This is a genomic window from Nocardioides hwasunensis (genome assembly GCF_014779665.1).
Taxonomy (GTDB): domain Bacteria; phylum Actinomycetota; class Actinomycetes; order Propionibacteriales; family Nocardioidaceae; genus Nocardioides; species Nocardioides hwasunensis.
The window spans coordinates 114037-226950 of the sequence record NZ_JACXYY010000005.1; the positions used below are offsets into that span (position 1 = coordinate 114037).

Annotated in this window: 106 protein-coding genes and 1 tRNA gene (2 of these 107 cut by a window edge); 76 read left to right on the forward strand and 31 right to left on the reverse strand. The window is 71.9% G+C overall.

Features of this window, described 5'->3' with window-relative positions:
- A protein-coding gene (locus IEZ25_RS13005; RefSeq protein ID WP_191199870.1) for a lamin tail domain-containing protein crosses the window boundary here: on the forward strand, positions 1 to 286 show its final stretch. 719 nt of this gene lie to the left of the window's left edge; 286 of the gene's 1005 nt are visible here — the last part of the coding sequence; the start codon falls outside the window, past its left edge; it ends in the stop codon at positions 284 to 286.
- A gap of 20 nt (positions 287 to 306) precedes the next feature.
- On the opposite strand, the gene IEZ25_RS13010 is transcribed toward IEZ25_RS13005, so the two are convergent.
- The 6 genes from IEZ25_RS13010 to IEZ25_RS13035 all read right to left on the reverse strand — a co-directional run bounded on the left by IEZ25_RS13010 (position 307) and on the right by IEZ25_RS13035 (position 4608).
- Complete coding sequence (locus tag IEZ25_RS13010; protein WP_224748970.1) at positions 307 to 1047, reverse strand: SDR family NAD(P)-dependent oxidoreductase; 741 nt, start codon at positions 1045 to 1047, stop codon at positions 307 to 309.
- Positions 1034 to 1804: a 2OG-Fe(II) oxygenase gene (locus tag IEZ25_RS22280; protein ID WP_191199871.1), complete on the reverse strand. Its 771-nt coding sequence runs from the start codon at positions 1802 to 1804 to the stop codon at positions 1034 to 1036. The genes IEZ25_RS13010 and IEZ25_RS22280 overlap by 14 nt, the downstream gene beginning before the upstream one ends.
- On the reverse strand, positions 1801 to 2448 hold the full coding sequence (locus tag IEZ25_RS13020) for a hypothetical protein (RefSeq protein WP_191199872.1): 648 nt from the start codon (positions 2446 to 2448) through the stop codon (positions 1801 to 1803). The genes IEZ25_RS22280 and IEZ25_RS13020 overlap by 4 nt, the downstream gene beginning before the upstream one ends.
- A 13-nt stretch (positions 2449 to 2461) precedes the next feature.
- Positions 2462 to 2863: a YbaB/EbfC family nucleoid-associated protein gene (locus IEZ25_RS13025; protein WP_191199873.1), complete on the reverse strand. Its 402-nt coding sequence runs from the start codon at positions 2861 to 2863 to the stop codon at positions 2462 to 2464.
- 11 nt (positions 2864 to 2874) lie between these two features.
- Positions 2875 to 3921, reverse strand: a complete 1047-nt coding sequence (locus IEZ25_RS13030; RefSeq protein WP_191199874.1) for a hypothetical protein — start codon at positions 3919 to 3921, stop codon at positions 2875 to 2877.
- A gap of 84 nt (positions 3922 to 4005) precedes the next feature.
- Positions 4006 to 4608 (reverse strand): hypothetical protein, encoded by a 603-nt coding sequence (locus IEZ25_RS13035; RefSeq protein ID WP_191199875.1) that lies wholly within the window; start codon positions 4606 to 4608, stop codon positions 4006 to 4008.
- Positions 4609 to 4706: 98 nt separating this feature from the next.
- On the opposite strand from IEZ25_RS13035, the gene IEZ25_RS13040 reads away from it, so the two are divergent.
- The gene (locus IEZ25_RS13040; protein ID WP_191199876.1) at positions 4707 to 5012 is read left to right on the forward strand and encodes a hypothetical protein; all 306 of its coding nucleotides are present in this window, start codon (positions 4707 to 4709) and stop codon (positions 5010 to 5012) included.
- A 1-nt stretch (position 5013) separates the two neighbouring features.
- On the forward strand, positions 5014 to 5841 hold the full coding sequence (locus IEZ25_RS13045) for a WXG100 family type VII secretion target (RefSeq protein WP_191199877.1): 828 nt from the start codon (positions 5014 to 5016) through the stop codon (positions 5839 to 5841).
- Positions 5842 to 5845: 4 nt separating this feature from the next.
- On the opposite strand, the gene IEZ25_RS13050 is transcribed toward IEZ25_RS13045, so the two are convergent.
- The gene (locus IEZ25_RS13050) at positions 5846 to 6319 is read right to left on the reverse strand and encodes a YbaB/EbfC family nucleoid-associated protein (protein WP_191199878.1); all 474 of its coding nucleotides are present in this window, start codon (positions 6317 to 6319) and stop codon (positions 5846 to 5848) included.
- A gap of 126 nt (positions 6320 to 6445) precedes the next feature.
- Positions 6446 to 7696 carry a S8 family serine peptidase gene (locus IEZ25_RS13055; RefSeq protein WP_191199879.1) on the reverse strand — a complete coding sequence of 417 codons (1251 nt, stop codon included), beginning with the start codon at positions 7694 to 7696 and terminating at the stop codon, positions 6446 to 6448.
- Between the two features lie 43 nt (positions 7697 to 7739).
- Between IEZ25_RS13055 and IEZ25_RS13060 the strand changes: the two genes are divergently transcribed.
- From IEZ25_RS13060 to IEZ25_RS13095, 8 genes are all read left to right on the forward strand, one after another.
- Positions 7740 to 9212, forward strand: coding sequence for a DUF7059 domain-containing protein (locus IEZ25_RS13060; protein WP_191199880.1), 1473 nt, complete (start codon positions 7740 to 7742; stop codon positions 9210 to 9212).
- A 119-nt stretch (positions 9213 to 9331) separates the two neighbouring features.
- A complete protein-coding gene (locus IEZ25_RS13065; protein WP_191199881.1) occupies positions 9332 to 11458 on the forward strand; it encodes a PQQ-dependent sugar dehydrogenase in 2127 nt (708 codons plus the stop codon).
- Positions 11459 to 11494: 36 nt separating this feature from the next.
- Positions 11495 to 12508: a sugar phosphate isomerase/epimerase family protein gene (locus IEZ25_RS13070; protein WP_191199882.1), complete on the forward strand. Its 1014-nt coding sequence runs from the start codon at positions 11495 to 11497 to the stop codon at positions 12506 to 12508.
- 177 nt (positions 12509 to 12685) lie between these two features.
- Complete coding sequence (topA, locus tag IEZ25_RS13075) at positions 12686 to 15418, forward strand: type I DNA topoisomerase (protein WP_191199883.1); 2733 nt, start codon at positions 12686 to 12688, stop codon at positions 15416 to 15418.
- Between the two features lie 133 nt (positions 15419 to 15551).
- Entirely contained in the window at positions 15552 to 16991 is a 1440-nt protein-coding gene (locus IEZ25_RS13080) for a Vgb family protein (RefSeq protein WP_191199884.1), read from the forward strand.
- Between the two features lie 39 nt (positions 16992 to 17030).
- Positions 17031 to 17669: a dTMP kinase gene (gene tmk / locus IEZ25_RS13085; RefSeq protein ID WP_191199885.1), complete on the forward strand. Its 639-nt coding sequence runs from the start codon at positions 17031 to 17033 to the stop codon at positions 17667 to 17669.
- On the forward strand, positions 17666 to 18847 hold the full coding sequence (locus tag IEZ25_RS13090; RefSeq protein WP_191199886.1) for a DNA polymerase III subunit delta': 1182 nt from the start codon (positions 17666 to 17668) through the stop codon (positions 18845 to 18847). Before tmk ends, IEZ25_RS13090 begins: the two co-directional genes overlap by 4 nt.
- The gene (locus tag IEZ25_RS13095; protein WP_318152214.1) at positions 18844 to 20403 is read left to right on the forward strand and encodes an alpha/beta hydrolase; all 1560 of its coding nucleotides are present in this window, start codon (positions 18844 to 18846) and stop codon (positions 20401 to 20403) included. The genes IEZ25_RS13090 and IEZ25_RS13095 overlap by 4 nt, the downstream gene beginning before the upstream one ends.
- An 88-nt stretch (positions 20404 to 20491) precedes the next feature.
- On the opposite strand, the gene IEZ25_RS13100 is transcribed toward IEZ25_RS13095, so the two are convergent.
- On the reverse strand, positions 20492 to 20935 hold the full coding sequence (locus IEZ25_RS13100; protein ID WP_191199887.1) for an OsmC family protein: 444 nt from the start codon (positions 20933 to 20935) through the stop codon (positions 20492 to 20494).
- Positions 20936 to 21062: 127 nt separating this feature from the next.
- Between IEZ25_RS13100 and IEZ25_RS13105 the strand changes: the two genes are divergently transcribed.
- Positions 21063 to 21135: transfer RNA gene (locus IEZ25_RS13105), tRNA-Thr, on the forward strand.
- A 68-nt stretch (positions 21136 to 21203) separates the two neighbouring features.
- On the opposite strand, the gene IEZ25_RS13110 is transcribed toward IEZ25_RS13105, so the two are convergent.
- Positions 21204 to 22355, reverse strand: coding sequence for a PucR family transcriptional regulator (locus IEZ25_RS13110; protein WP_191199888.1), 1152 nt, complete (start codon positions 22353 to 22355; stop codon positions 21204 to 21206).
- Positions 22356 to 22436: 81 nt separating this feature from the next.
- Here IEZ25_RS13110 and IEZ25_RS13115 point away from each other — a divergent pair, with 81 nt between their 5' ends.
- The 3 genes from IEZ25_RS13115 (at position 22437) to IEZ25_RS13125 (ending at position 26265) form a co-directional block, all read left to right on the forward strand.
- Positions 22437 to 23357, forward strand: a complete 921-nt coding sequence (locus tag IEZ25_RS13115) for a proline dehydrogenase family protein (RefSeq protein ID WP_191199889.1) — start codon at positions 22437 to 22439, stop codon at positions 23355 to 23357.
- Between the two features lie 33 nt (positions 23358 to 23390).
- Entirely contained in the window at positions 23391 to 25031 is a 1641-nt protein-coding gene (gene pruA, locus IEZ25_RS13120; protein ID WP_191199890.1) for an L-glutamate gamma-semialdehyde dehydrogenase, read from the forward strand.
- A 61-nt stretch (positions 25032 to 25092) separates the two neighbouring features.
- Positions 25093 to 26265, forward strand: a complete 1173-nt coding sequence (locus IEZ25_RS13125) for an amidohydrolase family protein (protein WP_191199891.1) — start codon at positions 25093 to 25095, stop codon at positions 26263 to 26265.
- 19 nt (positions 26266 to 26284) lie between these two features.
- On the opposite strand, the gene IEZ25_RS13130 is transcribed toward IEZ25_RS13125, so the two are convergent.
- A complete protein-coding gene (locus tag IEZ25_RS13130) occupies positions 26285 to 27451 on the reverse strand; it encodes a M20 metallopeptidase family protein (RefSeq protein ID WP_191199892.1) in 1167 nt (388 codons plus the stop codon).
- Positions 27441 to 28736 carry a glutamine synthetase family protein gene (locus IEZ25_RS13135; RefSeq protein WP_191199893.1) on the reverse strand — a complete coding sequence of 432 codons (1296 nt, stop codon included), beginning with the start codon at positions 28734 to 28736 and terminating at the stop codon, positions 27441 to 27443. Before IEZ25_RS13135 ends, IEZ25_RS13130 begins: the two co-directional genes overlap by 11 nt.
- Positions 28737 to 29000: 264 nt before the next feature.
- On the opposite strand from IEZ25_RS13135, the gene mftD reads away from it, so the two are divergent.
- The 8 genes from mftD (at position 29001) to IEZ25_RS13175 (ending at position 37719) form a co-directional block, all read left to right on the forward strand.
- Positions 29001 to 30182: a pre-mycofactocin synthase MftD gene (mftD, locus tag IEZ25_RS13140; protein WP_191199894.1), complete on the forward strand. Its 1182-nt coding sequence runs from the start codon at positions 29001 to 29003 to the stop codon at positions 30180 to 30182.
- A 17-nt stretch (positions 30183 to 30199) separates the two neighbouring features.
- Positions 30200 to 31672, forward strand: a complete 1473-nt coding sequence (locus tag IEZ25_RS13145) for a GMC family oxidoreductase (protein ID WP_191199895.1) — start codon at positions 30200 to 30202, stop codon at positions 31670 to 31672.
- Entirely contained in the window at positions 31669 to 32973 is a 1305-nt protein-coding gene (locus IEZ25_RS13150; protein WP_191199896.1) for an aspartate aminotransferase family protein, read from the forward strand. Before IEZ25_RS13145 ends, IEZ25_RS13150 begins: the two co-directional genes overlap by 4 nt.
- 86 nt (positions 32974 to 33059) lie before the next feature.
- Positions 33060 to 34313 carry an ABC transporter substrate-binding protein gene (locus tag IEZ25_RS13155; RefSeq protein WP_191199897.1) on the forward strand — a complete coding sequence of 418 codons (1254 nt, stop codon included), beginning with the start codon at positions 33060 to 33062 and terminating at the stop codon, positions 34311 to 34313.
- Positions 34310 to 35077 carry an ABC transporter ATP-binding protein gene (locus IEZ25_RS13160; RefSeq protein ID WP_191199898.1) on the forward strand — a complete coding sequence of 256 codons (768 nt, stop codon included), beginning with the start codon at positions 34310 to 34312 and terminating at the stop codon, positions 35075 to 35077. The genes IEZ25_RS13155 and IEZ25_RS13160 overlap by 4 nt, the downstream gene beginning before the upstream one ends.
- On the forward strand, positions 35061 to 35792 hold the full coding sequence (locus IEZ25_RS13165) for an ABC transporter ATP-binding protein (RefSeq protein WP_224748972.1): 732 nt from the start codon (positions 35061 to 35063) through the stop codon (positions 35790 to 35792). Before IEZ25_RS13160 ends, IEZ25_RS13165 begins: the two co-directional genes overlap by 17 nt.
- Positions 35789 to 36664 carry a branched-chain amino acid ABC transporter permease gene (locus IEZ25_RS13170; protein ID WP_191199899.1) on the forward strand — a complete coding sequence of 292 codons (876 nt, stop codon included), beginning with the start codon at positions 35789 to 35791 and terminating at the stop codon, positions 36662 to 36664. The genes IEZ25_RS13165 and IEZ25_RS13170 overlap by 4 nt, the downstream gene beginning before the upstream one ends.
- Positions 36661 to 37719: a branched-chain amino acid ABC transporter permease gene (locus IEZ25_RS13175; RefSeq protein ID WP_191199900.1), complete on the forward strand. Its 1059-nt coding sequence runs from the start codon at positions 36661 to 36663 to the stop codon at positions 37717 to 37719. The genes IEZ25_RS13170 and IEZ25_RS13175 overlap by 4 nt, the downstream gene beginning before the upstream one ends.
- A 59-nt stretch (positions 37720 to 37778) precedes the next feature.
- On the opposite strand, the gene IEZ25_RS13180 is transcribed toward IEZ25_RS13175, so the two are convergent.
- The gene (locus IEZ25_RS13180; RefSeq protein WP_224748973.1) at positions 37779 to 38633 is read right to left on the reverse strand and encodes a MurR/RpiR family transcriptional regulator; all 855 of its coding nucleotides are present in this window, start codon (positions 38631 to 38633) and stop codon (positions 37779 to 37781) included.
- 124 nt (positions 38634 to 38757) lie between these two features.
- Between IEZ25_RS13180 and rocD the strand changes: the two genes are divergently transcribed.
- Complete coding sequence (gene rocD, locus IEZ25_RS13185) at positions 38758 to 40008, forward strand: ornithine--oxo-acid transaminase (protein WP_191199901.1); 1251 nt, start codon at positions 38758 to 38760, stop codon at positions 40006 to 40008.
- Between the two features lie 19 nt (positions 40009 to 40027).
- A complete protein-coding gene (locus tag IEZ25_RS13190; protein WP_191199902.1) occupies positions 40028 to 41053 on the forward strand; it encodes an ornithine cyclodeaminase in 1026 nt (341 codons plus the stop codon).
- An 85-nt stretch (positions 41054 to 41138) separates the two neighbouring features.
- On the opposite strand, the gene IEZ25_RS13195 is transcribed toward IEZ25_RS13190, so the two are convergent.
- The gene (locus tag IEZ25_RS13195; RefSeq protein ID WP_191199903.1) at positions 41139 to 42128 is read right to left on the reverse strand and encodes a LacI family DNA-binding transcriptional regulator; all 990 of its coding nucleotides are present in this window, start codon (positions 42126 to 42128) and stop codon (positions 41139 to 41141) included.
- Positions 42129 to 42368: 240 nt separating this feature from the next.
- Here IEZ25_RS13195 and IEZ25_RS13200 point away from each other — a divergent pair, with 240 nt between their 5' ends.
- From IEZ25_RS13200 to IEZ25_RS13235, 8 genes are all read left to right on the forward strand, one after another.
- On the forward strand, positions 42369 to 43580 hold the full coding sequence (locus tag IEZ25_RS13200) for a CaiB/BaiF CoA transferase family protein (protein WP_318152215.1): 1212 nt from the start codon (positions 42369 to 42371) through the stop codon (positions 43578 to 43580).
- Positions 43581 to 43610: 30 nt separating this feature from the next.
- Positions 43611 to 44969, forward strand: coding sequence for an MFS transporter (locus tag IEZ25_RS13205; RefSeq protein WP_191199905.1), 1359 nt, complete (start codon positions 43611 to 43613; stop codon positions 44967 to 44969).
- Positions 44966 to 45439: a MaoC family dehydratase gene (locus tag IEZ25_RS13210; protein WP_191199906.1), complete on the forward strand. Its 474-nt coding sequence runs from the start codon at positions 44966 to 44968 to the stop codon at positions 45437 to 45439. The genes IEZ25_RS13205 and IEZ25_RS13210 overlap by 4 nt, the downstream gene beginning before the upstream one ends.
- Positions 45436 to 46818 carry an aldehyde dehydrogenase (NADP(+)) gene (locus IEZ25_RS13215; protein ID WP_191199907.1) on the forward strand — a complete coding sequence of 461 codons (1383 nt, stop codon included), beginning with the start codon at positions 45436 to 45438 and terminating at the stop codon, positions 46816 to 46818. Before IEZ25_RS13210 ends, IEZ25_RS13215 begins: the two co-directional genes overlap by 4 nt.
- Positions 46815 to 47951: a type 2 periplasmic-binding domain-containing protein gene (locus IEZ25_RS13220; protein ID WP_191199908.1), complete on the forward strand. Its 1137-nt coding sequence runs from the start codon at positions 46815 to 46817 to the stop codon at positions 47949 to 47951. The genes IEZ25_RS13215 and IEZ25_RS13220 overlap by 4 nt, the downstream gene beginning before the upstream one ends.
- A complete protein-coding gene (locus IEZ25_RS13225) occupies positions 47948 to 49153 on the forward strand; it encodes a fumarylacetoacetate hydrolase family protein (protein WP_224748974.1) in 1206 nt (401 codons plus the stop codon). Before IEZ25_RS13220 ends, IEZ25_RS13225 begins: the two co-directional genes overlap by 4 nt.
- A gap of 143 nt (positions 49154 to 49296) precedes the next feature.
- On the forward strand, positions 49297 to 50184 hold the full coding sequence (locus tag IEZ25_RS13230; RefSeq protein ID WP_191199909.1) for a crotonase/enoyl-CoA hydratase family protein: 888 nt from the start codon (positions 49297 to 49299) through the stop codon (positions 50182 to 50184).
- 51 nt (positions 50185 to 50235) lie between these two features.
- Positions 50236 to 51285: an MBL fold metallo-hydrolase gene (locus IEZ25_RS13235; RefSeq protein ID WP_191199910.1), complete on the forward strand. Its 1050-nt coding sequence runs from the start codon at positions 50236 to 50238 to the stop codon at positions 51283 to 51285.
- Between the two features lie 48 nt (positions 51286 to 51333).
- On the opposite strand, the gene IEZ25_RS13240 is transcribed toward IEZ25_RS13235, so the two are convergent.
- From IEZ25_RS13240 to IEZ25_RS13265, 6 genes are all read right to left on the reverse strand, one after another.
- The gene (locus IEZ25_RS13240) at positions 51334 to 52266 is read right to left on the reverse strand and encodes a hydroxymethylglutaryl-CoA lyase (protein ID WP_191199911.1); all 933 of its coding nucleotides are present in this window, start codon (positions 52264 to 52266) and stop codon (positions 51334 to 51336) included.
- Positions 52263 to 53531, reverse strand: a complete 1269-nt coding sequence (locus IEZ25_RS13245; RefSeq protein WP_191199912.1) for a hydroxymethylglutaryl-CoA reductase, degradative — start codon at positions 53529 to 53531, stop codon at positions 52263 to 52265. Before IEZ25_RS13245 ends, IEZ25_RS13240 begins: the two co-directional genes overlap by 4 nt.
- A gap of 73 nt (positions 53532 to 53604) precedes the next feature.
- Positions 53605 to 55098, reverse strand: coding sequence for a sugar ABC transporter ATP-binding protein (locus IEZ25_RS13250; protein WP_191199913.1), 1494 nt, complete (start codon positions 55096 to 55098; stop codon positions 53605 to 53607).
- On the reverse strand, positions 55095 to 56129 hold the full coding sequence (locus IEZ25_RS13255) for an ABC transporter permease (RefSeq protein WP_191199914.1): 1035 nt from the start codon (positions 56127 to 56129) through the stop codon (positions 55095 to 55097). Before IEZ25_RS13255 ends, IEZ25_RS13250 begins: the two co-directional genes overlap by 4 nt.
- Positions 56123 to 57280: a sugar ABC transporter substrate-binding protein gene (locus tag IEZ25_RS13260; RefSeq protein WP_191199915.1), complete on the reverse strand. Its 1158-nt coding sequence runs from the start codon at positions 57278 to 57280 to the stop codon at positions 56123 to 56125. Before IEZ25_RS13260 ends, IEZ25_RS13255 begins: the two co-directional genes overlap by 7 nt.
- Positions 57281 to 57450: 170 nt before the next feature.
- Positions 57451 to 58341, reverse strand: a complete 891-nt coding sequence (locus tag IEZ25_RS13265; protein WP_191199916.1) for an SMP-30/gluconolactonase/LRE family protein — start codon at positions 58339 to 58341, stop codon at positions 57451 to 57453.
- Positions 58342 to 58447: 106 nt separating this feature from the next.
- Here IEZ25_RS13265 and IEZ25_RS13270 point away from each other — a divergent pair, with 106 nt between their 5' ends.
- Together IEZ25_RS13270 and IEZ25_RS13275 are read left to right on the forward strand one after the other, a co-directional pair.
- Positions 58448 to 60352, forward strand: a complete 1905-nt coding sequence (locus IEZ25_RS13270; RefSeq protein WP_191199917.1) for a helix-turn-helix domain-containing protein — start codon at positions 58448 to 58450, stop codon at positions 60350 to 60352.
- Positions 60353 to 60464: 112 nt separating this feature from the next.
- The gene (locus tag IEZ25_RS13275) at positions 60465 to 61544 is read left to right on the forward strand and encodes a PLP-dependent cysteine synthase family protein (RefSeq protein WP_191199918.1); all 1080 of its coding nucleotides are present in this window, start codon (positions 60465 to 60467) and stop codon (positions 61542 to 61544) included.
- Here IEZ25_RS13275 and IEZ25_RS13280 read toward each other — a convergent pair.
- A complete protein-coding gene (locus IEZ25_RS13280) occupies positions 61507 to 62412 on the reverse strand; it encodes a LysR family transcriptional regulator (RefSeq protein ID WP_318152216.1) in 906 nt (301 codons plus the stop codon). The two genes, IEZ25_RS13275 and IEZ25_RS13280, sit on opposite strands and share 38 nt — an antisense overlap.
- Positions 62413 to 62496: 84 nt before the next feature.
- Here IEZ25_RS13280 and IEZ25_RS13285 point away from each other — a divergent pair, with 84 nt between their 5' ends.
- The 3 genes from IEZ25_RS13285 to IEZ25_RS13295 are packed head-to-tail and all read left to right on the forward strand — an operon-like array spanning position 62497 to position 64966.
- The gene (locus tag IEZ25_RS13285; RefSeq protein WP_191199920.1) at positions 62497 to 63681 is read left to right on the forward strand and encodes a thiolase family protein; all 1185 of its coding nucleotides are present in this window, start codon (positions 62497 to 62499) and stop codon (positions 63679 to 63681) included.
- Complete coding sequence (locus IEZ25_RS13290; RefSeq protein ID WP_191199921.1) at positions 63678 to 64337, forward strand: 3-oxoacid CoA-transferase subunit A; 660 nt, start codon at positions 63678 to 63680, stop codon at positions 64335 to 64337. The genes IEZ25_RS13285 and IEZ25_RS13290 overlap by 4 nt, the downstream gene beginning before the upstream one ends.
- Positions 64334 to 64966 (forward strand): 3-oxoacid CoA-transferase subunit B, encoded by a 633-nt coding sequence (locus IEZ25_RS13295; protein WP_191199922.1) that lies wholly within the window; start codon positions 64334 to 64336, stop codon positions 64964 to 64966. The genes IEZ25_RS13290 and IEZ25_RS13295 overlap by 4 nt, the downstream gene beginning before the upstream one ends.
- A gap of 32 nt (positions 64967 to 64998) precedes the next feature.
- Here the strand turns inward: IEZ25_RS13295 and IEZ25_RS13300 are convergent, their stop codons facing one another.
- The 3 genes from IEZ25_RS13300 to IEZ25_RS13310 form a co-directional block, all read right to left on the reverse strand.
- Entirely contained in the window at positions 64999 to 65712 is a 714-nt protein-coding gene (locus IEZ25_RS13300; protein WP_318152246.1) for an IclR family transcriptional regulator, read from the reverse strand.
- 136 nt (positions 65713 to 65848) lie between these two features.
- Positions 65849 to 66496 carry a fumarate hydratase C-terminal domain-containing protein gene (locus tag IEZ25_RS13305; RefSeq protein WP_318152217.1) on the reverse strand — a complete coding sequence of 216 codons (648 nt, stop codon included), beginning with the start codon at positions 66494 to 66496 and terminating at the stop codon, positions 65849 to 65851.
- Positions 66489 to 67358, reverse strand: coding sequence for a fumarate hydratase (locus IEZ25_RS13310; protein ID WP_191199924.1), 870 nt, complete (start codon positions 67356 to 67358; stop codon positions 66489 to 66491). Before IEZ25_RS13310 ends, IEZ25_RS13305 begins: the two co-directional genes overlap by 8 nt.
- 203 nt (positions 67359 to 67561) lie before the next feature.
- Here IEZ25_RS13310 and IEZ25_RS13315 point away from each other — a divergent pair, with 203 nt between their 5' ends.
- From IEZ25_RS13315 to IEZ25_RS13350, 8 genes are all read left to right on the forward strand, one after another.
- Complete coding sequence (locus IEZ25_RS13315; protein ID WP_191199925.1) at positions 67562 to 68476, forward strand: DUF6282 family protein; 915 nt, start codon at positions 67562 to 67564, stop codon at positions 68474 to 68476.
- A gap of 5 nt (positions 68477 to 68481) precedes the next feature.
- A complete protein-coding gene (locus IEZ25_RS13320) occupies positions 68482 to 69408 on the forward strand; it encodes a cupin domain-containing protein (RefSeq protein WP_191199926.1) in 927 nt (308 codons plus the stop codon).
- Entirely contained in the window at positions 69405 to 70178 is a 774-nt protein-coding gene (locus IEZ25_RS13325; protein ID WP_191199927.1) for an HpcH/HpaI aldolase family protein, read from the forward strand. The genes IEZ25_RS13320 and IEZ25_RS13325 overlap by 4 nt, the downstream gene beginning before the upstream one ends.
- The gene (locus IEZ25_RS13330) at positions 70175 to 70942 is read left to right on the forward strand and encodes an ABC transporter ATP-binding protein (protein ID WP_224748975.1); all 768 of its coding nucleotides are present in this window, start codon (positions 70175 to 70177) and stop codon (positions 70940 to 70942) included. Before IEZ25_RS13325 ends, IEZ25_RS13330 begins: the two co-directional genes overlap by 4 nt.
- The gene (locus IEZ25_RS13335) at positions 70942 to 71817 is read left to right on the forward strand and encodes an ABC transporter permease (RefSeq protein ID WP_191199928.1); all 876 of its coding nucleotides are present in this window, start codon (positions 70942 to 70944) and stop codon (positions 71815 to 71817) included. The genes IEZ25_RS13330 and IEZ25_RS13335 overlap by 1 nt, the downstream gene beginning before the upstream one ends.
- 54 nt (positions 71818 to 71871) lie before the next feature.
- On the forward strand, positions 71872 to 72957 hold the full coding sequence (locus IEZ25_RS13340) for an ABC transporter substrate-binding protein (RefSeq protein WP_191199929.1): 1086 nt from the start codon (positions 71872 to 71874) through the stop codon (positions 72955 to 72957).
- Positions 72954 to 73586, forward strand: a complete 633-nt coding sequence (locus tag IEZ25_RS13345; protein WP_191199930.1) for a flavin reductase family protein — start codon at positions 72954 to 72956, stop codon at positions 73584 to 73586. The genes IEZ25_RS13340 and IEZ25_RS13345 overlap by 4 nt, the downstream gene beginning before the upstream one ends.
- A 70-nt stretch (positions 73587 to 73656) precedes the next feature.
- A complete protein-coding gene (locus IEZ25_RS13350; protein ID WP_191199931.1) occupies positions 73657 to 74409 on the forward strand; it encodes an SDR family NAD(P)-dependent oxidoreductase in 753 nt (250 codons plus the stop codon).
- A 10-nt stretch (positions 74410 to 74419) separates the two neighbouring features.
- On the opposite strand, the gene IEZ25_RS13355 is transcribed toward IEZ25_RS13350, so the two are convergent.
- Genes IEZ25_RS13355 through IEZ25_RS13365 form a run of 3 tightly spaced genes read right to left on the reverse strand, consistent with a single transcriptional unit; the run spans position 74420 to position 77128 of the window.
- Positions 74420 to 74887, reverse strand: coding sequence for a nuclear transport factor 2 family protein (locus IEZ25_RS13355; protein ID WP_191199932.1), 468 nt, complete (start codon positions 74885 to 74887; stop codon positions 74420 to 74422).
- A 22-nt stretch (positions 74888 to 74909) separates the two neighbouring features.
- On the reverse strand, positions 74910 to 75932 hold the full coding sequence (locus IEZ25_RS13360) for a TIGR03617 family F420-dependent LLM class oxidoreductase (protein WP_191199933.1): 1023 nt from the start codon (positions 75930 to 75932) through the stop codon (positions 74910 to 74912).
- The gene (locus IEZ25_RS13365; RefSeq protein WP_191199934.1) at positions 75929 to 77128 is read right to left on the reverse strand and encodes an acyl-CoA dehydrogenase family protein; all 1200 of its coding nucleotides are present in this window, start codon (positions 77126 to 77128) and stop codon (positions 75929 to 75931) included. Before IEZ25_RS13365 ends, IEZ25_RS13360 begins: the two co-directional genes overlap by 4 nt.
- A gap of 132 nt (positions 77129 to 77260) precedes the next feature.
- Between IEZ25_RS13365 and IEZ25_RS13370 the strand changes: the two genes are divergently transcribed.
- From IEZ25_RS13370 to IEZ25_RS13440, 15 genes are all read left to right on the forward strand, one after another.
- The gene (locus IEZ25_RS13370; protein WP_224748976.1) at positions 77261 to 78640 is read left to right on the forward strand and encodes a hypothetical protein; all 1380 of its coding nucleotides are present in this window, start codon (positions 77261 to 77263) and stop codon (positions 78638 to 78640) included.
- Positions 78640 to 79827 (forward strand): acetyl-CoA acetyltransferase, encoded by a 1188-nt coding sequence (locus IEZ25_RS13375; protein ID WP_191199936.1) that lies wholly within the window; start codon positions 78640 to 78642, stop codon positions 79825 to 79827. The genes IEZ25_RS13370 and IEZ25_RS13375 overlap by 1 nt, the downstream gene beginning before the upstream one ends.
- A 112-nt stretch (positions 79828 to 79939) precedes the next feature.
- Complete coding sequence (locus IEZ25_RS13380) at positions 79940 to 80548, forward strand: TetR/AcrR family transcriptional regulator (RefSeq protein ID WP_191199937.1); 609 nt, start codon at positions 79940 to 79942, stop codon at positions 80546 to 80548.
- 70 nt (positions 80549 to 80618) lie between these two features.
- Positions 80619 to 81704 carry an acyl-CoA dehydrogenase family protein gene (locus IEZ25_RS13385; protein ID WP_191199938.1) on the forward strand — a complete coding sequence of 362 codons (1086 nt, stop codon included), beginning with the start codon at positions 80619 to 80621 and terminating at the stop codon, positions 81702 to 81704.
- Positions 81704 to 82618 (forward strand): hydroxymethylglutaryl-CoA lyase, encoded by a 915-nt coding sequence (locus tag IEZ25_RS13390; RefSeq protein ID WP_191199939.1) that lies wholly within the window; start codon positions 81704 to 81706, stop codon positions 82616 to 82618. Before IEZ25_RS13385 ends, IEZ25_RS13390 begins: the two co-directional genes overlap by 1 nt.
- Positions 82619 to 82659: 41 nt before the next feature.
- A complete protein-coding gene (locus IEZ25_RS22285; RefSeq protein WP_191199940.1) occupies positions 82660 to 83514 on the forward strand; it encodes a MaoC/PaaZ C-terminal domain-containing protein in 855 nt (284 codons plus the stop codon).
- A gap of 190 nt (positions 83515 to 83704) precedes the next feature.
- Positions 83705 to 84880: an ABC transporter substrate-binding protein gene (locus IEZ25_RS13400; protein ID WP_191199941.1), complete on the forward strand. Its 1176-nt coding sequence runs from the start codon at positions 83705 to 83707 to the stop codon at positions 84878 to 84880.
- A gap of 49 nt (positions 84881 to 84929) precedes the next feature.
- Entirely contained in the window at positions 84930 to 85724 is a 795-nt protein-coding gene (locus tag IEZ25_RS13405) for an LLM class flavin-dependent oxidoreductase (protein ID WP_191199942.1), read from the forward strand.
- Positions 85725 to 85729: 5 nt separating this feature from the next.
- The gene (locus IEZ25_RS13410; RefSeq protein WP_191199943.1) at positions 85730 to 86632 is read left to right on the forward strand and encodes an LLM class flavin-dependent oxidoreductase; all 903 of its coding nucleotides are present in this window, start codon (positions 85730 to 85732) and stop codon (positions 86630 to 86632) included.
- Complete coding sequence (locus IEZ25_RS13415; protein ID WP_191199944.1) at positions 86629 to 87840, forward strand: acyl-CoA dehydrogenase family protein; 1212 nt, start codon at positions 86629 to 86631, stop codon at positions 87838 to 87840. Before IEZ25_RS13410 ends, IEZ25_RS13415 begins: the two co-directional genes overlap by 4 nt.
- Positions 87837 to 88892: an acyl-CoA dehydrogenase family protein gene (locus IEZ25_RS13420; protein ID WP_191199945.1), complete on the forward strand. Its 1056-nt coding sequence runs from the start codon at positions 87837 to 87839 to the stop codon at positions 88890 to 88892. The genes IEZ25_RS13415 and IEZ25_RS13420 overlap by 4 nt, the downstream gene beginning before the upstream one ends.
- A complete protein-coding gene (locus IEZ25_RS13425) occupies positions 88889 to 90448 on the forward strand; it encodes an AMP-binding protein (protein WP_191199946.1) in 1560 nt (519 codons plus the stop codon). Before IEZ25_RS13420 ends, IEZ25_RS13425 begins: the two co-directional genes overlap by 4 nt.
- 10 nt (positions 90449 to 90458) lie before the next feature.
- Positions 90459 to 90899, forward strand: a complete 441-nt coding sequence (locus IEZ25_RS22290; protein ID WP_191199947.1) for a Zn-ribbon domain-containing OB-fold protein — start codon at positions 90459 to 90461, stop codon at positions 90897 to 90899.
- Positions 90896 to 92062 (forward strand): thiolase C-terminal domain-containing protein, encoded by a 1167-nt coding sequence (locus IEZ25_RS13435; protein WP_191199948.1) that lies wholly within the window; start codon positions 90896 to 90898, stop codon positions 92060 to 92062. The genes IEZ25_RS22290 and IEZ25_RS13435 overlap by 4 nt, the downstream gene beginning before the upstream one ends.
- Positions 92063 to 92092: 30 nt before the next feature.
- On the forward strand, positions 92093 to 93277 hold the full coding sequence (locus IEZ25_RS13440) for an ABC transporter substrate-binding protein (RefSeq protein ID WP_191199949.1): 1185 nt from the start codon (positions 92093 to 92095) through the stop codon (positions 93275 to 93277).
- A gap of 7 nt (positions 93278 to 93284) precedes the next feature.
- On the opposite strand, the gene IEZ25_RS13445 is transcribed toward IEZ25_RS13440, so the two are convergent.
- From IEZ25_RS13445 to IEZ25_RS13460, 4 genes are read right to left on the reverse strand one after another with little or no spacing between them, the layout of a single operon-like run.
- Positions 93285 to 94148 (reverse strand): TIGR03620 family F420-dependent LLM class oxidoreductase, encoded by an 864-nt coding sequence (locus tag IEZ25_RS13445; RefSeq protein ID WP_191199950.1) that lies wholly within the window; start codon positions 94146 to 94148, stop codon positions 93285 to 93287.
- A complete protein-coding gene (locus IEZ25_RS13450; RefSeq protein ID WP_191199951.1) occupies positions 94145 to 94651 on the reverse strand; it encodes a nuclear transport factor 2 family protein in 507 nt (168 codons plus the stop codon). Before IEZ25_RS13450 ends, IEZ25_RS13445 begins: the two co-directional genes overlap by 4 nt.
- Positions 94648 to 95130: a MaoC family dehydratase gene (locus IEZ25_RS13455; protein ID WP_191199952.1), complete on the reverse strand. Its 483-nt coding sequence runs from the start codon at positions 95128 to 95130 to the stop codon at positions 94648 to 94650. Before IEZ25_RS13455 ends, IEZ25_RS13450 begins: the two co-directional genes overlap by 4 nt.
- Before the next feature lie 27 nt (positions 95131 to 95157).
- Positions 95158 to 96417: an acetyl-CoA hydrolase/transferase family protein gene (locus tag IEZ25_RS13460; RefSeq protein ID WP_191199953.1), complete on the reverse strand. Its 1260-nt coding sequence runs from the start codon at positions 96415 to 96417 to the stop codon at positions 95158 to 95160.
- Between the two features lie 121 nt (positions 96418 to 96538).
- Here IEZ25_RS13460 and IEZ25_RS13465 point away from each other — a divergent pair, with 121 nt between their 5' ends.
- The 15 genes from IEZ25_RS13465 to IEZ25_RS13535 form a co-directional block, all read left to right on the forward strand.
- Positions 96539 to 97426: a branched-chain amino acid ABC transporter permease gene (locus IEZ25_RS13465; RefSeq protein WP_191199954.1), complete on the forward strand. Its 888-nt coding sequence runs from the start codon at positions 96539 to 96541 to the stop codon at positions 97424 to 97426.
- A 38-nt stretch (positions 97427 to 97464) separates the two neighbouring features.
- Entirely contained in the window at positions 97465 to 98376 is a 912-nt protein-coding gene (locus IEZ25_RS13470) for a branched-chain amino acid ABC transporter permease (protein ID WP_191199955.1), read from the forward strand.
- A complete protein-coding gene (locus IEZ25_RS13475) occupies positions 98373 to 99218 on the forward strand; it encodes an ABC transporter ATP-binding protein (RefSeq protein WP_318152218.1) in 846 nt (281 codons plus the stop codon). The genes IEZ25_RS13470 and IEZ25_RS13475 overlap by 4 nt, the downstream gene beginning before the upstream one ends.
- A complete protein-coding gene (locus IEZ25_RS13480; RefSeq protein WP_318152219.1) occupies positions 99211 to 99867 on the forward strand; it encodes an ABC transporter ATP-binding protein in 657 nt (218 codons plus the stop codon). Before IEZ25_RS13475 ends, IEZ25_RS13480 begins: the two co-directional genes overlap by 8 nt.
- A gap of 39 nt (positions 99868 to 99906) precedes the next feature.
- On the forward strand, positions 99907 to 100830 hold the full coding sequence (locus IEZ25_RS13485; protein WP_191199956.1) for an SDR family NAD(P)-dependent oxidoreductase: 924 nt from the start codon (positions 99907 to 99909) through the stop codon (positions 100828 to 100830).
- Positions 100823 to 101992 carry an acyl-CoA dehydrogenase family protein gene (locus IEZ25_RS13490; protein ID WP_191199957.1) on the forward strand — a complete coding sequence of 390 codons (1170 nt, stop codon included), beginning with the start codon at positions 100823 to 100825 and terminating at the stop codon, positions 101990 to 101992. Before IEZ25_RS13485 ends, IEZ25_RS13490 begins: the two co-directional genes overlap by 8 nt.
- 24 nt (positions 101993 to 102016) lie before the next feature.
- A complete protein-coding gene (locus tag IEZ25_RS13495; RefSeq protein WP_191199958.1) occupies positions 102017 to 102817 on the forward strand; it encodes an SDR family NAD(P)-dependent oxidoreductase in 801 nt (266 codons plus the stop codon).
- 17 nt (positions 102818 to 102834) lie between these two features.
- Positions 102835 to 104043 carry a thiolase family protein gene (locus tag IEZ25_RS13500; protein ID WP_191199959.1) on the forward strand — a complete coding sequence of 403 codons (1209 nt, stop codon included), beginning with the start codon at positions 102835 to 102837 and terminating at the stop codon, positions 104041 to 104043.
- On the forward strand, positions 104040 to 105011 hold the full coding sequence (locus IEZ25_RS13505) for an amidohydrolase family protein (protein ID WP_191199960.1): 972 nt from the start codon (positions 104040 to 104042) through the stop codon (positions 105009 to 105011). Before IEZ25_RS13500 ends, IEZ25_RS13505 begins: the two co-directional genes overlap by 4 nt.
- Positions 105008 to 106570 carry a class I adenylate-forming enzyme family protein gene (locus IEZ25_RS13510; RefSeq protein ID WP_191199961.1) on the forward strand — a complete coding sequence of 521 codons (1563 nt, stop codon included), beginning with the start codon at positions 105008 to 105010 and terminating at the stop codon, positions 106568 to 106570. Before IEZ25_RS13505 ends, IEZ25_RS13510 begins: the two co-directional genes overlap by 4 nt.
- The gene (locus tag IEZ25_RS13515; RefSeq protein ID WP_191199962.1) at positions 106567 to 107457 is read left to right on the forward strand and encodes an LLM class F420-dependent oxidoreductase; all 891 of its coding nucleotides are present in this window, start codon (positions 106567 to 106569) and stop codon (positions 107455 to 107457) included. The genes IEZ25_RS13510 and IEZ25_RS13515 overlap by 4 nt, the downstream gene beginning before the upstream one ends.
- 84 nt (positions 107458 to 107541) lie before the next feature.
- Complete coding sequence (locus tag IEZ25_RS13520; RefSeq protein WP_191199963.1) at positions 107542 to 109218, forward strand: flavin-containing monooxygenase; 1677 nt, start codon at positions 107542 to 107544, stop codon at positions 109216 to 109218.
- A gap of 82 nt (positions 109219 to 109300) precedes the next feature.
- Positions 109301 to 109969 (forward strand): NADPH-dependent F420 reductase, encoded by a 669-nt coding sequence (gene npdG, locus IEZ25_RS13525; RefSeq protein ID WP_191199964.1) that lies wholly within the window; start codon positions 109301 to 109303, stop codon positions 109967 to 109969.
- A 5-nt stretch (positions 109970 to 109974) separates the two neighbouring features.
- Positions 109975 to 112530, forward strand: coding sequence for a bifunctional FO biosynthesis protein CofGH (locus IEZ25_RS13530; RefSeq protein ID WP_191199965.1), 2556 nt, complete (start codon positions 109975 to 109977; stop codon positions 112528 to 112530).
- Positions 112530 to 112914, forward strand: the 5' portion of a protein-coding gene (locus IEZ25_RS13535) for an NTP transferase domain-containing protein (RefSeq protein ID WP_191199966.1). 242 nt of this gene lie beyond the right edge of the window; only the first 385 of its 627 coding nucleotides appear in the window; it begins with the start codon at positions 112530 to 112532; its stop codon lies beyond the right edge, outside the window. Before IEZ25_RS13530 ends, IEZ25_RS13535 begins: the two co-directional genes overlap by 1 nt.

A 112914-nucleotide genomic window follows, 5' to 3' on the forward strand; every position in this document is an offset into this window, starting at 1 on the left:
CGACGACTCCCTGTCCGGCACCCTGCCGGTGCCTGACGGCTCCACGGTGGCACCGGGTCAGCGCCTGGTGCTCGACATCTCGGGCCTCGAGGGCACGACGGGGGACACCCCGTTCATCCAGCTCGCCGACGCCGACGGTCGCCTCATCGACGTCGTCGAGCTGACCAGCGTCGACGACGGAGAGGTCGTGCGCCGCAACGGCGACGGAGGGACCTTCTGTGCCTTCGGCTCCGCTGACGTCACCCAGGGCGAGCCCAACCCGGCCCGCACCGACAGGTGCGAGTGAACGACTGACCGACCGGCGCCTCAGCGGGACGGGCGATCGTCCTCCATCGCGATGACCCGACCGGTGATGGTCTCCCGGTCGAGCCGGGCGATCGCGTCAGCGACGTCCTCGGTGGGGATGAGTCCCGGGAACGAGGTGGGCGCGAGTGCGTTCACCCGGACACCGAAGGCGTCGAACTCGTCGGCCAGGTGGCGGGTGAGCTGGTTGAGCGCGGCCTTGGACGCCGCGTAGACGCCTTGGCCGAGTCGAGGGTAGACGCGGGATCCGGACAGGCTCGAGATGTTGACCACGCTCCGGTTCTCCGCGCGGTTCTCGGCCGCTCGGTCACGCCAGAAGAGCTGGGCCACACGCACGGCGAGCTGCAGCGGCACGGCCACGTTGACCGCGAGGTGCCGCGACAGGTCCTGCACGGCCCCGTCGGCGTCGACGAGCCCGCGCGGGTGGTGGCGCTGGTGCCCGGCGCCGTTGACCAGGACGTCGATGCGGTCGTGACGCGCCAACGCCAGCTCGACCACCCTGTCGACCTGGCCGGGCTGCTCGAGATCGGCCATGACCGTGAAGACGCGCGCCTCGTTGTCGGCGAGGTCCGCGTCGGGCGCGAGCGGGTCGACGAAGGACTCGTGCTGGGAGGCCACGGCGGGCACCCGGGTGCGACAGACGGCCACGATGTCGTGGGTGCGGGCGTACCGACGGCAGAAGGCGTCACCGAGCACGCCGCCCGCACCAGTCAGCAGGACGACTCGACGCTCACCAGTAGGCAATGCTCTGCTCTCCCCATCGCTGGACCGCCTCGGACTTGCGGCGGTGGACCCACATCACGACGCTGTTGCGCTCGTGGCGGGAGTGGCCGGCATAGCCGTGCCAGGTGAACGGCGTGCTCTCGAACATCACGAGCGAGTTGTTGACGGGCGGCACACCGATGCCCGTGCCCCGCTGGACGGCGTCCGACGACGGGTAGATCCCGGTCTCACCGCCGTCGCCCGGACGCCAGTCGGGGTTGTCGAGGTAGAACAGGACCGACACCCCCCGCACCGTCTCGCGCCCCTCGCTGCCGGGGCGGGTGGGTCCGAGCTGGTAGTCGATGTCGTCGACGCCCTCGTGGCGAATCTCGTCGTCCTCGGGCCAGCCGCCGCCGAACCAGCCGGGGTTGAGGTCGTTGTGGGGCCACCCGGCACGTCCGCCGGGCGGATGGTGGTGCAGACCGGCCGTGACGTCGCCGGTGGCGCGGACCCCGAAGAGACCGGCGACCAGGTCGTGCCACGGTCGTGACACGAAGATCCCGAGCGGGCCGTCGGCGTGATCGCGGACCAGCACGCTGCCGGCGTCGTAGTTGCGGATGTTCTTCTGGAACAGCCCTGCCTGCTTGATGTGCTCGAAGTGTCGTTCCAGCTCGTCGTAGAACGCGGGGACGAAGACGTTCTGGGCGACCACGTGCGGGAACGGCAGGCTGCGCCGCACCCACCTCCGGTGGGCCAGCACCGTCGAGAGGTCGGCCGGGTCGAGGCCCGTGCCGGTCACTGACGTCCCTCCGTCGGGGCCGAGCCGGACAGCGCGGTGACCAGGCGGTCGAGGTGCTCGGCGCGATGGCTCTTGCCGAGCATCCGGGACGCGGGCCAGGACGCCGGCTGCCCGGTGACCTCGCGCCACTGACGGGCGTGGGTGCGGGTGGTGGGTCGCTCGAGCAGCTCCTGGGTGAGGGCCTCGGGCAGGCCCACCGCGAGATGACCCGCGGCCGTCAGTCGTACGTCGGTGATGCTGGCGAGCGGCACCTCGAAGTCCCACCCCTCGTAGGCCGGTGCGGTGCGGCGGGCCGAGTGGAGCCGGCCGCGCACCACCTCGCCGTCGACCTGCAGCACCGGATGGCCGGCGCCGTTGAGCCACCACGACGAGCCGAGGCCGTAGGCGACCAGGCCCGCCACGACGAGGACCAGGATGCCCAGCACGACGAGCGCGACGGACGTCAGGGACAGGTCCCCGTTGGCGGCCCGCTCGGCCATCACCGCGGCCGGCACCAGCACCACCGCCACGGCAGCGACGGCCAGGGTCCACGTCGTGGTGCGTGAGGCTGACCCGCCCCGGGACCGCGGCGCGGACATCCGGGTCGTGCCGAGCGGCGACAGGGCGCGCCACAGGCCGCGCTCGCAGACGAGCTCGACCGCCATCAGTGGCTCGCCATCAGCGGGCCCGGTGCTTGGCGGCCAGGTCCTCCATACGGCGCTTCTGCTCCTCGAGCTGCTCCTGGGCCTCCTGCATCTGGCGGCGCAGGTCACCGATGCCCGGCACCTCGATGCCGGTCATCGAGCCGGCCTGCTCGGCGAGGATCCGCTGCACCTGTTCCTGGCACGCCTCGGATGCCCGCTTGGTCGCGACGAGCACCCGCTCCCGGAGGTCGTGGGTGTCCAGACGACGGGCACGCGGGTCGAAGACGATGTCGACGAGCAGGTTGCCGGCGCCGACCGTGGCAGTGACGAGGTCGTCGTCGTCCGCTCCGGTGGCAGTGACGTCGGCGAGGGTCTGCGCCGCCTTCTGGGACTGTGCGCCCAGCGTGTCGAAGAGCTTCTGGAGCTCGCTGTCCATGGTGACGCTCCTCAGATGGGGGCTTCGAAGTTCGGGTCGACGTGGAATTCTTGCAGGTCGGGGGTGCCCTGGGCGCCGCCGTCGGGGATGTTGAGGAAGGTGGCGAGCTGCTGGTTGAGCGCGCTCAGGACGAGCGAGACCGCCGAGGCGGCACCGGCAGCGGCCATGAAGCCCGTCATCCACGCGCTCGAGGCGGCCAGCCCGACTGCCTGGATGATCGGCTGGAGGACCGCCGCCTGCGGGCCGATGCTGGCCGAGTGCATGAAGACCAACCAGGCCAGGAACGCGGCCGCGAAGACCACGAGGGCGCCCCACAGGATCGACAGGGTGATGCCGACCGCGGTCAACACCTCGCCGACCGCGTCGATGAAGGTGGTGAGCTCGGAGAGGTGGGTGGTCAGGCGCTCGCTGTTCTCGCCGAACCCCTGGGCGCCCGCGCCCTCCCAGCCGTCGGCCGCGTGGCTGAGGGCCTGCGACACGGCGATGTTGAGAGTTCCGGTCAGCTCGTCGGCCTGCGCCTTCAGGGCGCCGGCGGCCTCGAAGATGCTGGGGATGTTGCTGATGAAGAGCAGGGACGTGATGGCGGCCGGGATGAAGGCCGGGCACAGGGCGGCACACGAGGCGAGCGTCCCGCCCGCCGCGCTGATGGCCGCCACGGTGAGCAGCCCGCCGACGACGCCCGCCCCGAGGGTGACGGGCACGGTGTTGCCGAGCGCGCCTGGCAACGAGTCGCCGAACGTCTGGGACGCCTGGCCGGGACCGCCGAACCCGGCGACGTTCAGGTCCTCGGAGGCGGCGTACTGGGCAGCGGTGTCGCGCAGGGCGGCGGCCAGGTCCGAGGTGACGTCGCCCGCGCCCTGGAGGTCGAGGGTGATGTAGTCGAGCCGGCTGCGGTACATCGCGTCGAACCAGGCGAGCGCGACGCCGAAACCGGGCGCGTCGACCGAGGCGTTGGTCTGCAGGTTGGTCGCCGCCGCGGTGTAGGCAGGCGAGACGTCCTCGGCCAGGCGCCTGGCGCTCGCCTCGAGGTTCTCAGGCTTGACCGTGAAGTTGCCCATGGTGCGATCCTCTCGTGGGTGTGGATGCAGCCTTCCCGGCTGGCAGCGGGCCAAACCCGACGCGGTCGGCGCCGGGGGCCGGGTTCACGGGGACCAGGTGGTGGACCGGGCCTGGACCAGGCACAGCGTCCAGGCGATCGTCAGCGCCCGCACGGACAGGTCCGCCTCGGGACCGAACCCGACGTGGAAGCCCCACGCGCCTTCGGTGGCGATCGCGATCTCACCGACCTCGGCGGCGTCGTCGCCCTCACCCTCCACGACGCGATACATCAAGACGGGCTGTGACCTGCGCTCGCCCAGCGCCGGGACCAGCTCTCCGAGGACCCGTCCGTCGGGCGCCTGGAGCGAGGCCGGCGTGGTCGGCGTACGTCCCCTGGTGGGCACGGCCCGGCCCAGCAGCGAGCCGTTGGCCAGCGACACCTCCGGCGCGAAGCCCCGCATGGTCGTCCTGGGCTTGACGACCTCCAGGAGGCGGCGATCCTCGGCGTCGCTGACGGTCCAGTCGTAGCGGGCCCGACCGGAGTTGCCCAGCACCCGCCCGAGGCGGCTCAGCCCACTGGTGTGGTCGCGTGCGGTCGCCACCAGCTCACCGCCGGCGCCGGTCAGCGTGCACCCTCGGCCGGAGGCGACGACGTTCGTGCTGGCGAGGGTGACGAACAGGGCGTCCGTCTCGAGCAGGGTGACCATTCCCGGGAGTCTGCCACCCGTCGGGGCCTGTCTCGGCGTACGCCCCTGCTCGGCGCCAGCGGGTTTGAGACGTCCGGGATCGGGATAGGTTGCGCCGTGTGAGCGAAGAATGGGTGGACCCGACGGCCCTGCGCAGCACGGCGCCCGAGTTCGAGACGGAGGTCGGCGCCGCCCTCGGTCGGGCAGACGGTCATCTCCAGGGCCCGCCCCGCCAGGTGTCGTTCACGGCCTTCTCGATGGTCGGCGGCTTCCTGGCCGGGGCCTACACGGAGGCGCTGAACTACACGTTGGCCGACCTCGACACCAAGACCACGCTGCTGCACGAGTTCCGCCAGCGCCTGGAGTCGACCGCCACCACGTGGGAGACCGCCGAGGAAGCCAGCACCGTCGAGACGGGGGAGTGACATGGGAGCGATGGGTGGCGTCGACCAGATGGCGCAGGCGGGCTTCATGATGACGGTGGCCGCCACACCGCTGATCCCGGTCGGTTGGGCGTGCGCCGGCTCGATGCTGCCCATGATCGGCGACCCCGACGCCCTCCTCGAGGCGGGGATGGCGTGGTTGGACGCGGCGCAGGAGATCCAGGACGGGCTCACCGCCAACATGGACCTCACCAACTCGCTCGGCTCGAGCTGGCAGGGCGCCGACTACGACGCGTTCACCGAGAAGGCGGCCGACCTCTCGCGTCAGCTCATGGTCACGATGGCGCTGGCCTACGCCGTCGGGGTCGCCCTGATCCTGGCCGCGATCGCGGTGATGATCGCCTGCATCATCGTCTTCGTGATCGGCCTCGGCTTCGCCCTCTGGTCGGCCGCGATCCTCTTCGCGATGGCGACGGTCGTGGGCAACCTCGGCCCGGTCGAGGTCCTGATGTTCGACGCGAACATCTGGGCGCTGCAGGCCGAGTCGTCACTGATGTCGGTCAACAGTGGCCTGAGCACGACCTTCAACGTCCTGGCCGGCACCGTGACCGCCGCGCTCGCAGCCGACGTGGGCCTGCAGATCGCGTTCGGCAACGAGGAGGCGCTCGGTGACCTGGCCCAGGCCACGGTCCTCAGCGTCCCCACGATCACCGCCGGGCTCGCCTCGGTGTTCTTCCGCGACAGCGTCGCCCTGGGCATGAAGCCACCGTTCAGCAGCGGGATCGTGCGCGGCCTCGGAGTGCTGATGGGCACGGGCGTCGTCGACCCGGTGGGCGACGTGACCGAGCAGGCGGATCCGACGCGCGGCTGAGGGGTCAGCGACCCAGGTCGCCCATCTGCCTGCGGAACTGCTCCATCATTCCCTGGACGTCGCCCAGGCTGCGGCTGAAGCTCTCGCGGACCTCGTCGATGTTGGCCTGCGCCTCGTCGAGGTCGACGTCGGGCAGCGGACCGAAGGCTGCGGCCGCCTCTCGACGCTTGGCCTCGAAGTCCTCGCGGGCGAGCCCGCTCACCCGGACGATCTCGGCCGCCAGGTCGACCGAGGGCATGCGCATGGCACGCGGGTCCAGCGTCAGGCCGGCGAAGCCCTTCTCGGCCGTCCAGGTCGCGGTGACGTAGCCGTCGTCGTCGGAGGCCTCACCCACGACGGCTGCGACCTCGTCGCGGATCCGGCGCATCTCCTCGGCCCGCGCTGCGGGGTCGGCGGCGGAGGCTGCCCCCGCCTGCAGGGCGGCGGTCATCTGGGTCAGCTGCTGGAGAGCGGACATGTCGGGTCGCGGAAAGTTCATCGTTCCTCCGGGGCCGGTCCTGGGTGGACGCCCCTGGTGGGCGGGCAGGTCACGTCATGCGGGGACATTGAATCATCGGCGCCGCACGGCCAGCGGCGAACCGGCTGCGATCGAGGGGCGACCCGGTCAGTCGGCGAGAGGAGCCGAGCGCGCCCGCGGGGCGCCGCGCTCGCGGACGTGCCGGACGGCGATGGTCGCGACCAGCACCACGAGCGCCAGGCCCAGCAGCGCGGCCGCGGCCACCATGCCCGCATCGCGGAGCGTGTGGTCGGGGGGAGGCGGCAGGTCGGGCGCCGGGGCCGCCGGCAGCGGCTGCTGCGGTGCGGTGATCCGGCGGTCGTCGCGCTCGGCGGTGACCGCCAGGTAGGGGTCGACGATCCCGTAGCCGTAGCCCGCGTCGGGAACGCTGACCCCGGGTGGGTCGGCGGTCGCCTTCAGGCGGTTGACCACGCGGGCGGCCGACAGCCGGGGGTGCGTCTGCCGGACGAGGGCCGCCGTCGCGGCGACGAACGGGGTGGAGAAGCTGGTGCCGTCCTCGGCGTAGTAGCCCTGGATCTGGGTGGGACCGAGGATCTGGGCGCCGGGGGCGACGATGCCGACCTGCGTCCCCGACACCGAGAACGCGGTGAGCTGGTCGTCCTGGTCGGTCGCGCCGACGGTGATGACGTTGCCGAAGCCCTCCTCCTCGGCGTACTTGCCGGGGTAGGCCTCCGGGAGGTCGGAGCCGGACAGGTTGCCGGAGGAGGCGACCACGACCACGTCCGCCGCCGCGGCCCGCTCCATCGCGGTGCGCAGCTCGGGGGTGTCGGGTGCCTGCAGGGAGAGGTTGATGACGTCGGCGCCACCCTCGACCGCGGCGATGATCCCGCGGGCGACGGCGGCGGAGTCGCCCCCGATGTCACTGGTGTCGGAGTCGCGGTACTTGATGGGCATGATGGTGGCCTCGGGTGCCAGACCCATGAAGCCCTCGCCGGTCATGGCCGGAGCGCCGATGATCGCCGCGACGCGCGTGCCGTGGCCGTAGTCCTCGCAGTCGTAGGTGTCGTCGGCGGCGTAGGGGCCGCCCATGACGTTGAGCGGAGTCCGGGTGCGGATCAGCGCGGCCTGCGGCTGCACCTGGGTCAGCCCGCTGTCGATGACCGCGACCGTCACGCCGGCTCCGGTGGCGAAGCGGTGGACCCGGTCGAAGCCGAGACGCTCCTGCGCCCACGGCACGACCCCGGGGGCGTCGGCGCCGGGCTTGACCTCGCACCCGCCGGGCTCGGCGGCCGCCGGCACCGCGACGGCGCCGGCCAGCGCGGCCGTGCAGACGAGGGTGAGCGGCAGCAGAGCCACCCACCCCGCGGCGCGGCGCACCCGCGGCCGGAGTCTGGTCATGGCGACAGCGTAGACGCCGGGCCCGGCCTGAGAGGCTGTCGTCATGAGTCCCGACGTCGCCGCCCCGCTCCGCGAGGCGCTGCTCTCCGCCGACTTCACCTACGACCGCGTGGCCGAGGCGATCGGCGACGAGGCGCATCGCGCGCTCGGGCGCAACGAGACCCTCCCCGCGCTGCGGCGTACGACGTCGGGCTCCCCGCTCGACACGCTGGTCCGGCTGTTCCTGCTGCAGACGCCGGTGGCGCGCGAGGAGGCCGACCGGGCACTGCCCGGGCTGGTCGACCGACTCTGCAACGCCGGACTGCTCGAGCAGAGCGTCGGCGAGGTGGCGGCCCGGACCGACTGCCGCCCCTACGCCGCGGACGACCAGGACCTCTGGATCGTCTCCGACCTCACGCCCGGTCTCGACGGGGCGCCGGTCGCGGTCGGCCCCGACCACGTGCTCGGCATCTCCAGCGCGTCGACCAGCCTGGCGCAGCTGACCATGCGCGAGCCGGTCGGCTCCGCCCTCGACCTCGGCACCGGGTGCGGGGTCCAGGCGCTCCACCTCGCCGCGCACGCCGGTCGGGTGGTCGCCACCGACGTGAACGCCCGTGCGCTCTGGATGACCCGGCTGAACGCCGCGCTCAACGGCGCCGAGGTCGACGTGCGGGTCGGCTCCTTCTTCGACCCGGTCGCCGGGGAACGCTTCGACCTGATCGCCACCAACCCGCCGTTCGTCATCTCGCCGGCGACCGGCGAGCGACTGGTCTACCGCGACTCCGGGCTCCCGGGCGACCGCGTCGTCGAGCACATCGTGCGCACCGGCCCGGACCACCTGACCGACGGCGGCTGGCTGCAGGTGCTCGCCAACTGGGCGGTCGTCGACGGCCAGCCCTGGGACGAGCGGCTCGGCTCGTGGCTGCGCGAGGACTGCGACGCGCTCGTCGTGCAGCGCGAGACCCTGGACCCGTCGGCGTACGTCGAGCTGTGGCTCAAGGACAGCGGCCACCACGGTGGTCCCGAGTACGCCCGGCGCTACGACACGTGGCTCTCGTGGCTGGAGGAGACCGGCATCGTGGGAGTCGGCTTCGGGTGGATCAACGTGCGGCTCGGCGGCAACGCTGGATCCGGGGCAGGCGCGCACCAGCTCCTCGAGTGGCCCTACGACGTCGAGCAGCCGATCGGCCCGTCGATCCACGCCTGGGGGGATGCGGTGGCCGACCTGCGCGGCGTCAGCGACGCGGAGCTCCTCGCACGGACCCTGCGCGCCCGCGAGGACGTCCAGCAGGAGACGGTCGGCCGCCCGGGCGCCGAGGACCCGGAGGCGATCGTGCTGCGTCAGCAGCGCGGCTTCCGGCGGGCCCGGAGTGCCGACACGGTCGAGGCCGCGTTCGTCGGGGCCAGCGACGGTGACCTCACGGTCGGCCAGCTGCTCGGTGCGCTCGGCGTGCTGCTCGAGCGCGACGAGGCCGAGCTCGGTTCGACCTACCTCCCCGTGGTCCGTGAGCTCGCCAGCGAGGGCTTCCTCATCTGACCCACCCGCCCCACCACTTGTGTCGGCAGGTGGGCAAAAGATGTGCGCCGATTGACGTGACGCCGGTCACCTGCCTACGTTGCTAGGGCTCCTTCATCTCGGAACAGGAGAACCCTTTGATGAAGCACCCCCATCGCAGCTTGGTCGCGGCCGCCGCCGGCGCCGCGCTCTGCCTGCCCCTGTTCGCCGTCACCACGTCCGCCAGCGGGCACGAAGGTCACGACGACGCAGCCCCACCCCCGCCCAAGGGCGCGTTCCAGAAGGTCACCCTCAACGACCGCCCAGGCGAGCCCATCGACCTCGCCGTGCTGCCCAACAGCGACGTCCTGCACACCACGCGCGACGGCGTGATCTGGCACAACGACGCCAAGACCGGCGTCAACAGCGTCGCCGGGCGGATCCCGGTCTACCTCCACGACGAGGAGGGCCTCCAGAGCATCGCCATCGACCCCGGCTTCGACGGCAAGAAGAACAACTGGATCTACGTCTACTACTCGCCGCCGCTCGACACCCCGGCCGACGACCCGCTCACCGAGTCGATCAACGAGGGTGACGCACCCGAGACCGGCACGGCTGCTGACTTCAAGCCCTACCAGGGCCACCTCACGCTCGCTCGGTTCCGCTTCGCCGGTGGCAAGGTGCGGCTCGGCTCCGAGCAGAAGATCCTCGACGTCCCCGTCGACCGCGGGATCTGCTGCCACGTCGGGGGCGACATCGTCTTCGACTCCCAGGGCAACCTGATCATGTCCACGGGCGACGACTCCAACCCCTTCCAGTCCGACGGCTACGTGCCGCTCGACGAGCGCCGTGACCGCAACCCGGCGTTCGACGCGCAGCGCACCGCGGCCAACACCAACGACCTGCGCGGCAAGATCCTGCGGATCAAGCCGAAGGCGGGCGGCGGCTACACCATCCCCCGGGGCAACCTGTTCCCGAAGGGCACGCGCAAGACCCGCCCCGAGATCTACTCGATGGGCTGGCGCAACCCGTTCCGCATCGAGATCGACCCGAAGACCGACGCGCTCTGGGTCGCCGACTACTCGCCCGACGCGAAGAAGGCCAAGAAGAGCCGCGGACCGGCCGGCCACGGCAAGTGGGCGGTCGTCGACGAGCCCGGCAACTACGGCTGGCCCTACTGCGCCACCGCGCGCCTGCCCTACAACGACTACGACTTCGCGAAGAACAAGAGCGGCAAGAAGTTCGACTGCTCGGCGCCGGTGAACACCTCGGTCCACAACACCGGCAAGCGCAAGCTCCCGCCGGTCACGCAGCCGGAGGTCTGGTACACCTACGGGAAGTCCAAGCAGTTCCCGGGTCTCGGCAAGGGCGGCATCGGCCCGATGGCGGGTCCGGCCTACGAGTACGACGCCCGCGTCGCCAAGAAGAAGAACTCCGTGGCCTGGCCGAAGCGCTACGACGGCACCCCGCTGTTCTACGAGTGGACGCGTGACTACATCAAGGGCTTCCACCTCGACGGCACGTCGGTCGGGATCGAGTCGATCGTCTCCGACATCGTCACCGACAACCCGATGGACATGGAGTTCGGCCCCGACGGCGCGCTCTACGTCCTCGAGTACGGCGACGGCTACTTCGCCGAGAACCCCGACGCCCAGCTCTCTCGCATCGACTTCGTCGGCAAGGGCGGCAACCGCAGCCCGATCCCGGCGATCACGGCCGACCCGGCTGCCGGCCGCGCACCGCTGACGGTGAGCTTCTCCAGCAAGGGCACGAAGGACCCGGACGGCAACAACAAGTCGCTGAAGTACGCCTGGGACTTCGACGGTGACGGCAAGGTCGACAGCCGCAAGGCCAACCCGACCCACACCTACACGAAGGACGGCTCCTACCGCGCCAGCCTCCGGGTGAGTGACAAGGGTGGCCGCAGCGCCTCGGCCGACGTCGACATCATCGTCGGCAACCAGGCACCGGTCCTGGAGTTCGTCACCCCGGTGGACGACCAGCCGTTCACGTTCGGCGACACCGTGACGTACGAGGTGAAGGTCACCGACGACGACCCGGTGGACTGCAGCCGGGTCACCGTGACCTACGTCCTCGGGCACGACACCCACGGGCACCCCCAGTCGACGGCCACCGGATGCACCGGCTCGCTGACGACGACGGTTCCCGGCGGTCACGACCCGGCGACCGACAACCTGTCGGCCGTGTTCGTCGCGGCGTACACCGACACCGGCTCGACACCCGGGCTCAGCGGCTCGGCCGAGGTCGTCCTCCAGCCGGCCGGCTGACAGCCCCACCCCACACCCCCGAGAAAGAAGGCTCACATGTGTTTCGGACATGACGGTGACCTCGCCCTGCGCGAGTCGCTCGAGAAGAAGGGCGCCAGTCGCCGCGGCCTGATGCGCGGGGCCGTCGCCGGCACCGCGGGTGTCGCGGCGCTCGGCATCGCCGGTCCCGCATCGGCGGGCGGCAAGGGCGGCAAGGGCCCCAAGGGACCCAAGCCCGGCCACGGCCACGGTCACGGCCGGCGGGGCGAGGTCGCGCAGGACCGGATCAGCATCCAGCTCTACACGCTGCGCGACGCGATGACGTCGGACAGCAACGTCAAGCTGATGCTCGACCAGCTCGCGAAGTTCGGCTACGAGCGCGTGGAGCGTGCCGGGCTCTACACCTACACCGCGGCGCAGCTCAAGCGTGAGCTCGACGCGCGTGGCATCTGGGCCTCCTCGAGCCACGAGGGGATCAGCGAGAGCACCGCCGCGCTCAACAAGAAGCTCGACGACGCCAGCACGTTCCGCCAGAAGTACGTCGTGGTGCCCTACCTCAACTCCGACAAGCTGAGCGACTGGCAGCGGTGGGCCGAGCAGATGAACGTCGAAGCGGCCGCCGCCAAGCGGCGCGGCATCCGCTACGGCTACCACAACCACGCGCACGAGTTCACGATCGACCTCGGCGGCGGTCGCACGCCGTGGGACGTCCTCACCAGCGAGCTCGACCGCAAGCTGGTGCACCTCGAGGTCGACCTCTACTGGGCCTACACCGGTGGTGTCGAGACCGGGGCGGCCGACCCGCTCCAGTTCGCCAAGGACGCCGTCAAGAGCTCGCGCCACCAGGTCCTCCAGTACCACGTGAAGGACCGCCACGGAGCCGATGCCGCCGCCCTCTACAACCAGACGCCGGGCGACATGGCCGACCTCGGGCTGGGCGTCATCGACTTCCCGGCGCTGTTCAAGAACCACCAGGTCGAGGAGTACATCGTCGAGAACGACACCCCGGACTTCGCTCCGGCGGCCACGGCCTCGGCCGGGTTCCGCTACCTGCAGGGACTCGAGTTCTGACCGGAGTTCTGACGCATCACCTCTCGTCGCGGGCCCCACGTCCACCTCGGACGTGGGGCCCGCGGCGTACGCCGTCCGGCCCGCCTGTGGACGCCGAGGGGTGGTGATCTCGACAGGTGGCGCTACCGTTGCGGCGCTGAGCAACACAGCAGCGCACAACTCGAGGGAGCAACAACTGTGGCAAAGCTCGTGATCGTCGAGTCGCCCGCCAAGGCCCGCACCATCGGCGGCTACCTCGGCAAGGACTACGTCGTCGAGTCGTCCATCGGTCACATCCGCGACCTGCCCAACAACGCCGCGGACACCCCGGCCAAGATCAAGGACAAGCCGTGGGGCCGGCTCGCCGTCGACGTCGACAACGGGTTCGAGCCCTACTACGTCGTGCCCCGCGACAAGAAGAGCCACATCGCCAAGCTGAAGAAGCTGGTCAAGGACGCCGACGCCCTCTACCTCGCCACCGACGAGGACCGTGAGGGGGAGGCCATCGCCTGGCACCTCCTCGACGAGCTCAAGCCGCCGAAGGGCCTGCCGGTCCACCGGATGGTCTTCCACGAGATCACCAAGCCCGCGATCCTCGCCGCGGTCGAGAACCCCCGCGAGATCAACGACGACCTCGTCGAGGCCCAGGAGGCGCGCCGCATCCTCGACCGCCTCTACGGCTACGAGGTCTCCCCGGTGCTCTGGAAGAAGGTCATGTCCGGCCTGTCCGCCGGCCGCGTCCAGTCCGTCGCCACCCGGCTCGTCGTCGACCGTGAGCGCGACCGGATGAAGTTCCGCGTCGCCTCCTACTGGGACCTCGACGCCACCTTCGACGCCGGCACCGGCCACGACCCGCGGATGTTCCCCGCGAAGCTCCACAGCATCGACGACGTCCGCGTCGCCCGCGGCGCGGACTTCGACAACACCGGCGAGCTCAAGGGCAAGGGTGAGCGCGCCCATCTCAGCCGTGCGGACGCCGAGGCGCTGACCGCCGGCCTCGCCGACACGACGTACGACGTGCGCTCGGTGGAGTCCAAGCCCTACCGTCGCTCGCCCTACGCCCCCTTCCGCACCACCACGCTGCAGCAGGAGGCCAGCCGCAAGCTCGGGATGAGCGCGAGCGTGACGATGTCGGTCGCCCAGCGGCTCTACGAGAACGGCTTCATCACCTACATGCGTACGGACTCGACCACGCTGTCGGGTGCCGCGATCGGAGCGGCGCGCGACCAGGTGCGCGAGCTCTACGGTGCCGAGTACGTCCCGGACTCGCCGCGCGCCTACACCTCGAAGGTCAAGAACGCCCAGGAGGCGCACGAGGCGATCCGTCCTGCCGGCGACACCTTCCGCACGCCGGCGCAGACCGGTCTGTCGGGCGAGCAGTTCCGCCTCTACGAGCTGATCTGGATGCGCACCGTCGCCTCCCAGATGAAGGACGCGGTCGGCAACTCGGTCACCATCCGCATCGGTGGCGCCGCCGCGGACGGCCGCGACGTGGTCTTCAGCGCGAGCGGGCGCACGATCACCTTCCACGGCTTCCTCAAGGCCTACGTCGAGGACATCGACGACGCCTCCAAGCGCAAGGACGACGCCGAGACCCGGCTGCCCAACCTGACCGAGGGCGCCGCGGTCTCCGCCGCGACGCTGAGCCCGGAGGGCCACGAGACCAAGCCGCCCGCGCGCTACACCGAGGCGACCCTGATCAAGGAGCTCGAGGACCGCGAGATCGGCCGCCCGTCGACGTACGCCTCGATCATCGGCACCATCTTGAACCGCGGCTACGTCTACAAGAAGGGCACCGCGCTGGTGCCGGCGTGGCTCGCGTTCTCGGTGATCCGGCTGCTCGAGGAGCACTTCCCGCGCCAGGTGTCCTACGAGTTCACCGCCTCGATGGAGGACGTCCTCGACGAGATCGCCGGCGGCCGCAAGGACCGCGCCACGGAGCTCGGCGAGTTCTACTACGGAGCCGGCGACGTCATCGGCCTCAAGACGCTGGTGACCGACCTCGGCGACATCGACGCCAAGGAGATGGCGACCTTCCCGGTCGGCACCGCCGAGGACGGCATCAACCTCCGGGTCGGTCGCTACGGCCCCTATGTCGAGGGCCCTCCGTCCGAGGACGGCGACGGTGCCCCGGTGCGCGCCAACGTCCCCGACGACCTCCCGCCCGACGAGCTCACCGTCGCCAAGGCGAAGGAGCTGCTGGCCACCCCGGCCGGCGAGGAGCAGGTCGTGGGCAGCCACCCCGACACCGGGCTCCAGATCGTGGCGAAGAACGGCCGCTTCGGCCCCTACGTCACCGAGCTGCTGCCCGAGGACGCGCCCAAGTCCGCCAAGCCGCGCACCGGCTCGCTCTTCAAGTCGATGACCCTCGACACCGTCACGCTGGAGGAGGCCGTCAAGCTGCTCGACCTGCCGCGCGTCGTCGGCACCGACGCGGACGGCACCGAGATCACCGCCCAGAACGGTCGCTACGGGCCCTACCTCAAGAAGGGCACCGACTCGCGCTCGCTCACCAGCGAGGACCAGATCTTCGACATCACCCTCGACCAGGCCCAGGCGATCTACGCCCAGCCCAAGCAGCGCGGTCGCGGTGCGGCCACCCCGCCGCTGAAGGAGCTCGGCAACGACCCCGTCTCCGGCCAGCCGGTCATCGTCAAGGCCGGCCGCTTCGGCGAGTACGTCACCGACGGCGAGTACAACGCCACGCTCCGCAAGGACGACACGGTCGAGTCGATCACCCTCGAGCGCGCTGCCGAGCTGCTCGCCGAGCGACGCGAGCGCGGTCCGGCCAAGAAGGCAGCCAAGAAGGGCGCGAAGAAGGCGCCGGCGAAGAAGACGGCGGCCAAGAAGACCACGGCGAAGAAGGCGGCGGCGAAGAAGACCGCCACCAAGAAGACGACCGCGAAGAAGGCCGCGGCCAAGAAGTCCTGACGTCGACAGTGGAGCCAACGGCCGGACCTACCGGTAGCATGCTCCACTGTCCGGCGGCATCGGGTCGTCCGGCTCGCGAGAACTTCACCGTCGCAGGGGTTTGCCGGACCCGCGGAGTGGTGAGGTGTCAGGCATGACCCGCGCTCGCACCGCTCTGCTCGCCGCCCTCGCGCTCCTCGTGAGCCCCCTTCTCGTCGTGGTCGGCACGACGCCTGCGCACGCCGCGGTCAGCGTGTTTCCCGTCCCCACGAGCAACGCGAAGCTGGGGAGGATCACCACGGCGCCCGACGGCAGCATGTGGTTCCTCATGCGCGACGCCAACAAGGTCGGACGCATCACGACCGCGGGTCAGATCCAGGAGTTCGCGCTGCCGCCGACCGACTCGGCTGTCGCCGGACCTGCCAAGGGCCTGGACGTCGGTCCCGACGGCTCGGTGTGGGTGACCACCGACCACGGCAGCAACCTGACGCGGCTCTCCAGCGCGGGCGTCGTGCTGAACGACTGGACGTTCCCCAACTACGACGGCTGCGTGAGCACCTGCCCCTACGGCGGCGAGGTGCGCGTCGACCCCAGCGGCACGGCCTGGGTGACGATGAACTACGGGAGCTCGTTCATCGTCAAGGTGACCCCCGACGGCCAGCTCACCGCCTCCGACAACTCGCCCGAGTGCGACGACGTCCTCGGCGAGGCCGCCGACGGTGCGATGTGGTGCCAGAGTGGCAACCCCTCGTCGCAGAACACCATCGTGCGGGTGAACGCCGATGCCGCCGGGGGAGTGTCCTACCCGCTGCCCAGCGACGCGTCGTACCCCTCGGGGCTGGCGGCCGGACCGGTCGGGTCGATCTGGTTCACCCGCAACAGCGGCGGCACGATCTTCACCAGCCCGTCCCGCGGGTCGATCGGCTACCTCGACGCCGCCACGGCGGCCACCACGATCTGGTCGACCGGATCCAGGTCAGCGCCGCAGGACCTCGTCATGGGGCCGGACCGCCAGATGTGGTTCACCAACCGCGGTGCGGCGCCGGGCATCGGGCACATCAGTGCGAGCGGGGTCGGTGCGATCAGCTCCGTGGGCAACTACGAGCCGGAGTCGCTGACCTTCGGCCCCGACGGGGCGATCTGGTTCACCGACGCCAAGAACAACTCGGTCGTGCGGGTGACCACCGACCAGCTGGGCACGACGAACGTCGATCTCGGTGACGGAGTGACGATGATCCCGCCTGCCGGCCCGGGGCCGGTCCCGGGCGGGAAGACCAGTGTCGGCACGCTGCCGGCCGTCAAGGGCGTGCTCCCGGTCAGGAAGGGCAGGCTCGCCGTCCCCGTGAGGTGCGGCAAGGGTGCCGCGTGCGCAGGCAGGGTGACCGTCGAGCTCGCCCGGGGCGGCAAGGCTCTGTCGAAGGCCACGGGCTATCGGGTCAAGGCCGGCAAGAAGGCGAAGGTGCAGGTGAGGCTCACCACGAAGGGCCTGCGGCAGCTGAGGAAGGGCAAGGTCGTGAAGGTCCGCGTCGAGCTGACCGCGAAGGGGTCGAAGAAGGTGCTCGTCAAGCGGACCCTCAAGGTGCGCCGACGCTGAGCCGATCGAGGTGTCCCACCCTCCCCGTAGGGTGTCCGCGTGGACGAAGCGGTGTATGCGGAGCGCGGACTCTTCGTCTGCTTCGAGGGCGGCGAGGGTGCCGGCAAGTCGACCCAGTCGCGCCTGCTCCGCGACTGGCTGACCGCGCGCGGCGAGACCGTGCTGCTGACCTTCGAGCCCGGGGACACCCCCGTCGGGAAGGAGCTGCGCCGGATCGTGCTCGACCCGGCGACCGGTGACCTGTCCGATCGCACCGAGGCCCTGCTCTACGCCGCCGACAAGGCCGAGCACGTCGACCACGTGGTCCTGCCGGCCCTGGCGCGCGGCGAGGTGGTGATCACCGATCGCTACGTCGACTCGACCCTGGCCTACCAGGGGGCCGGCCGGACGCTGGCCGTCCCCGAGGTGGAGGCCGTGGCCCGGTGGGCCACGGGCGACCTGCGACCGCACCTCACCGTCGTCCTCGACCTCGCGCCGGAGGCCGGGCTGGGCAGGTTCGACGAGCGCGACCGCATCGAGGGTCAGTCGCTCGAGTTCCACCAGCGTGTCCGGCAGGGGTTCCTCGATCTCGCCGCCGCCGACCCCGACCACTACGTCGTGCTCGACGCGCGGGCGCCGATCGACGACCTCGCTGCCGCCATCCAGGCGCGGATCGAGCCCCTGCTGGAGCGCGCATGACCACGACCTCGACGGCCTCCACGGTCTGGGACGGTCTCGTGGGTCAGCGACCGACGATCGAGCTGCTCAAGCAGGCCGCTGCGGGGCACGGCATGACGCACGCGTGGCTGGTCACCGGTCCGCCCGGGTCCGGCCGGTCGAACGTCGCGCGCGCCTTCGCGACCGCGCTGCAGTGCGAGACGCAGACCGGGTGCGGCCACTGCGAGGCGTGCCGCCTCGGGACGAGCGGCTCGCACCCCGACATCACCTGGGTGAGGTCCGAGACGTCCGTGCTCTACGTCAACGACATGCGTGACCTGGTGCAGTCGGCGGCGAAGTTCCCGGCCATCGGACGCTGGCAGATCGTCGTGATCGAGGACGCCGATCGCCTCGGCACCCCCGAGAACCCCCGCACCGGCAACGCGCTCCTCAAGGCGATCGAGGAGCCGACGCCCAAGACGGTGTGGCTGCTCTGCGCGCCGACCGTGCAGGACGTCCTGCCCACGATCCGCTCGCGGTGCCGCACGCTCACGCTCGCCACGCCCGGCACCGACGACGTCGCCCGGTTCCTCGCCCGCCACGACCAGATCTCCGAGACCGTGGCCGGCTTCGCCGCCCGTGCCAGCCAGGGCCACATCGGCAGGGCACGCGCGCTCGCGCTCGACGAGCGCACCCGCACGCGCCGGCGCGAGGTGGTCAGCATCCCGGCCCGGCTCACCACGCTCGGGACCTGCATGACGGCTGCCACCACCCTCGCCGAGCTCGCCAAGGAGGAGACCGAGGAGATCACGGCCGCGGCCGAGAAGCGTGAGCTCGACGAGCTGCAGGCGATCTTCGGCAGCGAGCGCAAGGACACCACGTCGCGGTCCTACCGCGCCGCCCTCGCCGGTCTGGAGAAGCTGCAGAAGCAGAAGGCCAAGCGCCGCGTCCTCGACGTCATCGACCGCGCGCTGATGGACCTGGTGTCGGTCTACCGCGACGCGATCGCGCTCTCCGTCGGCGCTCCCGGCCAGCTCGTCAACGAGGAGCTGCGCGGAGACGTCGAGTCGGTCGCACGCGCGGCCTCGCCCGAGGACCTCCTGCGGATGATCGACGCGATCTTCACCGCCCGCGAGCAGATGCTGGAGTTCAACGTGCCGCCCCAGCTGGCGCTGGAGTCGATGGCGGTCGCGCTGCAGCTGTCCGGAGGACACCGGTGAAGAAGACGCTCGCGATCATCGCGGTGCTCGCCCTGGCCCTGACGACCTTCCTCGCGGTCGGGCTCGCGGTCCGCGGGCCGGGGACGGACGACCGTGCAGATGCGCGGCCCACCCCGTCGCCGACCACGCCGCCCCCGGCGTCGGTCACGCAGCCGCCCGAGCCCGACCTGGCCGACCTCTACGCGCAGCGGATCGACTGGCAGCCGTGCGAGAGCAACGCCGACCACGACTGCGGGTTCCTCACGGTGCCCGTCGACTACGCCGACCCGACGGGGGACACCATCGACCTGGCCCTCCTGCGGGTGCCGGCCAGCGGCGCGCGCCTGGGCTCGATGGTGGTCAACCCCGGCGGCCCCGGCGCCCCCGGCACGACGTACGCCCAGGCGGCAGCTCGGGTCTTCCGCGAGCCACTCCGCCAGGCCTACGACATCGTCGGGTTCGACCCGCGAGGCACCGGTCGATCGGCCCCGGTCGACTGCCTCAGTGACGAGCAGCTCGACGCCTACCTCGCCGGCGACCCGAGCCCCGACACCCCCGACGAGGTCGCCGACTACAAGGCCGGCGTCCTGTCCTTCGGCCCCGACTGCGTGGCCAACTCCGGGCCGCTCATCGGGCACGTCACCACGATCGAGGCGGCCCGCGACGTGGACGTCCTCCGCTCGGCGCTGGGCGAGGAGACGCTGACCTACTTCGGTGCCTCCTACGGCACCAAGCTCGGCGCGACCTATGCCGAGCTGTTCCCCGAGCGGGTCGGCCGGTTCGTGCTCGACGGCGCGGTCGACATCTCGCTCGACGCCAAGTCGCTGGCGCTGGAGCAGGCGGCGGGCTTCGAGACCGCCCTGCGCGCCTACGTGCAGAACTGCCTCGACTCCACCGACAACTGCTTCCTCGGCGACACCGTCGACGAGGGTCTGACCACGATCAGCGACCTGCTCGCGTCGATCGACGACGAGCCGCTCCCGGCGGGCGATCGCGAGCTCACGGTGGGCAACGCCTTCTACGGCGTCATCACCCCGCTCTACAACCGCGACTACTGGTTCCTGCTGAGCACCGCGCTGACCTCGGCGCTGGATGGCAAGGGCTCCGCGCTGATGCAGCTGGCCGACGCGTACGCCTCGCGGACGCCGAGCGGCGCCTACGCCGACAACTCGATCGAGGCCAACTACGCCATCAACTGCCTCGACGACCCGAGCTCGGTGTCGTTCGCGCGGGTGCCGTCGCTGGTCGCCGAGTTCGAGGAGGCCTCGCCGACCTTCGGCGACGTCTTCGCGTGGGGGATGACGGGCTGCCGTGGCGTCGAGGTGACCTCGAGCGAGGCACCGCTCGACATCCGGGGCGAGGGAGCCGCGCCGATCCTGGTGCTCGGGACCACGCGTGACCCGGCGACCCCGCTCAAGTGGGCCGAGGCGCTGTCGGCCCAGCTCGACTCAGGGGTGCTCGTCGAGCGCGACGGCGACGGCCACACGGCCTACAACGCCGGCAACGACTGCATCGACACCACCGTCGAGGACTACCTCCTCGACGGGACCGTCCCCGACGACGGCACCACCTGCTGAGGTCCGGCCGACCGCAGGGTGGCTGCCCGGTCCGTCATCCCGACCCGGCCTCATGGGTGGGGATCGGGATGACGGACGGTGCGGAGCCTCAGCCCTCGAGCGCCGCGTCGAGGGTGATGTCGACCCCGGCGAGCGCCTTGCTGATCGGGCAGCCCGCCTTGGCCTTGTCGGCAGCCTCCTTGAAGCCGGCCTCGTCGAGGCCGTCGACCTCGCCGCGGACCGTGAGCGTGATGCCGGTGAGCTTGAAGCCGCCGGCCTCCTTGTCCTCACCGAGCGAGACGTCGGCGGTGACCTCCAGCGACTGCGGGGTGCCGCCGGCCTCGGCGATCAGGGCGGAGAGCTGCATGGCGTAGCACGAGGAGTGCGCGGCCGCGACGAGCTCCTCGGGGCTGGTCGTGCCACCGGCGTCCTCGGCGGCGCGCTTGGGGAACGAGACGTCGTAGGTCCCGACACCCGAGCTGGTGAGCTCGACCTGTCCGGAGCCGTCCTGGAGTCCGCCGTTCCAGGCGGTGCGAGCGGAGCGAGTGGGCATCATGTCTCCTGAACGGTGTGAGGCGTGCGGTTGTCTCCCGAGCCAACCACGCCTGCCCTGATTTCAGTCCCGGCCAACGTCCTCCGTATACTCACCGGCGGTCCTTCGAGCACGGCTCGGGGGCCGCGCCGCCTTAGCTCAGTCGGTAGAGCGAGTCACTCGTAATGACTAGGTCGTCGGTTCGATTCCGACAGGCGGCTCCGACTCCCCCGGGGACCCGAGACCCCGGGGGAGTCTTCTGTCCTCGGGCCGTGCGCACGCCCCGCCGTCAGCGCTCGGGACCCCGCGGCAGGACGAACGGCGCCAGCTCCAGCGCAAGCTGCAGCTCCAGCCGGCCGGTCCCGCTGGACAGGTCGATGCCCGTGGCACGCTCGACCTGTTCGAGGCGGTGGTAGACCGTCTGACGGTGCACGCCGAGGTGCGACGCGGTCCGGGTGGCGCTCGCCGCCTCCTGCAGATAGGTGCGCACGGTCTCGACCAGCGCGGGCTGGGCGCCGTGGAGGAAGGTGGCCACGTCCGCCGGGACGAGGGACCGGGCCAGGTCGGCGTCCCGCGCGACGCCGAGCAGCCTCAGCGGACCGAGGCGCTCCCAGGTCGTCAGCGAGGTGCCGGTCTGACGCCCCACCCGGAGGGCCACCAGGGCCCCGGAGCGGGCATCGGCGAGGTCGTCGATGGCGGGGACGACGGGACCGATCCCGACGATGGTCCGCAGGTCGAGGTCGGGGACCCGGCGCGACAGCCCCAGCCCGGCGAGCACGCTGGGGACGTCCACCGACGCGTTCGTCAGCGGCTCGGCCCGCACGACGGCGGCGCACACCTCGGCAGACTCCCGGATCCAGACCATCCCCCCTCGGCTGGGCCTGCTCGGGAGCTGGCGCGCGAGGTCGGGACGCTGCACGAGCGCGACGCGGACGGGCTCGTCGGGCGCGAGACCCGCCGCGCCGGCCAGCTCGGACGCCGCGCTGCGGGAGGCGTCGGGCCCTCCCTCGACGACGTCGCGGTAGCTGGCGTCGCGTCGCGCCTGCCGTCGCTCGGCCAGGCTGAGCAGCGCTCCGGCCGACTCAGCATAGGGACGGGCCTCCTCCCACCGGGACTCGGCGATCTCACCGTGCGCGTCGAGGAGCCAGAAGAACCCCTGGAGCCGTCCCAGGTGCCGCACGGGGACGCAGATGCGCGACACGATCCCCAGCTCGGCGTCGGCGGGTGTGCGCAGGGGCCTCTCCGCCTCGCCGATGCCGTGGGAGCGGAACCAGGTCCGCACCTCGGGGGTCGAGCCCTTCTCGAGGATGGAGCGTTGCCGGACCTGGTCGACGTCGCGCTGGTCGGAGAAGCCGAGCAGCCTGAAGTCAGGGTCCTCGAGGATGCACGGCGCTCCGAGGGTGGCGGCAAGATCGTCGACGAGGTCGTCCAGCGTGCTCATCTGACAAATGTCGCAGAGCCCACCGGATTCCTCGACCAGATGTCCATACTTCTCGCGGCCCGGCCTCTCTACGGTCGTCCCATGCTCAGCTCCACCCTCCTCCGCGCCTCGCGCAGCCCGCGAGCCCGCCGCGCCGTCGAGACGATCCCGGCCTCGCGTCGGGTGGTGAGTCGGTTCGTGGCCGGTGAGCAGCCGTCCGACGCCGTCGCAGCGACCCTCGAGCTGGCTCGCACCGGGCGTACGGCGACCATCGACGTGCTGGGCGAGGACGTGCGTGACGACGCGGGAGCCCGGCGCACCCGGGACGCCTACCTCGCCCTCGTCACGGCCCTCGCCGCCGCCGGAGCGCAGCCGGCCACTGACCTGTCCCTCAAGCTGTCGGCCCTGGGACAGGCGATCCCACGTGACGGTGCGGCCAGGTCGCTCGAGCACGCGCGGCAGATCTGTGCGTCGGCGGCCGAGCACGGCTTCACCGTCACCCTCGACATGGAGGACCACACGACCGTCGACGCGACCCTGGCCGCAGGCGAGGAGCTGCGAAGGGACTTCGCGTTCGTCGGCAACGTCTTGCAGTCCAACCTCCGCCGGACCTCTGGCGACATCGAGCAGCTCGGCTCGTCGTCGACCCGCCTGCGCCTGGTCAAGGGTGCCTACCGCGAGCCGGAGTCGGTCGCCTTCGCGCGCAAGTGGGAGGTCGACGAGGCCTACGCGCACGACGTCACGGCTCTCTTCGCCTCGTCCTGCTACCCGATGATCGCGACCCACGATGCCGCCATGCTCGCGCACGCGGTGGACGAAGCAGCTCGTCACGACCACCCGGCGTGGGAGACCCAGATGCTCTACGGCATCGCGACCAGCCTGCAGCAGGATGCCGTCGCAGAGGGACGCCACCTGCGTGTGTACGTCCCGGTCGGGACCGACTGGTACGGCTACTTCATGCGCCGGCTCGCGGAGCGACCTGCCAACGTGGCGTTCTTCCTCCGCGCCCTGACCTCTCGCTGACCCCCCTCCCACGACGACGACAAGGACCCCCACATGGACGCGATCTCTTTTCCTCCGGCTCCGGTCAACGAGCCGAACCTGACGTATGCGCCTGGCAGTGCGGAGCGGGAGACCCTCGTCGTCGAGCTGGCGCGGCTGGAGAAGAAGCAGCAGTCGTTCCGTGCGGTGATCGGCGGGCGGCGCCGCAATGGTGGCGGCGCCGAGATGAAGGTGGTCCAGCCGCACGACCACGCCCACGTGCTGGGCACGCTGAAGAACTCCACGGTCAAGGATGCCGAGTCGGCGATCAAGGCTGCGAACGACGCGGCCCCGGCCTGGCGGGCGATGGGTTTCGACGAGCGGTGCGCGATCATCCTCAAGGCCGCGGACCTGCTGGCGGGTCCGTGGCGTCAGAGGTTGAACGCGGCGACGATGCTGGGTCAGTCGAAGACGGCGTTCCAGGCCGAGATCGATGCGGCGTGTGAGCTGATCGACTTCTGGCGGTTCAACGTGCACTACGCCAAGCAGATCCTCACCGACCAGCCGATCGCGAACAGTCCGGGCATCTGGAACCGTACGGACCACCGTCCGCTCGAGGGTTTCGTGTATGCGATCACGCCGTTCAACTTCACCGCGATCGCCGGCAACCTGCCCACCGCCCCGGCGTTGATGGGCAACACGGTGATCTGGAAGCCGTCGCCGACCCAGCAGCTGGCCGCGTCGTTGACGATGGAGCTGTTGGAGGAGGCAGGCATGCCGCCCGGGGTGATCAACATGCTTCCCGGTGACGGCCTCGAGGTGTCGAAGGTGGCGCTGGCGCACCGTGACCTGGCGGGGATCCACTTCACCGGCTCGACGCCGACGTTCCAGCACCTGTGGGCCACGGTGGGGCAGAACATCTCCGGTTACCGGACCTATCCGCGGATCGTGGGCGAGACCGGCGGCAAGGACTTCATCGTCGCGCACCCCTCGGCTGACCCGGACGTGCTGCGGGTCGCGATGATCCGGGGTGCGTTCGAGTTCCAGGGTCAGAAGTGCTCGGCCGCCTCGCGGGCCTACATCCCTCGTTCGGTGTGGGTGAGGATCAAGGACCAGCTGATCGCCGACACCGAGGCGCTCACCATGGGTGATGTCACCGACCTGACGAACTTCATGGGTGCGGTGATCGACGACCGGGCGTTCGCCAAGCACAAGGCCGCGATCGCGCGCGCGAAGCGGGCCAAGCACCTCACGGTGCTGGCCGGCGGGCAGGTCGACGACTCGGTGGGCTGGTTCGTGCGCCCGACGATCATCGAGTCGAGTGACCCGGGCGACCAGATGTTCTCCGAGGAGTACTTCGGCCCGATCCTCGCGGTCCACGTCTACGACGACTCCTCGATGCCGGGCAGCTTCGAGAGGGTCGTGGAGCAGATGGAGTCGTTCGCGCCGTACGCGTTGACCGGTGCGATCATCTCGCAGGACCGCGCCGCGGTCGCGTGGGCCCAGGAGACGCTGCGGTTCGCGGCGGGGAACTTCTACATCAACGACAAGCCCACCGGTGCTGTGGTGGGGCAGCAGCCCTTCGGTGGTGGTCGTGCCTCGGGCACCAACGACAAGGCCGGTGCTGCGGTCAACCTGCTGCGCTGGACCAGCCCGCGCTCGATCAAGGAGACCTTCGTCCCGCCCACGGACCACCTCTACCCCCACCAGGGCTGAGGACGCGAGGTCACGGCCGTGTTCGTAGGCTGAACCGCACCCGAACGACGCAGGAGGCACGGTGGCACCACACCCGTACGACGTCTTTGCCGGTGTCGAGGACCTCGTGCCCGCCGGCGTGGCCGACCACCTGCGTGCTGTCGACCTCGTCGACCACCACGTGCACGGCCACTACAACGCAGCGTTGGATCGTCGGGAGTTCGAGGACGCGCTCAACGAGGGAAGCACCAACCCCGTGCCACCGCACATCTCGATGTTCGAGTCCCCGCTGGGCGTCTCGATCCGGCGCTGGTGCGCGCCGATGCTCGGCCTGGAGCCGCTGGCGAGCGCGGAGGCCTACTGGGAGGCACGGTCGTCCTTCGACGCATGGTCGCTGGCACGAACCCTCGTCGGGTCGGCCGGTGTCGACACGTGGGTGGTGGACACGGGGTTCGTCGGGGACGTCCTCGCCACGCCCCAGCAGCTCGCCGCGGCCGGCGGCGGCCGGTCCGTCGAGATCGTGCGGCTCGAGACGCTGCTCGAGGGCCTGGTCACGCGTGGCGTGGGCGCCGACGAGCTGGCCGAGGCGTTCCGCGCGGAGCTGCGGGGGTTGCCGGCCGAGGTGGTCGGCGCGAAGACCGTGGCTGCCTACCGCTGCGGCCTCGACATCGACTGGTCGCGCCCGACGGACGACGACGTACGGGCCTCAGCCGCGCGGCTGCACGACGAAGGCGGCAAGCCGCGCCTGACCGATCCCGTGCTCATCGCGTTCGCCGTGCACGAGGCACTCGCCTGCGAGCTGCCGCTGCAGGTGCACATCGGCTTCGGTGATCGCGACCTCGAGCTCGACCGAGCCGACCCCCTCCACCTGGTGCCGCTCCTGCGCGATGCTCCCGGCCACGTGCCCGTGATGCTGCTCCACTGCTACCCCTACCACCGCCAGGCCGGCTACCTCGCGCAGGCGTTCGACCAGGTCCACTTCGACGTGGGTCTTGCCGTCAACTTCCTCGGTGCAGCGTCGTCCCGGTTGATCGCGGAGGCCATGGAGCTGGCGCCGTTCGCCAAGCAGCTCTACTCGTCCGATGCATTCGGGCTTCCCGAGCTGCACGTGCTGGGCTCGATCCTGTGGCGCCGGGGCATGGGCCTCACGCTCGGGGAGTGGGTACGTCGCGGCGACTGGGCGGAGTCCGACGCCCGCGACGCGGTGGACCTGATCGCCCGGTCGAACGCCGAACGGGTCTATCGGCTGACCTGATCGATCGCCTCGAGCGCGGTCAGCCGCCCGCGCGGACGCGCTCGACGGCGCCGAGGTAGCCGGCCAGCAGCGCCTGGGCGGTGACGCGCAGGTCGGCTGCGGTGGGCAGGAAGTCCGACGCGTGCAGGTGAGCGGAGGACTCCGAGCCGATGAACAGCATGGCCGAGGGGATCCGCTCGGAGAAGTAGGAGAAGTCGTCCGCCCCCAGGGACCTGAGCGTGGTCGAGAGCGTGAGCCCCCGTGCGTGCAGGTGCTTGGACACCGCCTCGACCAGCTGGGGATCGTTCTCGAGGACCGGCTCGCCGGAGGTCAGCTGCACGTCCGCGGCGCACCCGTGGGCCCGCGCGACGTTGCTCGCGATGTCCTCGATCCGGCTGCGGAGCAGGGCTCGGGTGGTGGAGGACATCGCCCGGATCGTGCCCGTCGCCCGGGCGGTGGCGGGCACCACGTTGGCGGCCGATCCGGCGTTGAGCGAGGAGACGCCGACCACGGCGGCCGTCATCGGGTCGACCGAGCGGCTCACGATCGTCTGCAGCGCCACGATCACGCCGGCCATCGCCAGGACCGGGTCCGCCGTCAGGTGCGGGTAGGCGGCGTGTCCCGAGGTGCCGTGCACGAGGATCTCGAACTCGTCCGCGGAGGCGTTGACCCCTCCCGGGACGCACGCGACCGTCCCGGCGTCGAGGATGGGTTGCAGGTGCGCGCCCAACATGGCCGCACACTGCTCCTCCTCGAGGATGCCGTCCTCGCTGATGTCGAGGGCGCCCGAGGGGTAGGTCTCCTCGCGAGGCTGCAGCACCGCCAGCAGGGGGAAGTCGAGGTCGGACTCGTGGATGGTCCAGGCGACGGCGACGAGCGCGGCGAGGTGGACGTCGTGACCGCAGGCGTGCATCACGCCGTCACGGGTGGAGCTGAACGGCGCTCCGGTCTCCTCGCTGATCGGCAGGGCGTCGAGCTCACCGCGCATGCCGATCGCCGGGCCCGGGCCGCCGATCCGGACCACGGCACCGGTCTCGGCGACCTTGGTGACGGGAGTGCCGGACGGCGGCAGGTGCTGTAGCACCAGGTCGCGCGTCATCGACTCGGTCCCCGACAGCTCGGGCTCGGCGTGGAGCTGCTCGCGCAGCCGGTTGGCACGGGGGAGGTGGGTCTCCAGCAGGGCGAAGAGCTCCCCGTCAGTAGACATCGGCGAACTTCCGGCACTGCTCGGCGGGCGTGAGCCCGGCCACCGCGGCGATCTCCGCGCGACGCACGGACAGCAGGGTCTCCAGCAGGTCCGGCGCGAACCACCCGGAGACGACCTCGTCGGTCTCGAGGGCGTCGAGGGCCTCGGTGAGGCCAGCGGGGAGGGTGGGTACGTCGACCAGCTCCTCCTCGGTCACGCTCTCGGGCCAGATGTGCGGGGACGGCGCGTCCTGGCGGATGCCGGCGAGCCCGGCCCGGACGAGGACGCCGAGCACCAGCCACGGGTTGGCCGTCGCGTCCGCCGCGCGGAACTCGAGGTTGTACTGACGCCGCGGGTCGCCGCCGCCTGCCGTGCTCGTCGGGCAGATCCGCAGCAGCGCCTCCCGGTTGCGCTCGGCCAGGAAGACCCCGCCGGCCGACCAGCGGTGCGGGGTCAGGCGCAGGTACGAGACGGGGCTGGGGGCGGTGATCGCCAGGAGCGCGCGTGCATGTGCCACGATCCCGGCCGCGAACTGCTGCCCGACGCGCGAGAGCCCAGCGGGCGCGTCCGGGTCGTGCAGGGCCGGTTCGCCCTCCGCGTCGACCAGGGACAGGTGGACGTGCACGCCGTTGCCGGAGCCGTCGGGGTCGACCAGCGGAGCGAACGTCACGTCGTGCCCGTGCTGGCGCGCCAGGTCGCGGACCAGCTCGCGCAGCATGATGGCGCGGTCCGCGCTGGCGATGCCGGCGACCGGCTCGAGCGTGATCTCGAACTGTCCGTCGCCGTACTCGGGCAGCCACGTCTCGGGCGCCAGACCGGCGTCCTCCAGCACCTCCACGAGTGTCGAGCCGAACGGCTCGATCCCGCGGTGGCGGGCGAAGGAGAACGCGGCGGAGTCGGGCAGGCCGTCGACCATGAACTCGTGCTCGAAGGACGACACGACCCGGAGCCCGGTCTCGCGCTCCAGGTCCGCCAGGGCCGACAGGGCGAACGTGCGCGGACACCCCGGCCACGGCGAGCCGTCGGTGGACCGCTGGTCGGCCAGGACCATGCGGACGGCGGGCAGTCCGCCCCGCGCCGGGAGGTGCACGGACGTGGAGGCGTCGGGCATCAGTCGCAGGTCACCGGTGGAGCCGAAAGGGTTGTCGGCGATCGGACCCAGCGCCGGCAGGGCCAGGTTCGCCGGCACCCAGCCGACGCCGCGTCCCATCGTGGACTGCGCTGCGGAGGCGGGCACGGACCTGCCGCGCACCTGCCCGGCGAGGTCGCAGGTCGCCACGAACAGTGGCGCGTCGTCGTGCTGCATCTCGTCTCCTCGCGACGGTGGGGCGATGTGCGCCGCACGTGGGGCGACCGCTCGCGGTCACGTACGGCTCGAGTCAAGCATCCTGGGGAGATTGGTATCTGAGTTTCAGATCAACGTCAAGAAGCAAGACCTGAAACCTCAGTTCCAGGATGCACGCAAGAGTGACGATGGCAACAGGATTCCAAAATCTCTGAGAATGGGTCTTGTCGTAACGAGGATTTCAACCTACGGTGCTGTGCACTGGCTCACACAGGAGGTCCCCCGATGTCCCGCCGCACGCGTTTCAACAACCTCGCCGAGGCTGAGCGGCTTGCCAGGCGCAAGCTCCCCAAGGCCGTCTGGCTGGCCGTCAAGGCAGGCAACGAGCAGGGGTGGACGCTCGACGACAACATCCGCGCCTTCAACGAGCTCGGCTTCTCGCCCACGATCTTCGACCGGCCCTCGTCGTTCGACCTCAGCACCTCGGTCCTGGGGATCGACGTCGACTTCCCCGTGCTGGTCTCCCCGGTGGGCGCCCAGGCCATCCACCCCGACGGCGAGGTCGGCGTGGCCCGGGCGGCTGCTCGAGCCGGGACGGCGATGGGCCTGAGCTCCTGGGCGTCGGACTCCGTGGTCGACGTCGTGCGAGCCAACCCCGACACCATCTTCCAGCTCTACTGGGTCGGCACGAAGGACGAGATCGAGGCGCGCGTGGAGGCGGCTCGCGCCGCTGGCGCGAGGGCGCTGATCGTCACGCTCGACTGGTCCTTCACGCCGCGCCGCGACTGGGGCGTCCCGCCGGCGCCGCCGTCCGACATGTCGGTGCGCACCATGGCCACCCTCGCGCCGTACGCGGTGAGCCGTCCGCTGTGGCTGTCCAGCTACCTGCGCAGGGGCCGCATCCCCGAGCTCAAGGTGCCCAACCTGTTCGAGCCCGACGGCTCGGTGCCCTACTTCGGCAAGGCGTGGTCGGACTTCGAGAGGACCACCACCCCCACGTGGGACGACGTGAAGTGGCTGCGCGACCTCTGGGGCGGACCGTTCATGGTCAAGGGCATCAACACCGTGCGCGACGCCAAGATGGCCGCCGACCTGGGTGCGGACGCCATCTCGGTGTCCAACCACGGTGGCAACAACATCGACGGGAGCCCCTCGCCGCTGCGCTACCTGTCGAGGATCGTCGAGGCCGTCAGCCCGGACGTGGACGTGATGATGGACGGCGGCATCCGTCGTGGCTCCGACGTCGTCAAGGCGGTGGCGCTGGGTGCCAAGGCCGTCTTCATCGGCCGAGCCTTCCTCTACGGCCTCGCGGTCGACGGCGAGGAGGGCGTCCACCAGGTGCTGCAGATCCTGCGCAACGGGATCCAGGAGACCATGTTCGGCATCGGCGCGAGCAAGCTCTCCGACGTCCACCGCGACCACCTGATGGTGCTCAACCGCGACTTCTTCGTCGACCCGGCCAGCTGAGGGAAGGAAGCACACGCATGCCCAAGATCCTCGTCGTCGGGGCCGGCAGCGCCGGGTGCGTCGTCGCGGCCCGGCTCAGCGAGCACGACGCCAACGACGTCTGGCTGCTGGAGTCGGGCCCCGACCTGGACGCCGACCCGGCCGCGCGCGGCCTCGCGTCGGTGAACTGGATCGACGCCCTCGGCGTCACCGGTGCCTTCGACGCCCGGCTGCTGGCCACCCGCACCGGCCGTGACGAGCAACGCTCCTACCGCCGCGGCCGCCTGGTCGGCGGCTCGGCCTCGGTCAACGCGATGCTCGCGCTGCCCGGCCTCCCGTCCGACTACGACCGCTGGGCCGACGAGCTCGGGCTGGACGACTGGGCGTGGGAACGGGTCGCACCCACCTTCGAGCAGCTTCGCCCGCAGCTCGTGGCCACCGAGGACCGCACCCCGGTCGACGCGGCCCTGATGCAGGCGGCGGCCGAGCTGGGGTTCTCCTCCGACGTCGACACCTACACGCCCGCCGACGGTGGCGGCACGCTCTACCGCAACGCCGACGAGACGGGTCGGCGCTCGAGCCGCGAGGTCTACCTCGAGCCCGCGCTCGACCGTCCCAACCTGACGCTCCGCGCCGACACCGGCGTCGACCGGCTCCTGGTCGAGGATGACGTGGTCACCGGGGTGGTCCTCACGGACGGCTCCAGCCTGCACGCCGACCAGGTCGTGCTGTGCGCCGGTGCCATCGAGACCCCCGCCATCCTTCTGCGCAGCGGACTCACGCACCCGGGCATCGGCACGGGACTGCAGGACCACCCGGCCGCCTCGATCCTGCTGCGCCTGAAGCCCGAGGCGCGCACCGTCGACATGTCGGCGCCGTGCATCAACGCCGTCCTGCGCGTGTCGTCGACGCATGCACCCGGCGACATCCACGTGCTCCCCATGCACGGAGCGCTCGCCGCCACCACCCCCGAGCACCACGCGGTGCTGATGGCAGCCGTCATGACCGTCACCTCCACCGGTGTGGTCCGGCTCGACCCCGACGACCCGTCCGGCCCGCCGGTGGTCGAGGAGCGGATGCTGGCCACCGACCGCGACCGCGACGTCATGCGGCAGGCGGTGGCCACCGTCCGCGACCTGCTCGCGACCACCGCCTTCCAGGACCTGGTCGAGGAGGCGTTCATCGACGGGACCGGGACCCCTGTCTCGGCGCTCGACGACGAGCAGGTCTACCAGACCTGGCTCGACCAGGCGCTGGGCGACTACTTCCACGTCGTCGGCACGGCCCGCATGGGTCGCGCGGACGACCCGGCCGCGGTCGTCGACCAGGCCGGTCGTGTCCACGGCCTGCGTGGCGTGCGGGTCATCGACTGCTCGATCATCCCGTTCGTCCCGGCGGCCAACACCCACCTCCCGGTGGTGATGGTGGCCGAGCGGCTCAGCGCCACGCTCGCCACAGACCTGACCACCACACCCACGCACGTCTCGCGTCCCGAAGGAGCCTCCGCATGAGCACCCCCGCACCCACCGACCAGGCCGCCTCCTGGGAGCGTGCGCGCCGCGTCGTCCCCCGGGGCGTCTCCTCCGGGCACCGCGTCGGCTGGAGCCAGGTGTTCGTCCGCGCCGAGGGTGCCTACGTCTGGGACCAGGAGGGCAACCGCTACACCGACTACCTGAACGCGTGGGGCCCCATCGTGCTGGGCCACTGCGACCGACGGGTCAACGAAGCGGTCCTGGCCTCCGCCAACACCTGCGACCTCACCGGCGTCGGCCCGCAGCCGGGTGAGATGGCGCTCGCCGAGAAGATCGTCGAGGTGATGCCGTCGGCCGACAAGGTCGCGTTCTGCACCTCGGGCACCGACGCGGCCATGCACGCGGTCCACGTCGCCCGCGCGGCCACCGGACGCCGCAAGGTGCTGAAGTTCCACGGCTCCTACCACGGGTGGAGCGACCACGTCGCCGTCGGCAGCTCCCGCAAGGACCTGACCGCGGGCTCCCCCCTCAACACGCCCAACGGCGGCGGGCTGCACCCGGAGGTCGTCGCGGACGTCGTGGTGACGGAGTGGAACGACGAGGCGGGCCTGCGGCAGGCCTTCGTCGACCACGGGGACGAGCTCGCCGTCGCGTTCACCGAGGGCTACGTCCACAGCTTCGGCTGCGTGCCCGCCCAGCCGGGCTTCCTCGAGCTGCTCCGCGAGCTCTGCACGGCCCACGGCACCGTCATGGTGATGGACGAGATCAAGACCGGTTTCCGCGCGGCCATCGGCGGCTACCAGTCGATCTGTGGCGTCACCCCCGACCTGACGGCCTTCGGCAAGGCCGTGGCCAACGGCTACGCACTGGCCGGGCTCGCCGGCAGCGACGCACTCATGGGCCACCTGGGTGCGTACTCCCGCAGCGAGGCGACCCTCGACGGCACCTACAACGCGGCCCCCTACTCCATCGCCGCTGCCCTGCGGACCCTGGAGATCATGGAGTCCGACGACATCTTCACCACGCTCCACGAGCGCGGTGAGCAGATGCGCACCGGCATCCAGAAAGCCATCGACGAGCTCGGAGCGCCCGCCACCGTCACGGGCCTCGGATCCGAGTGGTGCGTCTACTTCCGCACCGAGCTGCCCCGCAACTTCCGCGAGGCGATGGAGTCGGACGCCGAGATGTACGCCCGCTACCACGGGTCGCTTCTCGCGCAGGGCGTCATGGAGCCGGCCTTCGCCACCGGAGACCGGCGCCTCAACGCCTCCACCACGGCCGACGACGTGGACCACACGCTCGAGGCCGTCCGCGTCGCCCTCCGGGCGGCCGTCGCCTGACCTCGGGCGGGTCCGGCCCGCCCTCCACCAGTTCCCGCACCTTCCCACCACCCTTCACCCATCCTCCCGACACCCTGAGGTGACACATGTCTTCAGCGCGCCCAAATCCGTTCCGCACGTGGGGCACCGTCGCCGCCGTGGCGAGCGTCCTGGCCCTCTCCGCCTGTGGCTCCGACAGCTCCGACTCCGGCAGTGACGGTGGTGACGACACCTTCACCATCGGCTTCGCGCTGAGCCAGAGCGGCAACATGGCTCCCTTCGACGTCGAGCCCGGCAACGCCGCCATGCTGCGCATCGAGCAGATCAACGAGGACGGCGGCATCGACGGCAAGCAGATCAAGACCGTCTCGAAGGACGTCCGCTCCTCGCCGGAGACCGTCGGCACCGCGGCGACCGAGCTCATCTCCTCGGGCATCGACCTGCTCGTGACGCCCTGTGACTTCGACCTCAGCGCCCCCGGGGCCGCAGTGGCCCAGGCCGCGAGCATCCCGGCGATCTCGATCTGCGCCGGTGACCCGAAGATGGCCGACGCCACCACGCTCGGCGACTACGTGTTCTCCGCCAACGCTGGCAGCGACGTCGAGGGCGCCACCGGTGCGGCCTGGGCGATCGACCAGGGCTGGAAGAACGCCTACCTCCTGCAGGACGAGAGCATCGAGTACACCAAGTCGGCCGGCAAGTACTTCGCGGCCGCCTTCGAGGACCTCGGTGGGACGGTCGTCGGCAACGACGCCTTCCCCGGTGGCGACAACGTCAACATCTCCAGCCAGGCCAACCGCCTGAAGAACCTCGCCACCCAGCCCGACTTCGTCTACGTGGCCAGCTGGAACCCCGGCGGCGCGACGGCGATCCGCCAGCTCCGTGAAGCAGGGATCGAGGTCCCCGTCGTCGGCCCGGCGGCGCTCGACGGACAGGTCCTGCTCGACGTGGTCGGTGACAGCGCCAGCGACATCTTCTACACCGGTTTCGCCTGCTACGCCTACTGCTCCGGCGGCGAGGGCGACGAGCTCGAGAAGTTCGTCACCGACTACGAGGCCGACTACGGCTCCGAGCCCGCCTCGAGCTATGCCCTCCTCGGCTACAACATGGTCACCGCCATCGCCGACGCCGCCGGCCGTGCCGACTCCTTCTCGGGAGCCGACCTCAAGGCCGCGCTCGAGGACAGCCGCCCGGTGAGCACGCCGATCGGCGACGTGCAGTACTTCTCCTCGACCTGCCACAAGATCATCGACATGCCGTTGTCGGTGATCGGCGTGGAGACCGGGAAGATCTCCTTCGTCGGCCAGCAGCGCATCGACTCGATCCCCGACGTGGGTGACGGGAACAGCTGCGCGTCATGAGTGCCACCCAACTGGCCACCCCTCCGCCGTCCGTCCTGCGGATGGCGGAGGGGGGGATCCACTTCGACGGGGTCCGCGCCGTCGACGGGGTCACCCTCGAGGTCCGCTCGGGTGAGGTGCTCGGTCTCATCGGTCCCAACGGGTCCGGCAAGACCAGCACGCTCAACCTCCTCAGCGGCATGCTGCGCGCCACGTCGGGGTCCATCCACCTCGACGACCACGACCTCACCCGGCTCTCGATGCGCAGGAGGACCAGGTTCGGCGTCGTGCGCACGTTCCAGAGCGGACGGGTGTTCGGTCGGCTCACCATCGCGGAGAACGTCGAGGCGGCCGCCCTGGGGGGTGGCCTGAGGCGCAGGGAGGCGCGGCAGCTCACCGCCGACATCCTCGCCGAGCTGGGCCTGGAGGACGTCGCACACCAGCAGGCCGATGCCCTGACCGCGGGACGCATCCGGATCACCGCGATCGCACGGGCCCTCGCCTCACGCCCCCGGTTCCTGCTGCTGGACGAGCCGGCCGCCGGGCAGAACGAGTCCGAGGCCATCGCCCTGATCACCGCGATCCGCGAGTTCGCCCAACGCCGTGGCTGCGGGGTCCTGCTCGTCGAGCACGACATGTCCGTCGTCATGGGGACCTGCGACCGCCTCCACGTCCTCGACAGCGGGCGCACCGTCACCGAGGGGGAGCCCGCCCTGGTGCGCCGCGACCCGAAGGTCATCGAGATCTACTTCGGAAAGCGGCACGACCATGATGCTGAGCGTTGACGACATCCACGTCCACTACGGCGCGTCGGTCCACGCCGTCCAAGGGCTGTCGCTGCAGGTCGGCGAGGGCGAGCTGGTCTCGGTCATCGGCCAGAACGGCGCCGGGAAGAGCACGGTGCTGAAGGCCGTCATGGGCGTGGTGCCCACGGCCTCGGGACGCATCACCTTCGACGGCGTGGAGGTGGGTGCCTCGGGGTTCTCGTCGGTCAAGCAGCGCATGTCCTACGTCCCGGAGTCGCGCGGCATCTTCGCCGGCCTGACGGTCGGGGAGAACCTCCGGCTCGGCGCCATCGTGCGCAAGGACCGCAAGCTCGTCGAGGCCGACATCGAGCGCGAGCTGGAGCGCTTCCCGGTCCTGCGCAGGTACTGGGACCGCGGGGCCAGCCTGCTCTCGGGCGGCGAGCAGCAGCAGCTGGCCATCGCCCGAGCGCTGATGCTGCGCCCACGGCTGCTGGTGCTGGACGAGCCCACGCTCGGACTGGCGCCCATCGTCGTCGACCTGATCTTCGACGTCGTCGAGCAGCTGCGCGCCGAGGGGATGACCATCCTGCTCGTCGAGCAGAACGCCGTACGCGCCCTCGAGGTCGCCGACCGGTCCTACGTCGTGCAGGCGCCCGGCCGGGTCCTGGGCGAGGGCACCGCCACGGAGCTGGCCGCGCAGCCGGACGTCGTCGACCACCTCGGATTCACCCCGGAAGGACGGGTCCAACCATGATCATGGAGTTCCTGATCTCGGCGGTCGGCCTCGGTGCCCTCTACGCCCTGCTCACCCTCGGTGTGGCCCTGATGTTCGGGGTGCTCGGGCTGATGAACTTCGCCTACGGCGAGATCCTCCTCGCGGGGGCCTTCGCGATGTACCTCTTCCGCAACGAGCCGTGGTTCGTCGGGGCCGGGATGGCGCTGGTGTTCGCGGTCGCCGTCGCCCTGCTGAGCGAGCGGCTGGCCTTCCACCCGCTGCGCGACGCCGATCCGGTGATCTTGATGATCGCCTCGTTCGCCGTCAGCCTGGCGCTGCAGAGCATCGCCCGGATGACGGTCCTGCCGCGTGCGCGCGGCATCGCACCCGAACCCTTCCTCTCCCGCAGGATCGAGGTGCTGGGCGCCGACGTGAGCGTGCTCGACCTGGTGACCGTCGGTCTCTGCGGGGTGACGCTCGTGGCAGTGGCCTGGCTGATGGGACGCACGAGCCTGGGCATCCAGCTGCGCGCCGCCGCCGAGGACTTCCGGATGGCCGCGCTGCTCGGGGTCAGGCCCAACCTGGTGATCCCGGCGGCCTTCGTCATCGTGGGCGTGCTCGCCGGCATCGGCTCGGTCGTGCTGGCCGCCCGTCAGGGATCGGTCTCCGCCGACATGGGTCTCCAGCCGATGCTCATCGGTGTGGTGGGCGCGGTGCTGGGTGGCATGAGCAGCCTCAAGGGCGCCGCCCTCGGCGGCTTCCTCCTCGGCGCCGTGACCGCGCTGCTCGAGACCTTCCTCCCCACCGACCTCATCGCCTTCCGCGACGCGTTCTTGTTCACGGCGCTGATCGTCGTCCTGGTCGTGCGTCCGCAAGGCCTGCTCTCCGGCGCGAAGGTGCGTGTCTCATGACTGTCCTCTCCACCCGGCTCCAGACCCCGCTGCTGCTGATCGGCATCACTGCCGTGGTGCTGGCCGTGGGAACCGCCGGCGGGCCCACCCTCGAGCGCGTGGCCACCCTGAGCCTCATCTCGGTGGTGTTCGTGGTGGGCCTGTCCACCTTCTCCGGCAACTCGGGCGTGATGTCCTTCGGGCACGTCGCCTTCATGGCGGTCGGGGCCTACACCACCGCGTACCTCACCATCCCCGTGCCGCTGAAGGGCGTGCTGTTCGCCAACCTGCCCGAGTCGCTCCGCTGGCTCGCGGAGGTCCACACCTCGGCGAGCGCGGCTGTGCTGCTGAGCTGTGCGATGGCGGCCGTGGCGGGACTGGTCACGGCGCCCGTCGTGGCGCGACTGTCCGGCCTGCAGTCCGGCATCGCCACACTGGCCTTCCTGCTCGTCGTCTACAACGTGCTCAACAGCTGGACCGACGTGACACGGGGATCCTCCTCGATGATCGGGCTGCCCAGGTCGACCACGATCGTCACCGCCTTCGTGGCCGCAGCGCTCGCCATCGCGGTGGGATGGGCCTACCGCACCTCTCGCAGCGGCCTGCAGCTGCAGGCCGGCCGCGAGGACTACTGGGCTGCCCAGGCCGCCGGGATCGCCGTCGGTCGGCACCGGGCCATCGCATGGGTGCTCAGCGCCACGATCTGCGGCCTGGCAGGCTCGCTGTACGCCTCGTTCCTCACGACGTTCAACGTCAACGCCTTCTTCTTGTCGGCTACGTTCGCGTTCGTCGTGATGATCGTGCTGGGCGGCTACCTCTCGCTGAGCGGCGCGGTGCTGGGCGCCATCGGCGTCAGCGTGCTGCAGGAGCTCCTGAGGCGGCTCCAGGACGGAGGGCTCACCGGTGGCAGCGCGCTGCCGCCGGGCACGGCCAACCTCCTGCTCGCCCTCGTCCTGCTGCTCACGCTGGTCAAGGCGCCCTACGGCGTCATGGGTGCCCGCGAGCTGGTCCTGGTGCGGGGCGGTCGACGCCTCAGGCGCGGCGCGCAGGCGGTCCGTACGCCGGCAGGGTCCTGAGCGCGGTGGCGCTCGGTCGCCCGGTGCGCTCGCCGGGCGTCGCCGACGAGGCGTCCGACCTACGGGTCGGGCGTCTCCTCCATCGCCCGGAGCCGCTGCTCCCCGGCCGAGCCGAGCCGCTCGGCGACGGCCGCGATGAGGCTCTCGGTGACGGCCATGGCCGCCACGAGAGAGTCGAAGGGGGAGGCGGAGTCGACCCGCGCGGGCAGCACGACCTTGGCGACCTTGGCGACCGGTGACATCCAGTTGTCCGTCAGCAGGCAGACGATGGCGCCGCGCTGGGAGGCCTGCTCGGCCAGCCGGAACGTGCGCTCGGTGTAGCGCCGGTAGTCGAAGACGACCAGGACGGTCGACTGGTCGGCGTCGATGATCGAGGCCCGTCGCTCGAACTCGTCCATGCCCAGGGCCCGCACGTCCGTGCGCACGAGCGACAGGTGCATGGCCAGGTAGTCGGACACGACGCGGCTGAAGCGCCCACCGATGACCTGCACCTGCTTGCCGGGGTCGCTCAGCAGCTGGACCAGCTTGTCGAACTCGGACTCGGGGAGCTCCTCGTAGGTCGTGTCGACCATGTCCACGAAGTGCCGGTGGGTGCGCGCCAGCACACCCTCCTCGGTCAGGCCGCCCTTCTCGGCGTACTGGCGCAGCGGTGAGCCGAGGTCCTCGTTGAGGTCGTGGACGAGGGCGCGCTGGAACGCCGGGAACCCGGAGAAGCCGAGCCGGTTGACGAAGCGGACGACGGTCGGGTTGCTGACGCCGGCGGCGCGCGCGAGGTCCACGCCCGTCGTGAGGCCCGCGGTCGGGTAGCCGGCGAGCAGGGCCCGGGCGACCTTGCGCTCGGCGTTGCTCAGCGAGTCCAGGTTGGCCTGGACGAGCCGGCGCATGGAGGCGTGACCGCCCGGAATCTCGCTCATCGCGGTGAACCTACCAATCCTGCGGGCCGCAGCACCCGCCTGCACGCGGCCAGGCGCCAGTGTGAAATCTCATTGACACTCTAGCAGAGTTGACATGCAACTGAAATGAAAGTTTCATCCTGTCATGACCGACGTCACCACCGCCCCGAGCGCCGTGTCCGCATCCACCGCCGCCCACATCGAGGCCACTGAGCGCTGTGCGGCGCACAACTACCACCCGTTGCCGGTGGTGCTGTCGGAGGGTGAGGGTGCGTGGGTGGTCGATGTGGACGGCAAGCGCTACCTGGACTGTCTGGCGGGGTACTCGGCGTTGAACTTCGGTCATTCCAACGAGCGGTTGGTGGCGGTGGCGCGTGAGCAGCTGGGTCATCTGACGTTGACGAGCCGGGCGTTCTTCAACGACAGGTTGAGCGGTTTCGCGCAGGCGCTGACCCGGTTGACGGGCAAGGACATGATCTTGCCGATGAACTCGGGTGCTGAGGCGGTCGAGACGGCGATCAAGGTGAGCCGCAAGTGGGGCTATGAGGTCAAGGGTGTGCCGGCGGGGCAGGCGTCGATCATCACGATGGAGGGCAACTTCCATGGCCGTACGACGACGATCGTGAGCTTCTCCGACGACGACGTCGCGACGTCTGGCTACGGGCCGTTCACGAGCGGGTTCCGCAGCGTGAAGTACGGCGATGTCTCCTCGGTGGCTGCGGCGATCGACGACACGACGGTGGCGGTGCTGTTCGAGCCGATCCAGGGTGAGGGTGGTGTGGTGATGCCGCCGGAGGGGTTCCTGCGTGACCTGCGGGCGCTGTGCACCGAGCGGAACGTGTTGATGGTGGCTGATGAGATCCAGTCGGGTCTCGCGCGGTCGGGGCGGACGTTCGCGTGTGACCACGAGGATGTGGTGCCTGACATCTACATCCTGGGCAAGGCCCTCGGTGGTGGGATCTATCCGGTGTCGGCGATCGCGGCCGACCGTGACGTGATGGACGTGATCACGCCGGGTTCGCACGGTTCGACCTTCGGGGGGAACCCGCTGGCTGCGGCGATCGGGACCGAGGTCGTCGCGATGTTGGAGGAGGGGACGTTCCAGGCCCGTTCGGCCGAGATCGGTGGGCTGCTGCGGGCCGGGTTCGAGCCCCTCATCGGCCGGGGCCTGTCCGATGTACGGGTGCGGGGTGCGTGGGCGGGGATCGACATCGACCCCACGCTGATGTCGGGTCGTGAGATGTCCGAGGCGCTGATGGTGCGGGGGATCCTGGCCAAGGACACCCACGGCTCGACGGTCCGGTTCGCGCCGCCGCTGGTGGCCAGCGACGACGACATCGCCGGCCTGGTCGCCGCGGTCGCCGAGATCCTCGACGCCGCCTCGCGGCCGGCCTGATCCGGAGGGTGCACTGACCATGCGTTTCGTCAGCGTCCGCAACATGGCCCGCTGGATCGGTGCGACGGGCCACGAGCGGATCATCTCCGCGCTCGTCGACGACCTCGAGGCCGACTTCCGTCGGTGGCCCGAGTTCACCAAGTCGCCGCGCTTCGCCGCCCACTCCCCGCTCGGGGTCATCGAGCTGATGCCGGCCAACGACCGCGAGCACTACGCCTTCAAGTACGTCAACGGCCACCCGAGCAACCCCGGTCGGGGCCTCCAGACCGTGACGGCGTTCGGGGTGCTGGCGGACCTCGACAGCGGGTACCCGGTCTTCATCTCGGAGATGACGCTCCTGACGGCGCTGCGCACGGCCGCCGTGACCGGGCTGGCCGTACGACACCTCGCGCCGGTGGGCGCCACCCGGGCAGCCTTCATCGGCGCCGGCTCGCAGTCGGAGTTCCAGGCGCTGGCGGTCCGTGCCGAGACCGGCATCGACCAGATCGCGGTCTTCGACGTCGACCCGCACGCCGGTCACAAGCTGCGAGGCAACCTGGCGCCGCTCGGCTTCGAGGTGCGCGTCGCAGCGTCGGCGGAGGATGCCGTCCTCGGTGCGGACATCATCACGACCTGCACGGCCGACAAGGCCAACGCAGTGGTCCTCGACGACGCCGCGGTCCGGCCCGGCGTGCTGGTCAACGGCATCGGGGGGGACTGCCCCGGCAAGACCGAGCTCGATCCCCGCACGGTGCAGCGGGCCCGGGTGGTCGTGGAGTTCGAGCCGCAGACGCGCATCGAGGGTGAGATCCAGAACATGGCACCGGACTTCCCGGTCACCGAGCTCTGGACCCTGCTGGACAGTCCCGGTGCAGCACGGGCCCGGCCGGACGAGGTCGTCGTCTTCGACTCCGTCGGCTTCGCGGTCGAGGACTTCACCGCGCTCCGCCACGTCGCACGTGCCGTCCTGGGGACGCCGTTCGAGGAGCACATCGACCTGGTCGCCGAGCCCGACGATCCGCGGGACCTCTTCGGCATGCTCCCCGCGCCGATGCCGGTCGCCTGACCCTCCGGCCGCGGCGTGCCGGGACTGCCCACGCGGCGCGGTCGTCGCGGCGCCGGCCACGGCAGCGTCGTGCGCTCGCCCGGTGTCAGGCGCTGTCGCGCACCTCGATGCGATAGCCCACGTCGACCGCTGTCTCGCCGACCTGCTGCTCGCGCATCCGCGCGAGCAACAGGTCCGCGGCGGTGGTGCCCATCCGGTCCACGTCGATCGCGACCGTGGTCAGGCCCGGGTGGACGTGCGAGGCGAGATCGAAGTCGCCGAAGCCGGTGATCGCCAGCCGCCCGGGCACATCGATCCCGAGGCCGGGGGCGGCCAGGAGTGCTGCGGTGGCGAAGACGTCGGTGGGGAAGACCAGCGCGGTGATCTCCGGGTACCGCTGCAGGGTGGCCCGCAGCAGCTCGACGCCGGTGTCCATGGCGACCGGCAGGTCGGGGAGGTCGACGACGCGGAGGGGCTCGTCCGGCAGGAGGTCGGCGACGGCGTCGCGAAAGCCCTCGAAGCGCCGGATGGCACGCTCGTCTCCCGGTCGCAGCACACCGGCGAAGGCCAGTCGCCGGTGACCCCGCGCGACGAGGTGTTCCACCATGCTGGCGAGCGCTCGTCGGTTGGAGAAGCCCACCAGCAGGTCGGTGGGCGCGTCGTCCCAGTCCCAGGTCTCGACGACGGGCCGTCCGTATGCCTCCAGCAACCGTCGCGTCTCGCGGGTGTGGCTCGTGCCCACCATGACGAAGCCGTCCGGGCGGCGCTGGATGAAGTGGCCGACCAGCTCCTCCTCGCGTCCCTCGCGGTAGTCGGTGTTCCCCACGAACATCTGGTAGCCCTCGGGCGCGAGGCGGTCGCCGACGGCACGCAGCGTGTCGGAGAAGACCGACGAGGCGATGGTGGGCACGATGGCAGCCACGGTGTGGGAGCGGTTCGAGGCGAGGTGGCTCGCGGCCAGGTTGCGGACGTAGCCGGTCTTCCTCACCGCCTGCTCCACCCGGGCCCGCGTCTCGGGCGTGACGAGGTCGGGCTGGCTGAGCGCGCGCGAGACGGTCTGGGCCGAGACGCCGGCCTCGGCGCTCACGTCGGCCATGGTGACGCTCCGCGTGGAGGACCTGGGTCGTCCGCGACGAGCCCGAGGGACTGCTTCGCCCACCCTGCCGCACCCCTCTCTCCCGGTCGCGCACAGCGTAGCGACGCGCGCGACGCCGCCCCCGGCGGGCGAGGACGGCAGGCGGAGCGGGGGTTGTGTTACCGCTCACGTTAGCGCTAACGTGCCGCTCGTCACAAAGTGGACCGAGATCGCAGAGCAGTGGGAGATGAGTAGATGAAGGTGTTGGAGGGGATCCGTGTCCTCGACGTGTCGATCGCGATGGCGGGACCGTTCGCCGCACAGAAGCTCGCCGACCTCGGCGCGGACGTCGTGAAGGTCGAGCCGGTGACCGGCGAGTGGCAGCGCCACGTCTCGGCCGGTGGCGCCCGCGGCCACCAGGTCAACGCCTCGTTCCTGAGCCTCAACCGCAACAAGCGCTCGATCTCGCTCAACCTCAAGCATCCGCGCGGTCGCGAGGTCCTCGCGCGGCTCGTCGCCGGCGCCGACGTGTTCCTCCAGAACTATCGTCCCGGCGTCGCGGACCGGCTCGGAGTGGACTACGAGACCCTGCGCGCGATCAGGCCCGACCTGGTCTACGTCAGCATGTCCGGCTACGGCCAGACCGGTCCGTACTCGTCCCGTCCGGGCCAGGACGTGCTCCTGCAGGCGATGAGCGGCGGCCTCGCCAGCGGCCGCCGCGAGGGCGAGCCACCGCGACCGGCCCCCTTCTTCATGGCCGACGCGTTCACGGCGTACAGCGCTTTCGAGGGCGCGATGGCTGCGCTGTTCCACCGCGAGCGCACCGGCGAGGGCCAGCTGGTCGAGGTCAACATGCTCGACTCGATCATCGCCGCCCAGATGCAGGAGCTCAGCGTCTCCACCGTCGGCCGGGTCCCGCAGCAGCCGAGCGCGGAGATCCACGCCCACTCCTACATCCGTGCGCCCTATGGCATCTTCGCCACCTCCGACGGCTTCATCGCCCTCTCCTTCGCGGAGATGCCGGATCTGGCCAAGCTGTTCGAGGACCCGCGATTCGACCAGTACGAGTCCGAGCGCGACGGCTTCACCCACCGCGACGAGATCTCGCGGCTGGTCACCGAGAACCTGGCGCGCGACACGACCGAGCACTGGCTCGCCGAGCTCGGCGACGCCGGCGTGTGGGTCGGGCCGGTCCACGACTACGAGGACCTGGTCGACGACCCACAGGTCCAGCACAACGGCTCGTTCGTCGAGTACGAGCACCCCACGGAGGGCCACGTCAAGACGCCCGGTTTCCCCTTCCGGCTCTCCGGCACGACGCAGGAGATCACCCGCCCGGCCCCGCTCAACGGGCAGCACACGCACGAGGTGCTCACCGAGCTGGGCCTCGGTCCCGCGGAGATCGACGCCCTCGAGGACGACGGTGCGGTCCACCGCGACCGCTCCCTCCCCACCCCCGACCCCGCCCGCTGACCCGCGGGTCGCGCGACACTAAGGACACCCATGAGCACCACCGCCCCCACGCACCAGCAGGCACGGCGCGCCTCCGCGGCCTCCGCCGTCGGCAGCCTCGTCGAGTGGTACGACTTCGCGCTCTACGGCGCCGCGGCCGCGCTGGTCTTCAACACCCAGTTCTTCCACTCCGACGACCCGACGACCGGACTGCTCGCCGCGTTCGCGGCGTTCGCCGTCGGCTACTTCGCCCGTCCCTTCGGCGGTGTCGTCTTCGGCCACCTCGGTGACAAGGTCGGGCGCAAGCCGGTCATGATCTTCACCCTGGTCCTGATGGGCATCTCCACCGCCCTCATCGGCCTGCTGCCGACCTACGACTCGATCGGTGTCGCCGCCCCGATCCTGCTGGTGGTGCTGCGCGTCCTGCAGGGCCTCGGCGCCGGAGCCGAGTACGCCGGAGCGATCACGCTGTCGGCCGAGTCCGCGCCGCCCACGCACCGCGGCTTCTACGCCTCGTGGTCCGGTGCGGGCGTGTGGATCGGCTCCGCCCTCGGCGTCGGCTCCTTCCAGCTGTGCCTGTGGCTGACCGGCGACAGCTTCGACACCTGGGGGTGGCGGCTGCCGTTCCTCGTCAGCCTCGTGATGCTGGGCATCAGCCTCTACATCCGCCGCAGCGTCAAGGAGACCGACAGCTTCGAGCAGGCCAAGGAGACCGACACCATCGAGCCGATGCCGCTCGTGTCGCTCCTGCGCACCGACAAGGGTCGGCTCGCGGTCGCCCTCGGATCCAACATGATGCTGTCCGGCTTCTCCTACATCCCGCAGGTGTGGGCGTTGAGCTACCTCACCAACGACCTCGCGGTCGCGGCGTCCGCGGCCCTCGGCATCCAAGCGACCATGCTGGTCCTCGGTGCCCTCTCGATGCCGTTCTTCGGCCGCCTCGGGGATCGCATCGGGCGTCGCCGCCTGTTCCTGTTCGGCATCTGCTTCGGCATCGTGTGGGCCTTCCCGATGTTCATGCTGATCGACACCGGCAGCCGGACACTGATCGTGCTGGCCCTCTCGATCTGCTTCGTCGGCGCCGTCGCCACCTGCTACGCCGCCCAGGCGGCCTTCCTGACCGAGCTCTTCCCGCCGTCCAAGCGCTACTCCGGGGTCGCCTTCGCCCGAGAGGTCAGCGGCGCGCTGCTCGGTGGCACCGCTCCGCTCGCCGCCACCGCGATGGTGGCGGCCGCCGACAGCTGGTGGCCGGTGGCGACGTGGATGGTCGTGATGGCGCTGATCTCGCTGGTCGCGGTCTACTGCTCGAAGAACTACCGCTCCGACCACGACCAGCTCGACGCCGAGCGCTTCAACCACAACCAGAGCCAGGTGCCCAGCGTCCGCACCCGGGCGGCGGTCACCCGATGAGCGCCTCCTCATCCCAGCGGTTCGCCGACCGCTGGTTCGACGAGTACGCCGTCGGCCAGGCAGAGCCCGGCGGTAGTGCGGTCGTCGGTGCCGACGACATCGCCGACTTCGCGCGGATCAGCCACGACGATCACCCCGCCCACACCGACCCGGGGTTCGCCGAGCCGCGCTTCGGAGGGCTCCTCGCGCACGGTGTGCTGACCTTCTCGGTCGTCGTCGGGCTCACGATGGAGCCCAACCGACGCGCTGTCGCCTACGGCTACGACCGGATCCGGTTCCCCGGACCCGTGCTCGCCGGAGACACGATCACGGCCACCTCCGAGGTGGTCGAGGTCGCCGCCCACCCCCGCAACCCGGCGATCGGTCTCGTGACCAAGGCCTACACCGGGACCAACCAGGACGGGCGGACGGTCGTGGTCTGCCGCCATGTGCTGGCCGTCGACGTACGCCCCCAGGAGGCACACGCATGAGCGAGATCGACCACGGGACCGAGACCGCCCTCGCGGCGGCCCACCGCGCCCCGCTCGACGCGCGACCCGAGGAGCGCGCGAGGTGGCTGCGCGCCATCGCCGACGGGCTGGACGCCGAGGCGGACCGCCTGGTGGCGCTCGCCGGGAGCGAGACCCACCTGCCCGAGGCGCGGCTGCGCGGCGAGATCACCCGGACGTCGTTCCAGTCACGGCTCTTCGCCGACCGCCTCGAGACCGGGGCGTTGGGAGGCGTCGTCGTCGACCACGCCGACCCTGAGTGGGGGATGGGTCCGCGACCCGACATCCGCCGCACGTCCGTCCCGATCGGTCCGGTGCTGGTCTTCGCGGCCAGCAACTTCCCGTTCGCCTTCTCGGTCGCCGGTGGCGACACGATCAGCGCGCTGGCCGCGGGCTGCCCGGTGGTGGTCAAGACCCACCCGGGACACCCGGAGCTCTCCCGGGCGACGGCCGAGGTCGTCCGGGTCGCGCTGGCCGACGCCGGTGCGCCGGACGGTGTCTTCGCCACCATCGAGGGGGTCGAGGAGGGGGCACGCGCCGTGCAGGACCCGCGCGTGAAGGCAGTCGCCTTCACAGGGTCGCAGCACGGTGGTCGGGCACTCTTCGACCTGGCCGTGTCGCGCACCGACCCGGTGCCGTTCTACGGCGAGCTGGGCAGCACCAACCCGGTGGTCGTCACGCCCTCCGGCTGGGTGGAGCGTCCGCAGGAGATCGTCGAGGGCTTCGCCGGATCGTTCACGATGGGCGCGGGACAGTTCTGCACGCAGCCGGGCGTCGTGCTGGTCCCAGACGTGTCGGCGTTCGTCGCACTCCTCGACGTGCCGGCCGTCCACCCGATGCTGGACCAGCGCATCGACGAGGCCTACCGCGACGCGCTCACGCGGCTGAGCGATCGTGACGGGATCGACGTCCTCGCGGTCGGGCCCGGCTCGATGGGCTCGCCGGCGGCGACCGTCCTGGGGACGACCGCCAGCGCGGTGCTGGCCGACCCCGACCTGGTCACGACCGAGGTGTTCGGGCCCGCCACCGTGCTCGTGGGCTACACGGACGTGTCCGACGCGCTGGCCGTCCTCGACCTGGTCGGCGGAGCACTCACCGCCACGATCCAGGGCACCGCCGCGCTCGACGCGGACGCTCCCGCGCTGCTCACCGCGATGGCTCGTGTGGCTGGACGCGTGGTCTACAACCAGTGGCCGACCGGCGTGACCGTGAGCGACGCCCAGCAGCACGGGGGACCGTGGCCCGCCACCACCGCGCCGACGACGACGTCGGTCGGCACCGCCGCGATCCACCGGTTCCTGCGCCCGGTGGCGTTCCAGAACGTGCCCGGCGCCGGGCTGCCTCCCGAGCTGCGCGGATGACCGGGTCCTACCGCGGCCTCACGTGGGACCATCCGCGGGGCACCGTCGCCCTGCGGGCGGCGGTCGACGAGCCCGCGGCGCCGGTGGTCGACCTGATCTGGGACGCCCAGCCCCTCGAGGGCTTCGAGTCCGCGTCGGTCGCGGAGAACGCGGCGGCGTACGACCTGCTCGTGCTCGACCACCCCCACCTGGGCGAGGCGCTGCGCACCGAGGCGCTCCGGCCGTTGGACGAGCTCTTCACCGCAGCCGAGGTCGAGGGATGGCGCGCCCGTGCGGTCGGGCCGTCGTTCGCGTCCTACGAGCTCGACGGCCGCGCGTGGGCGCTGCCCCTCGACGCCGCCACCCAGGTCTCGGCGCTCGCCGACCCCGGCATCGAGGCGCCGACGACGTGGGCCGAGGCGCTCGAGCTCGCGAGCGACGTCGACACCGTGCTGCCCCTGACCGGACCGCATCTCTTCCTCACGCTGTGCTCGATCGCGGTGGGGGAGGGCGTCGAACCCGGCGCCGGTCCCACCTTCCTGCCGGAGCCGGCGGTCGCGGACGCGATGGCCGTCCTCGAGCGGTTCGTCCCGGGCGCCCACGCCACGGAGACGCACAACCCGATCACCGTGCTCGAGGACATGGCACGCCAGGGCGGGCCGGTCTACTGCCCGCACGTCTACGGCTACGTCACCTACAGCCGTCCGGCGATCGGTCGCCGTCCGGTCCGGTTCGTCGACGCGCCCGCCGGCACCTCCGGCCGGCGCGGGTCGGTGCTCGGCGGCACGGGGATCGCCGTCAGCAGGCGCTGCGAGCCGGACGCCGCGCTGCTCGACCACCTGCGCTGGCTGATGGACGACCGCACGCAGCGCACCTTCATCCCCCGACGCGACGGCCAGCCGTCGGTGGTCGCGGCGTGGGAGGACGACGAGGTGGATGCCGCGGCTCTGGGCTTCTACTCCCGCACCCGCCGCACCGTCGAGGACGCCTGGGTGCGCCCGCGCCACGACGGTGCGATCGCCTTCCAGAGCGCGGCCGCGGACCGGGTCCGAGCCGCCCTGCTCGGCCACTCCGACCCCGCCCGGCTGTCCCGCGAGCTCGACGAGCTCCACCACCGGCACCGTCCCGATCCTGCGATCCAGGAGCGTCCATGACCTCTCCGACCGGCACCACCTCCACCATCGCCTGGCCGCCCACGGTGGCGACCACGCTTCCCGCCGACGCGGCCGACGCGACCCTCGTGGGTCGGGTCATGACGGCCGCGGGACCCGCGGTCGTCACCGTCCGCGACGAGCGGTTGGTCGACCTCACCGGCTCCTTCGCCACGACGAGCGAGCTGGCCGAGCACCCGGACCCGGCTGCCGCGGTCCGCGCCGCCGACGGGCCCGACCTGGGGAGCCTGGCGGACGTGCTCGCCCGCACCCCGGTCGAGCTGCGCTCCGACGACGGCGTGCGGCTGCTCAGCCCGATCGACCTCCAGGCGGTCAAGGCCGCCGGCGTCACCTTTGCGGTGTCCATGGTCGAGCGCGTCATCGAGGAGCGCTGCCAGGGCGACGCCGCGCGGGCCGAGGAGATGCGGGCGCAGATCACCGGCCTGATCGGCGCGGACCTCGGCGAGCTGACCCCGGGCTCACCGGAGACCGACCGCCTCAAGGAGGCGCTCGTCGCCGCCGGCAGCTGGAGCCAGTACCTGGAGGTCGGCCTGGGGCCCGACGCCGAGATCTTCACCAAGACCACGACGATGGCGAGCGTCGGCACCGGCGTCGACGTCGGCATCCATCCCCGCTCGCAGTGGAACAACCCCGAGCCGGAGGTGGTCGTGCTGGTGTCCTCGACCGGCTCGATCCGCGGGGCGACCCTGGGCAACGACGTGAACCTGCGCGACTTCGAGGGGCGCTCGGCGCTGCTGCTGGGCAAGGCCAAGGACAACAACGCCTCGGCGGCCTTGGGCCCGTTCGTCCGTCTCTTCGACGACGGCTTCTCCCTCGACGACGTACGCCGCATCGAGGTCGGCCTCGACGTCGTCGGTACCGACGGCTTCCACCTCACCGGCAGCTCGTCGATGAGCCTGATCAGCCGCGACCCTGCGGACCTGGTCGGCCAGCTCATGGGCCCCACCCACCAGTACCCCGACGGCGCCGTGCTGTTCCTCGGCACGATGTTCGCGCCGGTCCAGGACCGGGACGCCGTCGGCCAGGGCTTCACCCACCACGTGGACGACCTGGTGGCTGTCACCGCCGAGCGCCTCGGGGGCCTGGTCAACCGGGTCCGCACGAGCGAGGCGTGCGAGCCGTGGACCTTCGGAGCGGGTGCGCTCATGCGCAACCTCGCGTCGCGGGGACTGCTCACCGGTTGAGCCGGCACTCTCGGTGCCCGCGGCACGGGTGAGGGAGTCTCGCGCGCGAGGGGGCCGGGTGGCACGATCTCGACCAGCCTCGCTCGGACCGCCCGGGTGCCCCGACCGGAAGGACCGTCCGTGACCACCCGAAGGAGCTCCCCATGACCGAGTCCGCCCGCAGGTTCGAGACCCTGGTCGTCGAGACCGACGACGACGGAGTCTGCACCCTCACCCTGAGCAGGCCCGCGCAGCTCAACGCCTTCAACGTCACCATGGCGCGCGAGCTCGAGCAGTTCTTCCTCGTCGAGGCCCGGGCGGACGACGTGCGTGCGGTCGTGGTCACCGGTGAGGGGCGCGCGTTCTGCGCCGGGATGGATCTCGCGGTCGAGGGCAACGTCTTCGGCCTCGACGAGTCGCTCGCCCCGACGCCCGAGAGCCTGCGGGACAACCTCGACGACCCGGCCTACCGCGACGGCGTACGAGACACGGGCGGGCGGGTCACGCTCGCGATCCATGCGCTGCCGAAGCCCGTCATCGCCGCGATCAACGGTCCGGCGGTCGGCATCGGCGCCACGATGACCCTGGCCATGGACATCCGGATGGCCGCGACCACGGCGCGCGTCGGATTCGTCTTCGGCCGCCTCGGGATCGTCCCTGAAGCCTGCTCGTCGTGGTTCCTGCCCCGGCTCGTCGGGCTCCAGCAGGCTCTCGAGTGGGTCTACTCCGCCGAGATCCTGACCGCCGAGGCCGCGCTCGACGGAGGACTGGTGCGCTCGCTCCACGACCCCGCCGAGCTCGTCGGAGCCGCCCAGGACCTCGCTCGCTCCTTCGTCGTCGACCGGTCGCCGGCGGCGCTCGCGATGGCGAAGAGCCTGCTCTACCGCAACGCCGCGGCTGCGACGCCTCTCGAGGCGCACCTGTCCGACTCGCTCGCGATGTTCTGGTCGTCCGTCGGGGACGGAAAGGAGGGGGTCGCCGCGTTCCTCGAGAAGCGGACGCCCCGGTTCTCACGGCGAGCCGAGGACGTGCCGCGGCTCTTCCCGACCTGACGGGGCCCGGCGCCCTCACCCGACGTCGGAGTCACCACTACTGTGACCGGGATGCATCGACCGAGCAGCCAGGCGTGGACCGAGCCCGGGGCGTACGCCGTGGCGCCGGGCGTCCACCGGATCCCGCTCCCGCTGCCCACGGACGGGCTGCGGGCGGTGAACGTCTACGTGCTCGAGTCCGACGACGGCCTCACCTGCATCGACGGCGGATGGGCGATCCCGGAGTCGCGCCGGCAGCTCGAGGAGTCGTTGCGCTCCATCGGGTTGCATCCCCGCGACATCGGCTCGTTCCTGGTCACCCACGTGCACCGTGACCACTACTCGCAGGCCGTGGCGCTGAGGAGCGAGTTCGGTCGGGCCGTGGTCGCGCTCGGGGAGCCCGAGCGCGAGGCCCTGGGCACGGTGATCGAGGCGCGCGGGTCGGGCGAGTTCGTCGACCGGTTGCGCCGCTGCGGTGCACCCGACCTGGCGGAGCACTGGGCGCAGGCGCCGGCAGGCGGCCAACCGGACGCCCACGCCTGGGGATGGCCGGACCGGTGGTTCTCGGGCGACTTCACGATCGAGGTCGGGAGCAGGACGCTGCGTGCCGTGCACACGCCGGGGCACACCGAGGGCCACTACGTCTTCGCCGACCTCGACTCCGGCCTGCTGTTCGCCGGCGACCACGTGCTGCCGACCATCACGCCCTCGATCGGTTTCACCCCGGGGCTCACCGGCGCCGCGGAGCGGCAGCCGCTCGCCGACTTCTACGGCTCGCTGGGCAAGGTGCGCGAGCTGCCGGACCTGCAGGTCCTCCCGGCGCACGGTGACGTGGACCGCCGCTCCCACGAGCGCGTCGACGAGCTCGTGGCCCACCACGACGACCGGTTGGCCCTGTGCCTGGCCGCGGTCGGGTCGAGGTCGCTCACGGCCGCCGACGTCGCGGCCGAGCTGTCGTGGACCCGCCGCGAGCACCGGCTGGTCGACCTCGATCCGTTCAACGGGGGCCTGGCGGTCATGGAGACCGCCCTGCACCTCTACCTGCTCGAGTCGCGCGGACAGCTCGAGCGCGACGAGGTCGACGGGGTCGAGGTCTACCGCGCGGCGGCCACCGGCGCCTGACGTCCGGCACTCCAGCGGATGGCCACCGGTAGGACCGGGTCCGGGTCGTCAGCCGAGCGCCTGCGCCACCCGCGACGGAGCGGGACGGCCCAGCAGGCCCGTCATGCGCGCGCCCGCCGCCAGCACCGCGTCGAGGTCGACGCCGGTCTCGATGCCGAGTCCGTGGAGCATCCAGAGCAGGTCCTCGGTCGCCAGGTTGCCCGTCGCGCTGCCCGCGAAGGGACAGCCGCCGATGCCGGCGGCCGAGGCGTCGAAGCAGGTCACGCCCGCCTGCAGGGACGCGTGGACGTTGGCGAGCGCCTGGCCGTAGGTGTCGTGGAAGTGCATCGCCAGCAGGTCGGTGCCGATCCCGGCGCGGGCGTGCGCGTCGATCAGCTCCCGGACGTGTCCGACGGTGCCGACCCCGATCGTGTCGCCGAGGCTGACCTGGCCGCAGCCGGCGTCGACGAGGGCCTGCGACACCCCGCTCACCGCGGCGACGTCCACGGGGCCCTCCCACGGGTCGCCGAAGCACATCGAGACGTATCCGCGGACCACCAGGCCCTCCGCCCGGGCAGCGCCGACGACCTCGCGCGCCGCGTCGAGGGCGGCCTCCCTGCCCATGGCGAGGTTGCGCCGGGAGAACGTCTCGGTCGCACTGACGAAGACCGCGATCGCGCGGGCGCCCGCGGCACACGCGCGCTCGAGGCCGCGCATGTTGGGCACCAGCACGGGGTGGCGGTCCCGGTCGTCGAGCGCGGCCATCACCTCTGCGGCGTCCGCCAGCTGGGGCACCCACCGGGGCGAGACGAAGCTGGTCGCCTCCACCATCGGCAGTCCGGAGGCACGCAGCGCGCGGACGAACGCGATCTTCTCGGTGGTGGGGACCAGCGCCTCCTCGGCCTGGAGGCCGTCGCGTGCGCCGACCTCGTAGACGTCCACCCGGTCGGGCAGGCCGGCCACGGGGAAGACCGACGGCGTGCGCTGCGGGGCGGAGCTCACCGCGACCGCAGGTCGGCGAGGATGTCGTGGGCGGCGTCGGTCCGGATCGACCGGCTCTCGATCATCCGCGCGACGACCGCGTCGACCTCGTCGGCCGCGGCCCCGGCCGTGACGGCCACGTTGCGGGCGTGCAGGGACATGTGGCCGCGCTGGATCCCCTCGGTGGCCAGGGCCCGCACCGCGGCGGCGTTCTGGGCGAGCCCGACGGCCATGACGATGTCGGCCAGCTCGGCGGCCGAGCGGACCCCCAGCATCGCGACGTTGGCCTGGGCCACGGGGTGCACCTTCGTCGCGCCCCCGACCAGCCCGACCGGCATGGGCAGCTCCAGGGTGCCGACGAGGTCACCGTCGGCGTTCTTCTCGAAGCGGGACATCGAGGTGTAGCTGCCGTCGGCGCCGATGGCGTGCGAGTGGGCGCCGGCCTCGACCGCGCGGGTGTCGTTGCCGGTCGCCAGCACGACTGCCGTGATGCCGTTCATGATGCCCTTGTTGTGGGTGGCGGCCCGGTAGGGGTCGACGACGGCGAACTCCGCGGCGTCCACCATGTTCTCCACGACCTCGGCACCCCCGAGCAGCTCGCGGTCGAACACCGCGCTGACCCGCGTCAGGCGCAGGTCGGCCTTGTTGGTGAGGATGCGCAGCAGGGTGCGCCCGCCGGCGATCTCCCCGACGCGGGGTGCGATCGCCTCGGCCATGGTGTTGACCGCGTTGGCGCCCATCGCGTCCCGCACGTCGACCACGAGGTGCAGGACGACGTACGTCTGCCGGCTGCTCGGCAGGACCCGCACGATGATGTCGCGCACGCCCCCGCCGTGCTCGACCAGCGCGGGGTCCTGCGCGTCGGCCAGGGCGATGAGCTCGTCGGCCGCCTGCAGCAGGCGCAGGCGGGCAGCAGCGGGGTCGACGACGTCGAGGACCTGGACCTGGGCCTGCATCAGGGGTGCGGTGGAGGAGGTCCGGAAGCCGCCGTGGTCGCGGGTCATCCGCGCCAGGTTGCTGGCCGCGGCCACCACGGAGGGCTCCTCGGTCGCCATCGGGACGAGCACGTCGCGACCGTTGACGACGAAGTTGGTCGCCACGCCCACCGGCACGCCGAGGACGCCGACGACGTTCTCGACCATGTGGTCGGCCTGGTCGAGGCTGAGGCCCCGGTCCGGGCTCAGCACGTCGAGGCGCTGCGGCTCGAGGCCCGTGGTGTCCGCGATCCGCGCGCGTCGTTCGTCGATCGAGAGGTTGCGGAAGCCGGACATGCGGCTGGTGGTCATCGTTGGTCTCCTCGTGCTGGTTGGCTCCGCCGGCCTCGAGGCCGCGGAGGGGTGGTGGTGTGCTGGGCGTGCCTCACAGGCACGCCCGGTTGACCCGCTCGACCGTCATGGCGGGACCGCTCAGCTCGGCGACGATCTCGCCTGCGCGCATCACGAGGATGCGGTCGGCGGACTCGACCAGCTCCTCCACGTCCGAGGAGCTGACGAGGACCCCCTTGCCCTGGTCTGCCAGGCGTCGCAGCACCGTGTGGATCTCGTTGCGCGCCCGGACGTCGACCCCCTCGCACGGCTCGTCGAGGAGGACGACCCGGGACGGCATCAGCAGCCACCGGGCGAGGACGACCTTCTGGGCGTTGCCGCCCGACAGGGCGTCGACGGGCATGTCGACGGCCTGCGCGGGCACGGTGTCGAGCTCGGTCAGCAGCTGGTGGACGTCGCGCCGCTCGCGGCGTCGGTCGATGAAGGGCGTGCCGGGGATGCGACGTCGTCGTGACGTCGGCAGGGCGGCGTTCTCCCGCGACGTCATGCCCGGGACGAGCGAGGTGCGGTGGCGACCCTCGGGGATGAGGACCACACCGCGGCGGATGGCCCGGCGGGGAGTGGCCGGCACCAGCACGTCCTCGCCGACCCGGACGGTGCCCGCGAGCACCGGTGCACCGACGCCCCAGATCGCGTTGAGCAGGCTGCTCCGGCCGGCACCGACGAGGCCGGTCAGCCCGACCACCTCGCCGGAGCGCACGTGGAAGGTCGCGGCGCCCGGCTTGGCGGCGGTCCGCAGGCCCTCGACGCGCAGGACCTCCCGGTCGGTGACGTCGACGGCGTCGGCTGCGGTGAAGTCGTCGACGTCCCCCTCCGCCTCGGGGGAGCGGGCGTCGGCGCCGCCGGCGATGATGTCCTCGAGCTGGGCCATCGAGGTGGCGGCGGTCGTGCGGTCGGCGATGACCCGGCCCTGCGACATGCCGATCACCCGGTCGGCGATCTGCAGGACCTCCTCGAGCCGGTGGGAGATGTAGACCACTGAGATCTCCTCCTCGGCCAGGCCGCGCACGATCTCGAACAGGCGCGCGGTCTCCGGGGCGGAGAAGGCGGCGGTCGGCTCGTCGAGGATCAGCAGCCGCGGCCGGCGCAGCAGCGTGCGCCCGATCATCACCAGCCGCTGCGCCGCCGGACCGAGGTCGGCGACCCGGACGTCCAGCCGGTGCTCGAGCCCCAGGCGCCGGGCGACGTCCCCGACGTCGCGTGGCGCCGACCGCAGACCGAGCACGAGGTTCTGACGCACCGTCATCGACGCGACGACGGCCAGCTGCTGGGGCACCAGGCCCACCCCCTCGCCCAGGGCGTGCTGCGGGGAGCGGAGCTCGACGACGCGCCCGTCGAGCGTCAGCGTGCCCGAGTCCGGGCGGGTGTAGCCCGACACGATCTTGCTGATCGTCGACTTGCCGGCGCCGTTGTGGCCCACCAGCGCCACGATCTCGCCGCGACCCACCTCGATCGAGGCATCGCGCAGCGCGGTCGCGCCGCCGTACGTCTTGGTCACCTCCCGCACCGCGAGGCGCGGCGCGGTCATGCGTGGCTCGTGTCCCGCCCGGCGACGAGCCGGGCGAAGCCCACGGCCAGGATGAGGATCCCGCCCTGGAAGAAGTAGGTGGAGTAGCCGCTCACGTCGGCCAGGAGCAGGCCGTTGGGCACGATGGAGGCGAGCACGGCGCCGACCATGGTGCCGGGGATGTTGAACTCGCCCACCCGGAACATCGCCGCACCGATGAAGCAGGCAGCGAACGACGGCAGCAGCACCTGCAGGCCGGTGAGCGGGTAGGCCTGGCCCGCGCGTCCGGTGTAGAGCATCCCGGCCACGGTGCACACCAGCGCGGTGATCACGAAGCCGATGAGGATCGTGCGCCGGACGTTGACACCGGCGAACCTGGCTGCCTCGCGGTTGGCGCCGATGGCACGCAGCTCGCGGCCCAGGGACGACCGGTCGAGCAGCGCCCAGAGCACCAGCGCGACGACCGGGGCGAGGAGCACGAGCACCGGCACCCCGGCGACGTCGGAGCGGACGAAGGAGACGAACGCCGGGTCGATGCCGACCGAGATCGACCTCGAGTCCGAGACCCAGAACTCGCCGCCGTTGAGCAGGGAGGCCGCGCCGATGGTGACGACCAGTGCGTTGAGGCCCTGATAGGCCACCAGCCAGCCCGTGAGCGCCCCGATGAGCAGGCCCAGGCCGAGCATGATCGCGATCGCGCTGACGGTGGTGAGGTTCCAGCTCGCCATAAGGGCGGCGAACGTCGTGGTGCTGAAGCCGGCGACCGCCTGCACCGACAGGTCGAACTCGCCCATCACCAAGATCACGGTCAGCGCGCACGCGACCATGGCCGGCAGGGCCGCGCCCTCCAGGATCGTCCAGATGTTGGCGACGGTGAGGAAGGCGCTGTTCTGGCTCTGGAAGACCGCGACCATCACGAGCATGATCAGCGGCACCCCCCAGGGCCCGAAGCGCCGCCGCAGCACGGTGCCGCGGCTGGTGGTCGTCCCCGCGTCGGGGAGGGGCTCGGCGGACGTCGTCGCCTCGGCCGACGGGCTCGCTGCGCTCAGCACGGGAACTCCGCGCCCCAGCCGTCGACGAGGGGCTGCTTCCACTGGCCGTCCTGGGAGGTCCAGCCGATGCCTGCCGCGACGCCGGCCCCGGTGAGCTCGTCGGCGGTCTTCTTGGTGAACACCCGGAACGGCACGGGGTTCTCGTAGCCCTCGAGGCGCCCCGGCTCCTCGCCCGCGAAGTGGGTGAGCATGCCCTCCACCGTGTGGTACGACTGGAAGTCGAAGTCCAGCCACGGCATCGCGGTCAGCGGGTTCTCCGGGTCCTGCAGGGCGTTGATCCCTTCCGACTGCGCGACGTGGGTGAAGACCTGGATGTCCTTGCCGGCCGCGAGGATGGACTGCGCGGCGGCCGGGCCCGCGACCGGGTAGTTGGCCCAGACGGCGTCGAGGTCGGGGTACTTCGACATGAAGCCGCCGACGATGCGCTGGGTGCTGCCGGCGATGTCGGTGAAGTCGATGTTGGCGCTGTCGACGATCTTGATGCGCGGGTAGAGCGTCGCCAGCCCACGCACCGCCGCGTTGCGCGCGCCGAGGATGTCGAGGTCGGTGTTGACCAGCGCCACCTCGATGTCGCCCTCCGGCTGCTGGAGGTAGAGGCTGCTGAACATCTCCTGGGCGAGCGCGGAGGCGTCGGCGGCGGGGATCGGCGTGTAGTCCTGGACCAGGAGCGGGTCGAGCTCGGAGAACGACCACTGGCCGAAGACCGGGATGCCCGCGGCCTGGGCGTCCTCCAGCTGCGGCTGCAGGTCGCGGGTGCTGACCACGAGCAGGAGGATCGCGTCGACGCCCTGGTTGACGAACGTCGAGACCGCCTGCTGCGACTTCTCCGCCGAGCCCTGCGAGTCGGCCTCCTTGAACGTCCACTTCAGGCCCGCGGCGTCGCTCGCCTCCTTGAGGGCGGTGACCAGGGTCGACTCGTTCTCGTCGGCGGTGGTGAGGTGCACGACCCCGATGGTCTTGTCCTTGTAGTCGCCGCAGATCTTGTCGGCGCCGGCGGCTGCGCTGACCACGGGAGCCGCGGGTGCGGCGGTGCCGCCGGGGCCGTCGGCGGACTTGGTGCAGCCGCTCACGGCCAGGCCGACGGCGAGCACGCACGCGGCGGAGAGGGTGGACCTGAGGGCCCCGGGGTGGTGGCGTCGTGATGCGGGCATGGGAGGTGCTTCCTTCGTGTCGGTGACGGCAGGCGCCGTCGGGAGGTGGTCGTGGATCGCCGGTCGGTGCCTGTGCGCGGGCGCGCGGCAGCGTCCGGCCGGGTCGGCGTCGGTGGGAGGGGTGGGTCCACCGGCCGTGGGGAGCCGGTGGCGGGTCGTGCGGCAGCCCGTCAGCTCGTCGCCGGGTCGAGGTGGCAGGTCTCGAGACGACCGGTGCGGCGGGTGGCGGCGATGGTGGAGTTGGAGGTCTCCGCGGTGCAGCAGATGAGCAGGTCGCCGACGATCGCGACCGCGAAGCACGGCTGGCTGGTCGCGACGTGGAGGTCCGCGACACCGTCGACGAGGCGTACGGCGCCGGAGTTCGCCGGGTCCGAGACCCAGATCCGGTCCTCGTCGTCGATGCAGATGCCGTCGGGCAGCACGGCCTCACCGGCCGGGCCGGCCGCGCGGAGGTCGGCGTACGTGCGGCGGTTGACGAGGTGGTGGCCGTCGATGTCGAAGGCGGTGAGGCACTTGCCCACGGTCTCGGCCACGACGAGGGTGCCGTCGCCCAGCTGCACCATGCCGTTGGGGAACCGCAGGCCGTCGGCGGCCGAGGTGACCTTGCCCTCAGGGGTAACCAGCGCGATCGAGGCGGTCGGCGGGTCGGCGTCCGGGCCGAAGAGGGGATCGGCCTCGGGGTCGTCGCGCAGCGTGCCGTAGAAGTCGAAGCCGAAGTCGCCGACCCACGCGCGGCCCTGGGGGTCCACCAGCATGTCGTTGGACGACCCGCGCGCCACCGAGCTCAGGTCGGCATGGTGGTGGAGCTCGCCCCGGGCGTCGAGGCGGCGGAGGCTGAGGTCGTTCATCGACACGATGAGCAGCGAGCCGTCGGCGAGCCAGCCCAGGCCGGAGGGTTGCTCGTCGATGGTCACCACGTGCTCGCTGGTCCACGAGTCCAGGTCGACCCTCAGCACCTCGTGTGCGTAGAAGTCGGAGAGGTAGAGAGCGCCGTCGGGTCCCATGGTGGGCGCCTCCGCGAAGTGGAGGCCGTCCAGGACGGTGCGGGTGGTGAGGCCCATGGGGGTGCTCCTCGGGGATCGGGGTCGGGTGTGACGCCGAGGAAGGTATCGAGAGACGAGCGCCACATGCCATGTGCAAATCCACCGGTCGTGAGACTCTGTGTGGGTGGTCCACACAGTCCCGGTCGCGACGCCCTCCTCGTCCGGGGCGGCTCGGGCGTCGTCGACGACCGTCGCCGCGCTCCTCGACGAGCTGGTGGGGGAGCACCCCGGGACCGCGGGCCGGGTGGCTCGCCTGCGCGAGCTCGTCGCCTCACACGGTGCCCGCGAGGCCGAGCTCGCGGCGCTCAACGAGGCGGCGCGTGACCTCACCAAGGTCCGCGACCTCGAGCACGCCCTCCAAGCCGTCACCGACCGCACCCGCCGGTTGCTCGCGTGCGACGTGGCCTACCTCTCGGCGCGCACGACCGACGAGGAGCACTTCGCCGTGCGCGCCTGGGCCGGCCAGCTCTCGCCGGCGTTCCTCGGCACACGGGTCAGTGTCGGACGCGGGGTGGGTGGCCAGGTGGCCGGCACCCGGCGGCCGTTCCAGGTGGCGAACTACCTCGAGGCCGATGCGTTCGCGCACAGCGAGTACCTCGACAGCGCGGTGAGCGCCGAGGGGCTGGTCGCCCTGCTCGGGGTGCCCCTCGAGGTCGACGGGCGGCTGCTCGGGATCCTCTTCGCCGGCCGACGGCGCAGCGAGGCGTTCTCGGACGCGCACGTGGAGCTGATGTCGTCCCTCGCCGCGCACGCGGCCGTGGCCCTCGACAACGCCCACCTGTTCATCTCCCAGCGCGCGGCCCTGGAGGAGCTGGAGAAGTCGACGGCGCTGCTGCGCGCGCACACGGCGGCGGTCGAGACGGCGGCGGACGTCCACGGCCAGCTCACCAGCGCCCTCCTGCGCGGTGACGGGATCGACCGCATCGTCGAGGTGGTCGCGCTCGCACTGGACGGCTCGCTGGTGATGGTCGACGACGCGGGCCGGACGACCGCCACTGCGGGACCGCGACCGGTGACCTCGCCGCTGCCGGACGAGGTGGTGCGCGCCCTGGTGGCGAGCCGTGAGGTGGGACGCGCGGTCGGCGTGGAGGGGAGCGGTGCCGAGCGGAGGTACGTCGCGGCCGCGACGGCCGGAACGCGCTACCTGGGCGCGCTGGTCCTGACGGTGCCGCAGGAGCTGACCGACGTCGACACCCGCACGCTGGAGCGGGCCACCCAGACGGTCGCGATCTCGGTGCTGGCCGACGTCGCGGCCGCGGAGGCCGACGTCCGGGCAGCGAGCGAGACGATGCGGGTCCTGCTCGCCGAACGCCGCAGCGACATCGACACGCTGGTCCGCCTCGCCCGCCGCCACGGGCTGGTCAACGACCGGGTGAGCGTGGTGGCGAGCACCGTCGCGACCGAGCGGCTCCCCGCCCAGATCGCGGCCTGCGCGGCCATCTGCCGGGCCTCGGGCGGACTCTCGGCGCTCGTCGACGGCGTCGTGGTCACCCTCTCGCCACTGGACGCCGCCGAGGTGGCCGCCCAGGTGTGGGAGGCGGTGCGCCTGGCGTGTGGGACCGACGTCACGGTGGCGGCCACCGAGGGCCCGCTCGCCGACCTGCCCGGCTGCCACGGGGAGGCACTGCAGACCCTGGAGCTGATGCGCAAGATCGGTCGCGACGGGTCATGGGCCCTCGCGGCGGAGTTCGGCGCCTACTCGCTCCTCCTGACGCCCGGCGCCACGGCCGCGCTCGACCTGCTGGTCAGCCGCCAGGTCGGCACCCTGCTCGACCACGACGAGCGACACCGCACCGAGCTGTCCCGCACCGCGCTGAGCTACCTCGACTGCGCCTGCAGCGCGACGGCCGCCGCCCGTGACCTGGGTGTCCACGTGAACACGGTCACCCAGCGACTGGCGCGCATCGACCGGGTGCTGGGTGCCGGCTGGCGCAGCGGTCCGCGGCAGCTCGACGTCCACAACGCGCTACGCCTGCACGAGCTGCGCGGCAGCCGCACGGAGCCGCGTCTCGGCGCGCCGCGGGGCTGAGGCCACCAGCAGGTGCGTTCGTGCTCGCGGCGCCCGGGTGGGACCATCGCCTCGACGGTCGTCTCGCGAGGATCCCGACCGTCCCCGACGAAGCCCGACAGAAGGAGCATCCGTGACCTCGACCCGCTCCTGGGTCAACCACGCCGTGCGGCAGCTCCACGCCGACGCCACCCGCAGCGCGGACACCCACCTGCTGCACTTCCCGCTGCCGAGGGCCTGGGGCGTCGACCTCTACGTCAAGGACGAGTCGTCGCACCCGACCGGGTCGCTCAAGCACCGGTTGGCCCGCTCGCTGTTCCTCTACGGTCTGGTGGGCGGGCGCATCGGCCCGGAGACCACGGTCACCGAGGCGTCCAGCGGATCGACGGCCGTGTCCGAGGCCTACTTCGCACGTCTGCTGGGGCTCCCGTTCGTCGCCGTCGTGCCGACCTCGACGAGCCGGCGCAAGATCGAGCTGATCGAGGAGTACGGCGGCCGGTGCGCGATGGTCGCCACGGCCGGGGAGGTCTACGCCGAGGCCCAGCGGATCGCCGACGACACGGGCGGCTACTACCTCGACCAGTTCGGCAACGCCGCGGTCGCCACCGACTGGCGCGGCAACAACAACATCGCCTGCTCGATCTACGAGCAGATGGCTGCCGAGCCGCACCCCGAGCCCGCGTGGATCGTCGTCGGCGCCGGCACCGGCGGCACCTGCGCCACGATCGCGCGCTACGCCCGCTACCACGGGGCCGACACCCGCATCGCCGTCGGCGACCCCGAGGGCTCGGCGTACGAGCAGGCGTGGCGCACCGACGACCGCACGGTCACCGCAGCGGGGTCCCGCATCGAGGGCATCGGTCGTCCGCGGGTCGAGCAGTCCTTCCTGCCCGAGGTCGTCGACCTCGTCCGCACGGTCCCCGACGCCGCCTCGATCGCGGCCATGCACGTGGTCAGGGAGCAGCTGGGCGTGGCCCCGGGGCCCTCGACGGGCACCAACTTCGTGGTCGCGCTCGACCTGGTCGAGCAGATGGTCGAGCGGGGCGAGCAGGGCAGCGTGGTCACCCTGCTGTGTGACCGCGGCGAGCGCTACGCCGACACCTACTACGACCCGACCTGGGTGCAGGCGCAGGGCTTCGACACCGCTCCGTGGCTCGACCGGCTGCGGGCGCGCCTCAGCTCCCAGCCGGGATCCCCGCCGCGCGGGAGATGATCGCGGCGACGGCGACCGCCGCCGGTGTCGGCGACTCGGCGTGCGCGAGTGCCAGCGGCACGGTCTCCGGGGTGCCGGCGAGCCCGACGTAGGTCACGCCCTCCAGCTGCAGGCACCGCACCGACTCCGGCACGAGCGCCACGCCCAACCCGGCGGCCACGAACGCCACCAGCGTCGCCGTCTCCCGCACCTCGATCAGCTCGAGCAGGTCCACGTCGACTCCCGCGCGACGGTAGGTCTGGAGCACGCGCGCGTGCAGCGAGGAGCGTGAGCGGGACGGATAGGTGACCAGGGCATCGCCGGCCAGGTCGGCCACCTGCACCGAGGCCACCCCCGCGAGAGGATGGTGGGAGGGAACGGCAGCGATCAGCGGCTCGGTGCGAAGCTGGTCGACCACCACGCTGCCCGGGACCGGTGCGAGAGGGCGCAGGACCGCCAGGTCGAGCGCGCCACCGCGCACCGCGTCGACGAGCTCGGGACCGAGCATCTCCCCGTGCAGCTCCAGTCGCACGTCGGGCAGCTCGGCACGGACCCGCCGGGCGACGCGGGGCAGCACGTCGTACGTCGCGGTGCCGACGAATCCCATCCGCACCACGCCCCACGTCCCGGCCGCCAGGGCGGTGAGGTCCTCGAGCGTCCGATCGACCTCGCTGACGACCTGGCGGGCTCTCGCGAGCAGGTGCCGACCCGCCTCGGTGAGCTCCACCCGGCGCGTCGTGCGGTCGACCAGCCGTACGCCGACCTCGTCCTCCAGGCGGCGCAGCTGCTGGGAGAGCGCGGGCTGGGCGATGTGCAGTCGGGCTGCGGCGCGACCGAAGTGCCGCTCCTCGGCCAGTACGACGAAGGCGTGCAGCCGGCGCGTGTCCACATCCGCCATCTTATGCTTGCGTCTTATGAATCGTGGCCTGATTCGTATTGGACGTGATGAGTCAGCGACTCCTACTGTCGGCCCATGCCCTCCGCCTTCCTCTATGCCAGCGCCAGGACTCCCTTCGGACGGTTCGGCGGAGCCCTCGCCGACCACCGCCCCGACGACCTCTCCGCCGCCGCGCTGAGCGCGGTCCTCGAGCGGGTTCCCGACCTCGACCCCGCCACGATCGGCGACGTGGTGTGGGGGTGTGCCAACCAGGCGGGTGAGGACAACCGCAACGTCGGCCGGATGGGCGTCCTGCTCGCAGGCCTGCCGGTGAGCGTTCCCGCGGTGACGGTGAACCGGCTCTGTGGCTCCTCGCTCGACGCGGCGATGGCCGGTTCGCGCACGATCGAGTCGGGTGATGTCGACATCGTCGTCGTGGGTGGGGTCGAGTCGATGACCCGCGCTCCCTGGGTGCTGCCCAAGCCCGCGCGCGCCTTCCCGGCCGGCGACGTCACTGCGGTCTCCACGACGCTGGGCTGGCGGCTGGTCAACGAGCGGATGCCCGCCGAGTGGACCGTGTCGCTCGGCGAGGCCAACGAACAGCTCGCCGACAGGTTCGGGATCGACCGCGAGCGGCAGGACGCCTTCGCCGCCCGGTCGCACCAGCGGGCCGAGCAGGCGTGGGCCGACGGCTTCTACGACCGGCTCGTCATCGACCTGCCCGGGGTCGACCTGACGCGCGACGAGTCCATCCGGTCCGGCAGCACGGTCGACGGGCTGTCCGCGCTGCGACCGTCCTTCCGGTCCGACGGCACGATCACGGCCGGCAACGCCTCGCCTCTCAGCGACGGCGCTGCGGCCCTGGTGCTCGGCTCGGAGCAGTCGCGTCTCGGCGTGGATCCGCTGGCGCGCATCGCCGGTCGCGCCGCGCACGCCCTCGCCCCGCACGAGTTCGGGATCGCCCCGGTCGAGGCCGCCGACCGAGCCCTGGCGCGTGCCGGCATCTCGTGGTCCGACGTCGCGGCAGTCGAGCTCAACGAGGCCTTCGCCGTGCAGAGCCTGGCCTGTGTCGACGCGTGGGAGCGCGCGGGCCTCGACCCCGAGCTGGTGAACACCAAGGGAGGGGCGATCGCTCTCGGCCATCCCCTGGGTGCCTCGGGTGCCCGCGTCCTCGGCACCCTCGCCGCCCGGCTGGCCGAGACGGGTGGTCGCTGGGGCGTCGCCGCGATCTGCATCGGTGTGGGCCAGGGGCTCGCGGTCGTCCTGGAGAACGTCTCGTGAGCGCGCGGATCTGCGGTACCGCTGCCGAGGCCGTGGCGGAGGTTGCCGACGGCGCCACCGTGCTCGTGGGCGGCTTCGGCATGGCAGGCATGCCGGTCGGGCTCGTCGACGCGCTGCTCGAGCAGGGCGCGAGCGAGCTGACGGTCGTGTCCAACAACGCCGGCAACGGGGACACGGGCCTGGCCGCGCTGTTGGCTCGCGGTCGGGTGCGCAAGGTGGTCTGCTCCTTCCCGCGCCAGAGCGACTCGTGGGTCTTCGACGATCTCTACAGGTCCGGTCGCGTCGAGCTCGAGCTGGTCCCGCAGGGAAACCTCGCCGAGCGCATGCGTGCCGCCGGGGCCGGGATCGGGGCGTTCTTCACCCCGACCGGCGCGGGCACGCAGCTCGCCGAGGGCAAGGAGACCCGGGAGATCGACGGTCGCACCCACGTGCTCGAGCACCCGATCCGCGGGGACGTCGCGCTGATCGCCGCGCACCGCGCGGACCGGAAGGGCAACCTGACCTATCGCAAGACCGCACGCAACTTCGGTCCCGTCATGGCCACCGCCGCCCGGCACACCGTGGTGCAGGTCGGCCAGGTCGTCGAGGTCGGGACGCTTGACCCGGAGTCCGTCGTCACGCCGGGCATCTACGTCGACCGGGTGGTGTCGCTGTGAGCCTCTCCCGCGACCAGATCGCCGCCCGCGTCGCGAACGACATCCCCCACGGGGCCTACGTGAACCTCGGCATCGGCCAGCCCACCTCGGTCGCCGACCACCTCCCGCCGGCGTCGGGCGTGGTGCTCCACACGGAGAACGGACTGCTCAACATGGGCCCCGCCGCCCGGGGCGAGGACATCGACGAGGACCTGATCAACGCCGGCAAGCAGCCGGTCACCGAGCTGCCGGGATCGTCGTACTTCGACTCGGCCGACTCGTTCGCGATGATGCGCGGTGGCCATCTCGACGTCTGTGTGCTGGGGGCCTTCCAGGTCTCCGCCGAGGGTGACCTGGCCAACTGGCACACCGGCGCACCCGACGCCGTGCCCGCCGTCGGCGGGGCGATGGACCTGGCCACCGGTGCCCGCAGCGTCTTCGTGATGATGACGCTGTTCGCACGCGACGGCGCGCCCAAGCTGGTGCCGCGGTGCACCTACCCCCTGACCGGGATCGGGTGCGTGGACCGCGTCTACACCGACGTCGCCACCTTCGAGCTCACCGCGGACGGCGTGGTCGCGCGGGACCTGGTCGGCATCACCCCGACCGAGCTGGCGCAGCGCCTGGAGGTGCCGTTGCTCACGGCGTGAGCGAGGCGGACCGGATCGGGTGTGCGCGTCGATCAGCCGGTCATGGCCGGGCGGGTCGAGCCGAGCATCCGCGAGATGGTCTCCGCGGTGCGCGACAGCGCTGCCAGCTCCGGTCCGTCGGTCTCGACGTCGAGCACGTCACGGGTGGTCAGCAGTGCGAGCGAGGCCGCGAGACCGTGGGTGTCCCACACGGGCACCGCGAGCACGGCGATCCCGCGCGAGCTGACCTGCGCGGCGTAGCCCTGCCGCACGGTGGCGTGGGCGGAGGACTGCAGCCGCTCGCGATCGGCGTCGTCCATCTCGCGCGCGGCTCGCACGACGCTGGGCGCGCCCGCCATGAACCCGTGGAAGATGCCCGTCTGCGCCGCCACGGGCGAGAGCTGCATGCCGACGCGCACCGACACCACGACCTCGAGGCGGGGTGGCTCCTCGACATGCGCCACGACCGGAGAGGCAGCACCCCACAGCGACAGCACCGCGGTGATCTCGGTCTCGCGCGCCAGCGCCTGCATCGGCTCGGCGGCGACCTTCAGGACGTCGCGGCGCCCGACGGCGTAGGTCCCCACCTGCACCAGGGTCGGCCCCGGCACGTAGGTGCGGTCCTCGCGCAGGGTGAGGACGTTGGCGTTGACCAGCGAGTTGAGGTAGCGGTAGGTCGTGGTCCGGTTCAAGCCGATGAGGTCGGCTGCCTCCGTCGAGGTCACGGACTCTCGGTGAGGCCCGAACAGGGCGAGGATCATCCCCACGCGATCGACTGCCTGGATGTCCAAGCCGAACCCTCCGATTCCGTACTTCGTGTGGTCAGGGGTGGCGGCGAGCCTACCGTCATGGACGGACGAGCAGGCGCCGCCAGGTGCAGGTCCACGGGGCCGTTACCCGGGGTCATGGACCCGGGGCGTCGCGCCGGCGGGTCATCGTGTCCCGGATCGTCGGCAACCGGCGCTCGGCCTCGGCGCGCAGGTCGCGGTAGAGGCTGGTGCCGTGGGCGTCGATGCCCACCGTGAGCGGACCGAGACCCTCGAAGCGCGTCTTGATGAGCTGGAACTGCCAGATGTACTCGGTCCAGTGCACCTCCACCACCTCCCGGACGGCACCGGAGAGCAGCGTCGCGCTCCCGCCGGGCACCGAGAGGTAGATCGCCCCGGTCTCACGCATCGCTCGCACCGACTCCTCGCCCAGCCCACCCTTGCCGCCCACGACCGACAGCTCGTGGCCGCGGATCAGGTCGGGCATGAGGTCGTCGAACCGGGTGGTGGTGGTGGAGTTGACGTAGTGGAGCTCGTACGACCCGTCGGGGTTGCGCTGTCCCGAGCTGCTGATGTGCATGAGTGCGGCGCCGCGCAGGTCGAGCGGAGGCGCGATGCCCTCGTGCAGCTCGCGGTGCAGCCGCTTGAAGGTCGGCAGGCCGATGGACATCACGACCTCGCCGCTGAGGTGCACGAGGTCCCCGGCCACGACCTCGGTGGTGTCGCCCGGGCGGAGCGGGAGTGTGAGGTGGTGCTCGGCCACGCCGCGCAGGAGGTCAGACACCGTGGGTGACCGTGCCGTCGTTGTCGATGCGCGCGCTGTAGCGACGGTCGATCCAGCAGTTGAAGCACACCACCGCGGGCGTGTAGCCGTGGCCTGAGGAGTAGTTGACGTGCACGGCCATCGCCGTGGTGGCTCCGCCGGTGCCCATCGGGCCGAAGCCGGTGGCGTTGATGGCCTCGCGAAGCCGCTCCTCCATCGCGCGGACTGTGGGCTCCGGGCTCTCCTCGCGCATCGGGCGCAGGACCGCCTCCTTGGCGATGTGCGCTGCGTGCTCGAACGTCCCGCCGATGCCGACGCCCACCACCATCGGCGGACAGGCCTGGGATCCCGCACGCACGACGGCGTCCAGCACCCACTCCTCGATGTCCTGCAGGCTGGGCGAGACGAGGATCTCGGCCTGCGACCACCGTCCGGTCCCCAACGCCTTCGGTGAGCACACGATCTCGACGTGGTCGGCGCCGTCGATGAGGTCGAAGCTCATGATCGGCATGTCCTTGCCGGCGAAGCCGCGCTCGTTGGTCAGCGGGTTGGTGACGTGCTTGAGGAGCGGCGGGTCGCTGGTGGCCGCGAGCTCGAGGAAGCCGTCGCGCACCGCGGCCTTGACGTCGCCCGGGAGCACGGCCCGGGTGCCGATCTTGAACGAGTAGGTCGGGATCCCCGAGTCCGAGCACAGCAGGTGGTCGCGCTCGCGGGCCTGCTCGGCGCTGTCGAGCATGAGGTCCAGGGTCCGGCGCGCCACGGGCACCTCCTCCCGGGACCGTGCGGCGCGGAGAGCCGCCGTCGCCTCCGACGGCACCTGTCGCAGGGAGCGCGCGTACATCTGGGACGTGACGTCCTTCAGCAGCGCGTAGGTGATGGCCACCGGCGTCCCTCCGGGCGATCGCGGGCAGGGCGCCGGTGCGCGCTGCGCCTGGTCTGTTCACATGTCGAGTGACATGTTCGCATCCCAGTCTTACCTGCGCCGGCCGCTTTGGCAAGCAGCCGACGTGGACGTGGTTGACAGTCGTAATACGAACATAGATGATCTCATGTGAACGGTGTGACCCCCATCTCAGAAGGTGTGCCTTGAGCCTCGCGACCCATCCGCCCATCGCCGACGTGCTGCACGGCGCCGTCGACCTGCACTGCCACTCCGGCCCGAACCCCTTCTCGCGCGAGTTCGACCACGTCGGCGCGGCGAAGGACGCCGAGCGGCTCGGGATGCGCGGCATCCTGGTCAAGTCCCACCACCACAACACCGTCATGGACCTCCTGGCGATGGGGCGCGAGCTCGAGCCGATCGCGACGCCGATCTTCGGCGGCATCGCGCTCAACGCGCAGGTCGGCGGCATCAACCCCTACGCCGTCGCGATGTGCCTGCGGATGGGTGGCCGGGCGGTCTGGTTCCCCACGTTCTCCAGCCGCTGCCACTGCGAGAACTCCCACCACGGGTTCCCCGAGTCGGAGTACGACATCCCCAACCGGATCGTCGACGTGATCGACGCCGAGGGTGATCTCCTCGAGCCCGTCCACGAGGTCATCGACCTGATCGTGGAGTCCGACGCGCTGATGTCGGCGGGGCACCTCGAGCCCGCCGAGTCGGCCAAGCTCTTCGCCGCCGGTCGCGACCGTGGCGTGCGCCGGATGGTCATCAGCCATCCCAACTTCGTCGTGGACGCCGACGTCGAGCGCTGCCGTCAGCTGGTCGAGCTCGGCGGCTACGTCGAGCACGAGTTCGGCATGTACGACCCCCAGGGCTTCCGCAAGTGGGACCCGGACCTCCTGGTCGGATGGATCCGCACGATCGGTGCCGACCACACGGTGCTCGCCTCCGACCTCGGCCAGCGTGGTCGACCGATGCCCGTCGACGCCCTGATGCGCGTCGGCGCCGAGCTGCTCGCGCGGGGGATCACCGAGGACGAGCTGCGCCAGGTGACCCAGCACAACCCGGCCTTCCTCCTCGGCCTGGACGACGAGCGCCCCGCTCCGGTGGGTGGGTGACCCCCATGACGTACGCCAGCACCGACCCGCGTGCCCAGCTCACCCCGGCAGCCGCCGCGTCGAGCGACCCCGACGACGCGCTGTCGCCGCAGTACCTCGACTTCCACGCCATGGCGCCGGCGGAGACGACCCCTGCCGGCGGACGCACCTGGATCGTGCGCGGCGCCAACGTGGTGCTCGTCTACGCCGAGCTCGCCGACGGCGACCGGGTCGAGCGCGACGACGCCGACGAGACCCTGGTCCTCGTCCTGCCCTGCGAGGGAGCGGCCACGCTGGTCGCCGACGGCGAGGAGCGCTCGGTGGTCGGCACCGCGGTCGTCACTGTCTCGCCGGGTCCGTGGAGCCTGCGCGCCGACGGCGCGCTGCGGCTGCTGCGGCTCCACCCGGTGACGGCGTCCGACCTGCTCGCGCGCGTCCAGAACGCCGACGCGTACGCCGATGGCACGGGCAACGCGGTCGCCGCCACCCCGTGGCCCGAGCCGGTCGGCGACGAGCGGCTGCGCGTGTACGACCACCTCGAGGACATCGCTCCCGCGCAGGAACGGTTGGGCCGGATCCTGCGCAGCCGCCACGCGATGGTCAACGTCCTCTACCCCCGCAGCGGCCCGCGTGACCCCCGCACCCTGTCGCCGCACACCCACGACGACTTCGAGCAGCTGAGCTTCGTCGATGATGGACGCTACGTGCACCACATCCGCCGCGACTGGGGCAAGGACCGCACGCGCTGGACCCCCGACGAGCACCGCGAGATCGGTGGGCCGTCGGTCACCGTCATCCCGCCGCCCCTCGTGCACACCAGCGAGGCGATCGGCGACGGCGAGAACCGCATGGTCGACATCTTCTCCGGACCGCGGGCCGACTTCTCCGCCCGACCCGGCTGGGTGCTCAACGCCGCCGACTACCCGGCCGCGGCGGGGGAGGGCTCCGCGTGACCGGGTGGGGTGTCGACGGCGGGACCGCCTGGGGTGCGTGGGTGAAGCTCGACGCGGTCGAGTCCACGCAGATCCTCGCCGCCGCCGGGTTCGACCTCGTCGTCGTCGACCTCGAGCACACGCTCCTCGACCTGGGCGCCGTCGCCCGACACCTCGCCGTGGGCCAGGCGCTCGGGCTGCGCGTCCTGGTGCGGATCCCCGACCGGTCGCCCGCCCTGGTCCAGCGACTGCTCGACGCAGGTGTCGACGGCCTCGTGGTGCCACACGTCGACTCGGCCGCAGACGCCGCGGACCTCGTCGCCTCGACCCGCTTCGCCCCGGACGGTCGTCGCGGCTCGGGCGGCACCTCGCGGGCCGGCGGCTGGGGGCGATCGCCGCGCGCCGACTACCTGTCGAGCGCCGCCACGGTGGTCGCGCAGGTCGAGTCGGTCCGCGCGCTCGCCGAGGCTCACGCCATCGCGGCGGTCCCGGGCGTCTCGGCCCTCATGCTCGGACCGGCCGATCTCGCGCTCGACGCGGGTGACCCCGTGGCGGACGCGGATGAGACCCTCGTGACGGCAGCGCGCGCGTCCGGCGTCGCCGTCGGCTCGGCCGGCACCGTCGCCGCGGCCGGGCGGGCCTCGCGGCTCGGTCTGGACTTCTTCGTGTGCGCCGCCGACACCACCTTGTTGGCGCGGGCCGCGGCCGACGCCCTCGACCGGGCACGGTCCGGCTCGAGCTCCGCCAGCCGACCCTCCCACCAGATCTCCGAGCGAGGAGCACCCGCATGAGCGAGCCCGTGATGGTCTTCGACCACGTCACCAAGCAGTACCCCAACGGCACCGTCGCCGTGGACGACTTCCACCTCGACGTCGCCGACGGCGAGTTCGTGTCGATCGTCGGGCCCAGCGGCTGCGGCAAGAGCACGATGCTCAAGCTGATCATGGGGCTGGAGCCGCTGACCCGGGGCTCGATCACCTACCGCGCGCAGGCGCGCGACGAGTCCGCCATGACCGGCATGGTGTTCCAGCAGCCGCTCCTGCTGGCCTGGCACACCGTCCTGGACAACGTGCTCGTCCCCTCGACGCTCCAGGGCCGCGCGCAGCGCAGGGCCGACGAGCCCCGGGCCCGGGAGCTGCTCGCCATGCTCGGGCTGGCCGACTTCGCCGAGCGGCACCCCTACGAGCTGTCCGGCGGCATGCAGCAGCGCGTCGGCATCGCTCGCGCACTCCTGCACGACCCGCGGATCCTGCTGATGGACGAGCCCTTCGGTGCGCTCGACGCGATGACCCGCGACCAGCTGACGATGGACCTGCTCGACATCTGGGAGCGCGACCGCAAGACGGTCGTGTTCATCACGCACAGCATCTCCGAGGCCGTCCTGCTCTCCGACCGCGTGGTGGTGATGACCCCCCGGCCCGGGCGGGTCGCCGACGTGGTCGACATCGACCTCCCCCGTCCGCGCACGCTGCAGACGATCAGCACGCCTGAGTTCGGTCGTCTGGCCGCCCACATCCGTTCCGTCCTCGACACCGCCGAGATGGTGACCGCCTGATGACCACACAGCTTCCCCGGACCGCGGTCGACGACCACGGCCAGCACGACCTCTCCGTGCGCCGCCAGCCCCCCAGCGGCGCCGAGCGCAAGCGCCTCTCCGACCTGCCGGGCTGGCTGCTGTCCAGCACCACGGTCCTGCTCCTGGTCATCGGCTGGGAGATCGCCGTGCGCACCGCGGACGTGTCCGCGATCCTGTTCCCCGCCCCCAGCGGTGTGATCGAGGCGTTGGTGACCGGATTCACCGACGGGCCCTTCGTCCGTCACACACTGGTCACGCTCCAAGAGATCGTCTACGGCTTCGCGTTCGCCGTCGTGGCCGGACTGCTGACCGCGGTGTGGGTCACTTCCTCGCGGCTGGCCGAGAAGATCGTGCTGCCGATCGTGGTCGTCCTCCAGACGGTGCCCAAGGTGGCGCTCGCCCCGCTCTTCCTCGTCTGGTTCGGCTTCGGCATGGAGTCCAAGATCCTCACCACCGCGCTCATCGCGTTCTTCCCGGTGCTCATCAACGCGACACTGGGCTTCAACTCGACCAGCTCCGAGCAGGTCAACATGATGCGCTCGTTCGGCGCCACCCGCCTGCAGGTCCTGACCAGGCTCCGGCTGCCGACCGCCGTGCCGAGCATCATCGCCGGTCTCGACGTCGCGGTGGTGCTCTCGGTCATCGGCGCCATCGTCGCCGAGTTCGTCGGATCGCAGGCGGGGCTGGGCTACCTCATCATCGCCAGCAACACCTCGCTCGACACCACGACGATGTTCGCCGCGCTGGTGGTGCTGTCGGTGATCGGGCTGACGCTCCACTACATCGTCGTCCTCGCCGGCCGGCGCCTGGCGTTCTGGTCCGAGGAGAACCGCTCGCGCCACGCCGGTCTCTGACCACCCGTCACGCACCGCTGCCTCCTGTCCACGCTCCGACCCGAAGGACCCGCCATGCCCGCACGCACCCTCGTCCGACGCGCAGCCGCAGCTGCCTCCCTCGCCCTCGTCCTGCCGCTCGCCGCATGCGGTGGGGGCGACGGAGGCAGCGGTGGTAGCTCGGTCGCGATGACCCTCGCCACCCCGACGTGGAACGCCGGCATCGCGTCCATCGCGGTCAGCGAGGGCATGGGCTACTTCGAGGAGGAGGGGCTCGACGTCAACGTCGTGCTCACCGACTCCGCCACCACCCAGGCGCAGCAGATCGCGACCGGCAAGGCCGCGACCGGCGCCATCAGCCCGGAGCCGGTGATCCTGGGTCGGCAGCCAGGCAAGAACCTCGACCTCGTCTACTTCATGTCCTACTACAAGGACAACATCTACGGCCTGATGGTCCCCGAGGACAGCGACATCACCTCCGTCGAGGACCTGCGCGGCAAGACGGTCGGCGCCATCAGCCTCGCCTCCGCCTCGGTCACCCAGGCACAGGTCGGGCTCGAGGAGGCCGGTGTCCCGGCCGACTCCGTGGACTTCGTCGCGATCGGCACCGGCGGCCAGCAGGCCGCCGCCGTCGAGAGCGGCAAGGTCGACGCCCTCGCGCTGCTCGACACCTCGTTCCAGGTCCTGAAGAACCAGGGCATCGCGCTGCGCGAGATCGAGGTCCCCGGCGCGGCCGACCTCACCAGCGGCGGTCTGGCCGCCCGCGCCTCGGACCTCGAGGAGGACCCCGAGCTCTACGTGAAGCTCGGTCGTGCCATCGCCAAGGGCGTCGTCTTCGCGCAGGCCAACCCGGAGGCCGCGATCGAGATGCTCTACGACACCCACCCCGAGGCGAAGCCGTCCGGACTGGACGAGGACGCGGCGCTCGCGTCGGGCGTCTCGGTGCTGGAGGCCCGGCTGGCCAACCTCGGCATCGACGACGACACCGAGACCTACGGCGAGCTCGATCCCGCCCAGCTCGAGGCGATGGTGCAGTTCTTGCTGGACGCGGGCACGATCACCGAGCCCGTCGATGCCGCGAGCCTCTACGACGACTCGCTCATCTCCGACATCAACGACTTCGACCACGACGCGGTCCGCCAGGCGGCGAGGGACCGATGAGCCCGGTGGGCCCGGCCCGGACGACGATCGACCCGGCCGGCCTCAGCGCGGCGCAGTGCTACCAGCTGCTCACCGGCGTCGTGGTGCCGCGTCCGATCGCCTGGGTCACCTCCACCGGTCCGGACGGCGCGCTCAACCTCGCGCCGTTCAGCGCCTTCACGATGGTGTCCAACATGCCGCCGATGGTCGGGATCAACATCGGCCTGCGCGACGGCGAGCCCAAGGACACCTCGCGCAACATCGAGGCACGGGGCGAGTACGTCGTCAACATCGCCGGGTGGGAGCACCACCACGCGGTGCACGAGTCGGGACTGCCCTACCCGCCCGGCGTCGACGAGGCCCACGAGCTCGGGCTGGCCACCACGGCGAGCGACGTGGTCTCGGTGCCGCGACTGGTCGACGCCCGCGTCAGCCTGGAGTGCCGCCTCTCGCAGGTGGTGGAGTTCGGGCGCGCCGGCGCGCGCTTCACCGTCGGCGAGGTCGTCCGGTTCCACGTCGCGACGGACGCGCTCGACGGCTTCAAGATCGACACTGCGACGCTCGACCCGCTCGCCCGCGTCGCCGGTCCGACGTACACCCGCATCGGTTCCGTGGAGCGCCTGCAGGGGGTACAGAGCGTCTCGGGATGAGCACCCACCCGATACCTGCCTATCAAGCACTTGCTTGACTGCGGGCGACGTGCTCCCTAGCGTGACGCGCATGGACCTGGGGCTCAGTGGACGACGGGCGCTGGTGACGGGCGCGAGTGCCGGCATCGGGCGTGAGACTGCGTGGGCGCTGGCCCGCGAAGGTGCCGCCGTGGCGGTGGTCGCGCGGCGCCGCGACGAGCTCGAGGAGCTCGAGCGCGAGATGGTCGCCGCGGGACTCCCGGCTCCGTACGTCGTCGTGGCCGACCTCGTCGATCGCTCCGCCGTCGACATCGTGCACGCGGCCGTGGTCGAGGGGCTGGGCGGGCTGGACGTCCTGGTCAACAACGCCGGCCAGGCGGACCCGCCCGGCGTCGAGCCCGACGAGGATGCGTGGTACGACCTCTTCGAGCTCAACTTCCACGCCAAGCGCCGTCTCGCCGCGCGACTTCGTCCCCTGCTCGCCGCGGGCGGTCACGGGCGGGTGGTGAACCTGGTCGGCCTCCTCGAGCCCGTCGGGGTGTCCGCCGCCCAGGCCGCGGTGGCGGCGTGCGTGCTGTGGGCGAAGGGCTTCTCGCGCGTGGTGGCCGCCGAGGGGATCACGGTGAACTGCGTCGCGCCCGGCCGGGTGGACAGCGAGCAGGTGCGGCGCCACTTCGGCACCGACCGGGCTCGCGAGGAGTTCGTCGAGCGCTTCGTCCCGGCCGGTCGGTTCGGCCGCCCGGAGGAGGTCGCCCAGGTGGTGACCTTCCTCAGCTCGGTGGCGGCCGACTACGTCACCGGCCAGGTGGTGGCGGTCGACGGTGGGATGCGCCGCGCGGTGTGAGCGGCGTGCCTCAGCCCCGGGCGTACCTCTCGAAGCGCTCGGGCAGCTCCTCCGACCCGTTCGAGCTGACGCCGGCGATGCGCACCCGGCGGGTCGCGATCCGCCAGCGGTCGCCCTCGTCGACGAGCTCGTCCTCGTAGCAGCCCCACACGTGCAGGTTCAGGTCCTGCTCCCGGTTGTCGTGGAAGGCGTAGACGTAGGTGATCGTGCTGGCGCGGCCCTCGGCGAGCGAGAGGAAGGACGTCGTCGAGCAGTGGTGGCTGGTCGCGTCGTACTTCCCCGTCGCTGCGACGAACAGCTCGCGCAGGGCCTCCCGGCCGCGGGTGAGGTTGCCGTGGCCGTAGTCGAACGCCCCGTCCTCGGTGAAGAGGTCGGCCAGCAGGTCGATGTCGCGCCGGTCGATGCCGCGGCTGTAGGCGTGCAGCGTGTCGCTGATCTCCGCACGAGCCACGAGGTCGTCGGGGGAGAGGCGGGCCATGGGGACTCCTTCGTCAGGTCGGTCAGGTGGCGGGCGCGTCGTGGAAGGCGGCGAGGATCGCGCCGAGGCGGTCGGGGTCCTCGACCGGCCAGGGGTAGTAGGAGGAGATCCGGTCGAGTCGCCCGTCGAAGCGCTCGTGCGCGAGCGCCGGCATCTCCTCGGGCGTGCCCACCAGTGCGATGTGGTGGAGCAGCGTGTCGTCGACCAGCGTCCCCATCTCCTCCCACCGGCCGGCACGCGACAGGGCCTGCAGCTCGGGCTGGAGGTCCTCGTAGCCCACGGTCGCCAGCACCTTGCTGTAGGCCGGGGTCGAGGCGTAGAACGCGATCTGCTCGCGGGTCTGCCGGGCCATCTCGGCCTGCTGCTCCTCGGTGTCGCCCATGACCATGAAGATCGGGCAGTAGAGCTCGAGGGCCCCGCGGGTGCGACCCGAGGTGGCCAGCCCGCGCTCGACGGCGGGCATGGTCACGGTGTCCAGGTACGCCGCGGTGGTCATGCCGTGCAGCAGCAGGCCGTCGCACAGCTCGGCGCCGAGCTCGGTCATCCGCGCGCCGACGGCGGCGACCGCGGTGGGGATGGCGAAGTCGTGGTGGTGCGGCGTGAACACCGGGGTCATCAGGTTGTGCCGGTAGACCTCGCCCCGGTAGTCGAGCCGGCTGCCGTCGCGCCAGGCGGTGAAGATCGCGTCCAGCGCTCCGAGGAAGTCGCGCATCCGCTCGACGGGCGGGCTCCACTCCATGGAGAAGCGTCGCTCGACGTGGGCCTGCACCTGGCTGCCGAGGCCGAGGACGAACCGGCCGCCGGACATCGCGGCGAGGTCCCAGGCGAGGTACGCCACGCTCATCGGGTTGCGGGCGAACGCGACCGCGATGGCGGTGCCGACACTGACGCGGGACGTGGTGAGGAGGGCGGCCTGCGACTGCAGGAAGGCGTCGGTGACGCTCTCGCTCGCCCACACGCCGTCGAACCCCCGGCCCTCGGCGTCGGCGGCAACGGGTCCGCACGCCGCGGCGGAGGAGCCGATCATGCCCATGTCGATCTTCATCGTGCGTCCTTCGGGAGGTGGAGAACGCGCTCGCCCACCGCGTTCTTGAGGATCTCGTCGGTGCCGCCGCCGACGCGGAGGCCGGGCAGCCCGAGGGTCAGCTCGGACCAGGCGTAGGTGCCCCACTCGCCGCTGTCGGCGACGTGCGCGGCGCCCAGGACGTCCGCTGCGAGGTCGCTGATCTCGGCGAGCAGGTCGGTGGTGAGCAGCTTGGTGAGTGCCAGCTCCGGACCAGGCGTGCCGCCGCCCTCGAGATAGCGCGAGGTGGTGAGCCGCGCGGCCCACGTGCCCACCACGACGTCGGCGAGTCGGTCGCGCGTGCGCTCGTCGAGGGTGCCGTCGGCGCACCGGTGCCGCGCGAGGTCGACCAGCCGGTCGACCAGGGCCTCGTCGACGCCGACCTCGCGCCCGATGGCGGATCGTTCGTTGAGCAGCGACGTGACCACCACGCTCCAGCCACCGTCGACCTCGCCCACCCGCGCGGAGTCGGGGACGTGGACGTCGGTGAGGAAGACCTCGTCGAAGGAGGCGCCGCCGGTCAGCTGCCGGATCGGCCGCACCTCGACGCCCGGGGAGCGCAGGTCGACGAGGAACGTGGTGAGACCCGCGTGCTTGGGCCTGTCCGGGTCGGTGCGGGCGATGCAGAGCCCGATGTCGCTGAAGTGGGCGCCCGAGCTCCACACCTTCTGCCCGGTGAGCCGCCAGCCCTCGCCGTCGCGGACCGCACGGGTCGAGAGGCCGGCGAGGTCGGAGCCGGCTCCCGGCTCGGAGTAGAGCTGGCAGGCCAGGACCTCGGCCGTGCGCAGACGGGGGAGCAGGTCGCGCTGCTGCTCCTCGGTGCCGTGGGCGAGCAGCGTGGGACAGAGCGTGGAGACGCTGAAGCGGAGGTAGCCGTCGTCCGGCAGCTGGAAGCCGGCCTCGACCTCGCGCAGGACCTCCGCGTGCCGGCCCGACAGTCCGCGTCCACCGTGGTCGGCCGGCCCGTCGACCCACGCCAGTCCCTCCTCGGCGAGGAAGGCGCGGTAGGCGCGCAGCCGCTCGAGCTCCTCGGCCTCACCCTCGGAGCGCTCGGCGACGACCGACACGCGGTCCTCGCCCTCGCCCCACCCGCTCTCACGCTCGGTCCGACGCGGTGCGAACCGCGTGAGGGCGGCCTCGACCTCGGCCCGGAAGTCGTCCTCAGACGGCTGGGTCACTGGCGGCGTCCTCCTGCGCTCGAGCGAGCGCCGGTTGCGGCCTCGCGTTCAGGTGACCTAAAGTAGCAAAGCAAGTGCTTGATTGAAACAGGTTGATCGAGCCGGCTCACGGAGCCGGAGTGGGGAGTGCCCGTGGTCGGCATCGCGAGCTACGCCGTCTACCTGCCGTCTGCCCGCCTCGACCGGGCCGACGTGGTCGCCACGCTCGGTGCCGGACGAGGCCGCGGGGTCCGGCCGGTCGCCTCCTACGACGAGGACACCACGACGATGGCCGTGGGCGCCGCACGCGGTGCGCTCCGCGCGGGCGGTGCCGTCGACTCGCTCTGGTTCGCCACATCACGCCCGGCCTACCTGGAGAAGTCCAACGCCGCCACCGTCGCGGTGGCCGCGGGTCTCCCGGTCGCGACGGCGGCCTACGACGTCGGCGGCGCGCTCCGCGGGGGCGTCGGGGCGCTCCGTGCCGCCCTCGCAGCCGGCTCCGCCGTCGCGGTGTGCGCCGACATCAGGTTCGGCCTGCCCGGCTCGGCCGACGAGACCGACGGCGCTGACGCCGCCGTGGCGCTGGTGGTGGGCCCCGACCCGGTGGCCGAGCTGGTCGGCAGCGCCTCGGTCACCACCGAGTTCCTCGATCGCTGGCGCGAGCCCGGGTCCCCCCGCACCCGCACCTGGGAGGACCGCTTCGGTGTCGAGGAGTACGTCCCGCTCGTCACGCAGGTCGTCGAGGACCTCCTGTCCTCGTGCGACGTCTCGCGCGACGCGCTCGACCACGTCGTGCTCAGCCTCCCGCACGCCCGGGCCCGCGCCACGCTGGCCAAGGGGTTCGGCGCCGAGCGGCTGGTGACCTCGAGCGCCGGCTACGCCGGTGCCGCGGACCTCGGCCTGCAGCTGGCCGCGGCCTTCGACGCCGCCGCGCCCGGGGCCCTCGTGCTCGCCGTGGGGGCCGCCGACGGCGCCGACGCGCTGCTGTTCCGGATGACCGACCGGCACGTGCCCACGCCCGCGGTGGAACGGCCCACGCACCCGGTCTCCTACGCCGACTTCCTCACCTGGCGCGGTCTGCTGCCGCGCGAGCCCGCGCGACGTCCCGACGTCAAGCCGCCCGTGCCGCCCGCCTCGCGGCGTACGCGTGACTGGAAGTTCCGGTTCGAGGGTGCCCAGTGCGTGGCCTGCGGCTACCGCAACCTGCCGCCACGCCAGGTCTGCCTGCGCTGCTCGGCGCAGGGGCCCTTCGAGCAGGTCTCGATGATCGAGGTGCCGGGCCGGGTGGCCACCCACACCGACGACTGGCTCTCGGAGTCGGTCCAGCTCCCTGCCAAGGTCGTCGCGGTCGACTTCGACGGTGGTGGCCGCTTCGAGTTCGAGATGGCCGACGCCGTCGGTCGTGACATCGCGATCGGCGACGCGGTGGAGCCCACCTTCCGGGTCGCGAGCGTCGCGGCGAACGGAGTGCGCAACTACGTCTGGAAGGTCCGCCCGGCCGCGGACGCGACCGCCTCTGAAAGGACTGAGTGATGGCTACCCACAAGCTGGCCAACCCCGTCGCCATCGTCGGGATGGCGTGCACGGAGTTCGGGGAGCACTGGGGTCGCTCGGTCGACGACCTCCTGGTCGAGGCGACCCACGGCGCCCTCGCGGCGACGACCGGGGTGGGCCTCGACGACGTCGACGCCTTCTGGCTGGGGTCGATGGTCTCCGGGGTCAGCGGCCTGACGCTCACCCGGCCGCTCAACATCAGCCACAAGCCGGTCACGCGCGTGGAGAACATGTGCGCGACGGGCTCGGAGGTGTTCCGCAACGCCTGCTACGCCGTCTCCTCGGGTGCCTACGACGTGGTGATGGCCGTGGGCGGGGAGAAGCTCAAGGACTTCGGCTTCTCCGGGCTCGAGATGCCGCACGTGCCGAACGACGGCACCGCGCCCAACCTGAGCGCGCCGGCGATGTACTCGATGATCGTGCCGTCCTACGCGCGGCGCTACGGCGTCTCCGAGGCCGAGGTGAAGGAGGCGATGACCCACATCGCCTGGAAGAACCACAGCAACGGGGCGATCAACCCCCGCGCCCAGTTCCGCAAGGAGATGTCGAAGGAGACGATCGCGGCCGCGCCCGCCCTCGCCGGCAGCCTGAGCGTCTTCGACTGCTCCGGTGTCGCGGACGGTGCCGCCGCGGCGGTGATCGTGCGCGCCGAGGACGCCCACCTCTACTCCGACCGGCCGCTCTACGTCCACGCCCTCGCGATGGACGCCGGATCCGGCACCGGTCGCAACGACAGCGACTACGACTACTCCGAGCTCTCGGAGGCAGCGGTCTCCAGCCGCGCGGCCTACGAGCAGGCCGGCATCAGCGACCCCGCCACCGAGATCTCGCTGGCCGAGGTGCACGACTGCTTCACCCCGACCGAGATGGTCCTGATGGAGGAGCTCGGCTTCTCCGCCCGCGGGCAGGCCTGGCGCGACGTGCTCGACGGTCGCTACGACCGCGACGGTGCGCTGCCGGTCAACGTCGACGGAGGACTGAAGAGCTTCGGGCACCCGGTCGGCGCGAGCGGGCTGCGGATGCTGTTCGAGATGTGGCTGCAGTTCCGCGGCGAGGCCGGGGAGCGGCAGGTGTCCGACCCGTCGTTCGGGCTCGTCCAGAACCAGGGTGGGAGCCCCGGAGACCTGGTGAGCGCGGTGACGATCGTGTCGGACAGGCGGCCGTGACGCGCGTGACCTGCGCCCGACCCGGCGTGCATCGAGCCGCGCCACGCGGCGAGGGGGTTACTGTGCCCCGTCAGGTCCACCACGACAACGTCCACGAGGGAAGGGGGAGACGGTGAGCACCACGCGTCGCCGTTCCACGGGTTCCCCGACCGGTCTGGCTCGCAAGGAGCTGATCCTCAGCTCCGCGGCCAAGGTCTTCGCCGCCAAGGGCTTCTCCAGCGCCACCGTCCGCGACGTCGCCGACGAGGCCGAGATCCTCTCGGGCAGCCTCTACTACTACTTCGACTCCAAGGAGGCGATCGTCGAGGAGGTGCTGGTGACCTACCTCGACGAGATGGTGCGCGGCTACCACGCCGCCGTCGACGAGGCTCAGTCCCCGGCCGAGGCGCTCGAGAAGCTGATCGCCCGGGGACTGCGGGCCCTCGTCGACAACCGTGAGCAGCTCACGATCCTCCAGAACGACTGGCACTACGTCCGGCCGATGGCGGGCATCGCCGAGCGCCAGCACCAGATCGAGTCGGTGTGGATGGAGACCATCCAGCAGGGCATCGACGCGGGCGTGCTGCGCGGCGACGTGGACGCCCGCATGCAGTACCGCACGATCATGGGGGCGATCCAGGCGGTCATCCGCTGGTTCGACCCCCGCGGCAAGGTGGGCATCGACACGGTCATCTCCGTGCAGACGGCCATCCTGCTCGACGGCGTCCGCGCCGCCGGCTGACACCCAGGCCCGCCGGCGCGGCACTCGTCTCGCCGGACAAGAGCAAGCGCTTGCTTGACGAAGGAGCGAGATGGTCGACTTCCAGCTGAGTCCCGAGCTGACCCCGCTGCTCGCACGGTTCCTCGCCGCGCGCAGCCCGGTGGACACCAGCCGCGCCGGCGGTGCTGCCCGCCCGCCGCTGTGGGAGGCACTGGTCGAGGAGGTCGGCGTCGCCGGCCTGCTCGTCCCCGAGGAGCTCGGCGGACAGGGCGCGGGCCTGCTCGAGCTCGGCGCGGCGGTCCACGAGCTGGGCGTGTGCGGCTGGTCGGGCCCGGTCGTCGCCACGGCGGGGGTCGCCGTGCACCTCCTCGGTGCGCTGGACCCCGACGACGCGACGGGTCTGCGGGCAGCGATCGCCGTCGAGGGCCGCGTGGTCGTGGCCGCGCTGCACGAGGACCCCGCCGGCTCCTCCGTCGCCACGACCCTCTCGTGGCGCGGTGACCGCCTCCGGGGCCGTCGCACGCTCGTCGACAGCGGCACGCACGCCGACACGTTCCTGGTCCCCGCGCTCGACGAGGACGACGTGCCGGTCCTGCTGCGCGTCGACGCGGGTGCGGATGGTGCCCGGGTCACGCCGATGGACGCGATGGACCCCGGGCGCGGGCTCGCCGACCTCGACCTCGACGACGTCGAGGCGGCGGTCGTCGTCGCCCGCGGGACCGACGTCACCGCCGCCCTCGAGGACGCGTGGCTCGTCGGCGCCCTGCTGGTGGCCGCCGACCTCGTCGGGACGTCGGCGCGCGTGCTCGACGTCGCGCGCGACTACGCCGTGGAGCGCGAGCAGTTCGGCCGCGCCGTGGCGAGCTTCCAGAGCGTGAAGCACAAGCTCGTCGACATGTACGCCGACCTCGAGACGTCGCGGAGCATGGTGCGTCAGGCCCTGCTCGACGCGGCCGCCGGGTCCGAGCGCTGGCGCCTGAGCGCCTCGGCCGCCAAGGTCCGCACCGGCGACGCCGGCGCGTTCGTGGTCCGTGAGGGGATCCAGGTCCACGGCGGGATCGGCTTCACCTGGGAGCACGAGATGTCGCACCACTTCCGGCGCGCGATGGCCCAGCGCGGGCTCTACGGGACGCCGACCGTGCACCGGCGCCTCGTCGCCGACAGGTCGGGCTTCTGATGAGCGACGTGCCGAGCCGCGTCGTCCTGCGCGAGGTCGGTCCCCGCGACGGTCTGCAGAACGAGGACGTCGTGCCGACCGCCGCCAAGGTCGAGCTGATCGACGCGCTCGGCGGCACCGGGCTGGTCGAGATCGAGGCGGTCTCGTGGGTCCACCCCCGGGCGATCCCGCAGATGGCGGACGCGGCCGAGGTGTGGCAGGCGGTCGACCAGCGTGAGCACGTGACGTACTCGGCCCTCGTGCCCAACCTCGTCGGTGCCCGACGCGCCCTCGCGGCCGGGTTCACCGAGCTCGAGGTGGTGGTCTCGGCCTCGCGCACCCACAACCTGCGCAACCTCAACCGCACCCCCGAGGAGTCGCTCGACCAGATCGCCGAGGTCGTCGCCGCCGCGCACGCGGCGGGGGCGAGGTGCCAGGTCATCGTCGCGACCGCCTTCGGCTGTCCCTACGAGGGGGAGGTCGACCCAGCGCGCGTCGTCGACCACGCGGTCCGCGCGATCGCCGACGGCGCCGACAGCATCTGCTTCGGGGACACCACGGGGATGGGCTCGCCACCGCGCGTGCGGCGTGTCGTCGGCGGGCTGCTCGAGCGCGAGCCCGACGTCGAGCTCGGCCTGCACTTCCACGACACGCGCGGCACCGGGATGGCCAACCTCGTCGCGGGGCTCGAGCTCGGCGTCACCCGCTTCGACGCCAGTGTGGGCGGGCTCGGTGGTTGTCCCTACGCCCCCGGCGCCAGCGGCAACATCGCGACCGAGGAAGCGGTCTACCTCCTCCACGAGCTCGGCGTGGAGACCGGCGTCGACCTCGACGCGCTCCTCGACGTGGCCCACGCCGCCAGCCGGATCGTCGGGCGCGAGCTGCCCTCGAGGCTGCTCAAGGCGGGCCCGCGCACCCGGCTGACCCCCCTCTGACCACTCGCCCACGCCCATCGAGACCGATCAGGAGACAAGCCGTGCCCCTCGATCCCACCGCCGTCGGAACCACCTCGCCCGAGTGGACCGTGACCTGGACCGACACCGAGTCCCTGCTCTACGCCCTCGCTGTCGGGGCCGGGCAGCAGGACCCGCTCGCCGAGCTCGCCCTCACCACCGAGAACACGACCGGCGTGGCCCAGCAGGTCGTGCCCAGCTTCGCCGTGGTCCTCGGCTTCGGGCAGGGCATGCCCGACATCGGCGACTACGACCCGACCCGCGCGGTCCACGCCGAGCAGCAGCTCGAGGTCGACGGGCCGGTGCCGCCGGCCGGCTCCGCCACGGTCAGCACGACCGTCACCGAGATGTGGGACAAGGGCCGCGACGCGATCGTGTGGACCGAGACGGTCCTGCGCGACGCCGACACCGGGGACCGCCTCGCGCTCTCGCGCACCGGCGCGTTCCTCGGCGGCGCGGGCGGCTTCGGCGGCGAGCGCGGCACGACCCGGGAGTGGAGCGCGCCGGACCGGGTCCCGGACCACCGCGTCGACTTCGCCACGCGTCCCGAGCAGGCCCTGCTCTACCGCCTGACCGGTGACCGCAACCCGCTGCACGCGGACCCCGCCTTCGCCGCCCGCGGCGGGTTCGAGCGCCCGATCCTCCACGGCATGTGCACCTACGGCTACGCCGCCCGGCTGCTCGTGCACGCCGTCTGCGAGAGCGACGCGAGCCGGCTGGCGGGCATGGAGGGACGCTTCACCCGTCCTGTCCTGCCGGGGGACGCGCTCGCGCTGCACGTGTGGCGCACCAGCGACGACGAGGCGGCCTTCCGCGTCGTCGATGCCGACGGCCACCCCGTCATCGACCGCGGTCGCGCGTTCGTCCGGACCGCCTGACGCGTCTCCGGCCCGCGGGATCACGGATCGGCGAGCGGCTCGCGCCGGCCACGACCCGGCGCGACCAGTCGGGCCGAAAGCGTGCCTGCGGACCATTGCGTGACGCCGGTCACTATGCGATTATCAAGTGCTTGCTTCACTTGTATCAAGCGCTTGCTTCAGACGGAGCAGCTCCAGAAAGGGTCAGCCAGTGCTTCTCACCAACAGTTCTCTGCGCGCCAAGGCGATCGTCGCGGCCACGGCCGCCGCGCTCGTCGCACTCTCGGGTTGCGGCTCCTCCGACGGCGGGAGCGGTGGTGGCGACGACAGCTACCTCGTCGGCTTCCCCGCCCTGACCTCCGGTCCCGCGGCCTTCGCGGGCGTGCCGATCACCGAGGGCGCCAAGCTCGCCGTCAAGGAGATCAACGACTCCGACTACCTCGGTGACGGCGCCACGATCGAGCTCAAGATCGACGACATCAAGGGCGACCCCGCCCAGGCGATCGCGCTCTACAAGCAGTACGCCGCCGACGGCGCGTCCGGCGTCATCTGCTGCGGGCTCTCCTCCGAGGCAGGCGCCCTCGCGCCCGTCATCGAGGCCACCAAGGTGCCCGCCATCGTCTCCTCCGCGATCCTGGCCGGCCTCGCGAACCCGCCCTACGTCTACCGCCCGGTCGTGCTGCCCGCCGACTCCGGCGGCATCTACGACCAGTTCGTCGACACCGTCGTCCCGGCCGAGGACATCAAGGAGGTCGTCATGGTCGTGACCTCCGACAACGACGGCATGGTCGGCGACGCGGAGGTCTGGAAGGCAGCGCTGGAGCGCAACGGCGTCGAGGTGGTCAAGACGATCAACACCGCGTCCACCGACACCAACTACACGCAGGCGGCGACCGAGATCGCCTCGCTCGACCCCGACGCGGTCGTGGAGAGCATGCTGGGCACGCCTGCTGCCCTCATGGCCCGCTCGTTGCGCGAGCGCGGTTTCGACAAGCGGATCCTCACCAGCTACGGCGTGGACTCCAAGGACCTCTTCGACGCCTCGGGCGGCGGTCTGGCCGGAGCCCTGTTCGCCGTGCCGTTCCAGGCCGGCTTCACCGACAACGAGATGGCGACCAAGTTCACCGAGGCCTACCAGGGCGAGTACGACGCCGAGCCCGACATGTACGGCGCCCAGGGTTACACCGCCATGTGGCTGATGGCGACCGCCATCAAGGAGGCCGGCAGCAAGGACCCCGCCGACGTCGCCAAGGCCCTCGAGTCGATCACCGAGCAGGACTCGGTCTACGGGCCGCTGACCTACGAGGGCGGTCAGGCCAGCCTCAACGCCCCCGGCAGCTACCTCGAGTGGACCGAGGACGGCACCTTGTCGGAGTGGCAGGGCTGATCCTGCCGCACCAGACGCACCGACAGCACCCCAGCACGTAGGAGGATCGATGGAGCACGGCCTGGCCAGCAGCTTCCGCGCCGACGGCGACGGTCTGCCCGACCGGATCGCCGAGGCAGCGCGCGCGGCCGAGGACGCGGGTCTCGCGTCCTGGTGGTCGCTCGGCGAGCGGGAGGCCGCGCTCCATCGATCGCTCGACCCGGTGCTGGGGCTGCAGTGCGTGGCCCGGGTCACCGACCGCATCCGGCTCGGCCACTCCGGTGAGCTGGCCGCCGTGCAGCCGGCGGCGGTGCGGGCCAAGCAGCTCGCCTCGCTCGACTGGTTCGCCGGTGGGCGGCTCGAGCTCGGGCTCGACCTCGGTGAGCCGCCCGAGGACCTGGTGGATCCCGCCGCCCCCGAGGCGGACCACCTCGACCGCGCCCTCGACCGGGTGCTGGCGATGCGGTCGCTGTGGACGCAGCGCCGCGCCGAGCACACCGGAGCCCACGTGTCCTTCACCGGCGTCAGCGCGCTGCCGCGGCCCGTGGGCGACCGGGTGCCCCGCACCCACCTGCGTGCCCTCGGCACGGAGGCGCTGCGCCGGGTCGTCGACCAGGTTGGCGCCCCCCACGGCTGGCTCGCGTGGCGCGAGACCCCCGAGCAGGTGGGGGCCGGCGCCGCCAGGCTCGCCTCGGTGCTCGGCGACGCCGCGGACGGCGTACGCCTGACCTGGTTCGTCGATCTCGCCGACCTCGCCGACGCGCGAGCCGCCCTGTCGGGCATGTCGGCCCGGGTGGACGAGCTGGTGGCGGTCGTGGACCGCGTGCCGACAGCCGACGACATCGACCGGGTGGTGCAGGCATGACGCCGATGACGAACGGAGACGGTGTGGAGATCGGTCTCGTCGACCTCTTCGACGGCGGCGTGCGGCGCGACCCGGCCTTCATGGCCACCTTCGCGCGCACGGCCGAGCAGCTGGGCTTCTCGGGCATCTGGGTCCCCGAGCACCTGATGTTCTTCGACCACTACGAGTCGGCGTACCCGTATCCCAACCACCCCTCCGCCGACGACCCCGACAAGCTCGAGTCGCACAACAAGACGGTGGGCGACAAGGCGCAGGTCGAGGCGGCCGAGGACCAGGGCCTGCTCGACGTCCAGCAGACCGCCGCCGAGCTGTGCGCCGCCACGACCCGCCTGCGCGTGGGCGCCTCGGTGATGATCCTGCCGGTCCGCAACATGCGCACGCTCCACCGCGAGCTGCAGAGCCTGGCCGAGCTCACCGGTGGCCGCTTCGACCTCGGTGTCGGGGTCGGCTGGTCCTCGGAGGAGGTCACCGCCTGCGAGAGCGACTTCCGCACCCGCGGTCGTCGCTGCACCGACTACCTCGCCGACCTCGCCGGTGGCTGGGGCTCGGCCGTGTCCGGCGTCGACCGCCCCGCACCGCGCACCCTCATCGCCGGCCACTCGCCCGCCGCGCTCAAGCGGGCCGCGAGCGTCGGGACCGGCTGGTACCCCTACAACCTGACGATCTCGGAGTTCACCGAGCACCACGCGACCTACACCCGCCTGCTCGAGGACAACGGTCGCGACCGGGCCGACCAGCACGCGGTCGCCGGCGTCCGCTACACCGGTGACCTCGCCGGGCTGCGCCAGTTCGTGGACCGCTACGCCGAGGCCGGCGCCGACGGGGTGAACATCTCGCTCCGGCTGGGCGACGACGACTACGCCGAGACGATGGCCGAGGTCTCCGACATCCTGGGGCTGGCCCGATGAGCGACCACCTGGCCACGCAGGACGACGTGGACGCCTTCCGGGCCGAGGTGCGCGCCTGGCTCGCCGAGCACGTGCCCGCCGAGCCGCTGCCGGCGTGGACCTCCCGCGAGGGCTTCGACCTGCACCGCGCGTGGGAGCGCACGCTCTTCGACGGCGGCTGGGCGGCCGTCGACTGGCCGCGCGAGTACGGCGGTCGCGACGCCGGCCTGCGCCGCTCCATCGCCTTCGCCGAGGAGTACTACCGCGCCGGCGCCCCGGAGCGCATCAACATGGGCGGGCTCTACCTCCTGGGCCCGGTGCTCATGCAGCACGGCACCCCCGAGCAGTGCGCGCGCTGGATCCCCGACGTGCTCTCGTGCCGCACCATCTGGTGCCAGGGCTTCAGCGAGCCCGGCTCCGGGTCCGACCTGGCCTCGCTCAGCACCCGCGCGGATCTCGACGGCGACCACTTCGTGGTCAACGGGCAGAAGATCTGGACCTCGATGGGTGCCTTCGCGGACTGGATCTTCGCGCTCGTGCGCACCGACCGCGAGGCCGGCCGCGCGCGCAAGCACGACGGCATCACCTTCTTGTGCATCGACCTGCGCTCGCCCGGCGTGGAGGTCCGGCCCCTGGCGATGGTCGACGGCACCGAGGGCTTCGCCGAGGTCTACTTCACCGACGTCCGGGTGCCGGTCACCCAGGTGGTCGGCGAGGTCGGCCAGGGGTGGCGCGTGGCGATGTCGACGCTCGGCTTCGAGCGCGGTGCCGTCTTCGGCGACCACGCCAAGTTCTCCGCCGACGTCGACGCGCTGGCCTCGGTGGTCGAGCACCGGGGCCTGGCCGACGACACCCAGGCGCTCGACGAGCTCGGCCGGGTGCTGGTGGAGACCGAGGTCTACCGCGCCAACGTCTACCGCCTCGCCGCGCTCGCCGAGGCCGGTGGCAACCTCGACAGCACCGCCAGCATCAACAAGGTCTTCTGGACCCAGATGCAGCACGACATCTTCGACACGGGCCTGCGCCTCATGCAGGAGGACGCCGCGGTCGTCGGCGATCCCGCGGCGCTCGGCGACGCCCCGCCCGGTACCCGCCGTGCGTGGGCCGACTGGCACCACCGCTACTGGTACGCACGCGCCGCGATGATCTTCGGCGGGACCAACGAGATCCAGCGCAACATCATCAGCGAGCGCGTGCTCGGACTTCCCCTGGAGCCGCGACCCTCATGACCGCCACCTCGATCATCCCCCCGGGCGCAGCCGACGAGGACCGGCGCGAGCTGGTCCGGCTCACCACCGACCTGCTGGGCCGGCACAGCGGCACCGAGCACCTGCGCGAGCGGCTCGACGCGGGGCAGGCCCACGACCCGCGGCTGTGGGCGCGACTCGCGGAGGCCGGTCTGGTGTCCGCGCTGGTCCCCGAGGAGCACGGCGGCGCGGGTCTCGATCCCTCCTACGTCTCCGGCGTGCTCCACGAGCTCGGCCGGCACGCGACCCCCGAGCCCTTCCTCGAGACGGCCGTCGTCGCGGTCACGCTGCTCGCCGGCAGCACCGACACGGCGTACGCCGGTCCCTGGCTCGAGCGCATCACCGCTGGCGAGGTGCTCGTCGCGGTGCGCCTCGGCGGACTCACGCCCCACGTGGTGCACGCCGCCGACGCCGACCTGCTCCTCGACGTGGCCGACGACGGGACGGTGCGCGCTCACGACGCCTCCGACCTGGAGGTGCAGGAGCTCGCGGCCCTCGACGCGCTGCGCCCGCTGGCCCTGGTGCGTCCCGGCACCGACGGGGTGCTGCTCGCGGTGCCGCCCGCCGTCGTCGAGCGGGCCCGACTCCTCGCCGTCGCCGGCGCCGCCTGCCTGCTGGCGGGCGCCACCCGCGCCCTGCTGGACCAGACGGTCGACTACGTCACGGTCCGCCACCAGTTCGGTCGACCGGTCGGGTCGTTCCAGGCCGTGAAGCACGCGGCCGCCGACATGGCCGTGATGAGCGAGATGACCACCTCGGCGGCGTTGGGCGCGCTCGACGCCGTCGAGGTCTCCACGCCGGAGGACGCCCGCCGCCGCGCCTGGGCGGCCAAGGCGTACGCCGGTGACGCGGCCGCCCGCGCCAACGTGTCCGCGCTGCAGCTGCACGGTGGCATCGGCTTCACCTGGGAGTACCACCTGCACCTGTGGCTGAAGCGGGTGATGTCGCTCGCCGCGTCCTACGGCACCACCTCGGCGCTGCGGCGCGAGCTGGCGCGGGAGCTGGTGGACCGGCAGCGGGAGCGACGCGGATGACCGGGGTCGCGACCGAGGACCTCGGGTTCTGGCGCCTGGCCGCCGCCGACCCGGACGCGCCCGCGGTGGTGGCTGCCGACGGCAGCCGCACCACTCGTGGCGAGCTGCTCGCCCAGGCCAACTCACTGGCGAGGCTGCTGCGCGGGCTCGGGCTCGAGCGCGGCGACCGGGTCGTCGGCGTGGTGTCCAACGAGCCGGCGACCCTCGCCCTGGTGCTGGCCTGCCAGCAGGCCGGCGCCTACTACGTCCCGGTCAACACCTCGCTCACGCGCGAGGAGACGGCCTACATCGTCACCGACAGCGCACCCGTCGCGGTCATCACCTCGGTGCCGCACGCCGAGATGGTCGCCGGTGCCCTGGACACCATCGACCACCCGCCCGAGCGCCGCCTCGCCCTCGGCGACGCGCCCGGATTCCGCGACGCGCTGGCGCTCGCGGCCGACCTCGACGACGGTCCGATCGAGGACCGGTCGCCCGGGTCCTACCTGGGCTACACCTCCGGCACGACGGGGCGGCCCAAGGGCGTGCTGCGTCGGCTCGCCGAGGGCGATCCCGACGACGTGTTCGCTGCGGGCGCGCGCTGGCAGCTCGGCATGTTCGACATCGAGCCGCTCGACGACGGCGTGCACCTGGTGACCAGCCCGTTGAGCCACACGGCCGTCAGCGGGCTCGCAGTGACCTCGCTCCACTACGGCCACGCGGTCGTGCTGATGGATCGCTTCGACGCCGAGGGCGTGCTGCGCACGGTGCAGGACGAGCGGGTCACGACCACGCACATGGTGCCGACCCAGCTGCACCGACTGCTGCGGCTGCCGGAGGAGGTGCGCGGGGCGTACGACGTCTCGAGCATGCGCAACCTCGTGCACGGCGCCGGCCCGTGCCCGGAAGCGGTCAAGCGTGCGGTCATCGACTGGTTCGGACCGGTGGTGCTGGAGTACTACGGCGCCACCGAGGCGGCCGGCACCCGCATCACGAGCCGCGAGTGGCTCGAGCGGCCGGGCAGCGTCGGGCGGCCCCAGCCGGGGGCAGAGGTGCGGATCCTCGACGCGGACGGCGAGCAGGTGCCCCCCGGAACCTCCGGGACGGTCTACCTGCGGATGGGCGCGCACGCCTTCGAGTACCGCGGTGACGCAGCCAAGACCGACGCCGGGCGACGCGGCGACTTCGTCACGGTCGGCGACCTCGGGCGGCTCGACGAGGACGGCTACCTCTTCCTGCTGGGCCGCACGTCCGAGGTGATCGTCACGGGCGGCGTCAACGTCTATCCCGCCGAGGTCGAGGCCGCGATCCTCGAGCACCCGGAGGTCCAGGACGTCGGCGTGATCGGCGTGGCGGACCCCGAGTGGGGCGACTGCGTGACCGCCGTCGTGCAGGTCGCCGACGACTCGCGGCTGGCGCGCGACCCCGTCGCCGCCGGCACCGAGCTCGACGACTTCCTGCGCACGCGCCTCGCGCGCTTCAAGGTCCCTCGCTCGTGGTGCTTCGTGCCGGTGCTGCCGCGCGGCGCCAACGGCAAGCTCCGCAAGCACCTCCTGCCCGACCTCCTCCCGAAGTGAGCCGCCCACTGTGACACCCGCACCCGAGACACCCGACCAGCCCGGCGCGACCGCGGCCAGGCCGGTCCCCGTGCCGACGCCCGACACCCGCGAGTGGTGGGCGCGCATCGACCAGGAGGAGCTGACGGTGCCGCACTGCCGCGCCTGCGACCACTTCTTCCTCTTCCCGCGCAGCGCCTGCCCCGCGTGCGCGTCCCGCGAGGTCGAGCTGGTGCCGGCCGCGGGCACCGGCACGGTCGCGTCCTTCGTGGTCAACCACCGCGCCCCCGCCGGCTTCACCGCTCCCTACGTGCTGGCGCTGGTGCAGCTGGCCGAGGGCCCCCTGCTGATGGGCAACGTGGCCACCGACGCCCCCGACGACCTGGTGCTGGACGCGCCGGTCCGCGTGGGCTTCGAGGCCCGCGGCGAGCACCGCGTCGTGCGCTTCGACCTGGTGGAGGCCGGCGCATGAGCCGCGACCGGGCCCTGCGCGGGGCCGTCGCCATCGTCGGTGCCGCCGAGAGCACCGACCTCGGCAAGGTGCCGGACAAGTCGGCGCTCGAGCTGCACGCCGACGCCGCCCTCAACGCCCTCGCCGACGCCGGCCTCACCCCGCGCGACGTCGACGGGGTGGCGTGCGCCGGCGAGATGCCCGTCGACGTCGCCGACTACCTCGGCATCGTCCCGCACTACCTCGACGGCACCAACGTCGGCGGGTCGTCGTACATGCTGCACGTGCGGCACGCGATGGCGGCGATCGCGTCCGGGCTGTGCGACACGGTGCTGGTCACCCACGGCGAGTCCGGTCGCTCGCGGGTCGGCATGGTGCCGTGGGCACCGGCGCCGCAGTCGATGATGGCCCAGCTCGAGGTGCCCTACGGCCCGGTCGGGGCTCCCTCGCTGTTCCCGATCGGCGTGCGCCGCTACATGGAGACCTACGGGATGACCCGCGAGCAGCTCGCGATGGTGCCCGTCGTGCAGCGCGAGTGGGCGGCGATGAACCCCCGGGCCAGGCTCCGCGACCCCATCACCGTGGCGGACGTGCTCGCCTCGCCCGTCATCGCCGACCCCGTGCACCTGCTGCACTGCTGCCTGGTGACCGACGGCGGTGGGGCCCTCGTGCTCACCTCGGCCGAGCGGGCAGCGACCCTCGACCTGCCCGCGCCCCCGGTCTACGTCCTCGGAGCGGGGGAGTCGAGCGAGTCGTCGGTCGTCTCCGGGCTGGAGTCGCTGACCTCCTCGCGCGCCATCCGGCTCGGCGGGGAGCGGGCACTCGCGCAGTCCGGGCTGGGACACGCCGACGTCGACCACCTGATGATCTACGACGCCTTCGCGCACGTGCCGCTCTACGGCCTGGAGGACCTCGGGTTCGTGGGCCGGGGAGAGGCGCCGGCCTTCGTCGCCGACGGCAACACCGCACCCGGTGGCAGCCTGCCGATGAACACCAACGGCGGCGGCCTGGCCTACACCCACACCGGGATGTACGGGATGTTCGCCATCCAGGAGTCCGTGCGTCAGGTCCGCGGCACCGCGCCCGCGCAGGTCGACGGCGTCGACGTCAGCGTCTGCACCGGGGTCGGCGGCATGTTCATGAGCTCGGGCACCCTCGTCCTCGGCAGTGCGGACACCCTCTGACCCGTCCACCCCCTCCCGTCAGGAGATCCGATGTCCTCCACCACCCAGGCCCGTCCTGTCCGCCGGTCGGCACGCGCGAGCCTCACCGCGCTCGTCCTCGGTGCCGCGCTCGCAGGCTGCGGGTCGGACGAGCAGGGAGCAGGCGGCGAGGGCACGACGTACCGCGTCGGTGCGCCGATCGTGCAGTCCGGCCCCGGTGCCTTCGCGGGCGAGCCGGTGGCCCACGGCATCGAGCTGGCCGTGCAGGAGATCAACGACTCCGGCTTCCTCGGCGACGGCTCGACCATCGAGCTCGAGGTCATCGACACCGCCGGGGACCCGGCCAAGGCGATCGCCGGCTTCAAGCAGCTCGAGGCCGACCGGGTCGCAGGCATCCTGTGCTGCACCCTCGGCGGCGAGGCCGGTGCGCTGGCCCCCGTCCTCGCGACGGGCGACGTCCCGGCGGTCGTCACGGTGTCCATCCTCGACTCCCTCGCTGACCCGCCCCACCTCTTTCGGCCCTTCGAGGTGCCCTCGGCCGCCGGCGGCACCTACGACGAGTTCCTCGACGCCGTGCTCGGTGGCAGCGACCTCGAGCGCGCGGTGATGGTGGTCAACAACGACAACGACGCGATGGTGCAGGACGCCGCGGTGTACGCCGCCGGGCTCGAGCGCAACGACGTGGACCTGCGCGACACCGTCCAGGTCGCCACCGCCGAGACGTCGTTCACCTCCGTCGCCACGCAGGTGGTCGCCGACGACCCCGACGTGGTGGTCGCGAGCACCATCGGCTCCAGCACGGCGGGGCTGGCCCGCGCCCTGCGCGAGCGCGGCTGGGACGGCCCCATCGTGTCCAACGTCGGTGCCGACAGCGCAGCCGCGTACGACGCCTCGGGCGGTGCGATGGCCGGCACGATCTTCCCCACGCCCTACCACGCGAGCATCGCGCGCAACGAGATGGCGGCGGACTTCGCCGAGGCCTACGAGGCTGCGCACGGAAGCGCTCCGGACATGTTCGCCGCACAGGGCTACACCGCCATGTGGCTGCTCGCCGCCGGCATCCGCGACGCCGGCAGCGACGACCCCGCCGACGTCGGCGCGGCGCTCGCGGACATCGCCGAGCAGGACAGCGTCTACGGCACGATCGCCTACGCCGACGGTCAGGCAGAGGTGCAGGAGCCGGCCCACCACCTGGTCTGGGGCGAGGACGGCACTGTCTCGGAGTGGAGTCCCTGACCGCTCCTCAGCCGAGCTCCGCGAGCACGGCCGAGAGGTCCTCGACCGGCACCGCCCGCCCGGTCGTGAGGGCCTGCACGCAGACGTGGTCGGCTCCGGCGGCGAGGTGCTCGCGCAGTCGGCCCGCCACGGCGGCGGGTGAGCCCCACGCGACCATCGAGTCGACGAGCCGGTCCGAGCCGCCGTCCGCGACGTCGTCGGCGGTGAAGCCGAGACGTCGCCAGCTCGAGACGTAGTTGGGCTGGCGCAGGTACATCGCGAGGTGTCCGCGCGCGGCCTCCCGTGCGAGGGACGGGTCGGTCTCGAGGAGCACCATCTGGGTCGGGGCCAGGAAGGCACCGCCCCCGAGCCCGACGCGCGCGCGTGCCGTGTGCCGGGCGGTGGTGAGGTAGGGGTGGGCGCCGAGGCTGTGGTCCCTCGCCAGCTCCACCATCCTCGGGCCCAGCGCCGCGAGCACGCGGTTGCCCCGGCCGACCTCCGGGACCCCGGTGCGGTCCAGGCCGGTGAGGTGCTCACGCATCCGCGACAGCGGGCGGGCGTAGCGCCCGGGGTCCTCGCGGTCGACGAGGGCCGGGTGGCTCACGCCGAGCCCCAGCAGGAAGCGTGCGGGGTCCGACAGCCCCGCGACCCGTCGCGCGACGTCGGCCGGCTCCATGGTCCAGATGCTGAGGATCCCGGTGGCCACCGTGCACGCCTCGGTCGCCTGCAGCAGGTCGTCGGCGCGGTCGAAGGGGTCGTCGAGGCCGCCGGTCATCCAGAGCGCCGTGCTGCCGGCCGCCTCGAGCGTCGCGGCCGCCGCCTGGACGTCGTCGCGCTCACCGAACCGCAGGGCGGTCGACCACACGCCCCAGCGCCCGGTCGGCAGGGTCACGACCGGGCCGCCGCGGGGGAGGGGCCGGCGCTGAGCACCGATCCGTGCGCCAGGTCGGCGGTCCAGGAGCCGAAGCGCCAGCCGGCCGGCGTACGCACGAAGTCACCGAGGTAGGACCCGACGACGACGTGCGCCTCGTCGGAGCGCCGGTAGTAGGCCACCGCCTTGAAGCGTCCGGACGCGCGATCGCCCTCGACGTCGATCTCGCTGTTGGTGAACGTGTGCAGGATCCACGGCATCGACGTGCGGAGCCGGACCAGCTGCTCGCGGATCTCGGCGTGACCGCGGCACGGCGGGCGGGCGGCGTTGATGTCGTAGGTGCCGTCAGGCACCCAGAGGTCGACGAGCGCGTCGACGTCCTCGTGGCTCGGGCCGCGCCAGCCACCGTCGCAGAGGGAGTGGTAGCGGGCGGCGAGGGCCTCGATCTCCCGGACGTCCTCCAGCTCGCGCACCCGGGCGGACAGGTGCTCGAGGAGCTTTGTCGACGACGCCGGGACGCTCACAGGGCCGGTTCGTCGTCGGGCCGGAACCGCACCAGCGCGGTGCGGACGGCCCTGCACACCAGGACGCCGTCCTGGTTCAGGCCCCGGTGCTCGAGGGTGACGATGCCCTGGCCCGGGCGCGACCTCGACGCACGCTTCGGACCGATCTCGGTCTCGCAGTAGAGCGTGTCGCCGATGAAGACGGGCGCGGGGAACGAGATCTCCTGGAAGCCGAGGTTGGCGATCGTCGTCTTCTGGGTCAGGTCGGGGACGCCGATGCTGCACACGATGCTCATCGTCAGCAGGCTGTTGACCAGCCGCTGGCCGAACTCCGACTCCGCCGACTTCACCGCGTCCAGGTGCAGCGTCTGGGTGTTGAGGGTGATCGAGCAGAACAGCACGTTGTCGGCCTCGGTGACGGTGCGTCCGGGCTCGTGCTTGAACACGTCGCCGCTCACCATCTCCTCGTAGTAGCGCCCGCGTCGGGTGTGGACTGTCATGGAGCCTCCAGGGTTCTCGTGGCTGGGTCAGCTGCGTGCCGGGAGCGCGAGTGCGTCCCGGTGGTCGGGGTGCGCCACGGCGGCCAGCGCCTCTGCGCGCTCGTGGACCGTGCGCCCGCGCAGCCAGGCCACGCCGTGCTCGGTGACCACGGCGTCGGGGGTGTGCCGGCCGAGGGTCACCACCGGGCTGCCCAGCTGCGGGACGATCCGGCTGCGGGTCCCGTCGGGGGTCGTCGACGCGAGCGCGACCACGCTGAGGCCGCCGGGGGAGCCGAAGCCCGCCTCGACGAAGTCCACGCTGCCGCCGATGCCGGAGACCTGCCGGGTGCCGACGAGCTCGGAGCCGACCTGGCCCCAGAGGTCGACCTCGATCGCGGAGTTGACGCTCACCAGGCCCGGGAGCGAGGCGAGGACGCGCGGGTCGTGGGCGTGCCGGCTGTCACGGACCTCGACCCGGGGGTCGTCGTCGGCGAACCGCATCAGCCGGTCGGTGCCCATGAGCTCGGCCGCCGAGACCGCGGCGGGCCCCTCGGCCAGCACGCCCTGCTCGGCGAGGTCGACCATCGCGTCGTTGCCCATCCCGACGAAGCGCACGTCGGTGGCGCCGGCGTCGGCGAGGAACGAGGTGAGCGCCTCGGGCACCGCGCCGAGCCCTAGCTGGAGGACCGGCGCGTCGGGCAGCAACCCCACGACGTGGGCGGCGACGCGGTCGCTGGTCTCGTCACGTGCGGCGGCCGGGAAGCTGCACGCCGGCTCCTCCGCCTCGACCAGGGCGCTGAGCTGCGAGACGTGCACGCGGGTGTCACCGTGGGTCACCGGGACCCGTACGTCGACCTCGGCGAGGACGACCCGGGCCCGCGCGAGCGCGTGGCAGACGTAGCTCGCCGACGGGCCGAGGCTGCACCAGCCCTCCGGATCCGGGGGTGAGACCCGGACGAGCGCGGCGTCGGTGCCCCACAGGTCGAGCAGGCCCGGGACGGCGGAGGCGCGGGCGGGCACGTAGTCGACCTGGCCCGGGCGCAGGGCGGCTCGCGCCGGCCCGAAGGGGTGCCAGGTGCGGTAGGACAGCTGCCCCTGCGCCGCGGCCTCGAGGAAGGGGTACGCGCCGAGCTGCAGCCCCGAGAAGACGGTGGGGTGACCCAGCACGTCGGCGTCGCGGCCGAGCGCGCGCAGCAGGGTCTCGGGAGTCCCGCAGCCGGGCGCCGCGACGACGTTCGTGCCATGCGGCAGCAGCCGGATCGCGGCGGCGGGCGACACGGTCGGCGGGTGGGTGGCGGACGACGTCATCGCGCCGACGGTAGTGTCGGGAAAGATGTAAAGCAAGTGCTTGATTGGTGTTGACAGCCGCTTTTGTGATGTGGGTTACTTGGTCGTCAAGCGAGCGCTTGATTCATCACAGGAGGTCGACGTGCAACTGCTGGCCCAGCAACTGGTCAACGGAGTGGCGCTCGGCTCGATCTACGCCCTCTTCGCGGTCGGCTTCGCGCTGATCCTGGCCAAGATGGGCATCCTCAACGTCGCCCACGGCACCTTCGCCACCGGCGGGGCGCTGGCGTCGTACTGGCTGGTCTTCGAGCACGGCTTCAGCTTCTGGGTCGCGCTCGCGGTCGGCGTGGTCTTCGCGGGCGCGCTGGGCGTGCTCGCCGACCTCGTCGCCTTCGAGCCGCTGCGCCGCCGCAACGCCGGTGTCTTCGCGCCGATCATCGCGAGCATCGGGGTCTGGATCGTGCTGCTGACGCTGGCCGAGGCCTTCGCCGGCCCCTCCGCCGTCAGCTACCCGGCGGGCTCCGTGCCGAGCGAGCCGCTGCGCTTCGCCGGCCTGATCGTGCTTCCGGCCCAGGTGATCAGCCTCGTCGCCCTCGTCGTCGTGGTCACCGCGGTGCACCTGCTGCTGACCCGCACCCGGTTCGGTGCCGCGGTGCGCGCCGTGGCCGTCGACACCCGCTCGGCCACGATCGTCGGCGTCAACTCCCGCAACGTCCTGATCGCGGTGGCCTTCATGGCGGCCGCGATCGCCGGGCTCGCCGGCGTCCTGGGTGCCCTGTCGGACAACAACGTGTCGGCGACGATCGGCGAGGCGCTGCTGCTCAAGGGCTTCGCGGCCGTCGTGGTCGGTGGCTACGGCGACATCCGCGGCGCGGCCCTGGTGGGCGTGGCCATCGGCGTGCTCGAGGTGATGAGCTCGCAGTACATCTCCTCCGGCTTCCGCGACGCCATCACCTTCGGCGTCCTGCTCGTGGTCCTCGTCCTGCGGCCCCAGGGGCTGTTCGGCGAACGCCAGCTCGTCCGAGCCTGACACCCCGCCCCTGCCCCAGCCCTGAGAGGAGACGACCCGTGAGCACCACCGCCCTGCTGACCACGCTGCAGTTCGCCGGCGTCAACGCGCTCTTCGCGCTCGCGATCTACGCGTCGCTGTGGACCGGCGTGCTGAGCCTGGCGCCGGTGTTCTTCGGTGCCGTCAGCGCCTTCACCTTCGGCTACGTCGCCGGGACGCTGGGCCTCTCGCCCGCTCTGGCGCTCGTGGTGGGCCTCGTGCTCGGCGCGGCGCTCGGTGCCGTCACCGCCGCGCTCATCATCCGCCTCGACAGCCACTACCTGGCGATGGCCACCATCGCGATGGTGCTGATCGGCCGGGTGCTCATCATCAACCTCGTCGAGTACACCGGCGGTCCCTCCGGCACCCTCGTGCCCGGCGAGCTCGGCACCTGGCTCTGGCTCATCGGCTCGCTGGTGGTCGCCGGCTACGTGATGTCACGCCTGTCCGGCTCGCGCTTCGGCCTCGCCGCCGACGCGGTGCGCGAGGACCCCGCGGTGGCCCAGACCCTGGCCATCTCCCCACGCCGGATCCAGTTCGTCGGCTTCGTGATCTCGGGCGCCCTCGGCGGCACCGCGGGCGTCTTCCAGGCCAGCTTCCTGCAGTACATCGGCCCGGACACCTTCTACACCCACCTCGGCTTCGTCACCCTCGCCGCCGTCGTGCTCGGCGGTGCCTTCCACTGGGCCGGTCCGATCGTGGGAGCCATCGTCTTCACGATCCTGCCCGAGCTGCTGCGCGAGCCGATGGGCGAGTACGACCGCGTCGTCACCGGGGTCGCGCTCATCCTGATCATCATCTACATGCCGCGCGGACTGGTCGACGTGCGTCGTCTCCGGCTGCTGCGCACCCGCGGTCGGCGTCGGACGCCGGCGGACGAGGATCCCTCGCGGACCGGCTCGACGCCGGCGACGGTGGAGGTGGCACCGTGAGCGGCACCAGCGAGCCGGCAGCGACCGCGACCGCGGTCGACATCAGCCACCTGACCAAGTCCTTCGGTGGCCTCACCGCGGTCGACGACGTCACCGTGCGCGTGCCCGAGGGTCAGATCCACGGCATCCTGGGGCCCAACGGGGCCGGCAAGACGACCGTGCTCAACATGGTCAGCGGCTTCATCGTCCCGGACAGCGGATCGATCCAGGTCTTCGGCGAGGACCTGACCGGGGCCAAGCCGTTCCACGTCGCGCAGCGCGGCGTCGCCCGGACCTACCAGAACATCCGGCTCTTCGCCGGCATGACGGTGCTCGAGACGGTGAGCGCGGGCGCCTACGCCCAGCGGTCGTCGACGATCCTCGGTGCGCTCGCCCTGAGCCCGAGCGAGCGCCGCGAGCGCCGCGAGGTGCGCGAGCGCGCCGCGGCCCTGGTCGAGCAGGTCGGCGTCCGCGCCGACCACGACGCCCTGGCCGAGACGCTCTCCTACGGCGACCAGAGGCGGGTGGAGATCGCTCGCGCGCTCGCCACCGACCCCCAGGTGCTGCTGCTCGACGAGCCGACCGCGGGGATGAACGACGCGGAGAGCGACCAGGTCGGCCAGCTGCTCCTCGGGCTGCGTGAGGCGGGGCTCACCCTCATCCTCATCGAGCACAACATGCGACTCGTCGAGGAGTTCTGCGAGTCGGTCACGGTGATGAACTCCGGTGCGGTGCTCGCGCAGGGCGCGCCCACCTGGTGCCTGGAGCAGGACGACGTGAAGGAGGCCTACTTTGGCAAGCGATCCGATGCTGCACGTGTCGCGACTCTGCGCCGCGCACGGCGCAGTCCAGGCGGTGCGTGAGGTCGACCTCGAGGTCCCCGCGGGGGACCTGGTCGCCCTGATCGGCGCCAACGGGGCCGGCAAGACGACCACGCTGCACGCGATCGCCGGCCTGCACAAGCCGGCCAGCGGCTCCGTGCGGGTCGGTGGGCGCGACATCACGGGCTGGCCGTGCCACAAGGTGGTGCGCTCCGGTGTGGCGATGGTCGCCGAGGGGCGCCGCATCGCGCCGCCCCTGACCGTGCACGAGAACCTCGAGCTCGCGGTCTACTCCGGCCGGACGACCAAGCAGCAGCAGAAGGACGGCCTGGCGCGGGTCTACGACCTCTTCCCCCGGCTCGCCGACCGCCGCGACCAGCTGGCGGCGTCGATGAGCGGCGGCGAGCAGCAGATGCTGGCCTTCGGTCGCGCGTTGATGACCCGTCCCGACGTCCTGCTCCTCGACGAGCCGTCGATGGGCCTGGCACCCAGCATCGTCGACGTGCTCTTCGAGACCATCACGACCCTGCACGAGTCGGGCGCGACCATCCTGCTCGTCGAGCAGAACGCCGAGCTGGCACTCGCGGTGAGCGACCACGTCTACGTGATGCAGCGCGGCCGGATCGTCTCGCACGGCGACCCCGACGAGATGCGCAGCGAGCCCGAGGTCATGACCGCGCTCTTCGGCTGAGCCCGAGCAGCGTGTCGACGAACTACCAGAGGAGTACGAGTGAGTGAGATCAGGCTCGACGGCCGCGTGGCCGTCGTGACAGGTGCCGGGCGTGGCCTGGGGCGCGAGCACGCCCTGCTGATGGGGCGCCGCGGCGCCCAGGTCGTGGTCAACGACCTCGGCGGCTCCCTCGACGGCGAGGGCGGTGCAGGCACCCCGGCCGAGCAGGTGGTCGAGGAGATCCGCGCCGCAGGCGGCACGGCCGTCGCGGACGCGACCGACATCAGCACCCCTGAGGGCGCCGCCGCCATCGTGGACCTGGCCGTGCAGACCTGGGGCCGCATCGACGTCGTGGTCAACAACGCGGGCATCCTGCGCGACAAGTCCTTCGCCAAGATGACCGCCGACGAGGTCGACCCGGTCCTCGCGGTCCACCTCGGCAGCACCATCTGGATGTCGAAGGCCGCCTGGCCGCACATGGTCGAGCAGGGCTTCGGTCGCATCGTCAACACCACGTCGGCGGCCGGGCTGTTCGGCAACTTCGGCCAGGCCAACTACGCCGCCGCCAAGGCCGGCATCGTCGGTGTCACCAAGACCCTCGCGATCGAGGGTGCCCGCCACGGCATCCAGGTCAACGCCATCGAGCCGGGCGCGCGCACCCGGATGACCGAGAAGCTCCTCGGCGACCTCGCCGACAGCCTCGACCCGTCCCTCGTCGCACCGCTGGCGCTCTGGCTGGCCTCCGCCGAGTGCGAGTCGAGCGGCGAGGTCTACAACGTCGGCGGCGGCCGGGTGGCCCGCGTCGTCGTGGCCGAGACGCCCGGCTTCTTCTCCCGGACCCTGTCCGCGGAGGACGTCCGCGAGCACTGGGACGAGATCAACGACCCCGACCGTGCCGTGGTGATGACCACCTTCCAGCAGGAGATGGGCGTGCTGATGGAGATGCTCTCCGCCGAGGAGCCCGCAGGGGTGGGACGTGCCTGAGCTGCGCGACCCCGACCACGAGCTGATCGCGAAGACCCTCCGGGCGCGGTTGGCCGACTTCGACGACGACTACTGGTCGGCCTGCGACCAGGAGCACCGCTTCCCCTGGGACTTCTTCGACGCGATGGCCAAGGACGGCTGGGTCGGACTGGCCATCCCCGAGGAGTACGGCGGCGGGGGCCGCGGCGTCACCGAGGCGGCGATCCTGCTGCGCGAGGTCGCCGCGAGCGGGGCGGCCATGAACGGCTGCACGGCGCTGCACATGAACGTCTTCGGGCTCCAGCCGGTCATCAAGTACGGCAACGACCGGCTCAAGGACACCTTCCTCCCGCAGGCGGCCGCCGGTGAGCTGCACGTCGCCTTCGCCGTGACCGAGCCCGACGCCGGCACCGACACCTCGCAGATCAAGACCCGGGCCGTGCGCCACGGCGACGGCTGGCGCATCTCGGGCCAGAAGATCTGGACCAGCAAGGCGCTGGAGTCCTCCGTCGCGCTCATGCTCGCCCGCACGGCGCCGGCCCCCGACGACGGCCCCGGCCGGTTCGAGGGACTCAGCCTGTTCCTCGTCGACCTCGACCCCGACCACGTCGACATCCGCCCGATCCCGAAGGCCGGTCGCAACGCGGTCGCGACCTGCGAGACGTTCTACGACGACCTCCCGGTCGAGTCGTGGCGTCTGGTCGGTGAGGAGGGCAAGGGCTTCAAGCACATCCTCTCCGGGCTCAACCCCGAGCGGATCCTCATCGCCGCGGAGGCCACCGGCATCGGCCAGGCGGCGCTGCGACGCGCAGGCGACTACGCCAAGGTGCGCCAGGTCTTCGACAAGCCGATCGGCAGCAACCAGGCCATCAGTCACCCGCTCGCCGACGCCTACGCCCGCCTCGAGGCGGCCTGGGAGCTGACGATGGTGGCGGCCGGTCGCTACGACGCGGGCCTGTCCTGCGGGGCGGAGGCCAACATGGCCAAGTACCTCGCCGCCGACGCCGGCTACCAGGCCGCGGACCGGGCGGTGCAGACCTTCGGCGGGCTGGGCTACGCCACCGAGTGCCACGTCGAGCGCTACTGGCGCGAGGCGCGCATCATGCGGCTGGCGCCGATCAGCCAGGAGATGTCGCTCAACTTCATCGCGCAGCAGGTGCTCGGCCTGCCGCGCAGCTACTGAGCGACGGGACGGGGGAGTCGACGGATGAGACGTCTCGAGGGCCGGGTGGCCTACGTGCTGGGTGGCGGCAGCGACGGACCGGTGCGTGCCGGCGAGAGCCTGCCCATGGGCAACGGCCGTGCGATCGCGCTCCGGCTGGCCGAGGAGGGCGCCACGGTCGTGGTCGGCGACCTCCACCTCGACCGCGCGCAGGCCACGGTGGAGCACCTGGCCACCCCCGGCCTCGCCGTCCAGGTCGACGCGGCCGACCCCGGTTCGTGCCGGGATGCGGTCGCCGCGGTGCTGGCCCACGCCGGACGCCTCGACGTCGTGGTGTGCAACGTCGGCATCTCGGGGCGCGAGCCGCTCAAGGTCCAGTCCCTCGACGACTGGGCCCTCGCAGACGCCGTCAACGTGCGCTCCCACTGGCTCACCGCCCAGGCCGCCCTCGAGCCGATGCTCGAGCAGGGTCGCGGGTCCTTCGTCTTCGTCGGCTCGACGGCCGGGGTCTACAGCAGCCGACGCTCGCTGTCCTACGAGGCGACCAAGGCCGCCCAGCTCGGCGTCATGCGGCACGTGGCCGTGCGCTACGCCGCTCGCGGGATCCGCGCCAACGCCGTGGTGCTGGGCAACATCGACTCCGCCCTGGTCCGCCGCGAGTTCGGCGACGCCGGGGCCGAGGCCCGCGGGTCCGTCGTGCCGATGGCGCGGCAGGGCCGGCCCGAGGAGGCCGCCGGCGCGGTCGCCTTCCTCGTCAGCGACGACGCCGGCTACGTCACCGGCCAGAGCCTCCTCGTCGACGGCGGCGTCAGCGCCGCCTGGCCCACGCCGTCGGCCATCTCGTGAGCATCCAGGAGAACACCATGAGCACCCAGCAGACCTCCGGCCCGAGCGGCCCCGCCGTCATCAGCGGCGTGGGGATGAGCCCGTTCGGCAAGTTCCTCGACACCTCGATGAAGGACCTCGGCCGGGTGGCGGTCGAGGCGGCGCTCGCCGACGCCGGCATCGTGGTCGGCGACGTGCAGGCGATGGTGTTCTCCAACGCCCTGGCCGGGCTGATCACCGGGCAGGAGTGCATCCGCGGCGAGGTCGTGGGCTATCCCCTCGGCCTGGCCGGCATCCCGATCCACAACGTGGAGAACGCCTGCGCCTCGGGCGGCAACGCGCTGCACCTGGCCTGGATGATGGTCTCGTCCGGCATGTACGACACGGTGCTCGCGCTCGGCGTGGAGAAGGCCAACCACGTCGACCGGGCTCGCACCTTCGCGGCCTACGGCGCCGGGATGGACGTCGAGCAGGGCTTCTCCACCGGCGACGGTGCCGGACAGGAGCGCAGTCCCTTCGTGGACCGGCAGGCCCGGCTCGCATCGACCCTCTTCGACGACCGCGGCGTCACGATGGAGGGCCTGGCCCGGGTCACCTCGCGCTCGCTGCAGGCGGCCGTCCACAACCCGTACGCCCACCGGCGCTTCGGTGGCACCCCGCAGGACGTGCTCGACGCCCGCGTGGTGGTCGAGCCCCTGACGGTCCTGATGAGCTCCCCGGTCAGCGACGGCGCCGCCGCGGTGGTCGTGACCAGCCGTCCCGAGGCGCTCGCCGCGCGGCGCTCCGTCGACATCCTGGCCTCGCGGATGGCGACCCGGCCGCCGCAGGACCAGCCCGACGCACGCAACGCGGTCGAGGCGAGCGCCCACGCGGCCTACGAGCAGGCGGGTCTCGGCCCCGAGGACATGGATCTCGCCGAGGTCCACGATGCGTCGGTGGCCTACGAGCTGATGGCGTGGACCGACACCGGCCTGTGCGCACCGGGCGAGGAGCAGCGGTGGGCGATGGAGGGGGTCACCGAGGCCGGCGGACCGATGCCGGTCAACCGCTCCGGCGGGCTCGTCGGTCGCGGACACGCGCTCGGGGCGAGCGGGCTGGCCCAGGTCCACGACGTCGTGGGACAGCTGCGCGGCGAAGCCGGAGAGCTCCAGCTCGACGACCCCCGACTCGGGCTCGTCCAGATCGGCGGTGGCGTCGTCGACTGGCTCACCGCCGCCTCGTCCGTGCACATCCTGGGCCGCCGATGAGCGGGGAGAGGGTGATCGACGCCCACATGCACGTGTGGGACGCGAGCTGGCTGCCGGAGGGCCTGCGCCGCGCGTGGGCCCGCCAGGGCGCCGGGCGTCGTCTGCCCGAGCGCTGTCCCGACGAGGTGCTCGGCCGCGTCGCGATCGGCCAGAGCGACCCGGGCGGCGAGCTGACCATCGCCGCCTTCGACCGGGCCGGGGTGGAGTCCGGCATCGTGCCGGTCGTCGACTGGACGATCGTCGGGGAGCCGGTGGGCGAGCACCTGCCGATCCGCGAGCTCAACGCCCGCTACGAGGAGCTCGCCTCGACCCACGAGGGGAGGCTGTTCTTCTGCGCGGGCCTCGACCCCCGGCACCCCGACGCCAAGGAGATCTTCGAGGTCGCCGCCGGCCTGGCCCACTGCCGGGGCTTCAAGCTCTACCCCGCGGCCGGGTGGGACCTGCGCGACCCTGCCCACACCTGGCTCTTCGAGGCACTGATCGAGCGCGACCTGCCGGCAGTGGTGCACACCAGCCCCCTCGGAGGTGACCCGCTGCAGGTGATCCGCTGCCGTCCGGCCGAGCTGGCGGCGCTGTCGGCCCTCCACCCGACGCTCAAGGTCAGCTACGCACACGCCGGCGTCGAGGCGTGGTGGACCGAGGCCCTCGACTGCGCCACCGGCTGGCAGCACGCCTACCTCGAGCTGTCGCTGTGGCAGCGCGTGGCGTTCGACGACTACGCCGAGTTCCGCCGGCGCGTCCGCAGGATGCGCGACCAGGTCGGGGCACACCGGCTGATCTTCGGCTCCGACATCATCCGGGGCCCCCGTCACGATCCCGAGGGGGCGGAGCTGGTGCGGTGGATCGGCATGGTGCGCGACCTGGCCGCGCCGCACGCCGGTGACCCCGCCGTGCTGTCCCCCGACGAGCTCGACCTCTTCCTCTCGGGCAACGCGACGCGACTCTTCGACCTGAAGGAGCCTTCATGAGCCAGACCCTCGGCGAGCTCTTCGCCAACGCCGGTCACCGTTTCGCCGGCAACGTCGCCATCGTCGCGCACGGTCGGCAACGCACCTTCGCCGAGGTGGTCGAGCGTGGGTGGCGGCTCGCGCACGCGCTGCGCGAGCGGGGCCTCGCGCCCGGCGACAAGGTCGCCGCCATGCTCGGCAACCGGGTGGAGTCGTTCGAGGTCTACGTCGGCCTCGCCCTCGGCGGCTACACGGCCGTCCACGTCAACGACCGGCTCACCGCGACCGAGGTCGACTACGTGCTCTCCGACTCGGGTGCGCGGGCCCTCGTGCACACCGACGGGGCCTCGGGCGTCGCGGCTCAGCTCGCGCTGGCGCCCGGCCTGGCGGCGTGGTTCGCGATCGTCGACGACGCGGCACCGAGTGGCGCGGAGTCGTTCGACGAGGCACTGGCCGTCGCCGACTCCTCGCCGATGCCGTTCGGTGACGACGACGAGGCGATCGCCCTAATCGGGTACACCAGCGGCACCACCGGGTTCCCCAAGGGCGTGCTGGTCAGCCACCGCGCCGTGGTCGGCTGCGTCAAGCTGGTGCCGTACGCCTACCGGCTCCCGCTGCAGGGCCACGCCGCGTTCCCCGGTGGCTGGTCGTTCGTCTCGGGGCTGTGGGGCGTGATCTTCCCGCACTTCTACACCGGCGGCACCGTGTCGTTCATCCCCGGCGCGACGCCGGAGGAGTGGGGGCGCCACATGGTGGAGAACGGCTCGACCTTCACCCTGGGGCTGACCCCCCTAATCCCCGGCCTCATGGCCGCGCTGCAGGCGCACCCGCAGGCGCTCGACACGCTCCAGTCCGTGCTCCACTCCGGCGGCCCGCTGCCGGCCGAGCTGGCCGAGGGCCTCGTCGAGCTGATCGGTGACCGGCTCGTGGAGACGTACGGCATGACCGAGGTGGTCGGGCCGATCACCATCACGAACCGCACCGACTGGCGCGGCCTGGGCCGCGCGCGCAACATCTTCGAGTCCGTGGGACGCCCGCTGCCGACCTCCTCGATGCGGGTCGTCGACGCCGACGGTGCCAGTCTGCCCGACGGCGAGGTGGGCGAGCTGGTCATCGCCGCCGACACGATGTTCTCCGGCTACCACGGCCAACCCGACAAGACCGCGGCAGCGCTCCGTGACGGCGAGTACTTCACCGGCGACCTCGGCTACCGCGACGAGGCCGGCTACTTCTACCTCACCGGCCGCGCACAGGACCTCATCATCAGCGGCGGCGCCAACGTCTATCCCGCCGAGGTCGAGCGTGTCCTGCTCCTCATGGACGAGGTCGCCGACGCAGCGGTCTTCGGGCTGCCCGACGACCGCTGGGGCGAGGCCGTCTCGGCCGCCGTCGTCGTGGCGCCGGGGGCGTCGCTGACCGAGGACGCGGTGCGCACCTTCGCCCGTGGACAGCTCGCCGGCTACAAGAAGCCGGTGCACGTCTTCCTGGTCGACGCCCTCCCGCGCAACGCGAGCATGAAGGTGATGAAGCACGTCCTCAAGGACCAGATCGTCGATGCACACCAAGGAGTCCAGGCATGAAGCACAAGCTCGGCATCAGTGAGCTCTTCCCCGGTTCGGGCGCCCGCAGCGGCCGCTGGTCGATGGATGCGGCCCAGCTCATCGAGGAGCTCGGCTACGACGGCGTCTGGCTGCCCGAGCACGTCGTGTTCTTCCCCGAGTACCGCTCGCAGTACCCCTACGAGAGCGGCGGCGCCAAGGAGGTCCACAAGACCCTGGGCGTGCACGACCCGCTGGTCCTGGCCGGCTCGATCGCGGCCGCGACCACCACCTTGCGCATCGGCACCTACGTCTTCGTCGTCCCGCAGCGCAACCCGATCGTCACCGCCCGCCAGGTCGCCAGCGTCGACCAGCTCAGCGGCGGACGCTTCCAGTTCGGGGTGGGCGTGGGCTGGTCGGAGGAGGAGTACGCCGCCCTCGACGTCCCGTTCGAGCGCCGCGGCGAGCGGATGAACGACTACCTCGCCGCCATCCGCGCGCTCTGGTCTGAGGAGGAGATCAGCCAGCACGACGGCGAGTTCGTCTCCTTCGAGCCGCTCTACTGCTTCCCCAAGCCGGCGCAGCCGCGGCTGCCGATCATCGTCGGCGGCAACAGCCGCGCGACCCTCGAGCGGATCGTCGCCTTCGGCGACGGCTGGGCCGGTTACAGCCGCACCCACGAGGACATCAAGGTGTTCATCGACCGGCTCGAGCCGATGATGGCCGCCGCCGGTCGCGACATGTCCGAGCTGTCCCTCAAGGTCGGTCGTCGCAGCAAGGGAGCGACCGAGAAGGACTGGGAGGACGACCGGGCCTACATCGAGGAGGCCCTGCGGATCGGGATCGACGAGGTCGTCGTGTCCCCGCGCATCGGCGACGAGCACTACGAGCGGGACATGCGTCGCTACGCCGAGATCGTCGGCGGCTGACCGGACGCCCGCACCGCTTCCCCCCGGCCCGGGGTGTGAGGTACGGTGAATGTGTAGCAAGCGCTTGATTGATAGGAGATGGGAATGACAGAGCCCGCTGGCAGCCGTGCCTCGGAGGTCGACTACCTGATCATCGGTGCGGGTGTGTGCGGGCTCTACCAGCTCCACCAGCTGCTCGAGCTCGGCGCGGACGTGCGGGTGGTCGATGCCAACTCCGGCCTCGGCGGGACCTGGTTCATGAACCGCTATCCCGGCTGTCGCTTCGACTCCGAGTCCTACACCTACCAGTACTCGTTCTCGCCCGAGCTGCTCCAGGAGTGGAGCTGGAAGGAGAAGTTCTCCCCCCAGCCCGAGACCCTGTCCTACCTCGAGCACGTCGCCGAGCGCTTCGACCTCGAGCGCCACATCACCTTCGAGGCCCGCGTCGCGTCGGCGACCTGGTCGGAGGACGAGTGGCGCTGGCACGTCGGCTTCGAGGACGGCACGGTCATCCGCGCCCGGTTCGTGCTGTGCGCGATGGGTCTGCTCTCGGTCCCTACCTACCCGCGTGTCGCCGGTCGCGGTAGCTTCCGCGGACTGGAGACCCACACCTTCGACTGGCCGGAGGACTACGACGTCACCGGCAAGCGGGTGGCGGTCATCGGCACCGGAGCCAGTGGGGTGCAGGTCATCACCGACGTGGCCGACAAGGTCGAGAGCATGGTCGTGCTGCAGCGCGACGCCAACTGGTGCTCACCGCTCGGCAACGCGCCGATCTCCGAGGACGAGATGGCCGACCTGCGCTCGCGCTACGACGAGATCTTCGCCTGGTGCCGCGACACCCCGGCGGGGTTCATCCACCGTCCCGACCGGGTGCTGTCCACCGATGTCAGCCGCGAGGAGCGGCTGCGGCACTGGGAGGACCTCTACGCCAACGGCCAGGGTGCGAGCCTCTACATGGGCAACTACCGCGACTGCATCATGGAGTGGGGTCCCAACCAGGAGCTCTCGGAGTTCGTCGCGAGCAAGATCCGCCAGCGCGTGGCGGACCCCGAGGTCGCCGAGATGCTGATCCCGAAGGACCACGGCTTCGGCACCAAGCGGGTGGCCGGCGAGTCCGGCTTCTACGAGGTGTTCAACCAGGACAACGTCGAGCTGGTCGACCTGATGGCGCACCCCATCCTCGAGATCACCGAGACCGGGGTCCGGCTCGATGCCGGCGACGGGCAGGTGCGCGACCTCGAGCTCGACGTGATCTGCTACGCCACCGGCTTCGACGCCGTCACCGGACCGTTCGACCGCATCGACGTGACCGGCGTCGACGGGCTCAAGCTCAAGGACCACTGGCGAGACGGGCCCCTCACCACGCTCGGCGTGCAGGTCTCGGGCTTCCCCAACATGTTCGTGCTCGTCGGCCCGCAGTCGGGCTCGGCGACGGCCAACTTCCCGCGCGGGATCGAGGACGTCGTCAACTGGATGACCCAGACCGCCGCCTACATCGACGAGCACCGCATCGGTCGCTTCGAGGGCCGCCCCGAGGCCGAGCTGCAGTGGCTCGAGCACGTGCGGGAGGTGAACTCCCTGCTGCTGCTGTCCAAGACCCGCTCGTGGTTCAACGGCCACAACATCAACCTCGACCGTGACGAGAGCCCACGGGTGATGGTCTACCTCGGCGGCGCCCCGCGCTATCGCAAGATCCTCGCCGAGGAGGCCGAGCAGGGCTACCCGAGCTTCGTCCTGTCACCGGTCGACGAGCTCGCCGCGGCGGGCGTCAGCTCCTGAGCCCGCGCCGCCCGTTCCCGCACCACCACCCCCGACCGGTCGGCGTACGCCCCGCCGGACCGACGACCCATGAGGACCTCACGTGACCACCCACCGCATCGCCGTGATCGGCGGCACCGGCCCGCAGGGCAAGGGACTGGGCTACCGGTTCGCCCGGGCCGGGCACGACGTGGTGCTCGGCTCGCGCACCCGCGACAGGGGCGAGGCCGCGGCCGCGGAGGTCCGCGACCGGATGGCGTCCGGAGGCACCGTGACCGGTGCCGACAACGTCTCCGCCTGCGAGGGCGCCGACGTGGTCGTGCTGGCGATCCCCTACGACGGGCACGACGAGCTCGTCGCGAGCCTGCCGCTCGACGGCACGGTCGTGGTCTCCTGCGTCAACCCGCTCGCCTTCGACAAGGCAGGTCCCCACGGACGGGTGGTCGACGGCGGCGAGGGGTCCGCGGCCGAGTCGGCGCAGCGCCTCGCCCCCGGGGCGCACGTCGTCGGTGCGTTCCACCACGTCTCGGCCGTGTCCCTCTGGGGCGAGCGTGACCTGCTCGACGACGAGGACGTGCTGGTCTGCGGTGACTCCGCCGAGGCCAAGCAGGTCGTGATGGACCTCGCCGCCGCCGTGACCGGGCGCACCGGAGTCGACGCCGGCCGCCTCCGGCTGGCCCGCCAGCTGGAGCCGCTGACGGCCGTGCTGATCTCCATCAACAAGACCTACAAGACCCACTCGGGGATCCGCGTCGCCGGTCTGGGAACCTGAGGACCATGACCGGCCAGCAGGGTGAGCCGACCGAGCAGCAGGTGCGCCGAGCGCTCGTGCGGGCCGAGCGCGGAGCAGCGATCGACCTCGAGGAGGCCACCGCCCTGCTCGCCGCACGCGGTGACGACCTCGAGCGGCTGCTCGTCGTGGCGAGCCGGGTCCGCGACGCGGGCCTGGTCGCTGCCGGCCGCGCCGGGGTGGTGACGTACTCGCCCAAGGTCTTCGTGCCGGTCACCCGCCTGTGCCGCGACCGCTGCCACTACTGCACCTTCGTCGAGACCCCCACGCAGGGCCGTCGCGAGGGACGTGCCCCCTACCTGTCGCCGGACGAGATCCTCGACATCGCGCGCGCCGGCGCCGAGCAGGGCTGCCTGGAGGCACTCTTCACCCTGGGAGACCGGCCCGAGGACCGCTGGCCCGAGGCCCGCGAGTGGCTCGACGAGCAGGGCTACGACTCCACCATCTCCTACATCCGCGCGATGGCCGTGCGGGTGCTGGAGGAGACGGGTCTGCTGCCGCACCTCAACCCCGGGGTGATGACGTGGGAGGAGATGAACCGGCTCAAGGCGGTCTCCCCGTCGATGGGGATGATGCTCGAGACCACCTCGACCCGGCTGTTCACCGAGAAGGGCCAGGCCCACCACGGCTCGCCGGACAAGGACCCCGAGGTCCGGCTGCGGGTGCTCGACGACGCAGGTCGGCTGTCGGTGCCGTTCACCACCGGCGTCCTGGTGGGGATCGGCGAGACCCCGCGCGAGCGCGTGGAGACCGTGCTCGCGATCCGCTCGCGGGCCCGCCAGTTCGGCCACGTCCAGGAGGTGATCGTCCAGAACTTCCGCGCCAAGCCGGACACGGCGATGCGCCACGTCGACGATCTCGCGCTGGATGACTACGTCGCCACGCTCGCCGTCGCCCGCATCGTGCTGGGCCCGCGGGCGCGGGTCCAGGCACCGCCGAACCTCACCGACGCCGAGGAGTGCCACCTGCTGCTGCGCGCCGGGGTCGACGACTGGGGAGGTGTGTCGCCGGTGACGCCGGACCACGTCAACCCCGAGCGTCCCTGGCCCTCGCTCGAGCGGCTGCGGGCGGCCACCGAGCAGGCCGGCCTGGCGCTGGCGGCACGGCTCACGGTGCACCCGGAGTACGTCGTCGGCACGCTCGAGCGCGGCGAGCCGTGGCTCGATCCGCGGATCCTGCCGCACGTGGCGGCGCTCGCAGGCCCCGACGGACTCGCCCGCCCGGGCGTCCGGCCCGGCGGGCTGCCCTGGCAGGAGCCGGACCTCGGTGCGGGGCCCGGCGGCCTGGGATCTGCCGGCCGCACCGACCTGCACGCCTCCATCGACACCGAGGGCCGCACGCACGACCGGCGCGCCGACTTCGACAGCGTGTACGGCGACTGGGACGAGCTGCGGGACAGGGTCTCCGGCGCGACTGCGTCGGTGGCACAGGCCGGTGACGGCTGGGCCGCGCTCCGGGCCGCCGAGGCCGACCCTGCGGGCCTCACCGACGAGCAGGCGCTCGTCTTGATGACCGCCGAAGGCGAGCTCCTCGAGCGGATGTGCCGGCTGGCCGACGACCTGCGTCGCGACGTGGTGGGCGAGGAGGTCACCTACGTCGTGAACCGCAACATCAACTTCACCAACGTCTGCTACGTCGGGTGCCGGTTCTGCGCGTTCGCCCAGCGGCGCACGGACGCGGACGCCTACTCGCTCTCGCTGGACCAGGTCGCCGACCGCGCCGAGGAGGCCTGGCGCCTCGGCGCGTCCGAGGTGTGCATGCAAGGCGGCATCGACCCGCAGCTGCCGGGCACGGCCTACTTCGACCTCGCCGCGGCGGTGAGGGCGCGGGTGCCGCAGATGCACGTGCACGCCTTCAGTCCCATGGAGGTCGTCAACGGCGCCAACCGCACCGGCCTGTCGTTCGAGGACTTCCTCATCAAGGCGCGCGAGTCCGGTCTCGGGTCGATCCCCGGCACGGCCGCGGAGATCCTCGACGACGAGGTCCGGTGGATCCTCACCAAGGGCAAGCTGCCCACCGCGACGTGGATCGAGGTGGTCTCCACCGCGCACCGGGTGGGGCTGCGCTCGTCCTCGACGATGATGTACGGCCACGTCGACAACCCGCGGCACTGGGTGGGGCACCTGCGGGTCCTGGCACGGATCCAGGACGAGACCGGCGGCTTCACCGAGTTCGTGCCGCTGCCGTTCGTGCACACCTCCTCGCCGATCTACCTCGCGGGTGTGGCGCGGCCGGGCCCGAGCCTGCGTGACAACCTCGCGGTCCACGCGATGGCCCGGATCATGCTCCACGGCCGCATCGACAACATCCAGACCAGCTGGGTCAAGCTCGGTGTCGAGGGCACCCGCGCGATGCTCCGAGCGGGTGCGAACGACGTGGGCGGGACGCTGATGGAGGAGACCATCTCCCGGATGGCCGGCTCCGAGCACGGCTCGGCCAAGACCATCGCCGAGCTCACCGACATCGCCGCAGGCATCGCTCGCCCGGTGCGGGAGCGCACGACGACCTACGGTCGGGTGCCAGCGGTCGAACGGTCTGCCTGATGGCCGCCGCTGCCGGTGCAGGTGCGTCCGCGGTGGTGCTCGCCAAGGACTCCCGGATCGCCAAGACCCGCCTGGGCCTCGACGTGCGGCTCACCCGGGAGGTCGCCCTGCAGCTCGCGGCGAGCACGGTGCGCGCCGCGCTCGGCGCGACCACGATCGGGCAGGTCGTCGTCGTGACGAGCGACCCGGCGATCGCCCGTGACTCCCGACGGGTCGGGGCGCGCGTCGTCCTCGAGCCGCGTCCGCTGGGCCTGGTCCGGGCCGCGTCGCTGGGTCGGCACCGGGCACTCGAGTGGCGACCGCGCTCCCCGGTGGTGCTGATGGTGGCGGACCTGCCGCGGCTGGCGTCGTACGACCTCGACCGTGTCGTGACGAGCCAGGAGG

Coding starts and splice junctions, on each gene's coding strand:
- IEZ25_RS13055 (WP_191199879.1), bottom strand. CDS start 7,696: ATGACCAGACTCCGGCCGCGGGTGCGCCGCGCCGCGGGGTGGGTGGCT.
- IEZ25_RS13440 (WP_191199949.1), top strand. CDS start 92,093: ATGTCCTCCACCACCCAGGCCCGTCCTGTCCGCCGGTCGGCACGCGCG.
- pruA (WP_191199890.1), top strand. CDS start 23,391: ATGGACGCGATCTCTTTTCCTCCGGCTCCGGTCAACGAGCCGAACCTG.
- IEZ25_RS13175 (WP_191199900.1), top strand. CDS start 36,661: ATGACTGTCCTCTCCACCCGGCTCCAGACCCCGCTGCTGCTGATCGGC.
- IEZ25_RS13150 (WP_191199896.1), top strand. CDS start 31,669: ATGAGCACCCCCGCACCCACCGACCAGGCCGCCTCCTGGGAGCGTGCG.
- mftD (WP_191199894.1), top strand. CDS start 29,001: ATGTCCCGCCGCACGCGTTTCAACAACCTCGCCGAGGCTGAGCGGCTT.
- IEZ25_RS13205 (WP_191199905.1), top strand. CDS start 43,611: ATGAGCACCACCGCCCCCACGCACCAGCAGGCACGGCGCGCCTCCGCG.
- IEZ25_RS13160 (WP_191199898.1), top strand. CDS start 34,310: ATGAGTGCCACCCAACTGGCCACCCCTCCGCCGTCCGTCCTGCGGATG.
- IEZ25_RS13230 (WP_191199909.1), top strand. CDS start 49,297: ATGACCGAGTCCGCCCGCAGGTTCGAGACCCTGGTCGTCGAGACCGAC.
- IEZ25_RS13285 (WP_191199920.1), top strand. CDS start 62,497: ATGCCCTCCGCCTTCCTCTATGCCAGCGCCAGGACTCCCTTCGGACGG.
- IEZ25_RS13505 (WP_191199960.1), top strand. CDS start 104,040: ATGAGCGGGGAGAGGGTGATCGACGCCCACATGCACGTGTGGGACGCG.
- IEZ25_RS13035 (WP_191199875.1), bottom strand. CDS start 4,608: ATGGTCACCCTGCTCGAGACGGACGCCCTGTTCGTCACCCTCGCCAGC.
- IEZ25_RS13360 (WP_191199933.1), bottom strand. CDS start 75,932: ATGAAGATCGACATGGGCATGATCGGCTCCTCCGCCGCGGCGTGCGGA.
- IEZ25_RS13385 (WP_191199938.1), top strand. CDS start 80,619: ATGGTCGACTTCCAGCTGAGTCCCGAGCTGACCCCGCTGCTCGCACGG.
- IEZ25_RS13155 (WP_191199897.1), top strand. CDS start 33,060: ATGTCTTCAGCGCGCCCAAATCCGTTCCGCACGTGGGGCACCGTCGCC.
- IEZ25_RS13330 (WP_224748975.1), top strand. CDS start 70,175: ATGAGCGAGCCCGTGATGGTCTTCGACCACGTCACCAAGCAGTACCCC.
- IEZ25_RS13020 (WP_191199872.1), bottom strand. CDS start 2,448: ATGGCGGTCGAGCTCGTCTGCGAGCGCGGCCTGTGGCGCGCCCTGTCG.
- IEZ25_RS13130 (WP_191199892.1), bottom strand. CDS start 27,451: ATGTCTACTGACGGGGAGCTCTTCGCCCTGCTGGAGACCCACCTCCCC.
- IEZ25_RS13235 (WP_191199910.1), top strand. CDS start 50,236: ATGCATCGACCGAGCAGCCAGGCGTGGACCGAGCCCGGGGCGTACGCC.
- IEZ25_RS13080 (WP_191199884.1), top strand. CDS start 15,552: ATGACCCGCGCTCGCACCGCTCTGCTCGCCGCCCTCGCGCTCCTCGTG.
- IEZ25_RS13390 (WP_191199939.1), top strand. CDS start 81,704: ATGAGCGACGTGCCGAGCCGCGTCGTCCTGCGCGAGGTCGGTCCCCGC.
- IEZ25_RS13335 (WP_191199928.1), top strand. CDS start 70,942: ATGACCACACAGCTTCCCCGGACCGCGGTCGACGACCACGGCCAGCAC.
- rocD (WP_191199901.1), top strand. CDS start 38,758: ATGACCGACGTCACCACCGCCCCGAGCGCCGTGTCCGCATCCACCGCC.
- IEZ25_RS13115 (WP_191199889.1), top strand. CDS start 22,437: ATGCTCAGCTCCACCCTCCTCCGCGCCTCGCGCAGCCCGCGAGCCCGC.
- IEZ25_RS13515 (WP_191199962.1), top strand. CDS start 106,567: ATGAAGCACAAGCTCGGCATCAGTGAGCTCTTCCCCGGTTCGGGCGCC.
- IEZ25_RS13520 (WP_191199963.1), top strand. CDS start 107,542: ATGACAGAGCCCGCTGGCAGCCGTGCCTCGGAGGTCGACTACCTGATC.
- IEZ25_RS13165 (WP_224748972.1), top strand. CDS start 35,061: ATGATGCTGAGCGTTGACGACATCCACGTCCACTACGGCGCGTCGGTC.
- IEZ25_RS13145 (WP_191199895.1), top strand. CDS start 30,200: ATGCCCAAGATCCTCGTCGTCGGGGCCGGCAGCGCCGGGTGCGTCGTC.
- IEZ25_RS13060 (WP_191199880.1), top strand. CDS start 7,740: ATGAGTCCCGACGTCGCCGCCCCGCTCCGCGAGGCGCTGCTCTCCGCC.
- IEZ25_RS13415 (WP_191199944.1), top strand. CDS start 86,629: ATGAGCGACCACCTGGCCACGCAGGACGACGTGGACGCCTTCCGGGCC.
- IEZ25_RS13405 (WP_191199942.1), top strand. CDS start 84,930: ATGGAGCACGGCCTGGCCAGCAGCTTCCGCGCCGACGGCGACGGTCTG.
- IEZ25_RS13355 (WP_191199932.1), bottom strand. CDS start 74,887: ATGGCCCGCCTCTCCCCCGACGACCTCGTGGCTCGTGCGGAGATCAGC.
- IEZ25_RS13210 (WP_191199906.1), top strand. CDS start 44,966: ATGAGCGCCTCCTCATCCCAGCGGTTCGCCGACCGCTGGTTCGACGAG.
- IEZ25_RS13500 (WP_191199959.1), top strand. CDS start 102,835: ATGAGCACCCAGCAGACCTCCGGCCCGAGCGGCCCCGCCGTCATCAGC.
- IEZ25_RS13045 (WP_191199877.1), top strand. CDS start 5,014: ATGGGAGCGATGGGTGGCGTCGACCAGATGGCGCAGGCGGGCTTCATG.
- IEZ25_RS13025 (WP_191199873.1), bottom strand. CDS start 2,863: ATGGACAGCGAGCTCCAGAAGCTCTTCGACACGCTGGGCGCACAGTCC.
- IEZ25_RS13410 (WP_191199943.1), top strand. CDS start 85,730: ATGACGAACGGAGACGGTGTGGAGATCGGTCTCGTCGACCTCTTCGAC.
- IEZ25_RS13135 (WP_191199893.1), bottom strand. CDS start 28,736: ATGCAGCACGACGACGCGCCACTGTTCGTGGCGACCTGCGACCTCGCC.
- IEZ25_RS13265 (WP_191199916.1), bottom strand. CDS start 58,341: ATGGGCCTCACCACCCGCACCGTCCTGGACGGCCTCCACTTCGCGGAG.
- IEZ25_RS13180 (WP_224748973.1), bottom strand. CDS start 38,633: ATGAGCGAGATTCCGGGCGGTCACGCCTCCATGCGCCGGCTCGTCCAG.
- IEZ25_RS13195 (WP_191199903.1), bottom strand. CDS start 42,128: ATGGCCGACGTGAGCGCCGAGGCCGGCGTCTCGGCCCAGACCGTCTCG.
- IEZ25_RS13250 (WP_191199913.1), bottom strand. CDS start 55,098: ATGACCGCGCCGCGCCTCGCGGTGCGGGAGGTGACCAAGACGTACGGC.
- IEZ25_RS13460 (WP_191199953.1), bottom strand. CDS start 96,417: ATGACGTCGTCCGCCACCCACCCGCCGACCGTGTCGCCCGCCGCCGCG.
- IEZ25_RS13065 (WP_191199881.1), top strand. CDS start 9,332: ATGAAGCACCCCCATCGCAGCTTGGTCGCGGCCGCCGCCGGCGCCGCG.
- IEZ25_RS13110 (WP_191199888.1), bottom strand. CDS start 22,355: ATGAGCACGCTGGACGACCTCGTCGACGATCTTGCCGCCACCCTCGGA.
- IEZ25_RS13455 (WP_191199952.1), bottom strand. CDS start 95,130: ATGACAGTCCACACCCGACGCGGGCGCTACTACGAGGAGATGGTGAGC.
- IEZ25_RS13260 (WP_191199915.1), bottom strand. CDS start 57,280: ATGCCCGCATCACGACGCCACCACCCCGGGGCCCTCAGGTCCACCCTC.
- IEZ25_RS13420 (WP_191199945.1), top strand. CDS start 87,837: ATGACCGCCACCTCGATCATCCCCCCGGGCGCAGCCGACGAGGACCGG.
- IEZ25_RS13030 (WP_191199874.1), bottom strand. CDS start 3,921: ATGGGCAACTTCACGGTCAAGCCTGAGAACCTCGAGGCGAGCGCCAGG.
- IEZ25_RS13350 (WP_191199931.1), top strand. CDS start 73,657: ATGGACCTGGGGCTCAGTGGACGACGGGCGCTGGTGACGGGCGCGAGT.
- IEZ25_RS13435 (WP_191199948.1), top strand. CDS start 90,896: ATGAGCCGCGACCGGGCCCTGCGCGGGGCCGTCGCCATCGTCGGTGCC.
- IEZ25_RS13190 (WP_191199902.1), top strand. CDS start 40,028: ATGCGTTTCGTCAGCGTCCGCAACATGGCCCGCTGGATCGGTGCGACG.
- IEZ25_RS13510 (WP_191199961.1), top strand. CDS start 105,008: ATGAGCCAGACCCTCGGCGAGCTCTTCGCCAACGCCGGTCACCGTTTC.
- IEZ25_RS13340 (WP_191199929.1), top strand. CDS start 71,872: ATGCCCGCACGCACCCTCGTCCGACGCGCAGCCGCAGCTGCCTCCCTC.
- IEZ25_RS13100 (WP_191199887.1), bottom strand. CDS start 20,935: ATGCCCACTCGCTCCGCTCGCACCGCCTGGAACGGCGGACTCCAGGAC.
- IEZ25_RS13345 (WP_191199930.1), top strand. CDS start 72,954: ATGAGCCCGGTGGGCCCGGCCCGGACGACGATCGACCCGGCCGGCCTC.
- IEZ25_RS13245 (WP_191199912.1), bottom strand. CDS start 53,531: ATGACCACCAGCCGCATGTCCGGCTTCCGCAACCTCTCGATCGACGAA.
- IEZ25_RS13320 (WP_191199926.1), top strand. CDS start 68,482: ATGACGTACGCCAGCACCGACCCGCGTGCCCAGCTCACCCCGGCAGCC.
- IEZ25_RS13530 (WP_191199965.1), top strand. CDS start 109,975: ATGACCGGCCAGCAGGGTGAGCCGACCGAGCAGCAGGTGCGCCGAGCG.
- IEZ25_RS13425 (WP_191199946.1), top strand. CDS start 88,889: ATGACCGGGGTCGCGACCGAGGACCTCGGGTTCTGGCGCCTGGCCGCC.
- IEZ25_RS13215 (WP_191199907.1), top strand. CDS start 45,436: ATGAGCGAGATCGACCACGGGACCGAGACCGCCCTCGCGGCGGCCCAC.
- IEZ25_RS13070 (WP_191199882.1), top strand. CDS start 11,495: ATGTGTTTCGGACATGACGGTGACCTCGCCCTGCGCGAGTCGCTCGAG.
- IEZ25_RS13050 (WP_191199878.1), bottom strand. CDS start 6,319: ATGAACTTTCCGCGACCCGACATGTCCGCTCTCCAGCAGCTGACCCAG.
- IEZ25_RS13225 (WP_224748974.1), top strand. CDS start 47,948: ATGACCTCTCCGACCGGCACCACCTCCACCATCGCCTGGCCGCCCACG.
- IEZ25_RS13090 (WP_191199886.1), top strand. CDS start 17,666: ATGACCACGACCTCGACGGCCTCCACGGTCTGGGACGGTCTCGTGGGT.
- IEZ25_RS13170 (WP_191199899.1), top strand. CDS start 35,789: ATGATCATGGAGTTCCTGATCTCGGCGGTCGGCCTCGGTGCCCTCTAC.
- IEZ25_RS13375 (WP_191199936.1), top strand. CDS start 78,640: ATGGCTACCCACAAGCTGGCCAACCCCGTCGCCATCGTCGGGATGGCG.
- IEZ25_RS13495 (WP_191199958.1), top strand. CDS start 102,017: ATGAGACGTCTCGAGGGCCGGGTGGCCTACGTGCTGGGTGGCGGCAGC.
- IEZ25_RS13220 (WP_191199908.1), top strand. CDS start 46,815: ATGACCGGGTCCTACCGCGGCCTCACGTGGGACCATCCGCGGGGCACC.